Source organism: Kitasatospora sp. NPDC048365, assembly GCF_043200835.1.
In the GTDB taxonomy this organism is placed as follows: Bacteria; Actinomycetota; Actinomycetes; order Streptomycetales; family Streptomycetaceae; genus Kitasatospora; species Kitasatospora terrestris.
In genome coordinates, this window is record NZ_JBICYJ010000004.1 from 1 (window position 1) to 109,837 (window position 109,837).

The following is a 109,837-nucleotide window of genomic DNA, read 5'->3' on the forward strand; positions in this document are numbered from 1 at the left end:
GCCGCGATGGCCATGTCCATGATCTTGTGGATCTTCTGGGCGTGGGCCTCGCCGAGGGCGCCGCCGAAGATCCGGAAGTCGTGGGCGTAGGTGAACACGGTGCGGCCGTGCACGGTGCCCCAGCCGACCACCACGCCGTCGGTGTGCGGCTTCTTCGCCTCCAGGCCGAAGCCGGTGGCGCGGTGCCGGCGCAGCGGCTCCACCTCGTGGAACGAGCCCTCGTCCAGCAGCAGGTCGATCCGCTCGCGGGCGGTCAGCTTGCCCTTGGCGTGCTGGGCCTCGGTGGCCTTCTCGCTGGGTCCGCGCAGGACCCGCTCGCGGAGGCTGTGCAGCTCGGCCACCCGACCGCGCGCGTCGGCCGGGATCTCGGGGATCTCGTCACCGACCGGCGCATCGTGCAGAACCGTCATCTCGTACACACTCCAAGCTCGCGGGAAGCAGCGAACACTTCTTCACTTACGACACTACGAGGGAGGGCGGCCGCGTTTCGGCGTCGATTCCGTACAAGGTCGGGCGCCGATCGCTGTACAGGGCCGACAGAAGCCCGACGGGTCGATCGGCCGGCCGACGGCCCGCCCGCGGCTCGCCGCGCAGGCACCGTCCGGGCGCCGAAATTCGCGCGGAGTCCCAGCTCAGAGTAGGTCCAGGGGAATGGAAAAGGCTGCCGACACGCGCTCCGCCGGTGGCGGGCGGCGATATGTCGGCAGCCGATGACCCGGGTTGTCTGTCAGGTCCGATGGTAGAGATGCACCAAAAGCCGATTGCTCAGCCCTTGGCGCCTCCCTCCGGGTTCTCCTCGCGGCGCAGCTCCTCCTCGCGGCGGCGCAGGTCCGCCTCCCACTGCTTGAGCATGTCCTCGTGGCGGGCGTTGTCGCGCTTGAGGGAGGCGAGGAACTCGGGGTCGTCGTCCGGGGCGACCACCCGGCGCTGCTGCGGCCGCTCGTACTCGGGGTAGCCCGCGGTGGGGCCGGACGGCCACGGCACGCTGCGGCGGGAGCGGGCCCCGACCCGGTCCTTGCCGGCGACCAGCCAGGCGATCGAGCCGACCAGCGGGAAGAACAGGACGATGATGATCCAGACCACCTTGGGCAGGTAGCGGATCTCGTCCTCGGGCGTGATCAGGCAGTCGATGAACGCCCACACCCACAGCGCAAGCAGCGCCACGGTGGGCAGAATCCTCAGCACGGCGGCGTACTCCCCCGAACGATGAGCAACAGATGGGACCCTCTTGGCGGGGCCAGGTTAGCCCGTACCCGATACTGACAGGTATGGCATACGACGATCTCCGTTCGTTCCTCCGGGCCCTGGAGCGGGAGGGCGACCTCAAGCGGATCAAGGCCGAGGTCGACCCGTATCTGGAGGTCGGCGAGATCGTCGACCGGGTGCAGAAGGCGAAGGGCCCCGCGCTGCTCTTCGAGAACGTCAAGGGCTCCTCGATGCCGCTGGCGATGAACGTCTTCGGCACCGAGCGCCGGCTCGCCAAGTCGCTCGGCCTGAAGTCGCCGGACGACATCGCCGAGAAGATCGCCGGGCTGCTGAAGCCGGAGCTGCCGCAGGGCTTCACCGGCTTCCGCGAGGCCTTCGGCAAGCTCGCCTCGATGGCGCACGTGCCGCCGAAGCACGTGAAGTCCGGCGACGCCCCGGTGCAGGAGGTCGTGCTCACCGGTGACGACGTCGACCTGGAGCAGCTGCCGGCGCTCTTCACCTGGCCGATGGACGGCGGCTCCTTCTTCAACCTGGGCCTGACCCACACCAAGGACCCGGACAGCGGGGTGCGCAACCTCGGCCTGTACCGGCTGCAGCGGCACGACCGGCGCACCATCGGCATGCACTGGCAGATCCACAAGGACAGCCGCAACCACGCCGCCGTCGCCGCCAAGCGCGGCGAGCGCCTGCCGGTCGCGATCGCCTTCGGCTGCCCGCCGGCCGTGACGTACGCGGCGACCGCGCCGCTGCCCGGTGACATCGACGAGTACCTGTTCGCCGGCTTCGTGGCGGGGGAGCGGGTGAAGATGGTCGACTGCAAGACCGTCCCGCTGCAGGTCCCGGCCGACGCCGAGGTGGTGCTGGAGGGCTGGCTGGAGCCCGGGAAGATGCTGCCCGAGGGCCCGTTCGGCGACCACACCGGCTTCTACACGCCGCAGGAGCCGTTCCCGGCGCTGACCATCGACTGCGTCACCATGCGCCGCCGCCCGATCCTGCAGTCCATCGTGGTCGGCCGCCCGCCGACCGAGGACGGCCCGCTCGGCAAGTTCACCGAGCGCTTCTTCCTGCCGCTGCTCAAGGTGATCATCCCGGACATCGTCGACTACGACCTGCCCGAGGCCGGCGGCTTCCACAACTGCGTGATCGTCTCGATCGACAAGAAGTACCCCAAGCACGCGCAGAAGGTCATGCACGCCATCTGGGGCGCCCACATGATGTCGCTGACCAAGCTGATCGTCGTGGTGGACGCCGACTGCGACGTGCACGACTACCAGGAGGTCGCCTGGCGGGCGCTCGGCAACGTCGACTACAGCCGCGACCTGTCCGTCGTCGAGGGCCCGGTCGACCACCTCGACCACGCCTCCTACCAGCAGTTCTGGGGCGGCAAGGCGGGCATCGACGCGACCCGCAAGCTCCCCGAGGAGGGCTACACCCGGGACGGCGGCTGGCCCGAGATGGTCGCCTCCGACCCGGCGACGGCCACCCTGGTCACCAAGCGCTGGAAGGAGTACGGGCTGTGACGACCGCCGCCCTTCCCGAGGTCCCGCAGAACCGGGTCAAGGCCTTCCTGCGGCTGGTGATGATCGAGCACTCGGTCTTCGCCCTCCCGTTCGCCTACATCGCCGCGCTCACCGCGATGTTCCTCGCCGACAAGCGGGTGCACTGGGGCGAGCTGCTGCTGGTCACCGTCTGCATGGTCGGCCTGCGGACCTTCGCGATGGCCGCCAACCGGATCATCGACCGCGAGATCGACGCCCGGAACCCGCGCACCGCCGGCCGTGAACTGGTCACCGGCGCGGTGTCCGTCCGCACCGCGTACGCCGGCTCGGCGGTCGCCCTGGTGGTCTTCCTGGCCGCCGCCGCGCTGCTCAACCCGCTCTGCCTGGTGCTGGCCCCCGTCGCCGTGGTTCCGATGGTGGTCTACCCGTACGGCAAGCGGTTCACGAACTTCCCGCAGGCCATCCTGGGCCTGGCCCAGGCGATGGGCCCGATCGGCGCCTGGCTGGCGGTGACCGGCACCTGGTCCTGGGACGCGGTGGTGCTGGGCCTCGCCGTCGGCATCTGGATCGGCGGCTTCGACCTGATCTACGCCTGCCAGGACGTCGAGTCCGACCGCGCCGAGGGCGTCCGCTCGGTGCCCGCCCGCTACGGCGTCCCCGCCGCCATATGGGGCGCCCGCACCTGCCACGCCGTCACCACCGCGCTGCTGGTCTGGTACGCGCTCCTCACCGACGCCGGCCCGGCCTTCTGGCTCGGCCTCGCGGTCGTCGCCGGTGCCTTCCTCTACGAGCACACCATCGTCAGGCCGAACGACCTCTCCCGCCTCAACCGGGCGTTCTTCTCCACCAACGGCTTCGTCGGCATCTCGCTCTTCGCCTTCGCCCTGCTCGACCTGATCACCCGGGGTCTCGGGATCTGAGGGATGCTGGGGGCGTGCTGTCGTCCCCGAGGAGTGGTGACCGATGATCGGCAAGCTGCAGTGCGTGGTGCTGGACTGCCACTACCCGAAGGGGCTGGCGCACTTCTACGCCGCGCTGCTCGGCGGCGAGGTCGACCGGTCGGACCCGCGCTGGTCGCTGGACGACGAGTGGTCGACCGTCCACGTCCCCGGCGGCATGGTGCTGGCCTTCCAGCGGGTCGAGGACTACCGCCCCCCGATGTGGCCCGACCCGGCGCACCCGCAGCAGTTCCACCTCGACATCGACGTCGAGGACATCGAGGCCGCCGAGGCCCGGGTGCTGGCCCTCGGTGCCGAGCTCAAGGACACCGAGACCGGTTGGCGGGTCTTCCTGGACCCGGCCGGCCACCCCTTCTGCCTGGTCGCGGCCACCGGCTGAGCGGTCAGCCGAGGGTCAGGGTGTCGCCCAGGCACAGCCGGCCGGGGCGGGCGACGGTGGCGAGGGCGTCGAGGCGCCTGTCGTGGGCCTGGGCGATCGCCTTGAGGATCTCCGGCGCGTGGGGGAGCCCGGGCTGGGCGATGCCGCTCATGGCGCAGCGTTCGCTGGCGCGGACGAAGGCGAGCCGGACGCCGCCGCTCAGCGTGCCCTCGCGGCCGAACCAGGTGTCCTCGGCGAACGGCGGGGTGCCGGGCGGGGTGCGCAGCAGGACGTTGGGCCTGAAGCGCCGCTCGTCGACGACGGCGGTGGGGACGGCCGCGCGCACCCAGTCGAGGGTGGCGGTGGTGAGCACGCTGACCGGCAGCTGGTCGAAGTGCGAGACGGCGTCCTCGCGGGCGAGTTCGACGTCGTCCTGTTCGAGGTAGGCGCGCAGGAAGGCGGTGGGGTCGGCGACGGGCGTGCCGAGCGGGTCGATCAGCTCCGGGGCGTCGATCCGGGCGCCGAGCCGGGAGCCGAGGCGGAGCAGGCCGTCCATCCGGCGGAACCGGCGGGTGTTCTTGCCGGAGCCGAGCTTCCCGGAGCCGTCCCGGACGGCGTACAGCCGGTCGCCGGCGAGCCCGCGCCCGTCCACCTCGACGGTGTCGAGCGGCTCGCCACCGGTGGACTTCACCGGGTAGCGCCAGAGCCGTTCGACGACTCCGATGATCTCAGCCATGGCGGGAGCCTAGCGGCGTTCCGGACCCTTGGTCTAGACCTATGGTTACCCTCCGGTCCGGTCGGTGTCCGGCCGGTCGATCCGGGCCACCGCCCGTACGGGGGCGCCGTCCGCCGCCGTCAGCCGCACCGGGAACAGCGAGACCTGCACCGGCAGCCCGGCCGCCTGGGCCTCGATCAGCGGCGTCAGGTCGGTGAGGTTCTCGGCGATCACCCCGCCGCCCTCGCGGCCGAGCAGGATCCGGTGCGCGGCCAGGCTCGGCGGCTCCGGCTCCGGGTCGTGTTCGTCCGTCAGTTCCGCGAGCAGCGCGGCGACCTCCGGATCGGCCGGGCCCGGGTCGGTGGTCGGGTCGACCGAGAGGGCGTCCACGGCGACCGTCCGCACCCCGGCCGCGACGATCGCCTCGGCCGCGGCCGGGGTCAGCCAGGGGTGCGCCAGGTAGTGCTCGGTGCCCCAGTGCCGGGGCCAGCCGGTGGCCAGCAGCAGGACCGTCCCGGCGCGGCAGGCGGCGAGTGCGGGGGCGAGCCGCTCGGCGCCGATCCCGCTGCGCGGGGCGAGCCCGCGCAGGTCGGCGACGACGGCCGGGCCGGTGAACAGCTCCAGCGGCAGGCCGTCCAGCGTGGGCCAGGTGACGTCCAGGTGGTACGGGGCGTCGACGTGCGTGCCGGACTGCGAACCCAGGTGCACGTCCAGCACGTTCACCCCGTCGGCCGCCACCGTGAGCGCGGGCCGCAGCACCACCTCCGGGTCCCCGGGGTACACCGGCATCCCGGAGGTCACCGGGTGCGTGAGGTCGATCAGCGAGGCAGCCATGGGGCGATTTTCGCGCAACCGGCCGGGCCCCTGGTTGCATGTCCCCTATGAGTGAATTGCGCGAGCCGTGGGTGGTCGGGGTCTCCGGTGCGTCGGGGACGCCGTACGCGGCGTCGGTGATCCGGGCGCTGCTGGCGGCGGGCGAGGCGGTGGACCTGGTGGTCAGCAGGGCGGCGCGGCTCACCATTCTGGACGAGACCGGCATCTCCTTCCGCGACGCGCACTGGCGCGAGGACCTGGCGGGCTGGATCGACACCGACGACCTGGACGACGTCCGGTACTGGCCGGCCGGCGACTTCGCGGCCGGCCCGTCCTCCGGCTCGTACCCGGCGAAGGGCATGCTGGTCGTCCCGGCGACCACCGGCGCCGTCGCCGGCATCGCGCTGGGCCTCTCCAAGGACCTGCTGCAGCGGGTGGCGTCGGTGACCCTGAAGGAGCGCCGCCCGCTCGTGGTCTGCGTCCGCGAGACCCCGCTGAACGGTGTCACGCTCCAGCACCTGGTGACCCTGGACGCGCAGGGCGCCGTGGTCCTGCCGGCCTCGCCGGGCTTCTACGCGGGCGGCTCGACCGTCCGCGAACTGGTGGATTTCGTGGCCGGGCGGGTACTGGACGCGGTGGGGGTTCGGCACGAGCTGTACCGCCGCTGGGACGGAGAACTCGGCGGTGCCGCCCGGGGCGCGTGAGAGCGCTCCGGCCGGGAGAGTATGTTCTCTGTGATATCCGGGTCGATCCGCGCACAGCGCCTTGGATTCCGGATAATGATCAGTGGGTCTGGAGAGTTTCGGAAGGACGCGGGCAGGCACATGGACTCTGTGGACAGACAGCTCATCCAGGCGCTCCGGGAGAACGGCCGCGCCTCGTACGCGGAGCTGGGCCGGTTGGTCGGCCTCTCCGGTCCGAGCGTCACCGACCGGATCAACCGGTTGGAGCAGGCGGGCGTGATCACCGGCTACCGGGCGACGGTCAATCCGGCGTCGCTCGGCTACGGCGTGACCGCGCTGATCGGTCTTCAGCTGACCGACGCCGCCGACCACGACGACGTCTCGCACCGGCTGAAGGACCTCCCCGAGGTGGAGGACTGCTGGTTCATCGCCGGCGACGACTCGTACATGCTGAAGGTCCGGGTGCCCGATGTGGAGGGCCTGGAGTCGGTGGTGAAGCGGCTCTCCGGCACCAAGGGTGTCGCGCGTACCCGTACCACCGTCGTACTCTCCACCAAGTGGGAGAACCGGGTGAGCGAACTGCCGTTGAACACGGGGGAGTGACGGGTCGGATGACGCTGGTCGGAGTGGAGGAGCTGCGCGCCGCGCAGCAGCGGATCGCGGGCGTCGCGGTGCGGACGCCCCTGCTGCCCTGCCCCTGGGCGGCGGACGGCACCCGCCGGCTGTACCTGAAGCCGGAGAGCCTCCAACCGACCGGTGCGTTCAAGATCCGCGGTGCGTACAACCGCCTCGCCGCGCTCACCGAGGAGGAGCGGGCCCGCGGGGTGGTCGCCCAGTCGAGCGGCAACCACGCGCAGGCGGTCGCGTACGCGGCGCGCGAGCTGGGCATCAAGGCCGTCATCGTGATGCCCGACACCTCACCCGCCGTCAAGGTGGAGAACACCCGTTCCTTCGGCGCCGAGGTGATCCTGGTGCCCCCGGGCGAGCGGGACACCCTCCCGGCCGAGCTGGCGGAGCGCCACGGGTACGTCTGGGTGCCGCCCTACGACGACCCGTACATCATCGCCGGCCAGGGCACGGTCGGCCTGGAGCTCGGCGAGGACGCCCCGGACGAGCTGGACACCGTCCTGGTGCCGGTCTCCGGCGGCGGGCTGATCTCCGGGACGGCGGCCGCGCTCAAGCTGACCTGCCCGGGCGTCCGGGTGGTCGGCGTCGAGCCCGAGCTGGCCGCCGACGCGCAGGCCAGCCTGCACAGCGGCGTGCACACTGCCTGGCCGGTCGCCGACACCTACCGCACCATCGCGGACGGCCTGCGCACCCCGTCCGTCGGCACCCTGCCGTTCGCCCATCTGCAGGCGTACGTGGACGACATCGTGACCGTCAGTGAGGCGGAGATCCGCGCCACCGTGGCGCTGCTGGCCCGCCGCGGCCGGCTGGTCGCCGAGCCGTCCGGCGCGGTCGCGCCGGCCGCGTACTTCCACCGCGCCGAGGAGATCGGCGGCCGGGTGGTCGCGGCGGTGGTGAGCGGCGGCAACATCGAGCCGACCCTCCTCGCGGAACTGCTGGGTACCGAGGCGTAGGCTCGTTCCGGCAACGAATCGAAGTCGGATGGAGGCGGAGCGCCGCATGGACGCAGGGCTCAAGCGCGAGCTGGAGGCGAAGGTCTACGCCGGTGAGCGGCTGACCCGCGAGGACGGCATCGCGCTCTACGAGAGCGACGACCTGGCCTGGCTGGGCGGCCTGGCGCACCACGTGCGCACGCGGAAGAACGGCGACGTCGTCCACTTCAACGTCAACCGCCACCTCAACATGACCAACGTGTGCAGCGCGTCCTGCGCGTACTGCTCGTTCCAGCGCAAGCCGGGCGAGAAGGACGCGTACACGATGCGCATCGAGGAGGCCGTCCGGCTCGCCAAGGCGATGGAGTCGGAGTCCCTCACCGAGCTCCACATCGTCAACGGCCTGCACCCGACCCTGCCGTGGCGCTACTACCCGCGCTCGCTGCGGGAGCTGAAGGCCGCGCTGCCGAACGTCTCGCTGAAGGCCTTCACCGCCACCGAGATCCACTGGTTCGAGCGGATCAGCGGCCTGACCGCCTCGGAGATCCTGGACGAGCTGATCGACGCCGGCCTGGAGTCGCTGACCGGCGGCGGCGCGGAGATCTTCGACTGGGAGGTCCGCCAGCACATCGTCGACCACGAGACCCACTGGGAGGACTGGTCGCGGATCCACCGCCTGGCGCACGAGAAGGGTCTGAAGACCCCGTGCACCATGCTGTACGGCCACATCGAGGAGCCCCGGCACCGGGTCGACCACGTGCTGCGGCTGCGCGAGCTGCAGGACGAGACCGGCGGCTTCCAGGTCTTCATCCCGCTGCGCTACCAGCACGACTTCCACGACTCCAAGGACGGCGTGGTCCGCAACCGCCTGATGGAGCGGACCGAGATGGCCACCGGTGCCGAGGCGCTGAAGACCTTCGCGGTCTCCCGGCTGCTCTTCGACAACGTGCCGCACGTCAAGGTGTTCTGGGTGATGCACGGCGTCACCACCGCCCAGCTGGCGCTCAGCCACGGCGCGGACGACATGGACGGCTCGGTGGTCGAGTACAAGATCACCCACGACGCGGACAACTTCGGCACGCCGAACAAGCTCGGCCGCGACGACCTGCTCGACCTGATCCGCGACGCCGGCTTCCGCCCGGTGGAGCGCAACACCCGGTACGAGGTCATCCGCGAGTACGACGGCCCGGACCTGCAGCGCCGCGAGACCCCGCAGGCTATGCGCCTCTGACCGCGCACCCGTGTGCGTCCGGTGGGCCTGGGGGCGCGTATGCTCACAGGCCCATCACACATCTCGGGTTCCGTTTCCGGACGGCGCTCTGGGAGGATCGTCCGCATGTCCGGTTCCCACCGCGCCGCCTCGCACCGCCGCTCGCGCTCCGCGCCGAGCCCGCGCACCGAGGGCCGCGGCACCGGACGCGCGGCCGACCGGGTCGCCGCCACCCGGGCGTCCGCCCCCCGGGTCGCGGCCGAGGAGCCGGCCGTCGGCCGCGGGCGCCGGCGCAAGCCCAAGCCGCGCCGGGTGCGCAAACTGACGGTCTCCACCGCGACACTGCTGGCGCTGGCCGCCGGCTGGTTCACCGTCGGGCCGGGCCGCACCTTCCCGCAGACCACGACCGCCGCCCCGGACCGCAACCCGGACGACCAGGTGGTGCCGATGCGCGCCGCCGAGATACACACCGAGGCCCCGGCCGCCGACCGCGCCGACCGGACGAAGCTGACCTCGATACCCGGCCTCGGCCCGTCCTGGACGGCGAAGATCCCCGCCGAGACCCGCCAGCTGCTGGTCGCCAGCGGCAAGGGCAAGGACTCCTCCGACACCACCGTCACGCTCTGGACCCGCGGCGCCGACGGCGTCTGGCAGGCCGGCCAGGCGTGGCCCGCGCACAACGCGTACAAGGGCTGGACCGCCGAACACCGCTCCGGCGACCTGCGCAGCCCGATCGGCCTGTTCGCCCTCACCGACGCCGGCGGCCGCAAGGCGAACCCGGGCACCAAGCTCCCGTACGACCAGGACACCGCCTTCGTGATGGGCGGCCGGGGCTTCAACAACGAGCCGCTGGCCGGTTCCTTCGACTACGTGGTCGCGATCAACTACAACCGGGTCGCCGGTACCTCGCCGCTGGACACCAGGACCCCCGAGGGCGCGGCCAAGGGCGGCGGCATCTGGCTGCACCTGGACCACGGCGGCCCGACCCACGGCTGCGTCTCGCTGACCGAGGACCACATGATCGAACTGGTCCGCGCCCTCGACCCGGCCCTGCACCCGATGATCGCGATGGGCGACGCACAGTCCCTTTCCGGCTGAGTTGTCCGTCTCCTACAGCAACCGGGGCCGGATCCTGTACCAGGGCGTTACCGGGTGACTCACCGGTAACGGGGTTGAGTGGCGGTATGACCGCCTCCCGTATCGTGGCGCTCGGCCACTACCAGCCGCCCAAGGTCCTCAGCAACGACGACCTGAAGAAGCTGGTCGACACCGACGACGAGTGGATCCGCTCCCGGGTCGGAATCCGCACCCGGCACATCGCGGAGGACGAGACCCTGGTCGACCTCGCCGCCGAGGCGGCCCAGAAGGCCCTGGCCCACGCCGGCCGCACCGCCGACCAGGTCGACCTGGTCGTGGTCGCCACCTGCACCGCCGCCGAGCGCAGCCCCTACACCGCCGCCGCCGTCGCCGCCCGGCTCGGCATCCCCACGCCCGCCGCGTACGACGTGAACACCGTCTGCTCCGGCTTCTCGTACGCCCTCGCCACCGCCGACCACGCGATCCGGGCCGGCGCGGCCACCCGGGCGCTGGTGATCGGCGCCGAGCGGATGTCCGACACCATCGACTGGACCGACCGCACCACCTGCGTGATCTTCGGCGACGGCGCGGGCGCCGCGCTGGTCGAGGCCGTCCCGGACGAGCAGGCCGGCATCGGCCCGGTGGTCTGGGGCACCGAGCCCGAGAAGGGCGACGCGGTCACCATCTCCGGCTGGGACCCGACCATCAGCCAGCAGGGCCAGACGGTCTTCCGCTGGGCCACCACCAAGATCGCCCCGCTGGCCCGGCAGGCCGCCCTGAAGGCCGGCCACGACCCGTCCGAGCTGCGCGGCTTCGTCGCCCACCAGGCCAACCTGCGGATCATCGACGCCATCGCCGGCAAGCTCGGCCTGGCCGAGGACGCGGTGGTCGCCCGCGACGTGGTCGACTCCGGCAACACCTCCGCCGCCTCCATCCCGCTGGCCCTCAGCAAGCTGGTCGAGCGCGGCGAGCTGAACAGCGGCGACCCGGTGCTGCTCTTCGGCTTCGGCGGCGGGCTCGCGTACGCCGGCCAGGTCGTGCGCTGCCCCTGACCCGCGGGCACCTTCGAGAACAACGCCGACGGGGCGGCAACCGGACAGGTCCGGTTGCCGCCCCACTGTCATGTTCGGGCACGTCACGGTACGTCGGCGAACCTCCCCCGAGGACACGGCCGCCGTCCGACACACCCCGGAACAGGAGACCGGGGCCACGCGCCAATCGGCTGGGGAACGGTTACTTCGGCGGCTTCTTCCCGGTGACACCGAGGTACACCTGGAGGGCCAGATTGGGCTTGAGGTCCTTCACCTTGACGCCCCAGGAGGTGAAGGCCTTCTGGTGTTCGGCGGCGGAGGCCAGCAGCGAGACCAGTGCGCCGGCGATCGCCGCCGGATCCACGGTCTTGTCGGTCTTGCCCTGGTTGTTCCGAACCGCTTCGGTCAGCGGGGCGACGACCGAGTTGAGGACCTTCATGCGGATCTTGAAGAACCGCTTGTCCCCTTCGGCGGCACCGAGCGTGACGACTCGGAGAATGGCATCATTCTTGCGCCAGAAGGCGAGGAATCCGTCCACCACTTCTTCGGAAGTGGCGAAGCCGGTCTTTCCCGCCCAGGACTTTCCATCGACGAGCTCTTTGAGCCCGACGCTGTCCTCGGCCATTTCCTCGGCGATCTCAAGGACGGCGCCCTCGACATCGGGGAAGTACTGGTAGAAGGTCGCGGGGGAGGTACCCGCCATACGGGCGACGTCGATGACCTTGACGTCCCGGTAAGGCGACGTGCTGAGCATCTCGCGGAGGCAGTCGAGCAGCTTCTGCCGCGTCTCCTGTCCGCGTCGCCCGGCGACGCGACCGTCGACGGTGCGAACTTGTCCTGTCATGCCGTCAGCTTACCGTGGCAAGATCTTGGCGCGATTCGGTGATGCGACTATTAGTCCGCATGGGGGTCGACAATTCCAGGGCATCAGATCACGTTGTAGCCCCCCCGTGCACTGATGACCCCACAGCGTGACGACAAGTCGGCTGATTCGTGATCACTTCGATGCTTCCGGTCGCCGTCGGAGCTCCCGCGGTGACCCTCTGGAGCCCCGGAGACCCTCCGGAGGGTGCCCCGAGTGGCCGGGAAGGGTCGGGTGCCCCGCGTGTTGGTGGCGGGGGAGATTGGATCCCGGGCGGTGCGCATTGGAGAATCGGTGCGGCGGCCCGACGGGTGGCGGCCCGACGGGGAGGTGGCTGCGGAGTGGACCAGCTGACGGCGCACGATCCGAGGCGGATCGGGCCCTTCGAGGTGCTCGGCCGGCTGGGAGCGGGCGGGATGGGCCTGGTCTACCTGGCGCGGTCCGCCTCCGGCCGCCGGGTCGCGATCAAGACCGTGCGCGCCGAGCTCGCCGAGGACGACCTGTTCCGGGTCCGCTTCGCCCGCGAGATCGAGGCCGCGAAGACGGTCGGCGGCTTCTACACCGCCGCCGTGGTGGACGCCGATGCCGACGCGGCGGTGCCCTGGCTGGCCACCGCGTACGTCCCGGCGCCCTCGCTGGAGGACCTGGTCAACCAGTGCGGGCCGCTGCCGGTGGACGCGGTGCGCTGGCTGACCGCCGGCATCGCCGAGGCGCTGCAGTCCATCCACGCGGCCAACCTGGTGCACCGCGACCTCAAGCCGTCCAACGTGCTGGTGGTCGAGGACGGCCCCCGGGTGATCGACTTCGGCATCGCCGCCGGGGTCTCCAACACCCGGCTGACCATGACCAACGTGGCGGTCGGCACCCCCGCCTACATGTCGCCCGAGCAGGCCCGGGACAGCCGCAGCGTCACCGGCGCCAGCGACATCTTCTCGCTGGGCTCGCTGATCGTCTTCTGTGCCACCGGGCACGCCCCCTACCGGGGCGCCAACCCGGTGGAGACGGTGTTCCAGCTGCTGCGCGAGCAGCCCGACCTGTCCGGGCTCCCGGTGGACCTGGTGGACCTGGTCCGGGCCTGCATGAGACCGGCCCCCGAGCACCGGCCGACACCCGCTCAGATCCAGGCCGAGCTGGCCCCCCACCTGTTCTCCAACGACGCCGCCGGGGAGGCGGGGGACTGGCTGCCGCCCGCCGCCCTCGACCTGATCGAGCGCAAGCGCGGCCGTCGGCCCGTACCGCCGCAGCCGCAGCCGCACCCCCAGCCGCACCCGCTGCCGCACCCTCAGCCCGGGCCGGTGCAGGGCGGGCCGGTGCGGCCCGGCCCCGTCCACGGCGGCCCCGTCCACGGCGGCCCCGCGCAGGGCGGGCCGGCGCACGGCGGTCCGCACGGCGGCGCCCCGGGCTCCGACCACGTGGCCACCGAACGGATGGGCGGGCGGCAGGTCCTGGGCCCGTCCGGGGCGGAGGTCCGGCTGCCCGGCGCCAGTGTGGCGATAGGGCCCGGTCCCCGGGCGGAGACCGGCGCGCACGTCGCGCCGTCCCCCGGTACCGACTGGGTGCGGCGGACCGGCGCGCCCGGCACCACCGACCCCTCCGGGCGTCCCGGGGCGGCCTCGGTGCCGCCGCAGCCCGCCCCGGCGCCGCGCTGGCGGCCCTGGCGGTTCCGGATGTCCAACGACGTCTGGGGCACCCCGGTGGTCGCCGACGGCACCCTGTTCGTCTCCAGCTTCGAGGTGCACGCCCTCGACATCGCCTCCGGGCAGCGCCGCTACAAGACCCACGACGTCGCCTGGGCGCTCGCCGTGGACTCCGGCCGGGTGCACGCCGCCGACGGGCCGCACCTGTACACCGTGGACGCCGCCGACGGCACCTCCCGCTGGCGCAACTCGCTGGACGGCTGGATCTACTCGCTGGACGCCGCCGACGGCGTCCTGTGCTGCGGCATCCGGGGCGGCGGCGTGCAGCTGCGCTCCGCCGCCAACGGCGCCGAGCTGTGGCGCGCCGACGACGCCCAGCAGGAGTACGAGAACCCGCAGTCCGGACCGGCCCTGGTGGCCGGCGCGGTCTACTACCAGGGCGGCGGCCGGCTGCGCTGCGTCGACCCGCGCGGCGCCGGGCTGCGCTGGTCGGTGGCGATCGGCGGCGACGTCCCGTCCCGCCCGGTCGAGCGCGGCGGCGTGCTGTACCTGACCTCCGGCTCGCACGTGTACGCGCTGGACGCCGCCACCGGCGCCGAGCGCTGGCGCTTCGACGCGCCCGTGGTGCTGTTCACCCCGCCCGCGGTGGCGGACGGCGCGGTGTACGTCGCGGACTACCTCGGCACCCTCTACGCGCTGGACGCCGCCACCGGACGCGACCGCTGGCGCGGCTCCACCGCCGCCCGGCAGGGCGCCGAACCGGTGGTGCTGGCCGAGTCCACCGCGCTGCTCGGCTCCGGGGACACCCTGTTCGCCTTCGACACCGCCACCGGGCGGGAGCGCTGGCGGTACCAGGCACGCGGCGAGATCGTCGGCTCCCCGGCGGTCGCCGACGGGCTGGTGCACCTCGGCAGCCGCGACCACTCGCTGCACACCGTGGAGCTCGGCACCGGCCGGCTGCGCTGGGAGCTCGGCACCAAGGGCGAGCTCACCGGATCCCCGGTGGCGGTCGGCGGGCGGGTGTTCGTCGGCTCCAAGGACCGCTGCGTCTACGCCCTGGACTCGTTCTACGGCACCGCGGTGCCGTAGCGGCCGGCGCGCTGCCCGGGCCCCGGCGGGCCCGGGCACCGGCAGGGCGCCGGCCCGGGTACTGGCCAGGGTTCAGTGGTCGGCCCGGGGTCCGGCCCGGGCTCAGTGGTCGGCCCGGGCCTGCGGGTTGTGGTGCAGCCAGGCCTGCCAGGCGGAGGCGACCATCGACTCCACGTCGTGCTCGGCGCTCCAGCCGAACTCCGCGCGGATCCGGTCGGCCGAGGCGACCACCTTGGCCGGGTCTCCGGGGCGGCGCGGGGCGGTCTCCGGGGTGAACCGGCGCCCCGTCACCCGGGCGATCACGTCCAGCATCTCCAGGACCGACACCCCCTCGCCGCGTCCGACGTTCAGGGTCAGCGCGCCGGGCTCCGGATCGGCGTCCAGGTGCCGGACGGCCGCCAGGTGGGCGGAGGCCACGTCCGCGACGTGGATGTAGTCCCGGACGCAGCTGCCGTCCGGGGTCGGGTAGTCGGTGCCGAACACCAGCGGCGCCCGCCCCTCGGTCAGCCGCTGGAAGACCATCGGGACCAGGTTGGCCGCGCCGCGGTCGGCCAGCTCGGCCGTCGCCGTCCCGGCCACGTTGAAGTACCGCAGCGAGACCCCGGAGATCCCGTACGCCCGCGCGCAGGCGGCCAGCAGCCACTCGCCGGCCAGCTTGGTCTCGCCGTACGGATTGAGCGGGGCGCACGGGGTGGACTCGGTGACCAGCTCGACGTCGTGGGGCATGCCGTAGACGGCGGCGGAGGAGGAGAACAGCACCCGCCGCACGCCGGCGGCCACGGCCGCGGACAGGACGGTCCGCATGCCCTCGACGTTCTCGCGGTAGTAGCGCAGCGGCTCGGCCACCGACTCGGCGGGCTGCTTCTTGGCGGCGATGTGCAGCACGCCGCGGACCGGATACCGGTTCAGCACCCGCTCGACGGCCGCCGGGTCGAGGGTGGAGCCGACCTCCAGCGGTACGCCGGCGGGCAGACGGTCCCTCCCGCCGCTGCTCAGGTCGTCCAGGACCACCACCGGCACACCCGCTCCGGTCAGCGAACGCACCACGTGGCCGCCGATGTAGCCCGCTCCTCCGGTGATCAGCCAGGTCATGCCGGGATCCTATGCCCGACGGCGCAATGCCGGGCGCGCCTGTCGATCGATTCGGACATAAAGGTGAAATGCTGACAAAGTCAGTTGAGATTCCGGAGGTTGTCCAGGTGCGCCCGAAGAAGGAACCGACCCGTCCGCTCCCGGCGGGCCCACGCCCCACCGGGCCCAAGCTGTGGTCGGCCCCGGTCACCGCGCTGGCGCTGGTCGGGCTGCTGGTCACCGGCTGCAGCAGTTCGACGTCCTCGTCCTCCTCGTCGCCCTCCGCCACCACGGCCTCGGCCGGTGCGAGCGCCAGCCCCTCCGCCGCGTCGTCCGGCAGCAACCAGCTGCAGGACGACTACCAGCGGGTGATCGCCAACGTGCTGCCCTCGGTGGTGCAGATCACCGCCGGCGACAGCCTCGGCTCCGGGATCGTCTTCGACGACAAGGGCGACATCGTCACCAACGCCCACGTCGTCGGCACGGCGCAGAAGTTCACCGTGACCCTGGCCAACTCCACCACCGAGCTGGACGCCACGCTGGTCGGCAGCTATCCGGAGTCCGACCTCGCGGTGATCAAGCTCAGCAGCCCGCCGAGCGGCCTCAGGCCGGCGGTCTTCGGGGACAGCAGCAAGGTCGAGGTCGGCCAGATCACCCTGGCGATGGGCAGCCCGCTGGGCCTGTCCAGCAGCGTGACCCAGGGCATCGTCTCGGCCACCGGACGCACCGTCAGCGAGCCCCAGAGTGCGGGCTCGCCGGGCGCCACCATCGGCAACATGGTGCAGACCTCGGCGGCGATCAACCCCGGCAACTCCGGGGGCGCCCTGGCGAACCTCGCCAGCCAGGTGATCGGCATCAACACCCTGGCCGCCGTCGACCAGGAGCTCAACGGCAGTGCCGCCCCCGGCATCGGCTTCGCCATCCCGGCGGCCACCGTGACCAACATCGCCAACCAGCTGATCAAGGACGGCAAGGTCACCAACTCCGGCCGGGCCGCCCTCGGGGTCACCGCCCGGACCTACTTCAACGCCGAGTACCAGCCGGCGGGCGCGGTGCTCGTCTCGGTCACCGCGGGCGGCCCGGCCGCCTCGGCCGGTCTGCAGCCCGGCGACGTGATCACCAAGCTGGGCGACACCCAGATCACCACGCTCGCCTCGCTGACCACCGCCCTGGCCTCCCTGACACCCGGCGACAAGATCACCGTCACCTACCAGCGCAGCGGCGCGACCAAGACCGCCGACGTCACGCTCGGCTCGCTGTAGCCGCAACCGGCTCCACCGGCCCCGGGCCCGGAGCGCCGCCACCGCGCAAGGGACGGCGGCGCCCCGGGCCCGGTCACGTCGGGGCCGGTCAGGCGCGGGTGGCCCGGGTGCGCCAGGGGAGCTCTACGGTCACCGAGGTCGGGCCGCCGGCCGGGCTCTCCACCAGGAAGACACCGTCCACCGCGCCGACCCGCTCGGCCAGCCCGGCCAGGCCGCCGCCCGGCCGGGTGGTCGCGCCGCCGGCGCCGTCGTCCTGCACCAGCAGCATCAGCCGGTCGTCGTGGCGCCAGACGTCCACCGTCGCCGAGCGGGCACCGGAGTGCTTGGAGACATTGGTGAGCAGCTCGCTGACCGTGAAGTAGGCGATGCCCTCGACCGCGGAATCCGGCCGGGCGCCGTCCGCACCGAGCTCGACGTGGACCTTCACCCCGCCCGGGACGGTGCAGCGGGCCGCCACCGCGGAGAGTGCCGCGTCCAGCCCGCGGTCGGTGAGCACCGCGGGGTGGATGCCCCGGGCCAGATCCCGCAGCTCCTGCAGGGCCAGCTTCACCTCGCCGTGCGCAGCACCGACCATCTTCGCGGCGGACGCCATGCTCTCGGGGGTCACCTCCTCCGTCAGCCGCTCCTTGGCCAGGCCGAGGTCCATCGCCAGCGCGACCAGCCGGGCCTGGGCGCCGTCGTGCAGGTCGCGCTCGATCCGGCGCAGGTCGGCGGCGGCGGTGTCGACCACCGCACCCCGGTCGTCTTCCAGCTCGCGGACCCGCTCGGCCAGCGCGTTCGGACTGACCAGGCTCTCCACCAGCACCCGGTCGACCAGGGCCAGCGCCCGCATCGCCCAGGGCAGCAGCGGCCAGCCCACCACCAGCAGCACCAGCGTCAGCGCGAAGCCGAGCACCCCCCACGGCAGCAGCAGCACGCAGTAGATCACCGAGCGCCAGTTCAGCGAATCCGTCAGCGCCGCGATCACCCAGCCCGCCACTCCCGAGCCGCGCACCGCCATCGGCCCCGGCTCGGGTATCCCGCTGCCCAGATCCGCCCGGGCCCGGCCGCGCGCCAGGCGCCCGAACCAGCGGCACCCCACCAGCCCGGCCGCCAGCAGCGGCAGACCCACCACCGTCACCGCCAGGGCCACACCCACCGAGAGCATCACGACGGCGAAGACGAACCCGGCGATGCCGACCGGCAGATTCAGCAACTGGTGCCGCACCCGCCGCCACATCGGCGCCCCGTACAGCGACGGGGGCTTCGCTTCTTCCGTCATGACCTGCCTGCACCCACTTCCGGGCTCGATCCGTTCTGTCGTGATCAGCATCCCGGTTGCCGGCACCCCGCCGCCATGGTGCTGAGCTCCGTCTTGACCCTGGTGCTAGCCCCACCCCTCAACCTGGTGCGGTGTCCACCGACCGTCTTGCACAGCGGGCAGGTGGAGGAGTAGACGGACGGTGCACTTAGACTCACGCCCTAGCGATGGTTATGGGTGTGTAAAGAAGAGAGGCGAGCGCATGAAGTGGCAGCCGGTCGCTGCCGACCCTGCCGCGGGCAGTGGCTACTTCGACGCGTACGCGGCGGTGGGCCTGCTCGCCGTCGTCGGCGTGCTCTTTGTGGCCGTGGCGTTCACCGCCAACCGCCTGCTGCGCCCGGTCGTCCACTCGCCGGAGAAGCTGCTGGCGTACGAATGCGGCGTCGACCCCGTCGGCGAAGGCTGGGCGCACACCCAGGTCCGCTACTACGTCTATGCCTTCCTCTACGTGATCTTCGCGGTCGACGCGATCTACCTCTTCCCCTGGGCGACGGTCTTCGCCGCCGCGGGGTACGGGGCGACGACGCTGGTGGAGATGTTCGTCTTCATCGGCTTCCTCGCGGTCGGACTGCTCTACGCCTGGAAGAAGGGCGTTCTGGAATGGACGTGACCCACAGCCACGCGCACGGCGACCAGGGCGGGCCGATCCCGCTCGGCATGCCGGACCCCGCGCACCCCGGCGCCGCCGTCGAGCAGCGCCGCCTCGGCCCGCTCGCCCGGCTCGCCCCGGACCCGGTCAAGGTCGTCCTCAACTGGGGTCGTCGCTACAGCCTCTGGTGCTTCAACTTCGGCCTCGCCTGCTGCGCGATCGAGTTCATCGCCGCGTCGATGGCCAAGCACGACTTCATCCGGATGGGTGTCATCCCGTTCGCGCCCGGCCCCCGCCAGGCCGACCTGATGATCGTCTCGGGCACCGTCACCGACAAGATGGCGCCCGCCGTGAAGCGCCTCTACGAGCAGATGCCCGAGCCCAAGTACGTCATCTCCTTCGGCGCCTGCTCGAACTCCGGCGGCCCCTACTGGGACTCCTACTCCGTCACCAAGGGCGTCGACCAGATCATCCCGGTCGACGTCTACGTGCCCGGCTGCCCGCCCCGGCCCGAGGCCCTGCTCCAGGGCATCCTCAAGCTCCAGGAGAAGATCGCCGCCGAGCAGCTGCCCGAGCGCTACGCCGCACCCGCGTCCGCGCTGCGCCGCCCGCTCGTCACCGGCCCCGGGGAGGCGGCCCAGTGACCGCCCCCGAGCAGAACGCCCCCGAGCCGACCCCCGCCGAGCCGACCCCCGCCGAGCGGACCGCCGCCGCGATCGGCGAATGGGCGACCGCCGCCGAGGCGTACGACCTGCTGACCGTCGACGTCCCCGCCGAGCACTGGATCGAGGCGCTGACCGCCGCCCGGGACGGGCTGGGACTCACCTACTTCGACTGGCTGAGCGCCGTCGACGAGCTGGCGGAAGGGTTCTCCGTCTCGGCGCACCTGGCGTCCGTCGGCGTCCCCGGCACCGTCCGCCACCTGCTGGTCCGCACCCGCGTGCCGCGCGACAAGGCCGTGCTGCCCACCGCGACCGGCGTGTACGCGGGCGCCGCGTGGCACGAGCGCGAGACCAACGAGATGTTCGGCATCGACTTCGCCGGACACCCGCACCTGATCACCCTGCTGCTGCCGGACGGCTTCGAGGGCCACCCGCTGCGCAAGGACTTCGTCCTCGCCGCACGCGTCGCCAAGGCCTGGCCCGGAGCGAAGGAACCCGGCGAGTCCGACCACGGCGACGGGCCCGCCCGCCGCAAGATGCAGCCCGCCGGTGTCCCCGACCCCAACGAGTGGGGGCCGCTCAAGGGCACCCTGCCGCCGATCGCCGAACGGCCCGCGCGGGCTGCCCGGACGCCGCGAGCGGCTGCCGCCGGCGCCGGCGCGGGTGAAGGCGCGGCGGCGGTGCGGGCGGACCGTCCGCGACGGACCCGCTCCATCAGCGACGGCTCCGTCAGCCAGACCGAGGAGACCCCGGCGACGGGCGACGCCCCCGCGGTACGGGCCGACCGGCCCCGCCGCACCCGCAGCGTCGACGCCGGCTCCGTCAGCCAGACCCCCGCCGGTACCGAGCGTCCCGCGACCCCGCGCACCCGCTCCACCGACGCCCCCTGGCACACACCGGTCCCCGCCCACGAACCCCCGGCTGCGCCGGATGCGACCGCCGGCGCGGAGCCGGCGAAGCCGGATGTGGCTGCGCCGCAGGCTCCTGCCGACGCGGAGTCGGCGAAGCCGGAGGCTGCTGTGCCCGCTGCGCCGGAGGCGGCCGAGCCGCAGACTCCCGCCGGTGCGGGGACGCCTGCGCCTGCGCCTGCTTCCCCGGCCGCGCCGGAAGCCCCGGCTGGTGCCGCCCCGGCTGTGCCGGAAGCCCCCGTCGGCGGGGAGCAGGAGGGCGCCGAGCCGCCGGCTCCCGCGGACGCGGAGCCGGGTGCGGATGTGGACGACGACGGTGCGCGGAACGGAGACGGCGCGTGAATCTTCTCGACACGCTGCTGCGCTGCGTCGCGACGCTGGTCGCGTTCCTGGTGCTGCCGCTGGTGGTCGGTCAGACCGAGCACAAGGTGATGGCGCACATGCAGGGCCGTCTCGGCCCGATGTACGCGGGTGGTTTCCACGGCTGGGCGCAGCTGGTCGCCGACGGCGTGAAGTTCGCGCAGAAGGAGGACATCGTCCCCTCCGGCGCGGACCGCCGGATCTTCCGGTACGCCCCGGCCGTCGCGCTGCTCCCGTACCTGCTGGTCCTGCTGGCGATCCCGGTCGGTCCGGGCGGGTTCGTCGGTCAGGCGATCGACGCGGGTATCTTCTTCGTCCTGGCCGTGATGGGCATCGGCGTGCTGGGCTCGCTGATGGCGGGCTGGGCGTCGGCGAACAAGTTCTCCCTGCTGGGCGGTCTGCGCACGGCGGCGCAGCTGATGTCGTACGAGCTGCCGATGCTGCTGGCCGCGGCGTCGGTGGCGATGGCGGCGGGGACGGTGTCGCTGCCGGGCATCGTGGACGCGTTCCACTGGTGGTGGCTGCCGTGGCAGGCGATCGGCGCGTTCGTGTTCTTCACGGCGGGTCTCGCCGAGCTGCAGCGTCCGCCGTTCGACATGCCGGTCGCCGATTCGGAGATCATCTTCGGCGCGTACACCGAGTACACCGGCCTGCGCTTCGCGCTGTTCCTGCTGTCGGAGTACGCGGGCATCGTGGTGGTCTCGGGCCTGACCACGGTGCTGTTCCTCGGTGGCTGGCACGGCCCGTTCGCGGACAGCCTCGGCTGGCTGTGGACCCTGCTCAAGACGTTCGCGCTGGCGTTCGTGGTGATCTGGCTGCGGGTCACCTATCCCCGGCTGCGCGAGGACCAGCTGATGCGCTTCGCGTGGACGGTGCTGATCCCGCTCGCGCTGGTCCAGCTGGCTCTGACCGGCATCATCAAGGTGGCGATCTCCTAATGCCTATCCCCGGTTCCGGTCTGGCCAAGGGCCTGGCCGTCACGCTGCGCACGATGACGCGCAGGAGCGTCACCGCGCAGTACCCGGACGTGCAGCCGGTGCTGCCGCCGCGCAGCCGCGGGGTGATCGCGCTGCTGGAGGAGAACTGCACGGTCTGCATGCTGTGCGCCCGCGAGTGCCCGGACTGGTGCATCTACATCGACTCCCACAAGGAGACGCTGCCCGCCGCCGATCCGAACGCCCGTGCCCGCACCCGCAACGTGCTGGACCGGTTCGCGATCGACTTCTCGCTCTGCATGTACTGCGGCATCTGCATCGAGGTGTGCCCGTTCGACGCGCTGTTCTGGTCGCCGGAGTTCGAGTACGCGGAGACCGACATCCTCGACCTCACGCACGAGCGGGAGCGGCTGCGCGAGTGGATGTGGACGGTGCCCGCGCCGCCCGCGCACGACCCGGCGGCGGAGGAGCCCAAGGAGATCGCCATGGCCCGCAAGGCGGCCGAGAAGCTGGCGGCGGCCGCCGAGGCCGCGGCCGCGGGAGGTGAGCAGGAGTGAGCGCGCTGCTCGCCGCCGCCGGTTCGCTGGAGCCGGCCGCCCGGTCCTTCCTGTCGCCGACCGGGCAGGAGGTCGTCTTCCTGCTGGTCGGCGTTGCGGTGCTGGGTGCCGCGGTCGTCTCGGTGACCACCAAGCAGCTGGTGCACGCCGCGCTGTGGCTGGTGGTGGCGCTCGGCGGCCTGGCCGTCGAGTTCCTGCTGCTCACGGCGGAGTTCATCGCCTGGGTGCAGGTGCTGATCTACCTGGGGTCGGTGATCGTCCTCGTCCTGTTCGGCCTGATGCTGACCAGGGCGCCGATCGGCCGCTCCCCGGACGCGGACTCGGGCAACCGGTGGGCCGCGCTGGCGGTCGGCGTGGCCTCGGCCGCGACCCTGGTCACCCTGGTCGTGGACGCGTTCCGCAGTTCGTGGATCGACCTGTCGGCCGGTGCCGGCTCGACCCGGGCCACCGGCGAGTACCTGTTCCGGTACTGGGTGCTGCCGTTCGAGGCGCTGTCCGTCCTGCTGCTGGCCGCGCTGGTCGGCGCGATCGTGCTCTCCCGGAACGGGAAGGGCCGGCTGCCGCGCCCCCGTGCCGGGCAGCTGCGCGCCGCCGTCCGCTCCGCCAAGGCTCCCGCCGCGTCGAAGGGGCGCTGACCGTGCACCTCGCCTACCCCGCCGTCCTCGCCGCGCTGCTGTTCAGCGTCGGCGTCTACGGCGTGCTCGCCCGGCGCAACGTCGTGCTGGTGCTGATGTCCGTCGAGCTGATGCTCAACGCGGTCAACCTCAACCTGGTGGCGTTCGACACCTGGCTGCGCGACGCGCTGCACGCCGGTCAGGCGCTGACCCTGTTCACCATCACGATCGCGGCCGCCGAGATCGGTCTGGGTCTGGCGATCGTGCTGCTGGTGTTCCGCACCCGCCGCACCGCCGACGTGGACCGGATCACCGCCCTCGGCGACCCGTTCGAAGCCGCGGAGCCGTCCGCGGAGACCGAGGAAGCGCAGGCCGTCGCATGAACCTCGCCCTGCCGATCCTGGTCCCCGTGCTGCCCGCGCTCGGCGCGGCGGCCACCCTGGCCACCGGCCGCAAGGTGCCGGGCCTGGCCCGCCCGCTGGCGATCCTGCCGGTCGCGGTCTCGGCCGTGCTGGCCCTCGTGGTCGCCCTGCAGCTGGGCACCGGCACGCTGAACGCCGCCACCCGGCTGACCCCGACCGGCGGCCCGGACATCACCCTCGCCCTGCACCTGGACGGCTTCACCTCGGTGATCTCCGTCCTGGTCGGCCTGGTCGCCACCTGCGTGCAGGTGTACTCCACGGCCTACCTGAAGGACGACCCGCGCTACCCCTCGTACGCGGCGCTGGTCTCGCTCTTCACCGCGGCGATGTTCGTGGTCGTCTACTCCGGCGACCTGATCGTCCTGCTGGTCGGCTGGGAGATCATGGGCATCTGCTCGTACTTCCTGATCGGCCACCACTGGGAGACCGCGGACGCCCGCTCGGCGTCGCTGAAGGCGTTCCTGGTCACCAAGCTCGGTGACGTGCCGTTCCTGTTCGGCATCTTCCTGCTCGGCGCGGACGCCGGCACCTTCCGGATCGACGGGGTGCTGACCGCCGCCGCGGACGGGCGCCTCGGCCACCCGACGCTGATCGCGCTGCTGCTGCTCGCCGGCGTGGCCGGCAAGAGCGCGCAGTTCCCGCTGCACACCTGGCTCCCGGACGCGATGGCCGGTCCGACGCCGGTCTCCGCGCTGATCCACGCCGCCACCATGGTCGCGGCCGGCATCTACCTGGTCGCCCGGCTGCTGCCGGTCTTCCTGCTCTCCGCCGCCGCGCTGGTCGTCCTCTCCGTGATGGCGGCCGTCACCATGATCGGCTCGGCGCTGTGCGCGCTCGCCCAGGACGACCTCAAGCGGGTGCTCGCCTACTCGACGGTCGGCCAGCTCGGCTACATGGCCGGCGCCCTCGCCTCCGGCGACCGCGACGCGGCCGTGTTCCACCTGGTCACCCACGGCGCGTTCAAGGCGCTGCTGTTCCTGGCGGCCGGCGTGGTGATCCACGCCGCGCACACCAACTCCCTCTCGGCGATGTCCCGGATGCCCGGCCTGCGCCGCCGCGTCCCGGACGCCTACTGGACGATGGGCATCGGCCTGGTCGCCCTGGTCGGCCTGCCGCCGTTCTCCGGGTTCTTCTCCAAGGAGGCGGTGCTGACCGCCGCCGAGCACGCCGCGACCGGCGAGGCGATCACCGGCGGCCTGGCCCCGGCCTCCGCGGTGCCGTCCGCCGCGGGCTGGATCGTGCTGGTCTCCGGCATGCTGACCGCGCTGCTCACCGCCGCGTACGCGACCCGGCTGTGGCTGGTCGCCTTCCACGGCCGCGCGCTGACCGGCCTCCCGGCCGAGCCGCAGGCCGGCGCCCCGTACTCGCCGGAGATCGACGAGGCCGACCCGGCGAAGGCCGAGCCGGCTGCGATGCGCTGGCCGCTGTGGGTGCTGGCGATCCCGACCATGGGCCTCGGCGTCCTCGGGCTGCGCACCGACTGGCTGCCCGAACTGCTCGGCGGCAGCTCGCTGCGCCCCTCGGTGGACACCGCCGTGATCGGCACCGGCCTCGCGGTGGCCGGTGTGCTGATCGCGTACGCCGCCTGGCGCTCCGCCGGCGCCCGGCAGGCCGCCCGCGCCCCGCAGGTCGAGGGCCGGGTGCCCGAGCAGGCCGGACCGCCGGCCGTCGAGCAGCTGCCCGCCGACCCCGGACGCAGCCTGCTCGGCCCGCTGTTCGGCCCCGCCCAGCACGGCTTCGGCGTGGACCGGCTGTACAGCGCGCTGTTCGTCCGCCCGACCGAGGCGCTGGCCCGGCTGGTGCAGTTCCTCGACCGCGAGGTGGTCGAGACGTACGTGCGCGGCGCCGGCAACGGGGCCACCGCGCTCGGCTGGCTGGTCCGCCGGGCACAGAGCGGCAACGCCCAGGCCTACCTGAGCGCGCTGCTCGCCGGAGCCGTCGTCCTCGCCGTCCTGGTGGCGGTCGGCTCATGATCCAGATTTCCCGTCCCGACCCGGCACGCCCTGGGAGCACCCGGTGAACGCAGTCCTCATCGCCCTCCTGGTGCTGCCGCTGCTCGGCGCCGCCCTCACCCTGGCGCCGATCGCCGACCGGCTCGCGCTGCGGCTCGGCGTCGCGGTCACCGGTGCGGCGCTGGCCCTGAGCGTCGCGCTCGCCGCGGGCTTCGACCACGACCACCCGAGCCGGATGCAGGCGGTCACCGACGTCGCCTGGATCCCCGCCCTGAACGTCCGCCTCCACCTCGGGGTGGACGGCATCTCGCTGCCGCTGCTGGTGCTCACCGCGCTGCTCAGCCTGCTCTGCGCGGTGTACTCCACCAAGCGCCTGCCGAGCGGCGAGGGCGTCCCGGGCGCGCGGGCCTTCACCGGGCTGCTGCTCCTGCTGGAGGTCGGCATGCTCGCCACCTTCGCGGTGCTCGACCTGGTGCTGTTCTTCGTGGCGTTCGAGATCGTGCTGATCCCGATGTACTTCCTGATCGCCCGCTGGGGCAGCGGCGCGAAGGTGTTCGCCGCCAACCGCTTCATCCTCTACACCCTGCTCGGCTCCGCCGTGATGCTGCTCGGCTTCCTGCTGATCGGCCTGAACGCCGGCACCTTCGACATGACCCGGCTCGCCGAGGCGCACGGCAGCGGCCTGAGCCACACCACCCAGGTGATCGCCGCGCTGGCGATCCTGGTCGGCCTGGCGGTCAAGGCCCCGGCCTGGCCGCTGCACAGCTGGCTGCCGGACGCGCACACCGCCGCCCCGACCGTCGGCTCGGTGCTGCTGGCCGGCGTGCTGCTGAAGATGGGCACCTACGGCCTGGTCCGGGTGCTGCTGCCGATCGTCCCGGACGGCACCGCCACCTTCGCCCCGTACCTGGGCGCGCTGGCCGCCGTCGGCATCCTCTACGGCTCGCTGGCCTGCCTGGCGCTGGCCAGGCCCGGCGCCAAGGGCGACCTCAAGCGGCTGATCGCGTACTCCTCGGTCGGCCACATGGGCTTCGTGCTGCTGGGCATCGCCTCGCTCACCCCGACCGGCGTCAACGGCGCGCTGTTCGCCAACATCGCCCACGGCCTGATCACCGGCCTGCTGTTCTTCCTGGTCGGCGCCGTCAAGGACCGCTACGGCACGGCCGACCTGGACACCCTGGCCGGCACCACCGGCGCCGCCCTCTACGGCCGCGCCCCGCGGATCGGCGCCCTGCTCGCCTTCGCCGCCGTCGCCAGCCTCGGCCTGCCCGGCCTGGCCGGCTTCTGGGGCGAGCTGCTCGCCATGTACGGCGCCTTCGACCCGGCGGCCGGCCTCTCCCGCCCGGCCTTCGTCACCTACATGGTGATGGCCGGCCTCGGCACCCTGCTCACCGCCGGTTACCTGCTGCTGGTCGTCAAGCGGGTCTGCATGGGCGACCCGAAGCAGCCCGCCCCGGTCGCCGGCCTGTCCGACCTGAAGGCGTACGAGGCGGTCAGCTGGACCCCGCTGGTCGCGCTCACCGTGGTCGCGGGCCTGTGGCCGGCCCTGCTGCTGAGCCTGTCCGACCCGGCCGTGAAGCACCTCCTCGGAGGTGGCTGAGATGACTCCCACTCCTCACCTGGGGCAGCCCGCCATGACCTCGCTCGCCGTCGCCGACCCCGGCGCGCTGATCCAGTCCGTCGACTGGCTGGCCGTCGCGCCGCCGCTGACCGCGGCCCTGGTCGCCCTGGCGGTGCTGCTCGCCGACCTCTTCCTGCCGGAGGCCCGCAAGCGCGTCCTCGGCTGGATCACGGTCGCCGGCCTGGTCGCCTCGCTCGCCCTGCTGCTCCCGCTCGCGACCGGCGGCACCCGCTCGACCTTCTGCCTGAAGGACGCCGGCTGCTCGTACGTCGCCGACCCGTTCGCGCTGGTCTTCCAGCTGCTGGCGCTCGGCGGCGCGCTGATCACCGCGCTGCTCTCGCTGCACACCGTGGAGGAGGAGAAGCTCCCGGGCGGCGAGTACTGGTTCCTGCTGCTCAGCAGCGCCGCCGGCGCCGCCCTGCTGCCCGCCTCCCGCGACCTGGCGACGCTGATCATCGCGCTGGAGGTGGCCTCGCTGCCGGCCTTCGCGCTGGTGGCGCTGCGCCGCGACGGCCGCGGCGCGGAGAGCGCGCTGAAGTTCTTCCTCTCCTCGGTCACCGCGACCGCCGTGATGCTGCTCGGCGTCAGCTTCGTCTACGCCGCCACCGGTTCGATCCACCTGGGCGCGGTCGCCGACGGCCTCGGGCACGTCCAGCCGCAGCTGAAGCCGCTGGCCGAGGCCGGTGCGGTGCTCACCCTGGTCGGCTTCGCCTTCAAGGTGGCCGCCGTCCCCTTCCACTTCTGGGTGCCCGACACCTACACCGGCGCCCCGCTGCCGGTGGCCGGCTACCTCTCGGTCGTCGGCAAGGCCTCCGGCCTGGCCGGACTCGCCCTGGTCACCACCCTCGCCTTCCACCCGTACGGCCGCACCTGGGGCCTGGTGCTCGCGGTGCTGGCCGCGCTCACCATGACGGTCGGCAACGTCGGCGCGCTGCGCCAGCGCTCCGACACCCGGTTCGGCGCGCTGCGCCTGCTCGCCTGGTCCTCGGTCGGCCAGGCCGGCTACCTGCTGGTCCCGCTGGCCGCCGCCGGCTACCGGGGTTCGACCGAGCCGCTCGGCGCGACCGTGGCGTACGCGCTGATCTACGGCCTGGTCAACCTGGGTGCCTTCGGCGTGGTCGCGGTGGTGGCCCGCTCCGGCGCGAGCCGGCTGGACGACTTCCGTGGCCTGTACGCCCGCAACCGCTGGGCGGCGCTGGCGCTGGCGTTCTTCCTGCTCTGCCTGGCGGGTCTGCCGCCGGGCGTGGTCGGCCTGTTCGGCAAGGTCGTGGTCTTCCAGGCGGCGGTCGACGCCGGCCTGGGCTGGCTGGCCGTGGTGATGGCCGTCAATGTGGTGATCGCTCTGTACTACTACCTGCTGTGGACGGCGAAGCTCTTCGCCCCGGCGGGCCCCGACGCGGTGGAGAGCGGCCGGGTGCCCGGCCCGCTGGCCGCCACCCTCGGCCTCGCGGCGTCCGGCGCGGTGGTCCTCTCGGTCGCGCCGCAGCTGGTCCTCCAGGTCGTGGGCGGCACGCTGTTCTGAGCTGTGGAACAGTGCTGAGGGGAACGAACCCGCAGCTCTCCTCCGTTGACCCCGGCAGAGGATGAGTCGCAGAAGGCTTCCCATCGCACCACCACGGAGGGCCCTGCAGTGCACCGCCAGCACAACGGTTTGCGGACCGCCGTCCTTCTCGGCGGGCTGTCCGCGCTGATCCTGGTGATCGGCAGCTTCTTCGGCCGTACCGGTCTCCTGATCGCCCTGCTGGTGGCCGTCGGCACCAACGCGTACGCGTACTGGAACAGCGACAAGCTGGCCCTGCGGGCCATGCGGGCCCGGCCGGTGAGCGAGATCGAGGCGCCGCAGCTGTACCGGATCGTCCGCGAGCTCTCCACCTCCGCCCGCCAGCCGATGCCCCGGCTGTACATCTCTCCCACCCCCGCGCCGAACGCCTTCGCCACCGGCCGCAACCCGCGCAACGCGGCGGTCTGCTGCACCGACGGCATCCTCCAACTGCTGGACGAGCGCGAGCTGCGCGGGGTGCTCGGCCACGAGCTCAGCCACGTCTACAACCGGGACATCCTGATCTCCTCGGTGGCCGGGGCGCTCGCCTCGGTGGTGATGTTCCTGGTCAACTTCGCCTGGCTGATCCCGATCGGCCGCAGCGACGACGACGACGGACCCGGCCTGATCGGGATGCTGATGATCATGATCCTCGGGCCGATCGCGGCCGGGCTGATCCAGCTCGCGGTCAGCCGCTCCCGCGAGTACCAGGCCGATGCCGACGGCGCCCGGATCACCGGCGACCCGCTGGCCCTCGCCAGTGCCCTGCGCAAGCTCGACGCCGGCACCCAGCGCCTCCCGCTCCGGCCCGAGCCGCAGCTCCAGACGGCCAGTCACATGATGATCGCCAACCCCTTCCGCCCCGGCGAGGCGGGCACCCGGCTGTTCTCCACCCACCCCCCGATGCGCGAGCGCATCGCCCGCCTCGAACGCATGGCCGGCCACTGACCGCGCCGCGGCCGACCGGGTGACCCGCTAGGGCGCGCCACCGCACCCGACCGTCCGTCACTGGTAGTGCTTGACCGACTACCCGGCGACGCTGAGGGGTGCTGCGGTGACGATCCTGCCGAGCGAATCCATGGGTGCGCCGCCCCGGCCGCCGAAGCCGCGCCGGTGGTTCGGCCGGCGGCGCCGGGGCGGCCGGGCGCTGGTGCGCTGGCTGACCACCACCGATCACAAGCAGATCGGCACCCTCTACATGGCGACCTCGTTCGCCTTCTTCCTGGTCGGCGGCGTCCTCGCCCTGGTCATGCGCGCCGAACTCGCCCGCCCGGGGACGCAGATCCTGACGAACGAGCAGTTCAACCAGGCGTTCACCATGCACGGCACGATCATGCTGCTGATGTTCGCGACCCCGCTCTTCGCGGGCTTCGCCAACTGGTTCATGCCGCTGCAGATCGGCGCCCCGGACGTCGCCTTCCCCCGGCTGAACGCACTGGCCTACTGGTTCTACCTGTTCGGCAGCCTGATCGCGGTCGGCGGCTTCCTCACCCCGGACGGCGCCGCCGACTTCGGCTGGTTCGCCTACGCGCCGCTGAACAGCGAGGTCCACTCGCCGCTGGTCGGCGCCGACCTGTGGATCATGGGCCTGGCGTTCTCCGGCTTCGGCACCATCCTCGGCTCGGTCAACTTCATCACCACCATCGCCTGCCTGCGGGCGCCGGGGATGACCATGTTCCGGATGTCGATCTTCACCTGGAACATCCTGTTCACCAGCATCCTGGTGCTGTTCGCCTTCCCGGTACTGGCCGCCGCACTGCTCTGCCTGGAGGCCGACCGCAAGTTCGGCGCGCACGTCTTCGACCCCGCGAACGGCGGGCCGATCCTCTGGCAGCACCTCTTCTGGTTCTTCGGCCACCCCGAGGTCTACATCATCGCGCTGCCGTTCTTCGGCATCGTCACCGAGATCATCCCGGTCTTCAGCCGCAAGCCGATCTTCGGCTACTCCGGCCTGATCGCCGCCACGATCGCGATCACCGGCCTGTCGGTGACGGTCTGGGCGCACCACATGTTCGTCACCGGCCAGGTGCTGCTGCCGTTCTTCTCCTTCATGACGCTGCTGATCGCCGTGCCCACCGGGGTGAAGTTCTTCAACTGGATCGGCACCATGTGGCAGGGCTCGCTGAGCTTCGAGTCACCGATGCTGTGGTCGATCGGCTTCCTGGTGACCTTCCTGTTCGGCGGCCTGACGGGCGTTCTGCTGGCCTCGCCGCCGATCGACTTCCACGTCTCCGACAGCTACTTCGTGGTGGCCCACTTCCACTACGTGGTCTTCGGCACGGTGGTCTTCGCGATGTTCGCCGGCTTCTACTTCTGGTGGCCGAAGATGACCGGCCGGATGCTCGACGAGCGGCTGGCCGCGGTCCACTTCTGGACGCTGTTCGTCGGCTTCCACGCCACCTTCCTGGTGCAGCACTGGCTGGGCGCCGAGGGCATGCCCCGCCGGTACGCCGACTACCTCTCCACCGACGGCTTCACCACGCTCAACACGGTCTCCACCATCGGCTCGTTCCTGCTCGGCCTGTCCACCCTGCCGTTCCTGTACAACGTCTGGCTGACCCGCCGCCGGGCGCCGCTGGTGACCGAGGACGACCCGTGGGGGTACGGCCGCTCGCTGGAGTGGGCGACCTCCTGCCCACCGCCGCGGCACAACTTCCACACGCTGCCCAGGATCCGCTCCGAGTGCCCGGCGTTCGACCTGCACCACCCGGACATCGCCGAGCTCGACCGCCTGCAGAACGACACCGAGGCCGTCCGTTAGCCGCGGCTCTCCCGGTCGCCCTCCCGGTCGCCGTGCAGCGCGGCGTCCAGGGCCTCGTCCAGGCTCATCGCCGCGGTGATCAGCGCCAGGTGGGTGAACGCCTGCGGGAAGTTGCCCAGTTGCTCGCCGGTCGGGCCGATCTCCTCGGCGAACAGGCCGACGTGGTTGGCGTAGGTGAGCATCTTGTCGAAGGCGTACCGGGCCTGCTCCAGCCGGCCGGCCCGGGCCAGCGCGTCCACGTACAGGAAGCTGCACAGCGAGAAGGTGCCCTCGGAGCCGCGCAGCCCGTCGGGGGAGGCGGCCGGGTCGTAGCGGTAGACCAGGCTGTCGGAGACCAGGTCCTGGTCCATCGCGTCCAGGGTGGCGAGCCAGCGCGGGTCGCGCGGGGAGACGAAGCCGGTGATCGGCATCAGCAGCAGCGAGGCGTCCAGCACCTCGCTGCCGTAGTGCTGGACGAAGGCCTGCCGCTCGGCGGACCAGCCGCGCTCCATCACCTGCAGCAGCACCGCGTCCCGGGCGGCCGTCCAGCGCGGCACGTCGGCCGGGCGGCGGAAGTGCAGGGCGAGCTGGACGGCCCGGTCGAAGGCGACCCAGCACATCAGCCGGCTGTAGGTGAAGTCCTGCCGGCCGCCGCGGGTCTCCCAGATGCCCTCGTCGGGGCGGTCCCAGTGGTCGCACAGCCAGTCCACGGTGGCGGCGAAGCGCAGCCAGCCGTCGTAGCCGACCAGTTGGGCCAGGTCGCGGGCCTGCGCGAAGGCGTGCACCGCCTCGCCGTAGATGTCGAGCTGCAGTTGGTCGGCGGCGCCGTTGCCGGCCCGGACCGGGGCCGAGCCGCGCCAGCCCTCCAGGTGGTCCAGGACCTCCTCGCTGAGGTGCGGGTCGCCGTCCACCCGGTACATGATCTGCAGCGGTTCGCCGCTGACCGTGCCGCCGGCCTGCAGCCGGGCGCCCAGCCAGCGGCGGAAGGCGTCGGCCTCCGCGGTGAAGCCCAGGTCGACCATGGCGCGCACCGACAGCGAGGCGTCCCGCACCCAGGTGTAGCGGTAGTCCCAGTTGCGCTCGCCGCCGACCTGCTCGGGCAGGCCCATGGTGGCGGCGGCCACCGGTGCGCCGGACGGGGCGTAGGTGAGCAGCTTCAGCGTGATCACCGAGCGGTTGACCTGCTGCTGCCAGCGGCCCCGGTAGCGGCAGCGGCTGATCCAGCCGTGCCAGAAGAAGCGGACGCCGTCGAAGTCCGCCCGCAGGCTCTCCGCGGTCGCCGGCAGGGGCGGCTCGGCGCCGGGGGCATCCAGGGTGAGCACGGCGGCGGCCCGCTGACCGGCGGTCAGCTCGACCTCGGCGCGGACGTCCGTGCCGTCCTGCCGCAGCGGGACGGGACCGAGCGCCTGGAGGTGGGCGGTGACCGCGGAGCCGGTGAACCGGGCGGTGTCGCCGTCCAGGAGCAGCTCGTGCCGCTCCCGGCCGTAGTCGAAGCGGGGCCGGCACTCCAGCGCGAAGCGGACGGTGCCGCGGACCACCCGCATCACCCGGATCAGGGTGTGCCGGTCGGAGACCGCCGTCGGGTCCGCCGCGAGCGGCATGAAGTCGACCACCTCGCCGACCCCGTCCGGGGTGAGGAAGCGGGTGATCAGGATCGCGGTGTCGGCCAGGTAGAGCTGGCGGACGGTGGTGCCGGGCGCGTCCACGGTGATCGAGAAGTGGCCGCCGCGCTCGTGGTCCAGCAGCCGGGCGAAGACGCTCGGCGCGTCGAAGCGCGGGGAGCAGAACCAGTCCACCACGCCCTCGGCGGAGACCAGCGCGCAGGTCTGCAGGTCTCCGATGAGACCGTGGTCGGCGATCGGCGGGTAGCGGTGCATCGGCGACGTCCTCCGCGGTGGGGTCGGTCCTTCGCCCCACCCTCCGACCGGGCGGCGCCCCGGGCCACCGGGGCTGCGCCGAACAGGCCGCCGGTTACTCGTTGACCAGCACCGGCAGGGTGAGCACCACGCCGACCGGCGTGCCGGTGAGCTTCTCGGCGGGCAGCGAGAAGTCGATGCCCCCGCCGGCGGCGCGCGGGCCGTCGTGCTCGCCGGTGGCGGCCTCCTCCTCCTGGTAGTGGAAGACACCACTGCCGACCAGGTGGCCGGCCGCGTCGTAGAAGCCGGCGTGCACCTCCAGCGCGAGCACGTCGCTGACGTCGGAGGTGATCGTCAGGTGCCCCTTCACGGTCGAGCCCTTGTCCAGGGCGAGCCCGGTGAAGGCCACCCGGTCGGTGAACGGGCCCGGCTCGACCCGCACCTCGCCCGGCTTCGCCGGGGTGGCCAGCACGGAGGCGGGCGCGGCGATCTGCTTCGGCGCGGGCAGCGCGACGGCGCTCGGCGAGGCCGGGGGCGCCGGCTCGGCGGGCTCGCCGCCGCCGGAGCAGCCGGTGAGCAGGCCGAACGCCAGGGCGGCCAGCACGGTGGCGGTACGGACGGGGTGCTTCATGGCGGTGCTCTCCTGGGGAGGTGGCGGCGGGGCCGGGAGGACGGACGCCTCCCGGCCCCGGTCGGGCTTCGGTCAGTGCTGGTGCGTCAGCGCTGCGGGGCCCGGTTGAAGAGCGCGCGGTACACCTTGCCGTACAGCTCGGTGTTGTCCTGGCTGGCGGCGAAGCGCTGGCCGCCGGGGCCGTACGCGAAGATCGGCACGTCGGCGCCGGTGTGGTTGCCGGACAGGTAGGTCAGCCAGAGGCTGGCCTCGGGCGAGCCGTCCTTGACGTCGGCCGCGTCGTCCGGGGTGCGGAAGGTGGCCGGGGCGAAGTTCTTCGGGTCCTTCGAGCCGGCGCCGTTGACCGGGCCGGTCGAGCGGAGCGCGTCCTTCACGTTGCCCGAGGTGCGGGCCGGCGAGCTGTTGTTGGCCGGGTTGCCCGCGTCGGCGTTGGTGGGCGGGGCGGCCGCCTCGGCGTTGGTGAAGGTGCCCTTCTCGATGATGTTGAAGCCGGCGCACTCGTGGTCGGCCGTGACGATCACCAGGGTGTGGCCGTCCTTCTTGGCGAAGTCCACGGCCTTGGCCACCGCGTCGTCGAACGCCTTGATCTCGCCCAGGGTCTGGGTGGCGTCGTTGGCGTGCGAGCGCTTGTCGATCTGGGCGCCCTCGATCTGCAGGAAGAAGCCCTTCTTGTTCTTCTTCGACAGCAGGTCGATGGCCTTGGTGGTCATGTCCGAGAGGGTCGGCTCGGACTTCTCCGGGGCGCCGGCCGGCAGCCCGGCCTTGGCAGCCTCCACCGTCAGGTTGCCGCGGTTGAACAGGCCGACGACCTTCTTGCCCTTGGCCGCGTCGAGGTCGGCCTTGGTGGCGACCTTCTGGCTGGCGGCGGACTGGGCGGGCAGCGCGGCGTCGCCGAAGCTGCCGAGCACCTGGTAGCCCTGGGCCTCCAGCGCCTTCTGGTCGTCCGGCTCGAAGCGGGCCAGGCCGCCGCCGAGGATCACGTCGGCCGTGCCGTTGCGGGCGATCTGCTCGGCGACCGGGGTGATCAGGGTGGAGTCGGCCGGCTTGGCCTCGAAGGTGCCGTCCGCGTTCTTCGGCAGGCAGGCCGCGTCCGAGTAGGACGGGCCCTGGCAGCCGCGCAGCAGCACGTGGCTGAACTCGCCGGCCGGGGTGGCGTCGGTGATCTCCGCGGTGGAGACGTTGCCGGTGGCGAAGCCCGCGGCCTTGGCCTGCTCCATCAGCGTGGCGACGCGCTTCTCGTACGCGTCCACGCCGAGCGCCGCGTTGTAGGTCTTCACGCCGGACGACCAGGCGGTCGCCGAGCTGGCCGAGTCGGTGACCAGGGCGGGCTTGTTGGTGCCCTTCTCCACCGCGAAGGTGGCGACCTGGCCGACGTACGGCAGGCGCTCCATGTTCAGGCGGCCGGAGGCGCCGTAGAAGCGGTCGCGGCCCGCGGTGACATGGGTGCGGCCCATGCCGTCGCCGAGCAGGTAGATGACGTTGCGGATCTCGCCGTTGCGGTCACCGTGGTCGTCCCGGCCGTAGCCGTAGTCGTTCTGGTCCGAAGGCTCGGAATAGGCGGCGACGGCCGCACCCCCGACCATGGTGCTCGCCAGAGCGATCACCATGGCGGCCTTGAAGGCCTTGCGCTGCATGTCTGACGTCTCCTCGACGCTCGGCGCACCCGGCCTTGCCCACCGCGCGCGCACCCGGGGAACACCCGGGCGGTGCGACGCTAGGAGCGGCACGTGAACACGCTGCGGCCCGAGGGTGTCCTGTGGTCGAACAAGCGTCGGGCGCGAGGGACGCGTTCTGACGAACCCTTGGCCGAACAGCTTCGTGCATCTACTACAGGTCTGTAGAGTCGTTCGGGTGGGACACAACGAGGACTGGCAGGACTGGCAGCCACCGGAGACCGAGATCCGTCGGGTCTACCAACCGGTCGAGATCCACCGCGAGGACGGCACCTGGGCGCTCGGCCGGATCAACGCCTGGTGGCAGCCGGCCGACGGCACCCCCTGGTGCCGCGTTCACGCCCTGCGCACCGGCGAGCACTGGATGGAGTACGACCCCGAGCGTCTGCTGCTGCTCCCCGGCGCGGGGACCTGAGCCGATTTCCTCCACCCTGCGCATCGGCCAAATCGACCGATAATGGTAGTTATGGCTGACAAAACCACCGACTCGAAGCGGTCGAGCGTCACCGTCGGCGGCCGCGAGTACCGGATGCGCACCATCGGGATCGCGGTCCTGACCGTGCTGGCGGTCTGGTTCGTCGCGGTGAACACGGACTCGGTGGCGATCACCCTCTGGGTCGCCGACGTCACCCTGCCACTGTGGCTGGTCCTCGTGGTCACCCTGGTGGTCGGGGCCGCCATCGGCTGGATGGCCGCCCGCCGCCGCGCCAAGCGCTAGCGCAGCCGAGCGCCGCGCCGCCCGACGTGGAAAGCTGATGCCATGAAGGTGATCGGTTTCGTCCTCAACGTGATCTGGCTGATCTTCTGCGGCATCTGGATGGCCATCGCCTACGCGATCGCCGGAATCATCTGCTGCATCCTGATCATCACCATCCCGTTCGGCATCGCGGCCTTCCGGATCGCCGGTTACGTCCTGTGGCCGTTCGGCCGGACGACGGTCGAGAAGGAGGACGCCGGTGCGCCGTCCTGCGTCGGGAACGTGATCTGGTTCGTCTTCGCCGGCTGGTGGCTGGCGATCGCGCACATCGCCACCAGCATCCCGCTCTTCCTGTCGATCATCGGCATCCCGTTCGGCTGGGCGAACCTCAAGATGATCCCGATCTCGATTGCCCCGCTGGGTCGCGAAGTCGTCTCCACCGACGAGAAGTTCGGCGCCTGGTGAGCCCGCTCCGGGGTCGCGGGGGCTCCGTCACAGCCTGACCAGCATCTTGCCGGTGTTGGCTCCGCGCAGCACGCCCAGGAACGCCTCCACCACCCGCTCGAAGCCCTCCACCACGGTCTCGTCCGACACCACCGCGCCGGACCGCAGGTGCGGGGCCAGGAAGTCGTTCAACTCCTGCTGTGCGTCCAGGTGTTCGCGGACCAGGAAGCCCTCCAGCCGCAGGCTCTTGCCGACCACGTCGTAGAGGTTGCGCGGCGCGCTCGGCGGCTCGGCGCTGTTGTACTGGGCGACCGCGCCGCACCAGGCGATCCGGCCGTGGTCGCGCAGCACCTCGATCGCGGCCTCCAGATGGTCGCCGCCGACGTTGTCCAGGTAGACGTCGAGCCCGTCCGGCGCGGCCCGGCGCAGCAGCCCGGTCACCGGGCCGTCGTGGTAGTCGAAGGCGGCGTCGAAGCCCAGGTGCCCGGTCAGGTGCTTCACCTTGGCGGCGCTGCCCGCGCTGCCGACCACCCGGCGGGCGCCCAGCAGCCGGGCGAGCTGCCCGGCGGCGGTGCCCACGCCGCCGGCCGCGGCGGAGACGAACAGGTCCTCGCCGGGCTGCAGCCGGGCGATCCGGGTCAGCCCGACCCAGGCCGACAGCCCGGTCCCGCCGAGGATCCCCAGGTGCGCGCTGAGCGGCACACCGGGCAGCTCCACCAGCGGGCGCACCTCGGCGGGGGAGACCACCGCGTGGGTCCGCCAGCCCTTGCGGTGGAAGAGCAGCGCGCCGACCGGCAGCGCGTCCGACCGGGACTCCACCACCCGGCCGATCGCCCGGCCCTCCAGCGGCGCGCCCAGCGCCCAGCCGCCGTCCATCTCCTCGCGCATGTACGGGTCGACCGACAGGTACAGGTTCTCGACCAGCGCGGTGCCCTCCACCGGGGCGGGCAGCCGCTCGGTGACGAACGCGAAGTGCTCGGCGCCGGGCATGCCCTGCGGGCGGGCGACCTGGTGGACGGCGTGGGCGGTGACGGGCATGGCATGCCTCCGGGGGAGCGGTGGTGGGACCGGTGCTGGGGTCGGTGACCACCGTAGGAAGCCGTCGCGGCGCCGGGCAGCCCGTCGCGTCGATGGCTGCCGCCCTTCCATGAATTCTGCTCATGGGTGCAGGTAGATTGCCGTCCGTGGCCACCGAACTCGCCCCGCAGGAGCTCCGCGTCCTCGTCGCCGTCGCACGCGAGGGCGGCTTCACCGCCGCCGCCGCGAGCCTGGGCCTGACCCAGTCCGCGGTCTCGCACGCCGTCCGCGGCTGCGAACGCAAACTCGGCGCCGTCCTGTTCGAGCGCGGTCGCGCCGGCGCCACCCCCACCCCCGCCGGGCAGCGCGTGGTCGGCCACGCCCGCCGGATCCTGCGGCTGCTGGAACTGCTGCCCGCCGAGGCCCGCGCGACCGAGTCCGCCCGGATCGCCGGCCCGCTGCGGATCGCCGCCTTCCGCAGCGTCGCCGCCCAGCTGCTGCCCGCCGTCCTGACCCGGCTCGCCGAACGGCACCCGCAGCTCACCCCCGAGGTCCGGATCGTCCGCGAGATCGGCCGCGGCACCGCCGGCGAGATCGCCGACGGCCGGGCCGACCTCGGCCTCGCCACCCTCGACGCCAACACCGCCGCCGTCCCCGGACTGCTCGCCGCCCCGCTCTTCACCGAGTCGTACGCGCTCGCCCACCCGGCCGGACACCCCGACCCGCGCAGCCTCCCCCTCGTCGACTGGGACGAGAACTGCGGCTCCTACACCAGGAGTTGGTGGGCCAGCCAGGACTGGATCCCGTCCGCCACCATCAACGTCGCCGACGACACCGTGGTGCTCTCGCTGGCCGCCCAGGGCGTCGGCATGGCGATCATGCCGATGCTCACCCTCGCCAACCCGCCGCACGGCCTCGCCGTCACCGACCTCGGCCCCCGGCCGCCCACCCGCCAGGTCGGCTACGTCACCACCCCCGAACTCGCCCGGACCGCGGCCGTCCGCGCCGCCATCCGCGAACTGCGCTCCGTCCCGCTGCCGTCCGGCCTCACCCGGGCCGGCTGAGCGTTCGGGCGGGCTGAGCGTCCGGGCAGGCGGCCGGCGCCCTCGCGGCGTCGCCCTCAGGAGTCGGCCGGGCCGACCGCCTCGCGCAGCTTCGCGAACTCCGCCGCGATCCCGTCCAGCGTGTAATGCGCGTTCAGGCCACTGGGGTTGGGCAGCAGCCAGACCTCGCTGTCGCCGATCCGCTCCACCTGCCGGCCCACCGCCGCACGCGGCCTGCCGAACGCCGCCCGGTACGCGCCGATGCCCAGCACCGCCAGTGCCCGCGGCGCCAGCCGGGTCACCCGCTCCACCAGCGCCTCGCCGCCCAACCGGTACTCCTCGGCGGTCAGTTCGGACGCCTTCGCGGTCGTCCGGGCCACCACATTGGTGATGCCGAGACCCAGCGCCAGCAGCTCCTGCTGCTCCTGCGGCCCCAACTGCCTTGGCGTGAAGCCGGATCGGTGCAGCGCCGGCCAGAACCGGTTGCCCGGACGGGCGAAATGGTGCCCGGTCGCCCCCGACCACAGCCCCGGGTTGATCCCGCAGAACAGCACCCGCAGCCCCGGCGCCGCCACGTCCGCGATGGTCGCGTCCTGCGCGGCGGCCAGCTGCTCGACGGTCGGCCTCGCACGATCGGTCGTCATGGCACCACTCTGCCCTGCTCCGGCCGGATGAACGGCATTGGTCGACCCGATGGATAACCAGTTCGAATAATCGCCTGCCGTCCGGCGCCGAGATGCGCAGAATATTGGGATGTCACACGAACTGAACGCGATGATCGCCACCGCCGACCTGCTCCGGGTGGTCGCGGCCGAGGTCCCGGCCGCCCGGGTCGTGGACCTCGCCCAGGGCCTCGCGCTCATTCCGATGACCGACCGGCTCCACGACGCCCTGCAACAGCCCGACAGCAGCCCCGACCTCGGCTTCAAGCGCTTCCCCGGCGGCAACACCCTCCGCTTCGCCGCCTGGTCCAAGTCCGCGCCGATCGCCTACCTCGAAGCCGTCCTCCCCGACGGCCCCCAGCGCGCCGCCGTCTGGCACGACGGCCGACTCGTCCTCACCCCCGACGAGCCCTCGCCGGACGCCGCCGACCGGGCCCTGCGCCTCCTCGGCACCGACCGCGCCGGCCACCCCGACGAGTCCACCGCCCTCGCCCTCGCCGCCCTCGCCGCGCACGCCCGCGCTGCCCACGCCCACGCCGGCCCCGAACAGCAGGACGCCACCGGCTGACCGCCACCCTGACCGTTCCCTGCCCGGCCCTCGGCGGAGCCCGCACCATTCGGCGTACGAACGGTGGCCCCCGCCCCGGCGGTGGCTCAACGTGTGGTGCAGGCGAAATGCCTGAACTCCGCTGAAAGGAACGGCTTTACCATGCGTGCCACCTGGGCGGCCGCCGCGCTCGCCGCGGCTCTGAGCCTCACCGCCGCCACCGCCGCCACCGCGGCCCCCGCCAACCCGTCGGCCGCGACCGACGCGTCCCACCCCCGCGCGACCTTCCCGATGTCCGGCGTCGCACCCCCGGCCTCGCTCTTCGCCGCCGGCCATCCGTACCGCCCGGCCCTCCCCGCCGCGCCGAACGCCCCCACCCACCTCACCGGCTCCCCGCCGACCGGCTCGCTCACGACCGGCTCGGCCACCGCCGGCTCGGTGTCGGCAGGCTCGGCACCGGTGGGTGCCACCCCCCAGGGCCTGGACCTCGGCGCACTGCAGGACCTCATCAACCAGCTCCTCGCCGCCGCCACCCCACCGGCCGGCGGCACCCCGGACCCTGGTGACCTGCAGAAACTCGTCGACCAGCTGACCGGCCTGATCAACGACCTCCTCGGCCAGCTACTCCCCGTCCTGCCCGCGCCGCCCGCCTGACCCACCCGACAGACCCGCGGGGCCGGTGGGGGGGAGTGCGTTCCGTCGCACTCCCCCCACCGGCCCCGCAGGCTGTCCGCCGGGCGCCTACTGCCCGTCGTAGCGGACCACGACGCCCTTGAGGTCCCGCGCGACCCGGTCGGCGAGCCCGTAGTCGCCGAGATTGATCAACCAGTTCGCGGACGTGGCGAGAGAGGCCGGAACTCCCCGGTACGCCACGGCCGTTCGCGGCGCCCTGTCCCGACCGGTGTCGCTGCCGCAGAGCTGCAGGGTCGCGCAGTTCGGAGTGCGGCCGACCTTCTCCCCGGTCCGAGCACCCGACGGCGGCGTCGAGGGCTGCGGCGAGCTGCTCGACACTGTCGTACCGCGGGGAGGCAGGGATCGACGGCAGCGGGAAGTCGGGGACCGGCTGCTCGTCACCGGGGAGCGCGACGCCGCCGAGAGCCTGGGCGAGCTGCGGTGCGTACGCGGGATCGACCACGTTGATGTGCCAGTTCCAGGCAGCGACGGAGGTCTGGTGGAACGCCGTGCGCCCCGCTGCGGTCGCGTCCCCGATGTCGTCCCGCGTGCAACGGCCCGGGTCGAAGACCTCGACGACGTAGTCGAAGCTCCTCCCGTCGATGTCCGCGGTGCAGTCGATGCGCGATCCCCCGCTCAACGCATTGCTCAGGGTGACGCGGCACGGGACACCTGCCTTGCCGAGAGCCTCCACAACAGCCTCCGCACCGGCGAACTGAGGCGCGGTCGGCACGTTCGACGGCGTGGGCACACGCGGCGGCGGCCCGCCGCTTCCACAGGCGGCCAGGAAAACGGCGAGGAGGGCACAGCGGGCGGCGTGCCCGATGTGCCCTCCTGAGGCCCGGAAGCCAACGCCTCCGCGCGTGAGCGCGGTGGGGTCAGCGGTAGTTCACGAACTGGAGCGGGAAGTCCAGGTCCTTGCCCTTGAGCAGGGCCTGGATGGCCTGCAGGTCGTCGCGCGACTTCGAGCTGACGCGCAGCTCGTCGCCCTGGACCTGCGCCTTGACGCCCTTCGGGCCCTCGTCGCGGATGATCTTCGCGACCTTCTTGGCGTCGTCCTGGGTGATGCCTTCCTTCACGTTGGCATCGAGCTTGTACTCCTTGCCGGAGAGCCGCGGCTCCTCCGGGTCCAGAGCCTTCAGCGACAGCCCGCGCTTGACGAACTTCGTCTGCAGCACGTCCAGGATCGCCCGGACCCGCTCCTCGCCGTTGGCCTTCATCTCGATCTTCTCGCCGGACCGCTTGATCTCCGCGCCCACGTTCTTGAAGTCGAAGCGGGTCGCGATCTCACGAGAGGTCTGGTTGATCGCGTTGTCGACCTCCTGCCAATCGACCTTCGAGACGATGTCGAAACTGGAGTCGGCCATGGGTGTTGGTCTCCTTGAGCTACTGGCAACACGGTCACCGCCGCCCATCCCGGGCAGGCGACGCCCAAGCCTATCCAGCGCACCCCGTACCCCGCCCGCTGCAGCCGCGTGCCGCCCTTGATCATCACGTGACATTTCGAGTGGCAGACCACCCCCCTTCATCAGGTATCGTTTACGACGTCGAACGGGGCAGCCCCCCGTGAGACACCAATCCTGGCTGGTTGCCCGAGCGGCCAAAGGGAGCAGACTGTAAATCTGTCGCGCAAGCTACGCAGGTTCGAACCCTGCACCAGCCACAGGATAGAAAACAGCCCCTGATCTGCGGAAACGCAGATCAGGGGCTGTTTCGTTTGCCACCGGGGTGCGGGAGGGGCGGAGTGGTGCGACGGCGATGGGTGTGGGGGCAGGCCGGGTACTGGCTGGTGGTCGCGGCGGGGGCCGGGGCGGTTGCGGCCGCGGTCGACACCGCGCCGCCGGGGGCCGTGGACGGGGACGACCTGCTGGGTCCCGCGTTGGCGCAGCTCGCGGTGCTGCTGTGCGCCGGGCTCGCGGTGCTTGTGGCGGTGGTCTGGCTGGTGGCGTGGTGGCGTCTGAGGGCGGGTCGGGGTTGGGCGCTGGCGGCGGCGCTGCTGGCGTTCCCGGTCGCCTTCATGATGGCGGCGGTGGCGCCGGGGGCATGGGAGTTGCCGGCCCTGGTGGGCCTGCTGGTGGTGCCCGCGCTCGGTCTGGTGGCCGTCCTGCGTGACGCCGAGCCGCGGCCGTCCCCGTAGCAGGAGGCCGAGGGCCGGTCGGGCCGCGTCGACAGCCCCCGATCCGCGACTGTGCGGGTCGGGGGCTGTCGCGCGTCCCGAGGTCGGCCGGGGGTCAGCCGGGGTGGTTCTGGCGGGGGAGGGCGAGGGCGACGGTGTCGGCGAACTCGCGGACGGCGCTGGTGCGGCTGACCACGCGCCCGCTGTGGATGACGAGGCGGCTGTGTCCGCCGGAGAGGGCGCCGGGGAGGCTGTCGCCGCGGATGGCGAGGAGTTCGGCGGGGAAGCCGGCGTCGACGCGGACGGGTGGCAGGCCGAGGGCGAGTCGGGCCTGGGTGGAGACGGCGTCGTAGGCGGCGTCGGGGCTGAGGGTGCCGGAGGCGGCGAGCAGGTGGGCGGCTTCGAGCGGGTCGGCGCGGCCGACCGGGTTGGCGGGGTCGCGGAGGGCGCCGCTGCCGGCGCTGAGCGGCACCCGGGCGTCGGCCAACTCCCGTACGAGGGAGGGGTTGAGGCCGGGTGCGGGCCCTTCGAGGCCGGTGCAGGAGCCGTTCTGCGGGAGGCAGACGACGCGCATGCCGGCGGTGGCGAGGACGGGGCCGCCGCCGGCGGCGAGGGTGCTGCACGGGCCGAGGGTGACGCGCGGCCGAAGGGGTGCCAGGGCGGCGGCGAGGCGGGCGAGTTGGGCCTGGTCGCGGCCGGCGGTGTGGAGGTCGACGGGGCAGTCGGCGTCGCGGGCGGCGTCGACCAGGATCTGGACGTAGCCGATCGGGTCGGGGTCGAGGTCGGGGCAGCCGCCGGCGGCGTCGGCGCCGAGTTTGAGGGCGTCGCGGAGTTGGGCGCGGCCGTCGGCGCCGGCCCGGCCGGTGAGCAGGCGGGGCATGGCGACGGCCTGGAGTTCGGCGAGTCCGCGCAGGGCCTGGCGGGCGGTGAGGACGGCTTCGAGGCGGCGCAGGCCGTGCAGGTCGCCGATCCGGACGTGGGTGCGCTGGGCGGTGGCGCCGTAGCCGAGGGAGGTGAGGGCGGCTTCGGTGACCCGGCGGACGAGGTCGGCGGGGTGGTCCGGGGGCGGGCCGGGGAGGGCCGCGGAGAAGGCGTGGTCGTAGTGGGCGTGCGGTTCGGCCGGGGCGGGGAGCAGGAGGTAGCCGGACAGGTCGATCCGGGCGCCGGTGGTGACGGTGGGCTGGCCGGGGAGGGCGGGGAGCGGTCCGAGGCTGCCGGCGGTGCCGACGGCCTGGATGCGGTCGCCGCTGATCCGGACGTCGACGATGCGGCCGTCGGCGAGCCGGGCGCCGGCGAGCAGGAGGACGGGGCCGTGCCCGAGCGGGTTGGCGGGCGGTCCGGGGTGCGGCCCTTCGGCCGGTGTGCTGTCCGTCATTGCGACCCTCCTCGCTGCCCGCCGGTGCGCGTGCGGCGTGCGGGCCGCCGACGCGCCTGTCCGCGTGCCGGCCGCCGGGGCCCGCGCGCGCTCGCAAGATCACTGACAGTCGAGCCTATTGCGGGCCCGGCCGGGACGCTCCTCGGACGCTCGCGGGCGGGCATAAGTCGTATCGGCCGGATCGGGCCGGGTTGCGGCGCGGTCGAACGGGGGTTCCGGGACGGTGCGTCAGTGCGACCCCGCCGACCTGCGACGTTCCGGCCGGGATACGGATTTCACCTCTGGCCGGGAAACGTGTAATCTCTTCCTCGTTCGCCCCTATAGCTCAGTCGGTAGAGCGTCTCCATGGTAAGGAGAAGGTCTGCGGTTCGATTCCGCATGGGGGCTCTGGTGAGAGGCAGTCCGCTTCGGCGGGGGTGCTGATCATCTAAGCGGTGTAGCTCAGTTGGTAGAGCAAGCGGCTCATAATCGCTGTGTCACCGGTTCAAGTCCGGTCACCGCTACTCCGCGTAGTCGATCGGGGGTTCTGCTCCCGATCGGCTACTCTTGTCTGTGTTCTTATTCGTTGTCCCAGGAAGGCACTCCCGTGGCTGCCACCGACGTCCGCCCGAAGATCACGCTGGCCTGCGTGGAGTGCAAGGAGCGGAACTACATCACCAAGAAGAACCGGCGCAACGACCCGGACCGTCTTGAGATGAAGAAGCACTGCCCGCGTTGCAACTCGCACACGGCGCACCGCGAGACCCGCTGACTTTGCCTCGACTCCAGGCCGCACCCCGTTCGGGGCGCGGCCTGGAGTCTTTTCTGCGTTCTCCGCGCCGGGCCGGTGCGGTGGGCGTGACGATCCATCAGAGGAATTCCGAGGAGTAGCCCATGCCGCTCGACCCCTCGTTCATCGGGCGGACCTACCCGCCCACCGAGCCGTACGAGGTCGGCCGCGAGAAGATCCGCGAGTTCGCCGTCGCCGTGGGTGACGCGAACCCGGCGTACACCGACCGGGAGGCGGCCAAGGCGCTGGGCTACCCGGACGTGATCGCGCCGCCGACCTTCCCGTTCGTGATCACGTACGAGGCCGCGGCGCAGGTGGTGAACGACCCGGAGCTGGGCCTGGACTACAGCCGGGTGGTGCACGGGGACCAGAAGTTCTCGTACACCCGGCCGGTGCGGGCGGGTGACCGGCTGGCGGTGACGGTGGCCATCGACGCGATCAAGTCGCTGGCCGGCAACGACGTCCTGACGGTGCGTGGCGAGGTGCACGACGAGAGTGGCGAGCACGTGGTGACGGCGGTCATGACGCTGGTGTCGCGGGCGGCCGACGAGGCGGGGGAGTGACGGGCATGGCGATCAGCTTCGACGAGGTCCAGGTCGGCACCGAGCTGCCGGCGCAGTCCTTCCCGGTGACCCGCGCCACGCTGGTGCGGTACGCGGGTGCGTCGGGTGACTTCAACCCGATCCACTGGAACGAGAAGTTCGCGCTGGAGGTGGGCCTGCCGGACGTCATCGCGCACGGCATGTTCACCATGGCCGAGGCGGTCCGCGTGGTGACCGACTGGGTCGGCGACCCGGGCGCGGTGGTCGAGTACGGGGTGCGCTTCACCCGTCCGGTGCCGGTGCCGAACGACGGGGTCGGCGCGGTGATCGAGGTCACCGGCAAGGTGGCGGCGCTGCTGGAGGACCGCAAGGTCCGGGTCGACCTGGTGGCGACCAGCGGCGGGCAGAAGGTGCTCGGCATGTCGCGGGCGGTCGTCCGGCTGGCCTGAGCCGTGTGTCGTGGAACGGAGGGGCGTGCCCGTCGGGTGCGCCCCTCCGGCGTTCCCGGAGTCCGCCCTTGCCGGAGTCCGCCCTTGCCAAAGTAGTGATTGGCCACTAACTTGGAACCCATGGCAAGGATGACGGCGGAGGAGCGGCGGGAGAGCGTCGTGCGGGCCGCGATGATCGAGTTCGGTCGCGGCGGCTACCGGGGCACCTCCACCGAGGCGATCGCCAAGCGGGTCGGGGTCTCGCAGCCGTACCTGTTCCGGCTGTTCCCCGGCAAGGAGGCGATCTTCCGGGCGGCGTGCGAGCGCTGCATGGACGAGACCTGGCAGGCCTTCGACCGGGCGTCCGAGGGGCTGACCGGCGAGGCCGCGAAAGAGGCGATGTCGGCCGGCTACCTCACGCTGATCGAGGACCGCGACAAGCTGATGATGCAGATGCAGATGTACGTGTCGGTGTTCGCCGCGGAGGCGGCCGGCGACACGGAGATCGGCGAGATCGCGCGGGCCGGCTGGCTGGACCTGTTCGACCGGGTCCGGATCAGGATCGGTGGCGACACCAGGGAGGCCACCGACTTCATGGCCTACGGCATGCTGATCAACACCCTGGTGGCGCTGGGCTATCCGGACGGCCACCGGATCTGGGAAGGCTTCGGTGCTCCGCCCGAGCGCGGGCCCCGGGTCGACAACTGAGGGGACGGGCGCGTCCGTGCGGCGTGCCCTTTTCTCGGCCCTTGAAAGTTATTGAGCAATAACTACCAGAGATCGACGGGGGACCTCATGAAGGACAGAACAGCACTCTGGACGCTGGTCGTCGCCAGCACGGCCGGCTTCATGGCCAGCCTCGACAACCTGGTCGTCACCACCGCGCTGCCCGCCATCCGCGAGGAGCTCGGCGGCGGCCTCTCCGACCTGGAATGGACGGTCAGCGCCTTCACCCTGAGCTTCGCCGTCCTGCTGATGCTCGGCTCCGCCCTCGGTGACCGCTTCGGGCGCCGCCGGATGTTCAGCCTCGGCCTGACCGTCTTCACCCTCGGCTCGGCCGGAGCCGCGCTCGCCCCGAACATCGGCGCGCTGATCGCCGCCCGCGCCGTCCAGGGCGCCGGCGCCGCGGTGATGATGCCGCTCACCCTCACCCTGCTCACCGCCGCCACCCCGCCCGCCCGGCGCCCGCTCGCCTTCGGCATCTGGTCCGGCGTCAACGGCCTCGGCGTGGCCGTCGGACCGCTGGTCGGCGGCGTCCTCACCGAGCACCTCTCCTGGCAGTGGATCTTCTGGCTGAACGTCCCGATCGGCCTGCTGCTGTTCCCCGTCGTCCGGTTCGGCCTGGTCGAGAGCCGCGGCGTCAACCCCCGCCTGGACGTCCCCGGCGCCGCCCTGGCCAGCGCCGGCATGTTCGGCCTCGTCCTCGGCCTGATCCGCGGCAACCCCGACGGCTGGACCAGCCCGCTGGTCCTCGGCTCGCTGATCGGCGGCCTCACCCTGCTGGCCGCCTTCGTCCGGTACGAGCTGCGCGTCGCGGCCGCGCCGATGCTGCCGATGCGCCTGTTCCGCAGCCGCGCCTTCTCGGCGGTGAACGTCGCCGGCCTGCTGATGTTCCTCGGCATGTTCGGCTCGATCTTCCTGATCAGCCAGTACCTGCAGAACGTCGGCGGCTACAGCCCGCAGCAGGCCGGCGTCCGGATGCTGCCCTGGACCGGCATGCCGCTGATCGTCGCCCCGATCGCCGGCGCCCTGGCCGGCCGGATCGGCGGACGGCCGATCGTGGTCACCGGCCTCGTCCTGCAGGCGGTCGGACTGGCCTCCTTCGCCCTGGTCGAGCGCAGCGGCGGCTACTCGTACGCCGCCCAGGTGCCGGTGCTGGTGATCTGCGGGATCGGCATGGCGCTGTTCTTCGCCCCGATGGCCGCCCTGGTGATGTCCAGCGTCCGGCCCGAGGAGCAGGGCATCGCCTCCGGCGCCAGCAACGCCATGCGCGAGGTCGGCGGAGCGCTCGGCGTCGCCGTGCTCGCCGCGGTCTTCTCCTCCCGGGGCGGCTACGGCTCCGCCCAGCAGTTCCACGACGGACTGCTGCCCGCGCTGTACGTCGGCGCCGCCGCGGTCGGTGCGGCCGCCGTCGCCGCCGCCCTGATCCCGCGCCGCCGCACCGCACCCGCCACCGACCCGGGCACCGCGCCCGCCGCGCCGCTCGAGAAGGTCGGAACCGCACCGCACTGAACCCGGCCAGGACCCACCGACACCCCGTCAGAGAGCGAAGGAGACAGCGATGCCCACCATCCCCTGGACCGCCGGTCCGGCCGCCGGACACAGCGGCGAAGTCACCGTGATGGCCTCCGAGTTCAAGCTCCGCCGGCTCAGCCAGGTACCCGGCTTCCTGCGCGCCTCGCTGGCGATCCGCAAGCAGGCCCTGGCCACCGGGGGCGCCGTCGGGATGAGCCTGCGGGCCGCCCCGCTGCGCCGGACCTTCTGGACGCTCTCGGCCTGGGAGAGCCGCCCCGCGCTGGAGGCCCTGGTCGGCGCCGAGCCCCACCGCTCCACCATGAAGCGGATGCGTCCCGCCATGGAGGCCTCGGTCTTCACCTTCTGGACCACCACCGGTGACCGGCTCCCCGACTGGGCCGAGGCGGACCGCCGGATCGAGACCCAGCGCCGCGGGACGGCCTGATGCCGACCGGGTGGCCTGGCCGCCGTCCCACCGGAAGCCGGGGGAGCCGGTCGTGCCGGTGCGGTGACCGGTGCGCGGCCGGACCGCGCCGTCCGGTGTGACACCCCACGGCGCCGGCTGTCCGGAGCGTCGTGGGCACCATGGCACGGCGGTCGGCGGCGGGCACGCGGTTTCCGCCGGGGCGACCCCGTACGCTGGGGGCGTGCTTGTCGACAACGATGCCCCGCTCGCCCCGCTGACCACGCTCCGACTCGGCGGGCCGGCGCGGCGCCTGGTGACCGCCGTCACCGACGCCGAGGTCGTCGAGACCGTCCGGGCCGCGGACGCGGCGGGGGAGCCGCTGCTGGTGATCGGCGGCGGCTCCAACCTGGTGATCGGCGACGCCGGGTTCGACGGGACCGTGCTGCGGATCGCCACCGAGGGCTTCGTCCTCGACGGCACGCTGCTGGAGCTGGCGGCCGGCGAGGTGTGGACCGACGCGGTCGCCCGGGCCGTCGACGAGGGCCTGGCGGGCATCGAGTTCCTGGCCGGCATCCCCGGCTCGGCCGGCGCCACCCCGGTGCAGAACGTCGGCGCGTACGGCCAGGAGGTCGCCGAGACGATCACCGAGGTGGTCGCCTACGACCGGCTGCTGCGCGAGACGGTCACCCTGACCGGCGAGGACTGCGCCTTCTCCTACCGGCACAGCCGCTTCAAGGCCGACCCCGACCGGTACGTGGTGCTGCGGGTCCGCTTCCGGCTCGCCGACGAGGACGGGATGTCCTCCCCGGTGAAGTACGCGGAGGTGGCCCGCACCCTCGGTGTCGAGGCCGGGCAGCGGGTGGAGCTGCGGACCGCGTACGAGACGGTGCTGAAGCTGCGGGCGGGCAAGGGCATGGTGCTCGACCCGGAGGACCACGACACCTGGTCGGCCGGCTCGTTCTTCACCAACCCGGTGCTGACGGACGACCAGTACGCCGCCTTCCTGCGCCGCCTGGACGGGCTGGCCGCCCCCGCCTACCCGGCGGGCGAGGGCCGCACCAAGACCAGCGCGGCCTGGCTGATCGACAACGCCGGCTTCCGCAAGGGCCACGGCACGGGCCGTCCGGCGACGCTCTCCACCAAGCACACGCTGGCCCTGACCAACCGGGGCGGCGCCACCACGGAGGACCTGCTGGCCCTCGCCCGCGAGGTCCGGGACGGCGTCCGCGCCGCCTTCGGCGTGGAGCTGGTGAACGAGCCGGTGATGGTGGGCGTCACCCTCTAGAGCCCTCTGGAGCCCCGCCCGGCCGGTCAGGCGGTCAGCCAGGCGTCGATGTCGGCGAGCAGCTCCTTCCGGGTGGACTCCGGCGCGCGCGAGGAGCGCACCGACTGGCGGGCCAGCTCGGCCAGCTCGGCGTCGGTGAAGTGGTGGACGTCGCGGGCGAGCTCGTACTGCGCGGCCAGCCGGGAGCCGAAGAGCAGCGGGTCGTCGGCGCCGAGCGCGAGCGGGACCCCGGCGTCGAAGAGCCGGCGCAGCGGGACGTCCTCGGGCTTCTCGTAGACCCCGAGCGCCACGTTGGACGCGGGGCACACCTCGCAGGTGACCTGGCGGTCGGCGAGCCGCTGGAGCAGCCGGTCGTCCTCGGCGGCGCGCACGCCGTGCCCGATCCGCCCGGCCCCCAGGTCGTCCAGGCAGTCCCGGACGGACTCCGGCCCGGCCAGCTCCCCGCCGTGCGGGGCGGCGAGCAGCCCGCCGTCCCGGGCGATCGCGAAGGCGCGGTCGAAGTCGCGGGCCAGGCCCCGCCGTTCGTCGTTGGACAGACCGAAGCCGACCACCCCCTGGTCGGCGTAGCGGACGGCGAGCCGGGCCAGCGTGCGGGCGTCCATCGGGGACTTCATCCGGTTGGCGGCGACCAGCACCCGCATCCCCACGCCGGTGGCCGCGGAGGCCTCCCGGACGGCGTCCAGGATCAGCTCCAGGGTGGGGGTGAGCCCGCCGAGCCGGGGCGCGTACGAGGTCGGGTCGACCTGGATCTCCAGCCAGCGCGAGCCGTCCGCCGCCTCGTCCTCGGCGACCTCGCGGACCAGCCGCCGGATGTCGGCCTCGTCGCGCAGGCAGGACCGCGCGGTGTCGTACAGCCGCTGGAACCGGAACCAGCCGCGCTCGTCGGTGGCCCGCAGCTTCGGCGGCTCGTCCGAGATCAGCGCCTCGGGCAGGCGGACGCCGTGCTTGTCGGCCAGTTCGAGCAGGGTCGCGGGGCGCATCGCACCGGTGAAGTGCAGGTGCAGGTGGGCCTTCGGCAGGCCCCGGACATCACGGGCGTCAGGCTGCTCATCCATTCACGAATCCTGCCGCATCCGGCCCGCAAACGGGAACCGCCCCCGGCACATCCCTCGAAGGGGTGACGGGGGCGGTTCCGGGGGCGCGCGGCGGTCAGCTCGCCTCGGCCAGCAGCTTCTGCAGGCGGCTGATGCCCTCGACCAGGTCGGCGTCGCCGAGCGCGTAGGACAGCCGCAGGTAGCCGGGGGTGCCGAAGGCCTCGCCGGGGACGACCGCGACCTCGGCCTCGTCCAGGATCAGCGCGGCCAGCTCCGCGGAGGTCTGCGGGCGCTTGCCGCGGATCTCCTTGCCGAGCAGCTCCTTGACCGACGGGTAGGCGTAGAACGCGCCCTCCGGCTCGGGGCAGAACACGCCCTCGATCTCGTTGAGCATCTTCACGATGGTCTTGCGGCGGCGGTCGAACGCGGTCTTCATCTCGTCCACCGCGGACAGGTCGCCGGCGACCGCGGCGATGGCCGCGCGCTGCGCCACGTTGGAGACGTTGGAGGTGGCGTGCGACTGCAGGTTGGCCGCGGCGTTGACGACGTCCTTGGGGCCGATCATCCAGCCCACCCGCCAGCCGGTCATGGCGTAGGTCTTGGCCACGCCGTTGACCACGATGCACTTGTCGGCGAGCTCGGGCAGCAGGGCCGGCAGCGAGGTGAAGGTCGCGTCGCCGTAGACCAGGTGCTCGTAGATCTCGTCGGTGAGCACCCACAGGCCGTGCTCGAGCGCCCAGCGGCCGATCGCCTCGGCCTCGGCCTCGGTGTACACCGCGCCGGTCGGGTTGGACGGCGAGACGAAGAGGACGACCTTGCTGTTCTCGGTGCGGGCGGCCTCCAGCTGCTCGACCGAGACCTTGTAGCCGGTGGTCTCGTCGGCGACCACCTCGACCGGGGTGCCGCCGGCCAGCTTCACGGCCTCCGGGTAGGTGGTCCAGTACGGCGCGGGGATGATCACCTCGTCGCCCGGGTCGAGGATCGCGGCGAAGGCGTTGTAGATCGCCTGCTTGCCGCCGTTGGTGACCAGCACCTGCGAGGGGTCCACCTGGTAGCCGGAGTCGCGCAGCGTCTTGGCGGCGATCGCGGCCTTGAGCTCGGGCAGGCCGCCGGCCGGGGTGTACCGGTGGTTGGCCGGGTCCTGGCAGGCGGCGACGGCGGCGTCGACGATGTAGCCGGGGGTCGGGAAGTCCGGCTCGCCGGCGCCGAAGCCGATCACGGGGCGGCCGGCCGCCTTGAGGGCCTTCGCCTTGGCGTCGACGGCGAGGGTGGCGGACTCGGCGATGGCGCCGACCCGGGCGGAGACCCGGCGGTCGGCGGGGCGGACGTTCTCGGGGGTGGGTGCGCTCATGACTGCATGGTCCCAGAAGCGCGTGTGCTGGAGCACAGTGGTTTCACCATGTGTACGCCGCCGTGGACGGTCCGCGTGAATGAGGTTCGACCAATCGGCGAAGGATCCCGTACACTCACTGCTCGACGGCTTCCGAACTGCGGATCCTTCCACTGCGTACACCACGCAGCGGCTCGGATGCGGTAGGTTGGGGGCCACCCGGAGCCGCAAGGTTCCGTAGGGCACTAGCTCAATTGGTAGAGCACCGGTCTCCAAAACCGGCGGTTGGGGGTTCGAGTCCCTCGTGCCCTGCTGCTTGATCCGTACCGAGCCCGTTCGCTCCGCTGAGCGAGCGGGCTTGATGCGGAGAGGGCCCCACCCAAGCACTGCTTTCGCCGGATCGCCCGTGCAACTCGGCACGGACCTCGGCAGGACCCGGATTCAGGTGAGGACGAGTGACGGAGACCACGGGCTCCACCGCAACGCCTGAGAGCGGCAACCCCGAGGGTGCCGACGGCGCGGACGACACCGCTGCCGCAGACGCCAAGCTCTCCCGGCGCGAGCGTCGGCGTGCCAACAAGGCCGCCGGTGGCGAGGGCGGGAAGAAGTCCGGCAAGCGGGCCAAGAAGGGCCTGTTCGCCCGGATCGCGATCTTCTATCGCCAGATCATCGCCGAGCTGCGCAAGGTCGTCTGGCCGACCCGCAACGAGCTGATGCAGTACACCACCGTCGTGGTGGTCTTCGTCATCGTGATGATGCTGCTGGTGGCCGGCCTCGACTGGGGCTTCTCCAAGATCAGCTTCTGGGTCTTCGGCTGACGCCGGATCCTCCACAGAACCACTCTCCGACCCGGGTCGAATTCTTCGGCCCGGGTCGAGCTGTCGGCGCGAACCGGACGAGGCGGCTACCGTTGACTGGGTACTGTTGAGGTATCCGTTCCACAACGTTCTCCACAACGTTCCACAACCAGGAAAGAAGCAGCGACCGTGTCCGATTCCCCCCTGTACGACGCCGACGAGACCGTCCGCGAGGCGGATGTCGCCGCCGAGCTGGACGCGGCCGAGGCTGCCGACGCCGAGGCTGACCAGGAGATCGTCGACGCCGCGGACGCCGAGCTGGACGAGGTCGAGGCCGCCGAGGAGGAGGCCGGCGAGCCCGCCGAGGCCGCCGCGCTGCACGAGACCGGTGAGGACGACGAGGCCGCCGCCGACGAGGCGTTCGCCGAGGCCGTCGCCGAGGTCGAGGTCGAGGCTGAGGCCGAGGTCGAGGCCGCTCCGGCGGAGGAGAGCGACCCGGTCGCCGAGTTCCGCGAGCAGCTCCGGATCGCCCCGGGCGAGTGGTACGTCATCCACACCTACGCGGGCTACGAGAACCGGGTGAAGCAGAACCTGGAGCAGCGGTCCGTCTCGCTGAACGTCGAGGACTACATCTTCGAGTCCCAGGTTCCGCAGGAGGAGGTCGTCCAGATCAAGAACGGCGACCGCAAGACCATCCGGCAGAACAAGCTCCCCGGCTACGTCCTGGTGCGCATGGACCTGACCCCGGAGTCCTGGGGCGTGGTGCGCAACACCCCCGGCGTCACCGGCTTCGTCGGCAACGCCTACGACCCGTACCCGCTGACCCTGGACGAGGTCGTCAAGATGCTCGCCCCGGACGTGGAGCGCGCCGCGGCCAAGGAGGCCGGCAAGCCGTCGCCGGTCAAGCCGAGCGAGATCCAGGTGCTGGACTTCGAGGTCGGCGACTCGGTCACCGTCACCGACGGTCCGTTCGCCACCCTGCAGGCGACCATCAACGAGATCAACCCGGACTCGAAGAAGGTCAAGGGCCTGGTCGAGATCTTCGGCCGGGAGACCCCGGTCGAGCTCTCCTTCGACCAGATCACCAAGAACTGACCACCCACGGTCTTCGGTTCCGGGGCGGGGCCTGGTGGCCCCGCCCCGGAACCGTTTTGGTCCAGGACCGCCTCAGCGGTTAGCCTGGTCCGATGTGTGTGCTGGCAGCCGCATGTCGCTGCGGCGGTGCACACACCAGCAATCACCTCTCGGAAGGACCCGGAGAGAAATGCCTCCCAAGAAGAAGAAGATCACGGGGCTTATCAAGCTCCAGATCAACGCCGGTGCTGCCAACCCGGCTCCGCCGGTCGGCCCCGCGCTGGGTCAGCACGGCGTCAACATCATGGAGTTCTGCAAGGCCTACAACGCGGCCACCGAGTCGCAGCGCGGCATGATCGTGCCGGTGGAGATCACGGTCTACGAGGACCGTTCCTTCACCTTCATCACGAAGACCCCGCCGGCTGCGCGCCTCATCCTGAAGGCCGCCGGTGTCGACAAGGGCTCCGCCGAGCCGCACAAGACCAAGGTCGCCAAGCTGACCTCGGCCCAGGTGCGCGAGATCGCCACGGTGAAGCTCCCCGACCTGAACGCCAACGACCTGGACGCGGCGGAGAAGATCATCGCCGGCACCGCCCGGTCGATGGGCATCACCGTCGAGGGCTGATCACCCCCTTCTCGTCCCCCCGTGGTAGGGCCCGCGCGGCCCGCACACACCACGAACTCCATTCAATTCAGGAGCAGCAGTGAAGCGCAGCAAGGCTCTCAAGGCCGCGGACGCCCAGGTCGACCGCAGCCGCATCTACGCCCCGCTCGAGGCGATCCGCCTCGCCAAGGCGACCTCCACCACCAAGTTCGACGGCACCGTCGAGGTCGCCATGCGTCTGGGCGTCGACCCGCGCAAGGCCGACCAGATGGTCCGCAGCACCGTCATCCTCCCGCACGGCACTGGTAAGACCGCTCGGGTCCTGGTCTTCGCGACCGGTGACCGTGCCGAGGCCGCGCGTGCTGCGGGCGCCGACATCGTCGGCTCGGACGAGCTGATCGACGAGGTCGCCAAGGGCCGTCTGGACTTCGACGCCGTCGTCGCCACCCCGGACCTCATGGGCAAGGTCGGCCGCCTCGGCCGCGTGCTCGGTCCCCGTGGCCTGATGCCGAACCCGAAGACCGGCACCGTCACCCCCGATGTCGCCAAGGCTGTCAACGACATCAAGGGCGGCAAGATCGAGTTCCGCGTCGACAAGCACTCGAACCTGCACCTGATCATCGGTAAGGCCTCCTTCACCGACGAGCAGCTGGTCGAGAACTACGGCGCCGCGCTGGACGAGGTCCTCCGGGCCAAGCCCGCCGCCGCCAAGGGCCGCTACATCAAGAAGATCGCTTTCTCGACCACCATCGGCCCCGGCATCCAGGTGGACCCGAACCGCACCCGCAACCTCCTCGTCGAGGAGGACCCGGCCGCGGTCTGATCCGTACCAGGTCTGAAACAGCCTGCCCGCACCCCCTCGGGGTGCGGGCAGGCTGTCGTTTCGGGCGGGTAGAGTCCGCATCTGGCTCTTGTATGAGAATTGACTTAGAGGGGGACCCTTCGATGCGTACTTCCCTGCGGATCGCCTCCGCCGTCGCCGTCTCGGCCGTGCTGGTCGGCGGCCTGACGGCGTGCGGTGGCAGCAAGGCCGGCACCGGCTCGGACGCCAAGGGCGGCTCGTCCGCCGCGGCCTCGGCGGGCGCCTCCGCCTCGGCCGGCGCCTCCGGCGGCCCCGGCTCGGCGGCCGGCGGTTCGGTCAAGGACCTCGCGCCGAAGGAGGCCCTGCTGGCCGCCGCCGCCGTGATGGACAAGGCGGGCAGCGCGAAGATCACCGCGAAGGGCGCCACCGCCGACGACGGCGGCACCGGCGTGATCGTCTGGAAGACCCCGGGCGCCTTCGAGATGACCACCAAGAGCGAGGGCAAGGACTACAAGGTCCTGCTGATCGGCGACATCATGTACGTCGGTGCGCCCGAGCAGCTGGCCGTGCTGGCCGGCGGCAAGCAGTGGATGAAGATCGACCTGAAGGCCGCCAACAAGGCCGCTGGCTCCGAGGACACCGGCTCCGTCGCCACCATGTCGCAGATGATGAACCCGGCGATCCAGCTGGTCGCCGCCGCGCCCACCGCCACCAAGGTCGGCAACGAGAAGATCGACGGCACCGACACCGTGCACTACCGCAGCGTCGTGCCGGCGGAGGCCATGGTCGCCGGGATGAACCTGACCGCCGACGTCAAGGCCAAGGTGCTGGAGCAGCTGAAGAAGAGCGGCGGCAGCACCACCGTCGAGCTGTGGATCAACGCCAAGGGCGAGCTGGTCCAGCTCTCCGGCAACCAGCTCGGCCTCGGCGACGGCGGCGGCACCGGCACCGCCAAGTACAGCGAGCTGGGCACCGTGGCCGCGCCCAAGGCGCCCGCCGCCGACCAGGTCTTCGACCTCGCCGAGGTGCTCGCCAAGGCGGGCCAGTGATGCGCACCCGCACCCGTGGCGTCCGTCCGGCCCGGGCGCTGCTCGCCGCCGCGGCGGCCGGCCTCGCGCTGACCCTGGCCGGCTGCTCCGGCGGCGGCGCGGCCGCCCCGGTCGCCCAGAACGCCGTCGAGAAGGCCGCCGAGCTCGCCCCCGAGGCGCTGCTCAAGGCGGTCGGCGACCGCACCAGCGCGGCCAAGAGCGCCAAGGTCGAGTCGGACATCAAGGCCGGCGACGGCGTGATGCACTTCCAGGGCGCGATCTCCTGGCAGGACGGCCTGCAGGGCGAGCTCAAGGGCAGCGCCACCGGCGGCAAGATGGGCCAGGCGCTCTCGCAGGTCGGCGGCGACGGTACCTTCACCGCCCGCTACCTCTCCGACGCCTACTACGTGAACATGGGCGACGCGATGGCCCGTCAGCTGCAGGGCAAGCACTGGCTGCGCTACGGCTACGAGGACATGGCCACCCTGATGGGTGCCAGCGGCGACGCGCTGCGCAGCCAGTTCAAGTCCGCCGACCCGGTGGCCGCGGTGCGGACGCTGATCGCCAGCGGCAAGGTCGCCAAGGTCGGCGAGGAGTCGGTCAACGGCACCAAGGCCACCAAGTACCAGGGCGACTTCACCGCGGCCGACCTCGACCGGATGGCCACCAACGGCCTGACGGCCGATCAGGTCAAGGCGCTGAAGACGCAGTTCGAGCAGACCGTGGTCGGCGCCGACCACGTCGAGGTCTGGGTCGGCGCGGACCAGCTGCTGCTGAAGAAGGTCGAGAGCTTCGAGACCAAGGCCGGCCACTTCGAGGCCGCCTCGGTCTACTCCGGCTACGGCACCCCGGTCGAGACCAAGGCCCCGGCCAAGGCGGACACCGTGGACTTCGCCGAGCTCCTCAAGGCCGCGCAGCAGGGCGCCGCCACCGGCTGAGCCCCGGCTGGGGCATGGCAAGGTGGACGGAACGGACGGCACGGGAGGACGAGGCATGGCGGCACGGCGGTGGCGGGCGGCGGCAGTCGTGCTGCTCGCCTCGGCGCTGGCCGCCGGCTGCGGGGGCGGGAACGGGGCCGGCAAGCCCACCGCCCCCAGCAGCGCGCCGCCAAGCACCGGGCCGGCCACCCCCACCGACCGCTCCCCGCACGGCGTGCTGCTGGCCGCGCAGCTCGCCGCGCACGACGCCCGCCGGGTCGAGTTCCGCTCCTCGCTCGGCGGGGAGCGGGCCCGCGGGATGCTCTTCTGGGCGCCCAAGACGGTGCTCCAGCTGAAGCCGGAGGGTGGCACCCGGCAGCTGATCGTGCTGGACACCTCCGCCTACCTGGGCGGCGACCAGGAGACCGCGACCCGGCTCGGCGGGCGGCACTGGGAGAAGTACGCCGGCGACCGGGAGGTCCCGTACGCCGGGCTGATCGACCGGCTCAACCCGCTGGTCGCCGCCACCGCGGCGGCCGCCGCCGACGACCCCGAGCTGGTCGGCGAGGAGAAGCTGCAGGACTCCACGGTCGAGCACTACCGGGTGACCGTCGGCGCGGACCGCTACGCGGCGGCGCAGACCCAGCTCGGCCCCGCCCGCCGGCAGGCCCTGGAGCAGGCGCTCGGCAGCGCCCCGGTGGTGCTGGACCTGTGGCTGAACGACAAGGACCAGCCGGTGCAGATCCGCCGCTCCTCCGGCGGCGGGGTCGACCTGATCGGGTACACCGAGTACGCCGGGCCGCTCTCGGTCCAGGCCCCGGCCGAGGCGGACACCGCCGACGAGGGCGACCGCAGCCTCCCGCCAGCCCCGTAGCCGGCCCCGTAGCCGGGCCCGCGGCCGACCCCCGTGGAGGACGGATTTTGTCCTGCGCGGTCGGCCGGGTACCGTGGTGACTGCCAAAGACCGCTGGTTGTCGCCATGCGCCCGCAAGGGGGCTGGCACCGAAGGTCCCGCGCTTGCGCGGGCGGCCCGCGCAGGTGTGTCTGGTGCTTCTGATTTCCGGCCCTTCGGGGCTGTCGAGGTCTGCCGAGCCCCGTGCGCCCTGCGCATGGGGCCTTTTTCGTTTGCTCGCGGTCAGCGGCCCCCGAATGGTCGACTTCTCGAAGGTCGGCCGGACTTCGACATCACGGAAGGAGGCGTAAGCCTATGGCCAGGCCCGACAAGGCTGCTGCCGTCGCCGAGATCACGGAGCTTTTCCGTGGCTCGAACGCGGCCGTGCTGACCGAGTACCGCGGTCTCTCGGTGAAGCAGGTCAAGACCCTGCGTCGCTCGCTGGGTGAGAACGCCCAGTACGCCGTGGTGAAGAACACGCTGACCAAGATTGCGGCCAACGAGGCCGGGATCTCTTCGCTCGACGACCTGTTCGCGGGTCCGACGGCTGTCGCCTTCGTCACCGGTGACCCGGTGGAGTCGGCGAAGGCTCTGCGTGACTTCGCCAAGGAAAACCCCGCCCTGATCATCAAGGGCGGTGTCCTTGACGGCAAGGCGCTGACCGCTGACGAGATCAAGAAGCTCGCGGACCTCGAGTCCCGCGAGGTTCTGCTCTCCAAGCTGGCCGGTGCTTTCAAGGGCAAGCAGTCCCAGGCTGCCGCGCTCTTCCAGGCCCTGCCGTCGAAGCTCGTCCGGACCGTGGAGGCCCTCCGCGTCAAGGTCGAGGAGGGCGGTGCCGGTACGCCGGCTCCCGCCGCCGAGGACGAGGCCGCGGAGTAATTCCGCAGGCTGACGCCTCGCTGCGGGCCCGTGCGCCCGCCAATCCGTACATCCGGCACCACCTGCCGATTTAGTGGAAGGACGCCATCATGGCGAAGCTGTCCCAGGACGACCTGCTCGCGCAGTTCGAGGAGATGACCCTCATCGAGCTCTCCGAGTTCGTGAAGGCCTTCGAGGAGAAGTTCGACGTCACCGCCGCCGTCGCCGTGGCCGCCGGCCCGGCCGGCCCGGCCGCCGTGACCGAGGCCGTTGAGGAGCAGGACGAGTTCGACGTCATCCTCGACGGTGCCGGCGACAAGAAGATCCAGGTCATCAAGGAGGTGCGCGCCCTCACCTCCCTCGGCCTGAAGGAGGCCAAGGACCTCGTCGACACCGCCGGTGCGAAGGTTCTCGAGAAGGTCGCCAAGGACGTTGCCGAGAAGGCCAAGGCCCAGCTCGAGGGCGCTGGCGCCAAGGTCACCGTCAAGTGACTCCTCGCCCTCTCTGAGAGGGCTCACGGGCCGGGCCGGTCACCCTTCGGGGTGGCCGGCCCGGCCTGCTTCGTCTCCGGCGGCCGATCGTGGGCTCCGCCACTGTCAGTGGGGGCGAGTATGGTGATCGCTGTCGTCGGAGAGCCCCCGTGGGCACGGCCGGTGTAACGCCGGTCGAGGTCCGAGCGATGAGCAGTGCGAGGTCCACACCCTGGTGCGGGCCTTGACGAACAGCACGCGGCGCGCGATTCTCGTGGCGCGTGCCCAAAGCGAAACGGCGCCGGATGCATATTCGGTGGCGGCACTGGGAACTTGTCCAGTGACTCGTTGTGAGTGCGGTGGCCCGGGGTAGCCCGGGCTGTCGGTTGTACGGGAGGAGCGTCCGATTCGGTCTCCGAATCAGGGCTTGTCAACAGTGTCGCCTTTGGCTACACTGTCCCTTTGCGCTGCCTGTTAGCTGCTCCGTGACTCGTCGCCCGGAGTAGTCCCAGTCCTGACCTGGGGTTTTAGCCCTTGGCTAAGGTCCGGCCGGTATGCGCGTAGTGAGCTCCGAGCCCTCGGAAGGACCCCCCTCTTGGCCGCGCCGCGCAACGCCTCGAACAATTCCGCCGCATCCACCGCCCCGCTCCGCGTCTCGTTCGCGAAGATCAAGGAGCCCCTCGAGGTCCCGAACCTCCTCGCCCTGCAGACCGAGAGCTTTGACTGGCTGCTCGGCAACGCGGCCTGGAAGTCCCGGGTCGAGGAGGCGCTGGAGAGTGGTCAGGACGTCCCCACGACCTCTGGTCTGGAGGAGATCTTCGAGGAGATCTCCCCGATCGAGGACTTCAGCGGGTCGATGTCGCTGACCTTCCGCGACCACCGTTTCGAGCCGCCGAAGAACTCCATCGACGAGTGCAAGGACCGCGACTTCACCTACGCGGCCCCGCTCTTCGTCACCGCGGAGTTCACCAACAACGAGACCGGTGAGATCAAGTCCCAGACGGTCTTCATGGGCGACTTCCCGCTCATGACCAACAAGGGCACCTTCGTCATCAACGGCACCGAGCGTGTCGTCGTGTCTCAGCTGGTGCGCTCCCCCGGCGTCTACTTCGACTCCACCCTGGACAAGGTGTCCGACAAGGACATCTACTCCTGCAAGGTCATCCCCTCGCGTGGTGCCTGGCTGGAGATGGAGATCGACAAGCGCGACATGGTCGGTGTCCGCATCGACCGCAAGCGCAAGCAGTCGGTCACCGTGCTGCTCAAGGCCCTCGGCTGGACCAACGAGATGATTCTCGAGGAGTTCGGCGAGTACGAGTCGATGCGCGCCACCCTGGAGAAGGACCACACCCAGGGTCAGGACGACGCCCTCCTCGACATCTACCGCAAGCTGCGCCCGGGCGAGCCGCCCACGCGTGAGGCCGCGCAGACGCTGCTGGAGAACCTGTACTTCAACCCGAAGCGCTACGACCTCGCGAAGGTCGGCCGCTACAAGGTGAACCGCAAGCTGGGCAACGCCGAGTCCCTGGACTCCGGCGTGCTCACCGAGCCGGACATCATCGGCGCGATCAAGTACCTGGTGAAGCTGCACGCCGGCGAGACCGAGTGGCGCGACGGGGACGGTCGCGACATCGTCATCGAGGTCGACGACATCGACCACTTCGGCAACCGTCGTCTCCGCAACGTCGGCGAGCTGATCCAGAACCAGGTCCGTACGGGTCTCGCCCGTATGGAGCGCGTCGTGCGCGAGCGCATGACCACCCAGGACGTCGAGGCGATCACGCCGCAGACCCTGATCAACATCCGGCCGGTCGTCGCCTCCATCAAGGAGTTCTTCGGCACCAGCCAGCTGTCGCAGTTCATGGACCAGACGAACCCGCTGTCGGGCCTGACCCACAAGCGTCGTCTGTCCGCGCTCGGCCCCGGTGGTCTGTCCCGTGAGCGGGCCGGCTTCGAGGTCCGAGACGTGCACCCCTCGCACTACGGCCGCATGTGTCCGATCGAGACCCCCGAAGGCCCGAACATCGGTCTGATCGGCTCGCTCGCCTCCTACGGCCGGGTCAACGCGTTCGGCTTCATCGAGACCCCGTACCGCAAGGTCGTCGACGGTGTGGTCACCGAGCAGGTGGACTACCTCACCGCCGACGAGGAGGACCGTTACGTCATCGCGCAGGCCAACGCCCCGCTGACGAACGACCTGCACTTCGCGGAGCCCCGCGTCCTGGTCCGCCGCCGCGGCGGCGAGATCGACTACATCCCGGGCACCGAGATCGACTACATGGACGTCTCGCCGCGCCAGATGGTGTCGGTCGCGACCGCCATGATCCCCTTCCTCGAGCACGACGACGCCAACCGCGCGCTCATGGGCTCGAACATGATGCGCCAGGCGGTGCCGCTGCTGAAGAGCGAGGCCCCGCTGGTCGGCACCGGCATGGAGTACCGCTGCGCGGTCGACGCCGGCGACGTGATCACCGCCGACAAGGCCGGTGTGGTGCAGGAGGTCTCGGCCGACTACATCACCGTGGCGAACGACGACGGCACCTACACCACGTACCGTGCCGCCAAGTTCACCCGCTCCAACCAGGGCACCTCCTTCAACCAGAAGGTGCTCGTCGACGAGGGCTCCCGCGTCGAGGTCAACCAGGTGCTGGCCGACGGCCCCTGCACCGACGAGGGCGAGATGGCCCTCGGCAAGAACCTCCTCGTGGCGTTCATGTCGTGGGAGGGCCACAACTACGAGGACGCGATCATCCTGTCGCAGCGCCTCGTCCAGGACGACGTCCTCTCCTCGATCCACATCGAGGAGCACGAGGTCGACGCCCGTGACACCAAGCTGGGCCCCGAGGAGATCACCCGGGACATCCCGAACGTCTCCGAGGAGGTCCTCGCCGACCTCGACGAGCGCGGCATCATCCGGATCGGCGCCGACGTCGTCACCGGCGACATCCTGGTCGGCAAGGTCACCCCGAAGGGTGAGACAGAGCTGACCCCCGAGGAGCGCCTGCTCCGCGCGATCTTCGGTGAGAAGGCGCGCGAGGTCCGCGACACCTCGCTGAAGGTGCCGCACGGTGAGTCCGGCAAGGTCATCGGCGTCCGCGTCTTCGACCGCGAGGAGGGGGACGAGCTTCCCCCGGGCGTGAACCAGCTGGTCCGCGTCTACGTCGCCCAGAAGCGCAAGATCACCAACGGTGACAAGCTCGCCGGCCGTCACGGCAACAAGGGCGTCATCTCCAAGATCCTGCCGGTCGAGGACATGCCGTTCCTGGAGGACGGCACCCCGGTCGACATCATCCTCAACCCGCTGGGTGTCCCGTCCCGAATGAACCCGGGACAGGTCCTGGAGATCCACCTCGGCTGGCTCGCCAAGCAGGGCTGGGACGTCTCCGGCCTCGCCGACGAGTGGGCCCAGCGCCTGCAGGCGATCGGCGCCGACCAGGTCGAGGGCGGCACCAACCTCGCCACCCCGGTCTTCGACGGCGCCCGCGAGGACGAGATCACTGGCATGCTGGACAACACCACGCTCACCCGTGACGGTGACCGCCTGGTGAACTCCACCGGCAAGGCCCGGCTGTTCGACGGCCGCTCCGGCGAGCCGTTCCCGATGCCGGTCTCGGTCGGCTACATGTACATCCTCAAGCTGCACCACCTGGTCGACGACAAGCTGCACGCCCGTTCGACCGGCCCGTACTCGATGATCACCCAGCAGCCGCTCGGTGGTAAGGCGCAGTTCGGTGGTCAGCGCTTCGGTGAGATGGAGGTGTGGGCCCTGGAGGCGTACGGCGCTGCGTACGCGCTGCAGGAGCTGCTCACCATCAAGTCCGACGACGTCCTCGGCCGCGTCAAGGTCTACGAGGCCATCGTCAAGGGCGAGAACATCCCCGAGCCCGGCATTCCCGAGTCCTTCAAGGTCCTCATCAAGGAAATGCAGTCGCTCTGCCTCAACGTGGAGGTGCTGTCCTCGGACGGCCAGTCCATCGAGATGCGTGACTCCGACGAAGACGTGTTCCGCGCCGCCGAGGAGCTCGGCATTGACCTGTCCCGGCGCGAGCCGAGCAGCGTCGAAGAGGTCTGACGGAGGCCGGGCCGGCTCTCACCCCTGAGAGCCGGCCCAGCCCCCAGGCCCCCCTCAGACCAACAGACAGACTCTCGATTCACGAAAGAGGGCTTGACGACCAGTGCTTGACGTCAACTTCTTCGACGAGCTCCGCATCGGCCTGGCCACCGCCGACGACATCCGCCAGTGGTCCCACGGCGAGGTCAAGAAGCCGGAGACCATCAACTACCGCACCCTGAAGCCCGAAAAGGACGGCCTCTTCTGCGAGAAGATCTTCGGCCCGACCCGGGACTGGGAGTGCTACTGCGGTAAGTACAAGCGCGTCCGCTTCAAGGGCATCATCTGCGAGCGCTGCGGCGTCGAGGTCACTCGCGCCAAGGTCCGCCGCGAGCGGATGGGCCACATCGAGCTGGCCGCCCCGGTCACCCACATCTGGTACTTCAAGGGTGTCCCGTCCCGCCTGGGCTACCTGCTCGACCTGGCGCCGAAGGACCTCGAGAAGGTCATCTACTTCGCCGCCTACATGATCACCTGGGTGGACGACGAGCGCCGTCAGCGCGACCTGTCGTCCCTCGAGGCGCACATCTCGGTCGAGCGCCAGCAGATCGAGAACCGCCGCGACGCCGACCTCGAGGCCCGTGCCAAGAAGGCCGAGACCGACCTGGCCGAGCTCGAGGCCGAGGGCGCCAAGGCCGACGTCCGCCGCAAGGTCCGCGAGGGCGCCGAGCGCGAGATGAAGCAGCTCCGCGACCGCACCCAGCGCGAGATCGACCGCCTGGACGAGGTCTGGGCGCGCTTCAAGAACCTCAAGGTCCAGGACCTCGAGGGCGACGAGCTCCTCTACCGCGAGCTGCGTGACCGTTTCGGCACGTACTTCTCGGGCTCCATGGGCGCCGCCGCGCTCAAGGACCGCCTGGAGAGCTTCGACCTCGCCGAGGAGTCCGAGCGCCTGCGCGAGATCATCCGCACCGGCAAGGGCCAGAAGAAGACCCGTGCGCTCAAGCGCCTCAAGGTCGTCACCGCGTTCCTGCAGACCAGCAACAAGCCCAAGGGCATGGTGCTGGACTGCGTCCCGGTGATCCCGCCGGACCTGCGTCCGATGGTGCAGCTGGACGGTGGCCGCTTCGCGACCTCCGACCTGAACGACCTGTACCGCCGCGTGATCAACCGCAACAACCGCCTGAAGCGCCTCCTCGACCTCGGTGCCCCCGAGATCATCGTGAACAACGAGAAGCGCATGCTCCAGGAGGCCGTCGACGCGCTCTTCGACAACGGCCGTCGTGGTCGCCCGGTCACGGGCCCCGGCAACCGTCCGCTGAAGTCGCTGTCCGACATGCTCAAGGGCAAGCAGGGTCGTTTCCGTCAGAACCTGCTCGGCAAGCGCGTCGACTACTCGGCCCGTTCGGTCATCGTCGTCGGCCCGCAGCTCAAGCTGCACCAGTGCGGTCTGCCCAAGGCCATGGCGCTGGAGCTCTTCAAGCCGTTCGTGATGAAGCGCCTGGTCGACCTGAACCACGCGCAGAACATCAAGTCGGCCAAGCGCATGGTCGAGCGCGCCCGTCCGGTCGTGTGGGACGTCCTCGAAGAGGTCATCGCCGAGCACCCGGTCCTGCTGAACCGTGCGCCCACCCTGCACCGCCTCGGCATCCAGGCCTTCGAGCCGCAGCTGGTCGAGGGCAAGGCCATCCAGATCCACCCGCTCGTCTGCACCGCGTTCAACGCGGACTTCGACGGTGACCAGATGGCCGTCCACCTGCCGCTCTCCGCGGAGGCGCAGGCCGAGGCCCGCATCCTGATGCTGTCCTCGAACAACATCCTGAAGCCGGCCGACGGTCGCCCCGTCACCATGCCGACCCAGGACATGGTGCTCGGTCTGTTCTTCCTCACCTCGGACCGCGAGGAGGTCAAGGGCGGTGGCCGCTCCTTCTCCTCCACCGCCGAGGCGATCATGGCCTTCGACGCCCGCGAGCTGGACGTCCAGGCCCAGATCGACCTGCGGATGCCCGCCGGCACCGTGCCGCCGCGCGGCTGGGTCTCCCCGGTCGACGAGGACGGGCAGCCGACCTGGTTCGAGGGTGAGCCCTTCCGCATCACCACCACCCTGGGCCGCGCGCTCTTCAACGAGCTGCTGCCCGAGGACTACCCGTTCGTCGACTACGAGGTCGGCAAGAAGCAGCTCTCGGCCATCGTCAACGACCTGGCCGAGCGGTACCCCAAGGTCGTCGTCGCCGCGGCGCTCGACAACCTGAAGGCCGCCGGCTTCCACTGGTCGACCCGTTCCGGTGTCACCGTCTCGATCTCGGACGTCATCGTCCCGCCGAGCAAGCCCGCGATCCTCGAGGGCTACGAGGCACAGGCCGAGAAGGTCCAGCGCCAGTACGAGCGCGGTCTGATCACGGACAACGAGCGCAAGTCCGAGCTCATCGGCATCTGGACCCGCGCGACCAACGAGGTCGCCGAGGCCATGGCCGCGAACTTCCCGAAGACCAACCCCATCTTCATGATGGTCGACTCGGGTGCTCGCGGAAACATGATGCAGATGCGTCAGATCGCCGGTATGCGTGGTCTGGTGTCCAACGCGAAGAACGAGACCATCGCGCGCCCCATCAAGGCGTCGTTCCGTGAGGGTCTCTCCGTGCTGGAGTACTTCATCTCCACCCACGGTGCCCGTAAGGGTCTCGCCGACACCGCCCTGCGTACCGCCGACTCCGGCTACCTCACCCGTCGTCTGGTCGACGTCTCCCAGGACGTCATCATTCGCGAGGAGGACTGCGGCACCGAGCGCGGCCTCAAGCTGTCGATCGGCTCCGTGGGCGCCGACGGCGTGCTGCGCAAGGCCGACGACGTCGAGACCAGCGTCTACGCCCGCATGCTGGCCGAGGACATCACGGTGGACGGCAAGCTCCTTGCCACCGCCAACACCGACCTCGGTGACGTGCTGATCGACGAGCTGATCCGCCACGACATCAGCGAGGTCAAGACCCGCTCGATCCTCACCTGCGAGTCCGCGGTCGGCACCTGTGCCTTCTGCTACGGCCGCTCGCTGGCCACCGGCAAGCTGGTCGACATCGGTGAGGCGGTCGGCATCATCGCCGCCCAGTCCATCGGTGAGCCCGGCACCCAGCTCACCATGCGTACCTTCCACACCGGTGGTGTGGCCGGTGACGACATCACCCAGGGTCTGCCCCGTGTCGTCGAGCTCTTCGAGGCCCGTACCCCCAAGGGTGTGGCCCCGATCTCGGAGGCCCAGGGCCGTGTCCGCATCGAGGACACCGAGAAGACCCGCAAGCTCGTCGTCACCCCCGACGACGGTGCCGAGGAGATCGCCTACCCGGTCTCCAAGCGCGTCAAGCTGCTCGTCAGCGAGGGCGAGGCGGTCGAGGTCGGCCAGAAGCTGACCGTCGGTGCGACCAACCCGCACGACGTCCTGCGCATCATGGGCCAGCGTGCCGTCCAGATCCACCTGGTGGCCGAGGTCCAGAAGGTCTACAACTCGCAGGGTGTGTCGATCCACGACAAGCACATCGAGATCATCATCCGGCAGATGCTCCGCCGCGTGACGATCATCGAGTCGGGCGACGCCGAGCTGCTCCCGGGCGAGCTCGTCGAGCGCGGCCGCTTCGAGACCGAGAACCGTCGCGTGGTCTCCGAGGGCGGTCACCCCGCCTCCGGCCGTCCGCAGCTGATGGGTATCACCAAGGCCTCGCTGGCCACCGAGTCCTGGCTGTCGGCCGCCTCCTTCCAGGAGACGACCCGGGTCCTCACCGACGCGGCGATCCACGCCAAGTCGGACCCGCTGCTGGGCCTCAAGGAGAACGTCATCCTCGGTAAGCTCATCCCGGCCGGTACGGGTCTGCCCCGCTACCGCAACATCCGGGTCGAGCCGACCGAGGAGGCCAAGGCCGCCATGTACTCGGCCGTCGGCTACGACGACTACGACCTGTCGCCCTTCGGCGCCGGCTCCGGCCAGGCGGTCCCGCTGGACGACTACGACTACGGCCCGTACACCGGCTGAGTCGGACGCTCCTGAACCGCAGGGCGGTCACCCCACACGGGGTGGCCGCCCTGCGGCGTTTCCGTCGTACGGGGGAGGAGCGGAGATGGGTCGGGCGGGGGATCCGCCGCGGGGGGTGGGCGCGGGAGGCTCGGTGTGTTGGCTCCGGGTCGGCCGGGCCGGTGGAGGGGAGTGGCGATGCGGCGTGCGACGGTGTGGGCGGGGCTGCCGGTGGTGGCGCTGGCGCTGACCGGGTGCTCGGTCGGGGAGACCCGGCAGGACGTGGCGTACGGGGTGGACCAGCCGGTGCGGGTGCTGGTGGTGGAGGGGTCCACCGGCGACATCGAGGTGGTGGGCGGCGGGGACGCGGTGAGCGTGACCGAGCGGCAGGAGTACCGGGGTGCGGCGCCGCAGACCCGGCACCGGGTGGAGGACGGCACGCTGACCCTGTCGTACAGCTGCGGGGACTGCTCGGTGGACTACCGGGTCCGGGTGCCGGAGGGCACCGTGGTGCGGCTGAGCAGCTCCACCGGCGACGTGCGGGTCAGCGGGCTGGCCGGGGCGGTGGACGCGCAGACCGGCACCGGCAGTGTGGAGGCGAGCGGCCTGGGCCCGGCGTCCGTGCGGCTGGAGAGCGGCACAGGTGACGTGGTGGCGTCGTTCCGGGCGGCGCCGCGGGAGGTGACGGCGTCCAGCTCGACCGGTGACGTCCGGGTGGTGGTCCCCGGCGGGCAGCCCTACGCGGTGGACGCGGACAGCGGGGCGGGGGACGTGCGGGTCGACCTGGCGCGGTCGGCCGGCGCGGAGCGGCGGATCAGCGCCCGGACCGGGGCCGGGGACGTGACGGTCAGCGGTGCGTGAGTCGGACTCGGGTACCGCGGACGCCCCGCTGATACGGCATCATCGGGGGCGGGGACCCGGGGGAGGGGCGGAGATGGAACGGACGGCGCGCGCCCGCGCGTGGCTGATGGCCCGGCTCGCCGGGTTGAACCCGTACGTGCTGGACACCCTGCTGGCGCTGTTCTCGATCGGCGTCTCGCTCTGGGCGGTCTACCAGGACGTCGAGGACTGGCCGTGGTGGGTGTACCTGCTGGCCGCCTCCACCGCCTTCGCGCTGCCGTGGCGCCGGCGGCACCCGTTCGGCGTGCTGGTGGCGTGCATCGTGCCGTCCTCGGTGCTGTCGGTGGTCGCGCACAGCGTGATGCCGCAGGTGCAGGTCGTGGTGGTGGTCGCCGCCTACACGCTGGCCGACCGCGGCCGGGACTGGCAGCGCTGGCTGGTACTGGTCGGCCTGGTGGTGGGCAACATCGTCGGCACCCGCTCGTTCAACGGCGCCCTGTTCAGCCTGATGGTCTCGGTCGGCGCGTTCGTCTTCGGCACCCTGGTGCGCAAGCTGCGCCGGCTGGCCCGGGCGGAGGCGGAGCGGGCGCACCAGGTCGGGCTGCGGGCGGCCAGCGACGCGGCCCGCGCGGTCGCCGAGGAGCGGGCCAGGATCGCCCGGGAGATGCACGACATCCTGGCGCACGCCGTCTCGCTGATGGTGATCCAGGCGGAGGCCGGGCCGCTGGTGGTCCGCAGCGATCCCGACCGGGCGGTGCGGACCTTCGACACCATCGCCGACTCGGGCCGGGACGCGATGGTGCAGCTGCGGCGGGTGCTCGGGGTGCTGAAGGAGGAGGGGGCCGGCCCGCAGCTGGCCCCGCAGCCCCGGCTGGCCGAACTCCCGGCGGTGGTCGAGCGGGTCCGGGCCTCCGGTGTCCGGGTGGACGCGCGGATCGAGGACTGCGGCCCGGCGGACGTGCAGGCCGCCGCGTACCGGATCGTGCAGGAGGCGCTGACCAACGTGGTCAAGCACGCGGACGCGGCGCACGTCACCGTCCGGATCGCCCGGGCGGGCGGCGCGCTGGCGGTCGAGGTCGCGGACGACGGCCGCGGCCCGGCGCCGGCGGCCGGCCCGGAGCGGGTGGGCGGCTGGTCCGGCGGCCGCGGGCTGGTGTCGATCCGCGAGCGGGCGGCGGCCTGCGGCGGTACCGCCACCGCCGGCCCCGGGCCGCAGGGCCGCGGCTTCGTGGTCGAGGCCCGGCTGCCGCTGGCGGCGTAGCGCGGGGCAGGGAAGCGCGTGCCCAGGGTGCGGCACGCGGTTACGGGAGAGGTGGAGTGCGGTGCCGATTCGGGTGGTCGTCGCGGACGACCAGGAGCTGGTGCGGGCCGGGTTCGGAATGATCCTGGACGCCCAGCCGGACATCGAGGTGGTGGCCGAGGCCGCCGACGGCCTGGAAGCGGTCGAGGCGGTCCGGACGCACGCCCCGGACGTGCTGCTGCTGGACGTCCGGATGCCGGTGATGGACGGGCTGGAGGCGGCCCGGCGGGTCTGCGCGGAGTTCCCCGACTGCAAGGTGATCATGCTGACCACCTTCGACATCGACGACTACGTCTACGACGCGCTGTACGCGGGGGCCAGCGGCTTCCTGCTGAAGGACGTCCGGCGCGACGACCTGGCCCACGGGGTGCGGATGGTGGCCTCCGGCGAGGCGCTGCTCGCGCCGTCGGTCACCCGGCGGCTGATCGGCGAGTTCACCGCCCGCCGGGGCCTGCCGGGGGCCGGGCCGGGCCAGCCGTCGCGGACGCCCTCCCGGCTGCTGGAGCAGCTGACGAGCCGTGAGGCGGAGACCCTGCGGCTGCTCGCCCGCGGGCTGTCCAACGCCGAGATCGCCGCCGAGCTGGTGGTCAGCGAGCACACCGTGAAGACCCATGTCAGCAATGTGCTGGCGAAGTTGCGACTGCGCGACCGGGTGCACGCGGTGGTCTTCGCGTACGAGGCGGGCGCGGTGGTCGCGGGTGAGGGAGAACCCTTCCGGGAAGTCCCCTAGCTCGCGCGGGGGAGCGGCGGGAATCGCCCGCACCGGCGATCCGCAAGGGCCTGCGGCGGCGGCACGCTGAACAGCGAAGTCACCGCACCCGAGAAGGAGTTCAGCGATGGACCAGCCCGCCCGCAGTGCCGCCCCCGGCCGCGGCACCGCCCCCGTTCCGGCCTGGAGCCGTGCCCTGCTCGCCGCCCCCGTCCTGCTCGCGCTGTACGGCGGGATCAGGCTGCTGCCCGGGTCGCGGGGGCCGGGCGCCGGCTGGACGACCGGCCACCTGGCGCTGTTCGCCGCGATGGCGCTGCTGGGGGCCGGCTTCACCGGCCTGTACCGCTCGCTCGCGCCGCGGACCCGGCCCGGCCGGCTGGCCGTCGGGGCGTCGTTCGGGGTGACGCTGCTCGGGCTGGCCGCCTCGCTGGGGCAGGTCGGCATCGACCTGTACGTGGGCGCGACGGTCGCGGACAAGGCCGGGCAGCACGCGGCGTTCGACCGGATCCAGTCGCACGCCGGGGTGGTGCCCGCGTTCTACTCGGTCGGGCCGGTGCTGTTCTACGTCGGCCTGCTGGCGCTGGTCTGCGCCGCCGCGGTGCTCCGCCGCGCGCCGTGGTGGAGCGCGCTGCTGGTGCTGGCCGGGACGGCCGTCACGGCGGCCACGCTGGACCTGATCCCGCTCGGTGCGGTGCTCTACCTGGCGGCCTTCGTCCCGCTGGCCCGCACCGGCCGCCGGGGCGCGGTCAGCGCATCCGGAACACCGGCCCGCGCGGCGTGAAGGGCAGGCCGGCGCCCTGCGGCACCAGGTACGCGTGCTCGCGCCGGATCCGCAGCACGTCGCACTCGCCGTCGGTGATCACCAGGACGGGCGCGCCGGGCGGGAAGTCCTCGGCCCGTTCCAGCAGGTCGATGCCGGGCTGCAGCACGGTGCCGCCCCGCCCGCGGACCCGGACCCGTCCGGCGATCTCCTCCGGCGGCAGGAAGCCGGCGTCGTGCGGGGCGGCGTCGCAGAACACCACCCGGGCCGCCGGAACGTCCCGGGCGGCGGCGTACGAGGCGATCGCGCCGAGCGCCTTGCCGAGCAGTGTGCGGCCCATCGACCCGGAGGTGTCCAGGACGACGCCGAAGGTGCAGCGGGCCACCTCCTCGGGCGGGAACCAGCGCCCGGCCCGCGGGATGTCCGGGGTGGACGCCTGCCGGCGCGAGGGCCGGGCGTACGACCGGACGGCCATCGGCGAGGGGACGAACTCGTCGAACCAGCGGGCCAGTTGCGCGTCCCAGGGCAGCGGCGGGTGGGAGAGCGCGCGGATCTCCTCCACCAGCCCGGCGGGGAGCAGGCCGCGTTCGCGCCGGTGCAGCTCGAAGCCCTGTTGCAGGCCGCGCCGGTAGAAGTCGTCCAGGTCGACGTAGTCGCGCGGGGTGCCGAGCGGCTCGCCCAGGATGTCCGGCTTCCCCTTGCCCGCAAGGGTGGCCAGCCGGCGCAGCCGGCGCTGGTCGCGGACGATCCGGTCGTAGACCTCCTCCGCCGACAGGCCCTTCAACTGCGGGTCGTGCAGCAGCCCCTCGGGCATCTCGCCGACGCCCATCTCGACCAGCCAGCCGTTGATCACGTAGTCGGCGGCGACGTTGAACAGGTACGGGTCGCGGGCGCCGCAGCGGTCGGCGTGCTTCAGCGCGGCGTGCAGCATCTCGTGGCCGAGGACGAACCGCCACTCCTCGTCGCTGTGGTGCCGCAGCGGGTTGAGGTAGATCTCGCCGGCCGCGGCATTGACGGCGGCGACGGAGATGCCCTGGGCGCGGGCGAGTTCGGCGTCGGCGACCAGGGTCATCCCGGCCGCGATGCCGCCGAGCAGCGGGTAGGAGGAGATGAACCAGTTGAGCGCCCGGGTCCACGGCCGCTCGGGCAGCCGGGTGCCGGTCAGCTCCTCGCGGCGGCCGCCGGCCACGTCCATCGCGGCGGACATGGTCCGGGTGAGCGCGGCGGCGAAGCCGACCGTCCAGTCCTCGGGGGCCCGGGACGGGTGGTACGGGGCGAGCAGTTGGTCGCTGCCCGGCCCGGCGGCGCCGGGGATCCGGGGGAGGCCGTCGCGGCGCCAGCGGGCGGCCAGCTCCTCCTCGTCGCCGGCCGCCGTCGCCGGCAGCGGGAACGGGGCCCGGCCGACCGCGAAGGAGCCCAGGAAGCGGTTGACCACCGCGCAGCGCGCGGCCAGCTCGTACGCGTCGCCGGCCCGGCGCGGGGTGCCGGCGGCCGGCACGTGGCCGAAGCCGAGGTGCAGCAGGCAGTGCGCCAGCACCCAGGCCCACTCGGCGGGTTCGGCCCGGCGCCGGAGGTTGACGTGGACGGTGCCCGCGGAGTCGACCGCCGCCCAGCCGTCCTCGGGGGCCCGGACGCAGCCGGGGTCGCGGCAGAACTGCGCGTCGATCGAGGCGAGGGCCCGGTTGCGGTGCAGCAGCTCCACCCCGTCCGCGAACGCCTCGGCCGCCGGGTCGGGCCGGGCGGCCGGCGCGGGCTTCACCGGCGGGCCTCGACCAGCCGCGGCATGTCCCGGGCCGCCTCGATCAGGAACCAGGAGGGCAGCACCGGGTTGCCGTCCGGCCCGTCGGCGATCACGGTCTGCGCCACCTCGACCGAGATCTCGGCGAGCTGCACCAGCAGCGACTTGGCCCGGAAGGCGGTCTGCTTCAGTTGCGGCGAGACGTGCTCCTTGCGGGCCGGCAGCTCCTTGACCAGCCGGCCGCGGAAGGCGTCGGCCAGGTAGTAGAGCAGGTCGCGGTCCTCCAGCCGGTTGGGCCAGCGGGCGTCGCCCTTGAGGATCGCGTCCAGCCCGTACGCGTTGCGGACGATCTTGGCGTAGCCGCAGAACGCCACCGCGTGCGGCGGGCTGAGCAGGCCGTGCGCCACCACCTTCAGGGTGTCCTCGTCCAGCGTCGGGCCGAAGGAGTGCAGCGCGTCGGAGAGCATGTGCCAGGCGCGCGGGGTGGAGAACGGCTCCTCCGACTTCGGCGGCGCCGACCACAGGTGGTCCGGCCGGTCGGTGAGGTGGTCCACCACCCAGGGGTGGATGCCGCTGCCCGCCGCCCAGCCCAGCCAGTCGGTGGCGCTGGCCCGCAGGTGGACGTGGACCAGCCGGTTGACCAGCGCGGACGCCATCGGGCGGGCCAGCGCGCCGTCGGTCGCCCGGTTGCCGGCGCCGATCACGATCGAGCCGGGCGGCAGCTCGTACGAGCCGATCCGGCGGTCCAGGATCAGCGAGTAGAACGCCTTCTGCACGTCCGGCGTGGCCGCGTTGAGCTCGTCCAGGAAGAGGCAGTACGGCTCGTCGCGGGCGATCGTCTCCGGCGGGCAGAACCGGGAGCGGCCGTCCGCGGTGATCTGCGGGACGCCGATCAGGTCCTCCGGCGCCAGCTGGGTGCCGATCAGGCTGACGCACTCCAGGCCCAGCGAGTCGGCGAACTCCCGGACCAGCGAGGACTTCCCGATGCCGGGCGCACCCCACAGGAAGACCGGCCGGACGGTGGCCAGACCCAGCAGCAACTCCGGTACCTGGGACGGCGACACGGTGACGGCACCCTGCAAGTGGGGCTCCTTCGGTTCGGGGGGACGCCCGGTCAGTGTGCGCGCGGCGGGCGCCCGCCGCACCGGGTTTTTCCGGTGGCGTCCGGCGGCCGGGTCGCCGTACGGTCCGGGCATGACCCAGAAGCGTCCGCTGATCGCCGTGATGACCGGCGCCGGCATCTCCACCGACTCCGGCATCCCCGACTACCGTGGCCCGCAGGGGCTTTGGCAGCGCGACCCGAGCGCGCAGGAGCTGGTCACCATCGGCCCGTACCTGGCCGACCCGGACGTGCGCCGCCGGTCCTGGCTGATGCGCCGGGACGTCGGCGCGGTCGCCGCCGAGCCCAACGCCGGCCACCGCGCGCTGGTCGACCTGGAACGCTCCGGGGTGCCGATGCGGGTGCTCACCCAGAACGTCGACGGCCTGCACCAGCGGGCCGGACTGCCCGACCGCAAGGTGCTCGAACTGCACGGCACCGCCACGCGGGTGCAGTGCGTCGACTGCGGAGCGCGCAGCGGCATGGACGAAGCCCTCGCCCGGGTCGCCGCCGGCGAGGACGACCCGGCCTGCACGGCCTGCGGCGGCGTGCTCAAGCCGTGCACCGTGATGTTCGGGGAGATGCTCGACCCCGGCGTGATCGACAAGGCCGACGTCATCGCGCAGTCCTGCGACCTCTTCGTGGCGGTCGGCAGCAGCCTGCAGGTGAATCCGGCGGCCGCGCTGCCGCAGATCGCCCTGGAGCACGGCGCCCGGCTGATCGTCGTCAACGGCGAACCCACGCCGTACGACGCGGACGCCGTCGAGGTGATCCGCGGACCGATCTCCACCGCGCTGCCCGCCCTGGTCGGAAGGATCATCGCGGGTGCCTACGATGGCACCCCGACGAGCAGGGAGTGATCAATGGCGACCGGTACGTTCGACCCGTGGTCGGCCGAGTTCGTGGCGCACCCGTACGACGCCTACGCCGACCTGCGGGCGAACGCACCGGTCAGCTGGTACGAGCCCAGCGGCCAGTGGCTGGTCTCCCGGTACGCCGACGTCGGTGCCCTGCTCCGGGACCGCCGGCTCGGCCGCACCTACACCCACCGCTTCACCCACGAGGAGTTCGGCCGGCCCGCGCCCGACCCCGCGCACGAGCCCTTCCACACCCTCAACGACCACGGGCTGCTCGACCTGGAAGCCCCCGACCACACCCGGATCCGCCGGCTGGTCTCCAAGGCCTTCACCCCGCGCATGGTCGAGTCCCTGCGGCCCACCGTCGCGAAGCTCGCCGACGAGCTGGTCGGCGGGCTGCTGGCGGACGGCGGCGGCGACCTGATCGCCCGGGTCGCCGAGCCGCTGCCGGTCGCGGTGATCGCCGAGATGCTCGGCGTCCCCGAATCCGACCGGCACCTGCTGCGGCCCTGGTCCGCCGACATCACCGGGATGTTCGAACTCAATCCGAGCCCGGAGACCGCCGCGCGGGCCGTCCGGGCCAGCGTCGAGTTCTCCGACTACCTGCGCGCGCTGATCCGCGAACGCCGCGCCGCGCCCGGCGAGGACCTGATCAGCCGGCTCGCCCAGGTCGCCGACGAGGGCGACGTGCTCAGCGAGCAGGAGATGGTCTCCACCTGCGTCCTGCTGCTCAACGCCGGCCACGAGGCCACCGTCAACACCACCGGCAACGGCTGGTGGGCGCTCTTCCGCAACCCCGGCGAACTCGCCCGGCTGCGCGGCTCCGTCGACGCGCTCCTGCCCACCGCGGTCGAGGAACTGATGCGCTGGGACACCCCGCTGCAGATGTTCGAACGCTGGGTGCTGGAGGACATCGAGGTGGCCGGCGTGACGATCCCGCGCGGATCGGAGGTCGCCCTGCTCTTCGGCTCCGCCAACCGCGACCCCGCCCGCTTCGCCGACCCCGACCGCCTCGACCTCGGCCGCGCCGACAACCCGCACATCACCTTCGGCGCCGGAATCCACTTCTGCCTGGGCGCGCCGCTCGCCAGAATGGAACTCACCGAGTCGTACGGCGCACTGCTGCGCCGGGCCCCCGGGCTCTCGCTGGTCAGCGAGCCCGCCTGGCGCCCGGGCTACGTGATCCGCGGCCTGGAGGAACTGATCGTCGAGATCCGGTAAGGGGCGGGACATGAAGCGGGCGACCGGAGCGATGCTGGGCCTGGCGATCGGCGACGCCCTCGGCAGGCCCACCGAGTTCACCCCGTGGGACGACCTCGTCCGGGGCACCCCCGACTGGCGCGAACTCCCGCTCCCCAGGAAGGCGCTGGTCACCGACGACACCCAGATGACGCTCGCCCTCGCCCGCGCCCTCAAGACCGCCCTCGCGGCCGGCCCGCTCGTCCCGCTGCGCCTGGAGCGGCCGCTGCGCGAGGAGTTCGTGGAGTGGTGGCGCTCCCCGGAGAACAACCGGGCGCCCGGCATGACCTGCATGAAGTCCTGCTGGCGGCTCAGCAGGCCGGAGCGGCCCTGGCAGGAGGCCAGTGACATCGGCTCCAAGGGCTGCGGCGCCAACATGCGGGTCGCCCCGCTCGGCCTGGTCCGCGAGCTGACCGACCGCCAGGTCGCCGGGGCGGCGCAGCTGCAGTCCGGACTGACCCACGGCCACCCGACCGCGCTGGCCGCCAGTGAACTCACCGCGTTCACCGTCCGCCGGCTCGCCGAGGGCGTCGCACCGGCCGAGCTGCCCGCCCGGCTGCGCGAGCACGCCCTCGCCAACCGCACCCGCTACGACGGGTTCTGGCTCGGCGACCTGGCCGCGCACGCGCAGGACCACTCGGCCGAGGAGTTCGTCGCCCGCGGCTGGGACGACTGCCTGGCCGTCCTCGACCGGCTCGACGCGGCGCTGGCCAGGCCCGCGCGGGACGGCGACCCGTGCGAGGTCACCGGCGAGGGGTGGATCGCCGAAGAGGCCTTCGCCACCGCCCTGCTGTGCTTCCTGCTGTTCCCCGACGACCCGGTCGCGGCGGTCCGCCGCGGCGCCTACTCCTCCGGCGACTCCGACTCGATCGCCTGCCTGGCCGGGGCCTTCGCCGGCGCCCACCACGGCGCCGACGCCTGGCCGGCCGACTGGGTCGAGCGGATCGAGCACCGCGACGAACTCCTCGCCCTCGGCGCCCTCTGGGACTGACCCGCGGCCGGTGTCAGGGGCGGCTGCGGAAGCGGGGCTTGGCGGGCGGGGCGGGCTCCGACTGCGGGGCGGCGGCGGCCGGGACGGCCGCCGGGTAGCGGTCGGCGATGCGGGCCGGCTCGCCGTAGGTGTGGGCGATCAGCAGGTCGTCGGCGACCTGGCGGACGACCTCGCGGCCCTCGACCACGGCGAGCCAGTCGGCCGGCAGCCCGGCGGTGCCGTACATCGCGCCGACCAGGTTGCCGCACACGGCCCCCGCGGAGTCGCTGTCCCCGGAGTGGTTGACCGACAGGACCAGCGCGGCCCGCGCGTCCGCCCCCGCCAGCGCGCAGTACACCGCGATCGCCAGGCACTCCTCGGCGATCCAGCCGAGGCCGACCCGCTCGACCGCCTCCGCGGACGGCGCGCCCTCGTCGACGATCCGCAGCGCCCGCAGCAGCGCCTCCACGGTCTCCTCCGAGGAGGGGTACTCCGCGGTCTGGACGACGGTCTCCTCGACCGCCCGCCGCGGCTCGACGCCCGCGCAGACCCGCTCCAGCAGCGCGGCGAAGGCGCCCGCGGCCAGGTATCCGGTCGGGTGCCCGTGGGTCTGCTGCGCGCACCGCGCGGCCAGCTCGAAGGCGGGCCCGGTGCCCAGCCCGATCAGCCCGAACGGCGCCGAGCGCATCACCGTCCCGCAGCCCTTGGAGTCCGGGTTGACCGGCCCGGGGGTGCCGAAGGCGACGGCGGGCCGGTACGGGTACCCGGCCAGCCCGCTCAGGCAGGCGTTGCCGGGCGCCCGGGAGGCGTACAGGAACGGCTGGGCGAGCAGCCAGCCGTCCGGCTGCCGCTCGGGGCCGGGGAGGCGCTGGGTGAGGAACCACCGCCCGTACGCCTCGCGGACGGCCTCGGGCGTGCCGCCGCGCAGCAGGCCCTCGGCGGTGAACAGGGTCATCTGGGTGTCGTCGGTGACCTCCGCCTCCCCGCCCCGCAGGAGCAGCGAGGTGATCCCGGCGGGCCCGAACCGGTCCCGGATCGCGTCCAGCCGCAGGAACTCCACCGGCCAGCCCAGCGCGTCGCCGAGCGACCCGCCCAGCAGCGAGCCCCGCACCCGGTCCGCGTAGTCGACGTACTGCCCCACCCGACAACCCCCTTCTGAAGAGTCAGCGCCCGATCGCGCCCGACCGTCCGTTCAGCGCGGCCCGGTCGGCGGCGGCCCGGCCGGCCGCCCACCCCTCGCCGTCGCTCACCCGCACCCGCTGCGAGACCAGCTTCGGGAACATCCGCCCGACCGCGTCCTCGACGGCCTCCTCGCGGGCCTTGAGCACCGGCAGCAGCCGCTCCGCGTCGGCGACCCGCTCCACGGTGCCGTCCTCGCGCAGCCGCCGGCCGGCGGCCGCGTCGGAGGTCGCCTGCTCGGTGGCGGCGGTCAGCCGCTCCCGGATCCGCGCAGCGTACGCGATCAGGAAGGACTGCCGGAACGCCTTGGTGCGCGGGGCGCCGTCGCGGTGCTTGCGGCCGCCCTCGCGGCTCATCGCGGCGGTGGCCTGCACCAGCAGCGAGGTGTACAGCAGCTCGACCGCGTCCAGGTCGGCGTCGAAGCCGACGATGGTGCAGAAGCCGAACTCCTTCGCCCACACCACCTTGCAGCGGTTCGCCGCCGCCACCGCGTCCAGCAGCATCGCCTTGGGGCCCTCGTACGGGCTGTCGATGCCGATCCGCAGCGCGGCCGGCGCGTCCGGGGCGGGCGCCCCGGCGGCCAGCAGCGCCTCGTCGATGGAGTGCTGGGCCATCAGCTGCTGGGCCTTCTCGCTGAGCGCCTCGGCCTCCTCCGGGTACTCGGTGGACTCGGCCTTCGCCAGCAGCGCCCGGATCCGGCCGAGCATCCGCGGCTCGCCGGCGACCGGCACGCCCGCCCGGGGCGCGGACTGTCCGGGCACCGGCCCGACCGGGTTGATCGGGGGCAGCAGCGCCCAGCAGCGCAGCAGTTCCAGCGCGGTGGTGGCGAGCGTGAACCGGTCCTGCCGGTGCCGTTCGGCGAAGTCGCCCAGGTACTGCTCGTCGCTCTCCCACCACACCTCGACGGCGAGTTCGCGCAGCTGCTCGTGCCAGCGCCGGTCCAGCGCGGCGGCGGGGTGCCGGCGGCCCTCGGCGGCGATCAGGTCGACGGCCAGCGCCAGGTGCGCCGCACCCAGCTCGCGCCGCACCACCCGGACCAGGTCGGCGGGCCGCCAGCCGGCCGTCCAGCACCGGCCGACGGCACGCTCGGCGTACCCGAGCAGGGCCCGGCTGACGGCGGGCCAGCGCTCGGCGGACGCGGCGAGCAGCGAGGCCCCGCCGTCCAGCGCCCAGTCCAGCGCCTCCGGCCGCGCCGCGACGGCCTCGTGCACGGCCCGCTCCAGCAGCCCGTCGATGTCCTCGGTGCCCCCGGCCTTCGCCGAACCGCTGCCCTTCGCCACGTCGCCTCTTCCGTCCGCAGATCCCCGTCCATGATGCAGCACCCCGGGGAACGGCGGCTCAGCGCTCGATCGCGGCCGCCAGGATCTCCGGCAGCCGCCCGGGCAGCAGCCGGGCCGCGTACCGCACGCCGAGCACCGCCAGCAGCGCGCCGTAGCCGAGGCCCACCGGCAGCAGCGGCCAGGTCGGCAGGTCGGCCAGCAGCAGCGCCGCCAGCAGCGCGCCGAGCGGCAGGGTCAGCAGCGCCACACCGACCATCGAGCCGAAGCCGTTCAGCAGCACCAGCCCGGACTGGCCGGGCGCCGCGTTGCGCATCGGGCTGCTGTCCACCGGCATCGCGTACGGCGCCCGCACGCTCAGCACGCCGCCCAGGCCCAGGCCGACGCCGAGCGCGCCCAGGGTCAGGCCGAGCGCGGACGGCAGCGCCGCCCACTGCCCGGTGGCCACGCCGAGGACCGGCGCCAGCACCAGCACCGAGGGCACCGCGAACACCATGACCGCCAGCGCCCGGCCGCGCAGCTCGGCCCGGGCGTCGCGCTCGTCGGCGATCGTCTGCGCGACCATCCAGAACGCCGAGCCGTCCATGCCGAACAGGTTGACCGTCTGCAGGCCCAGCATCAGCCCGCCCAGCGCCAGCACGTACACCGAGGACCAGCCCTGGATCAGCGAGAGCGCGGTGAACACCACGGTCATCCCGATGCTGGTGAAGATCGCCGCCTTGGCCCGCGGCTCCCGCCAGGCGTAGCGCAGGTGACGCTGCATCGCCGCACCCGCCCGGCCCGCCGGCAGCAGCCGCCACAGCCACGAGCCGCCCCGGCCCCGGGTGGCGACCAGGGTGGACGCGTCGGTGGTGACCATCAGCGTCTCCAGGCTGCGCAGCCACCAGCGCACCAGCAGCACCAGCAGCCCGCCGGTCAGCGCCAGCTGCGCGAGGGCCGCCGGGTACGCGCCGTCGGCGGCGCTGCGCACCGAGTCCACGGCGGAGACCGGCGGCACCCAGCGCAGCACCGCCGCGTACGGCCGCAGCGGCGCCAGGTCCACCTGCGAACCGGGGTGGCCGACCACGCTCTGCACGCCCAGGTTGCCGACCTGGGTGAGCACCGCGAACAGCAGCCCGCCGAAGATCGCGAAGTCCTTGCCGCGCCGGCTGGACAGCATCCGCGCGTTGGCCGAGGCCACCGCGCGGGAGAGCACCAGCATGGTGACGGTGGCCAGCGGCACCCCGAGCACCGCCGCGGCCACCGCCGCCGGGCCGGCGGCCGAGGCCACCGCGCAGCCGGTGAGCAGCAGCAGCGCCAGCACCGGGCCGGGGCCGATCAGCGCGCCCAGCAGGGTGCCGCGCATCAGCGGCCTCGGGCGCAGCGGCAGCATGGTCAGCCGGGTCGGGTCGGCGCTCTCGTCCCCGGAGAACAGGAACAGCGGCGCCGCCGCCCACATCACGGTGAGCGCCGCGGCCAGCACCGTCGCCGCGTCGGCGGCCGAGCGGTCCGGCAGCAGGAACAGGCCGACCGAGATCCCGAACACCACGACCAGCCCGACCAGCGAGCCGATCACGTACCCGGCCATCCGTTCGGAGCTGCGCCGCAGGCCGTTGGAGAGCAGCCGCAGCTTGAGCCGGACCAGCGTCCGCACCACGGTCCGGTCGTCGGCGAAGGCGCTCACCGGGACGCACCGCCCAGCCAGCCGAGCGCCTCGCCGCCGCCGTCCTCGCGGACGCCGACCAGGTCCAGGAAGGCCTGGTGCAGCGAGCGGTCGCCGCGCACCGCGTCCAGCGGCCCGCGGGCCACCACCTGGCCGGCGTTGACCACCGCGACCCAGTCGCACAGCGACTCCACCAGCTCCATCACGTGGCTGGAGAAGACCACGGTGGAGCCGGAGGCGGCGTACCGGGTCAGCACGCCCCGGATGGTCTGCGCGGAGACCGGGTCGACGCCCTCGAACGGCTCGTCCAGGAACAGCACGTCCGGGTTGTGCAGCAGGGCGGCGGCCAGGCCGATCTTCTTGCGCATGCCGGTGGAGTAGTCGGCGACCAGCTTGTCGGCCGAGCCGGCCAGGTCGAGGACGGCCAGCAGCTCCTCGGCCCGCCGGTCCACCTCGGCGCCGGGCAGGCCGCGCAGCCGGCCGTTGTACTGCAGCAGCTCGCGGCCGCTGAGCCGCTCGAACATCCGCAGGCCCTCGGGCAGGATGCCGATCCGCGCCTTGACCGCGACCGGGTCCTGCCAGACGTCGGCGCCGTGCACCAGCACCGTGCCCCGGTCGGGCCGGAGCAGGCCGGTGACCATCGACAGGGTGGTGGTCTTGCCCGCGCCGTTGGGGCCGACCAGGCCGATGAACGAGCCGGCCGGCAGGTCGAGGGTCAGGCCGGCGACGGCGGTCTGCGGGCCGAAGCTCTTCCACAGGTCGTGGACGGAGACGGCGGGCGGCGGCGTGGGCGCCTGCATGGCGGGATTCCCTCCGATGGAGTAACGGGGCGGGGTCGAGCCGACCCTATGGGGCGCCCGCGGACGGCGGAATCCCCCGATCGGCCGGTCGGGACGGGCGGGCTGACATTGTGTCCGGCGTGTCGGCAACTACTCGGGGCCCCCGTTCGTCCTGCATCCTGGAGGCCGGCAGTGGGATCGGGGTCGGATCGGGGTCGGGAGGAGGCCGCAATGGCCGTACAGCCGTGGGGGCAGCCGTCCCCCTTCGGGCAGTCGCCGTCGCCCTACGGGCAGCCCTGGCAGCCCGCGCACACCCCGCAGTCCGCGATGCGGGCCGCGCACACCGACCGCGAGCGCGCGGTGGACGTGCTGAAGGCCGCGTACGCCGAGGGCCGGCTGAGCGCCGAGGAGTACTCCCAGCGCTTCGACGCGGCGCACCGCGCGCAGACGTACGGCGAGCTGGGCGCCCTGGTCGCCGACCTGCCGGCCGGTCCGATGGTGGCGCCGTTCGGCGCCCCGGTGCCGGTGGTGCCGCCGACCTTCCTGCCGCCGCCGATGCCGATCCGCCGCCGGATGAACCCGGTCGCGGTGACCTCGCTGGTGCTCGGTGTGAGCTGCTTCGCCACCGGCGGTCTGACCGGCCTGCCCGCCGTGATCACCGGGCACATCGCGCGCTCGCAGATCCGTGTCCGGGGCGAGGACGGGGACGGCCTGGCCATGGCGGGTTTGATCATCGGCTGGCTGTCGGTCGCGGGCTGGGCGTTGCTGCTGACCCTGATGCTGTTCGCCGCCGCTGCGGGGAGCTGACGCGTCCGGCCGTGTCCCATTTGTTTTGACCGGCGGCTATGCGCTAGGTACGCTCTGACCTTGTGCCTGGGGTGTGCCCGGGTCCTTGTGCGTGCCAGCAGACCGGCCGCCGCCGCCGAGTGGGTCCGCCCGTTCGGCCGCGCCGACGCTGCACATCAGCTGGGATTCCGCGATTCCTCCCTCGAAGAGGCCCAACACGCCCGACCGCGTGGGTCGGAGCGTGACGGGAAACACCGCAGGTTAGTTTCACCCGCCTTGGCACACAGAAAACGGAGAAACGGTGCCTACGATCCAGCAGCTGGTCCGAAAGGGCCGGCAGGACAAGGTCGAGAAGAACAAGACGCCCGCACTGAAGGGTTCGCCCCAGCGTCGCGGCGTCTGCACGCGTGTGTACACGACCACCCCGAAGAAGCCGAACTCGGCGCTTCGTAAGGTCGCCCGTGTGCGCCTCACCAGCGGGATCGAGGTCACCGCTTACATCCCGGGCGAGGGCCACAACCTGCAGGAGCACTCCATCGTGCTGGTCCGCGGTGGCCGTGTGAAGGACCTTCCTGGTGTCCGCTACAAGATCATCCGCGGTTCCCTCGACACCCAGGGTGTCAAGAACCGCAAGCAGGCTCGCAGCCGCTACGGCGCCAAGAAGGAGAAGTAAGAATGCCTCGTAAGGGCCCCGCCCCGAAGCGCCCGGTCATCATCGACCCGGTTTACGGCTCCCCGCTGGTGACCTCGCTGGTCAACAAGATCCTGCTGCACGGCAAGCGCTCCACCGCCGAGCGGATCGTCTACGGCGCCCTCGAGGGCGTCCGTGAGAAGACCGGCGCCGACCCGGTGATCGCGCTCAAGCGCGCGCTGGAGAACGTCAAGCCGACCCTCGAGGTCAAGTCCCGCCGCGTCGGTGGCGCCACCTACCAGGTGCCGGTCGAGGTCCGCCCGGGCCGCGCCAACACCCTGGCGCTGCGCTGGCTGGTCGGCTACTCCCGCGCCCGTCGCGAGAAGACCATGACCGAGCGTCTGCTCAACGAGATCCTCGACGCCAGCAACGGTCTGGGCGCTTCCGTGAAGCGTCGCGAGGACACCCACAAGATGGCCGAGTCCAACAAGGCCTTCGCGCACTACCGCTGGTAGTCCGAACCCCGTCACTAGACAGAGAGAGAACGAGCCACCATGGCTGCAACCTCCCTTGACCTCGCCAAGGTCCGCAACATCGGGATCATGGCGCACATCGACGCGGGCAAGACCACCACCACCGAGCGGATCCTGTTCTACACCGGTGTGTCGTACAAGATCGGTGAGGTCCACGATGGCGCTGCCACCATGGACTGGATGGAGCAGGAGCAGGAGCGCGGCATCACCATCACGTCGGCCGCGACGACCTGTCACTGGACCCTCGACGGTTCCGACCACACCATCAACATCATCGACACCCCGGGCCACGTCGACTTCACCGTCGAGGTGGAGCGCTCGCTGCGCGTGCTCGACGGTGGCGTGACGGTGTTCGACGGCGTCGCCGGTGTCGAGCCCCAGTCCGAGACCGTGTGGCGGCAGGCTGACCGCTACGGCGTCCCGCGCATCTGCTTCATCAACAAGCTGGACCGCACGGGCGCGAACTTCTACTTCTGCGTGCAGACCATCGTGGACCGCCTCGGCGCCACCCCGCTGGTCATGCAGCTGCCGATCGGCGCCGAGGGCGACTTCGCCGGTGTCGTCGACCTGGTGAAGATGAAGGCCCTGGTCTGGTCCGCCGACGCGCCCAAGGGCGAGATGTACGACACCGTCGACATCCCGGCCGACCTGGCGGAGAAGGCTGCCGAGTACCGCGAGGCGCTGCTGGACACCGTGTCGAACGTCAGCGACGAGGTGATGGAGCTCGCCCTGGAGGGCGAGGACATCCCCGAGGAGCTGCTGATCGCCGCGATCCGCAAGGGCACGCTGAACTCGGACTTCACCCCGATCTTCTGCGGCTCCGCGTTCAAGAACAAGGGCGTCCAGCCCCTGCTCGACGCGGTCGTGAAGTACCTGCCGTCGCCCCTCGACATCGAGGGCATCGAGGGCACCAAGCCGAACAGCGAAGAGAAGATCGTCCGTCAGGCCTCTGACGACGAGCCCCTCGCCGCTCTCGCGTTCAAGATCATGTCTGACCCGCACCTGGGCAAGCTGACCTTCGTTCGCGTGTACTCCGGCCGCCTGGAGTCCGGCACCTCGGTGCTGAACTCCGTGAAGGGCAAGAAGGAGCGCATCGGCAAGATCTACCGCATGCACGCGAACAAGCGTGAGGAGATCGACTCGGTGGGCGCCGGCGACATCATCGCCGTGATGGGCCTCAAGCAGACCACCACCGGTGAGACGCTGTGCGACGAGAAGAACCAGGTCATCCTGGAGTCCATGGACTTCCCGGCCCCGGTCATCCGCGTCGCCATCGAGCCCAAGTCCAAGGGTGACCAGGAGAAGCTGGGTGTTGCCATCCAGCGTCTCGCCGAGGAGGACCCGTCCTTCCAGGTCAACACGGACGAGGAGACCGGCCAGACCATCATCGCGGGTATGGGCGAGCTGCACCTCGAGGTGCTCGTCGACCGTATGCGCCGTGAGTTCAAGGTCGAGGCCAACGTCGGCAAGCCGCAGGTCGCGTACCGCGAGACGATCCGCAAGGCCGTCGAGCGTATCGACTACACGCACAAGAAGCAGACCGGTGGTTCCGGCCAGTTCGCGAAGATCCAGATCGCGATCGAGCCGCTCGAGTCCGGTGACGGCTACGAGTTCGTGAACAAGGTCACCGGTGGCCGCGTGCCGCGGGAGTACATCCCGTCGGTCGACGCCGGTTGCCAGGAGGCCATGGAGTTCGGTGTTCTCGCCGGCTACCCGCTGCAGGGTGTCCGCGTGACGCTGCTCGACGGTGCGGCGCACGACGTCGACTCGTCCGAGCTCGCGTTCAAGATCGCCGGTTCCATGGCGTTCAAGGAGGGTGCTCGCAAGGCGTCTCCGGCTCTGCTCGAGCCGATGATGGCCGTCGAGGTCACCACCCCCGAGGACTACATGGGCGAGGTCATCGGCGACATCAACTCTCGCCGTGGCCAGATCCGGTCCATGGACGAGCGTCACGGTGCCCGCGTGGTCAACGCGCTGGTGCCGCTCTCCGAGATGTTCGGCTACGTCGGTGACCTGCGCAGCAAGACCTCTGGTCGCGCGAGCTACTCGATGCAGTTCGACTCGTACGCCGAGGTTCCGCGGAACGTGGCGGACGACATCATCGCCAAGGCCAAGGGCGAGTGACGTCCCGGCATTCGGGATGAATCAGACCCTTTAGGCTAGAAGGAGGCCTGCTTGGGGGGATCGGTCCCCGGTCCCCCCAAGCCCTCCGGCACCCCAATCAAAGACCAACTGACGTCGTACGGCGTACAGAACTGTCCCCAGGAGGACTGCAGTGGCGAAGGCGAAGTTCGAGCGGACGAAGCCCCACGTCAACATCGGCACCATCGGTCACATCGACCACGGTAAGACCACGCTGACCGCGGCGATCACCAAGGTGCTGCACGACGCGTACCCGGAGATCAACCCCTTCACGCCGTTCGACCAGATCGACAAGGCGCCGGAGGAGCGGCAGCGCGGTATCACCATCTCGATCGCGCACGTCGAGTACCAGACCGAGGCGCGTCACTACGCCCACGTCGACTGCCCGGGTCACGCCGACTACATCAAGAACATGATCACCGGTGCGGCTCAGATGGACGGCGCGATCCTCGTCGTCGCCGCCACCGACGGCCCGATGCCGCAGACCAAGGAGCACGTCCTCCTGGCCCGCCAGGTCGGCGTCCCCTACATCGTTGTCGCCCTGAACAAGGCCGACATGGTGGACGACGAGGAGATCCTGGAGCTCGTCGAGCTCGAGGTCCGTGAGCTCCTCTCCGAGTACGAGTTCCCGGGCGACGACCTGCCGGTCGTGCGCGTCTCGGCGCTGAAGGCGCTCGAGGGCGACGCCGAGTGGGGCCAGAAGCTCCTCGGCCTCATGGAGGCCGTGGACGAGGCCATCCCGACCCCGGAGCGCCTCGTCGACCAGCCGTTCCTGATGCCGATCGAGGACGTCTTCACGATCACCGGTCGTGGCACCGTCGTCACCGGTCGTATCGAGCGTGGCATCCTCAAGGTCAACGAGACCGTCGACATCATCGGCATCAAGACCACCAAGACCACCACCACGGTCACCGGTATCGAGATGTTCCGCAAGCTGCTCGACGAGGGCCAGGCCGGTGAGAACGTCGGTCTGCTCCTCCGTGGCATCAAGCGCGAGGACGTCGAGCGCGGCCAGGTCATCATCAAGCCGGGTTCGGTCACGCCGCACACCGACTTCGAGGCCCAGGCCTACATCCTGTCGAAGGACGAGGGTGGCCGCCACACCCCGTTCTTCAACAACTACCGCCCGCAGTTCTACTTCCGTACCACTGACGTGACCGGCGTCGTGACCCTCCCCGAGGGCACCGAGATGGTCATGCCGGGCGACAACACCGCCATGACGGTCGCGCTGATCCAGCCGGTCGCCATGGAGGAGGGCCTGAAGTTCGCCATCCGTGAGGGTGGCCGCACCGTCGGCGCCGGCCAGGTCACCAAGATCGTCAAGTAATTCTCGACGCTCTGACCTGCCTGTGACGAACAGGTTCGTCTGAGAGAGGCCCCCAGCACCTCGCGGTGCTGGGGGCCTCTCCGCGTCTGCGGGCCCCGCCTTGCGGCGCGGACGCGCGGCGACGGCGGGACGGCCAGGACGTACGGCGGCAGGACGGCGAAAGGGCCCCGGCCCGGGTGGTGAACCCGGGCCGGGGCCCTTGTCGTTCGTGCGTGCTCTGCGGAGGCGGGCGGGACGTCAGGCCCGGACGCTGGAGCGGGTGGCCTCGGCGGCGCCCTTGGCGGTCTCCGCGGCCGCCTGCGCCGGGTCGCCGGCCGCCTCACCGCGGGCCGCCGCGCGGCGGGCCTTCAGCCGGGCGATCGGCCGCGGCGTCCAGTCCTTCAGGCGCATCGCCGGGGACTCGATGGCGTACCAGGAGAACGCCGCCAGCACCACGGTGCACGCCAGCGCGGCCGCCAGGTAGATCGGCTTGCCGTACTTCACGAAGCCGAGCATGGCCAGCGCCTGCTCGACGGTGAAGCCGTAGATGTAGATGCCGTACGAGAAGTCCCGCTTGCGGCCGACCGTCTGGAAGGGGCGGGGGAGTCGGATGGCCAGCCAGAACAGCAGGTACGCGAAGGCCGGGTAGCCGATCACGAACAGGCCGCCCCAGCGCATCGTCACCGCGAGGGTGAGCAGCGCGACCAGCGCCAGGCCGTCGTGGACCGGGACCTTCTCCCGGTACAGCTGGACCGCGGCGCCGAGCAGGAACACGAAGCCGAGGTGGACCAGGAAGTGCACCGACATGCCGCCCAGCAGCGGCACGGCGACGTAGGTGCCCATGTCGCCGGGGATGCCCCGCCAGCCCGGCGCGTTGAGCCAGTCGTTGAGGATGAGGACCCAGAGCGCGAAGGCGGCGAGCGGGATGAAGCGGCGGGCCTTGGTGAGCACGCCGCCGGCCGCCAGCAGGCCGACCATGACGTAGCAGAGCAGCTCGTACTTGAGCGACCACAGGGCGCCGTTGACGCTCTGGTCGTGGTTGGTGCCGCGCCGGATGCCCTCGTGGATGGTGCCGGAGACGTCCCAGCCGCCGGAGAGCGAGGTGTTCCAGGTGCCCTTGAGGTAGTTCAGCGGGCCCTGGGGGTGGTTCCAGAAGCCCGCCAGCGAGCCGTGGGCGTAGTGGTACAGGAACGGGATGATGACCAGCGTCGAGATCAGCAGCGAGCCCCACAGGCCGGGCAGGATGCGCAGCGCGCGGTGCCAGCTGTAGCGGCCGATGCTGGTCCGCCGGCCACTACCGGTGATCATGAACCCGGAGAGCACGAAGAAGCCGACCACCGACATCTTGCCGATGTCGGTCTGCTGGCCGCTGCGCAGCCACACCGGATCGAGAGGCCCGTACCCCAGCGGGTAGAGGTGCGAGACCACCACGGCGGTGGCCAGCGCCAGCCGCAGCAGACCGAAGCTGTTGGCGCGGCTCGAGAACAGCTCTGCCAGCGTCCCTCGCGAGTGCAGCAGACCGTTGAGGCGTCTCATGGGTTCCTCGGATGTGGGGATGAGCGGGGAGGGGGGCGGTGCGCGCCGGTCAGCTGGTCGCGGACGCGATACGGGCCTGCCAGAGCGAGTCCACAGCCTGACGCAGGGACCGGTCCGAGGTCCAGCCCAGCTGGGCGGCGGCCAGCGCGGTGTCCATCTGCTGCCACTCGGTCTCCGGGCCGCTGCCGGCCGGGGCGGGCACCTCGGTGACCTCCACCGGGACGCCGCTGACCTCGATCAGCAGGTCGACCAGCACCCGGGCGGCGGTGGCGCTGCCGGTGCCGACGTTGATCACCGGGACGGTGGTCGGGGCCGCGATCGCCGCGAGCACCGCGTCCACGGTGTCCGTCAGGTCGACGAAGTCGCGCTGGGCGGTCAGCGGCTGCAGGTCGAGCCGGGCGGGCTCGCCGGCGAGGCGGGCGCCGTCCAGCTTGGCGGCCATCACGCCGAGCAGGCTGTGGCCGGGCTGGCCGGCGCCGACCACGTTGCCCAGGCGCAGCGTGACGCCCCGGACCAGGCCCGCCTCGACGGCCCGGGTGACCGACTCGGTGGCGGCGAGCTTGAGCTTGCCGTACTCCATCACCGGCGCGGGGGTGTCGGACTCGCGCTGGCTGGTGCCGATCGGTGCCATGCCGTACTCGTGCACGGTGCCGAGGTGGACCAGCCGGGCCGGCGCGGCCATCGCCGCGACCGCCTCGACCAGCCGGCCGACCAGGACGACGTTGGCCTCGTACATCTGCTCGTCGGTCAGGCCCCACATGCCGCCGGCCGCGTTGACCACGGCGTCGATCCGCTCGTCGTCGAGCAGCCGGGCGAGCTCGACCGGGGCGGTGCTGCTGAGGTCGACGCTGGTGAACCGGCCGGCCGGCGGGTCGGCGGGGACGCTGCGGGCCAGCGAGAGGACCTCGTGGCCCTGCTCGACCAGGCGGGCGCAGAGCACCCGTCCGATGAAGCCGGTTCCGCCCAGGACGGCCACGCGCAGCGGCGCGGCGAGGGGTGCGGTCATGGGGGCGACACTCCTGGAGGAGGACGGGGTCAGCGGGGCTGGCCGGAGGTGGACGTGGCGTTCTTCAGGAGCGACTTGGCGCCGTTCCACTGCTTGGCCCGCAGCGCGCCCGGCACCAGGGTCAGGGCGTGGATGCGCGCGGAGATGTGCAGCCGGGAGGCCTTGGCGGCGCGGTGCCAGCCCTGCCGGTCGAGCCGGTCCGCGACGTCGAGGAAGTAGCGGCGGGCCTCCTCGAACCGCGCGCCGGAGAACGCCGAGGTCGCGGAGACCGAGACGGCGTGCCGGCGGTACTGGAAGCACCGGACGTCGTCGATCGCCATCTGCTCGCCCGCCTGCAGCAGGTCGATCACCAGCGCCAGGTCCTGGATGATCTCGACGTCGTCCCGGAAGCCGGTGTTCTTCACCACCTCGGTGCGCCAGCAGATCGACGGGAAGTACAGCCAGTTGCCCTTGAGCAGGCTGGTCGCCAGCTCCTCGCCGCCCATCAGGAAGCGGCCGCGCTGCTTCGGCGCGTACAGCCGGCGCTTGGACTCGTCGACCAGCGAGCTGCTCGGGTTGCCGTCGCTGCCGATCACCTCGACGCCGGGCTGGATCATCGCGACGCCGGGGTAGGCGGCCATCGAGGCCCGCACGTTGGCGATGTAGTTGGGCAGCATGATGTCGTCGGTGCCCATGAACACCAGGTACTCGTGCTCCGCCAGGCCCAGGCACTTGCGGTAGTTGCCGGTGACGCCGAGGTTCTGCTCGTTGCGGAAGTAGCGCACCCGGGGGTCGCCGAGCTCCGCGAACCACTCCGGGACGCCGGGCTCCTTGCCGTCGTCCACCACGGTCAGCCGCCAGTCCCCGTCGGTCTGGGCGAGCACGCTGCGGACGGCGGCCTGCATCAGGGCGACGTCGCCGTAGTACGGCAGCAGGATGTCAAGCGTGCTCATGCTCAGCCCGTCTTCAGAGTGCGGTAGAAGGCCTGGCAGGCCTCGTAGTCGGGGAGCAGGCCGGTGGCCAGCGCCTCGGCCAGGGTGGGCGCGGCGGCGTCCCGGGCGGAGAGCTGCGGGGCCTCGGCGGGCCACTCGATCGCCAGGTCCGGGTCGAGCGGGTGGACCGCGTGCTCGCCGGTCGGGTTGTAGGTCTCGGAGCAGACGTACGACAGCGTGGCGTCGTCGGTCAGCGCGCAGAAGCCGTGGCCGAGGCCCTCGGCGATGTACACCGAGCGGCGCTCCACGTCGTCCAGGCGGACGAACTCCCACTGCTTGAAGGTGGGGGAGCCGACCCGCAGGTCGACGATCACGTCCAGCACCGCGCCGCGCACGCAGCTGACGTACTTGGCCTGGCCGGGCGGCACGTCGGCGAAGTGGATGCCGCGCACCACGTCCTTGGCCGACACCGACAGGTTGCCCTGGGCGAGGCGCAGCGGGTGGCCCACCGCCTCGGCCAGCCGGTCGTGGCGGTACCACTCCATGAACAGGCCGCGCGGGTCGCCGTGCTGCTGCGGGGTGACCTCGAAGGCCCCCTGGATCGACAGCTCGCGGATCTTCATCGACCGGTCTCCTCGTCGAGCAGGGCCAGCAGGTACTCGCCGTAGCCGCTCTTGGTGAGCGGCTCGGCCAGGGCGCGCAGCTGCGCGCCGTCGATCAGCCCGGCCCGCCACGCGGTCTCCTCCAGGCAGCCGATCTTGAAGCCCTGGCGCTCCTCGATGACCCGGACGAACTCGGAGGCCTGCACCATCGACACGAAGGTGCCGGTGTCCAGCCACGCGGTGCCCCGGTCGAGCGTGGTGACCTGGAGCTCACCCCGCTGCAGGTAGGCGTCGTTGACGGCGGTGATCTCCAGCTCGCCGCGGGCGCTGGGCTTCAGCCCGGCGGCGATCTCGACCACCTGGTTGTCGTAGAAGTACAGGCCGGGGACGGCGTACCGGGACTTCGGCTTCACCGGCTTCTCCTCGATGGAGATGACCTTGCCGTCCTCGTCGAACTCGACCACGCCGTACGCCGTCGGGTCGGCCACCGGGTACGCGAAGACCCGCCCGCCGACCGGCTCGGTGTGCTGGGCGAGCCGGGTGCCCAGGCCGCTGCCGTGGAAGATGTTGTCGCCGAGGATCAGCGCGACCGGCTCGTCGCCGATGAACTCGCGGCCCAGCACGAAGGCCTGGGCGATGCCCTCGGGGCGCTCCTGGACGGCGTACTCCAGCTTCAGGCCGAACTGCGAGCCGTCGCCCAGCAGCCGGACGAACTGGTCCTGGTCCTGCGGGGTGGTGATGATCAGGATCTCGCGGATGCCCGCCATGACCAGGGTCGAGAGCGGGTAGTAGATCATGGGCTTGTCGAAGACCGGGAGCAGCTGCTTAGAGACTGCCCGGGTCAGCGGCCAGAGTCGCGAGCCGGTGCCGCCCGCCAGGAGGATTCCACGCATGACGGGCAGCTTATTCGAGGCTGCCGGGGTGCCGCTGACCCAGGGTGGGGCGGCCGGACCCGGCAGGTAGACTGCGGCCACTATGCGCATCCTCGTAACCGGCGGCGCCGGATTCATCGGTTCAGAGTTCGTCCGTCAGCTGCTGGGCGCGGACCCGACGGCCCGGATCACCGTCCTCGACAAGCTCACCTACTCGGGAGTCGAGGCGAACCTCGCCCCGGTTGCGGACCACCCCGGCTACGCCTTCGTGCAGGGTGACATCTGCGACATCGACGCCGTCGACCGCGTGATGGCCGGCCACGACGTGGTCGTCCACTTCGCCGCCGAGTCGCACGTCGACCGCTCGATCGAGGGCGCCGGCCCGTTCGTCCAGACCAACGTGGTGGGCACCCAGGTCCTGCTGGACGCCGCCCGCAAGCACGGCGTCGCCCGCTTCGTCCACGTCTCCACCGACGAGGTCTACGGCTCCATCTCCGAGGGCTCCTGGACCGAGACCTGGCCGCTCGCCCCGAACTCGCCGTACTCCGCCTCCAAGGCCGGCTCCGACCTGCTGGCGCTGGCGTACCACCGCACCCACGGCATGGACGTGGTGGTCACCCGCTGCTCCAACAACTACGGGCACTACCAGTTCCCGGAGAAGGTCATCCCGCTCTTCACCACCAACCTGCTGGACGGCAAGAAGGTCCCGCTGTACGGCGAGGGCGGCAACATCCGCGACTGGCTGCACGTCTCCGACCACTGCCGCGGCATCGAGCTGGCCATGCGCAAGGGCCGGGCCGGCGAGGTCTACAACATCGGCGGCGGCACCGAGCTGACCAACAAGGAGCTCACCGGCCTGCTGCTGGAGGCCGCCGGCGCCGACTGGGACATGGTCGAGCGGGTCGCCGACCGCAAGGGCCACGACCTGCGCTACTCGCTGGACATCAGCAAGATCAGCGAGGAGCTGGGCTACGCCCCGCAGGTGCGGTTCGAGGACGGCCTCGCCGCCACCATCGCCTGGTACCGCGAGAACCGCGCCTGGTGGGAGCCGCTCAAGGCCCGCACCGGCCTCAGCGGCTGAGACGGGGGACCGCGGCCGTGGCCAACCCGATCGCGAAGGTGTTCGCCGCACTCCCCCCGGGGGTGCGGCTGATCCTCGGCGGCACCGTCGTGCTGGGCGCCTCCTCGTACATCTACCTGGCGCTCGCCGGATACAGCCTGGACGCCACCGACGTGGCCGGGGTCTCGGTGCTGTGGACCGTCGTCATGTCGGTCGGCTACGGCCTGTTCACCCCGGTGGAGCTCGAACTCAACCGGATCGTCTCCGCCCGTGACGTCGAGGGCCACGGCCCGCTGCCGGCGGTCCGCCGGGTCGCGCTCTTCACCGCCGGGGTGCTCACCCTGGTGCTCGCGCTCGTCGCCGCCTTCGCCCGGCCGCTGGCCGACCGGCTGTTCTCCGGGGACCTGGGCCTGGTGCTCGGCCTCGGCGGCGCCATGGTCGGCCTCGCGGTCAGCTCGGTGGTCCGCGGCGTGCTGGCCGGCCTCGGCCTGTTCCGCCCGTACGGCACCCAGCTGGCGGTCGACGGCGGCCTGCGGATCGGCCTGGCCGCGCTGCTGCCGCTGGCCGGCCTGCACTCGGCGCTGGCGTTCAGCCTGATCCTGGTGGTCGCCCCGCTCGCCGCCTCACTGATCGGCCTGCGCCAGGTGCTGGCGGACCGCCGCGGCGGACCCGCCCCCGCCTGGGGCGGGGTGTCCCGCGGCGTCGGACTGCTGATCGGCTCCACCCTGCTCTCCCAGCTGATGGTGAACGCCGCGGTGGTCAGTGTGAAGTTGCTCTCGCCCGACGACGTGGTCCTGGTCGGCGCGCTGCTCAGCGCCGTCGTGCTGGCCCGGGTGCCGCTCTTCGCCTACGCGGCCATCCAGGCCTCCCTGGTCTCCACCCTGTCCGGCAGCGCCGCGGCCGGCGACCACGGCGAGTTCCGCCGGACGCTGCTGCGCACCACCGCCGTGGTCGGCCTGATGTGCACGGCCGCCGGCGTGCCCACCGTGGTGCTCGGCCCGTGGCTGATCCAGCTGCTGTTCAACGCCGGCCCGGCGCTCGGCTGCCTGGACTTCCTCTGGCTGGTCCTCGGCACCCTCTGTTTTATGCTGGCCACCGTCTTCGGCCAGGCGCTGCTCTCGCTGGGCCGCCACCAGCAGCAGCTGCTCTCCTGGCTCGCCGGCACCGCGGTGCTGGTGCTCGTCACCCTCGGTCCCGGGGACGTCGGCACCCGCGCGGAACTGGGATACCTGGCTGGTGCTGCCGTGAGCGCGGCTGGCATGCTGTGGTCGCTGTTCCGCTCCCTGCCGGCAGGACGGCCGTCCGCCGTGGCCGCGCCCGCCCCCGCCGAGGGACCGAGCTCTGCAGCGGCAGTACCCGGATCCTGATCCCCTTATTCGTGGCAGCCACGCCCAGCTGCCGCTGAAAGGCGCGAACCGTCGTGCGACTAACGATCATCACCTCGATCACCGGCGTGCTGGTGCTCGTGTACATCCTGGAGCTGCTGCGGCGCCAGCAGCTCCGCGAGAAGTACGCGGCGATCTGGCTCGTGATCGGCCTGGTTGTCGCTCCGCTGGGCTTCTTCCCGTCGATCCTGGACTCCACCGCCCGCCGGCTCGGCATCGCCTCCGGCGTGAGCCTGGTGCTCTTCGCGGGCCTCATCCTGATCCTCCTGGTCAGCCTGCACCTCAGCTGGGAGGCCAGCCGGCTGGAGGCCGAGACCAGGAGCCTGGCCGAAGAGGTCGCGCTGCTCCGCTCGCACCTGGTCGAGCACCACGGCTACCCGGTTCGCAAGCAGGACACGGCAGCGTCGCTCGCCGGAGACCCCGAGGTGTACTCATGATCGACGGCAAGCGCGTCCTCATCATCCTGCCCGCCTGGAACGAGGCCGAGGGCCTGCCCGGCGTGCTCAAGGAGATCCAGACCGAGCTGCCCGGCGTCGACACCCTGGTCGTGGACGACGGTTCCACCGACCGCACCGCTGCGGTGGCCACCGAGAACGGCTCCCCGGTCGCCCAGCTGCCGTACAACCTGGGCGTCGGCGGCGCGATGCGGCTCGGCTACCGCTACGCCCACCTGCACGGCTACGACGTGGCGATCCAGGTCGACTCGGACGGCCAGCACAACCCGTCCTACGTCCCGCAGCTGCTGGCGAAGCTCGAGGAGGCCGACCTGGTGATCGGCGCCCGCTTCGCCGGCCAGGGCGACTACACCGTGCGCGGCCCGCGCAAGTGGGCGATGAAGCTGCTGTCGGTGGTGCTGTCCCGGATAACCAGGACCCGGCTGACCGACACCACCTCCGGCTTCCGCGCCTGCAACAAGCAGATGATCGAGTTCTTCGCCCAGTGGTACCCGGTGGAGTACCTCGGCGACACCATCGAGAGCATGGTCGGCGCGGCCCGCTGCGGCTTCACCGTCCGGCAGGTGCCGGTGGCCATGCGCGAGCGCACCACCGGTACCCCGAGCGCCTCGCCGATCAAGGCGACCATCTACCTCACCCGGGCCGGCCTCGTCCTGCTGCTGGCGATGATCCGACGGATGCCCCCGCACCTGAAGAACCTCGCCCCCGCCGCGCCCGGCCACCGGCCGCAGCTGGTCGGCGGCAACTGAGAGCGACGACGTGCCGGGCCTGGCAACCGACCGGCCAGGTCCGGCGCGTCGACCTCCGCCGTGGGCGGGACGCGCGCGGTGGCGCACTCCGGAGGCGCCGTTACGATGAGTCGCGCGAAGAGCACCTTCACAACCGGCCCCGGCGGTAGGCGGAGCCGGATCAACCAGGGGAAGAGTCGGAGTTCAGTGCGTAGTCCAGCAAAGGCCGTCGAGGCGCAGCCCGACGGCCTCGATCAGACCGGACCGGCCGACGGCCGTGGGGGGACCGACCCGGTTCTCCGGATCAAGGCGTGGGCTCTGCGGGCCTCCACCCACCGGAGGTTCTGGCCGTCCCTCCTGATCGGGGGCTACCTGGCCCAGCTGCTCTTCCGGCTGTACCTGGTCCGGCACCTGAGCTACCCGTCGGTGCACGCCGACGAGGACTCCTACCTCGTCCTCGCGCGGGTGCTGGCGGGCCGGTCGACCACCGAGATGCCGGTCGGCGTGGTGATCCCCGGCGGCTACCCGCTGCTGATCTCCCCGACTCTGCGGGTCACCGACGACCCCGTGCTGGCGTACCACCTGATCATGGGCATCAACGCCGTGCTCAACGCGCTGGTCCTGCCGCTCGCCTACGTCGCCCTGCGCCGCCTGGGGCTGCGCCGGATGCTGGCGTACGGTTTCGCCTTCGCCACCGCGCTGCTGCCCCCGGTGGTCTTCTACTCGCAGTTCGTCATGGCCGACACCGTGCTCCCGGCGCTGGTGCTGTGCTGGGTGATCTGCATGCACGGCTGGCTGTCGGAGGAGACCGCGAAGCGGCGGTACTGGTACGCCGCGGGCATGTCCGCCGCCGCCGCGTACTCGATGGCCACGCACGACCGCGGCGCCGTGATCGTCGCGCTGACCGGTCTCGTCGTCGTCCTGGCGCTGGTCTTCCGCTGGGCGCCGTGGCGCACCGGCGCGGTCGCCCTCGTGGTGCTCGCCGCAGGCTTCGCCGCGGCGAAGGTGCTGGCTGCCTGGCTGCTCACGCAGTTCGCGGTGCCCGACAGCACCGTCGGCACCCAGGCGATCGACGCCTTCACCAACCCCAAACTGATCACCCGCACCCTGGCCCGCGCGCTCGGCCAGATCTGGTACCTGACCGTCTCCACCTGGGGCATGGCCGGCCTGGCCATCGCGGTCTGCCTGGTCGGGCTCTTCAGCAGCCGGATCCCACGGGCCTCCCGGGTGGTGGGCGCCGTCATGATCGCGTTGATGTGCGGTGTCGCACTGGCTTCCTCGGCCGCGCTGCCGGATGACGGCCGGATCGACAACTGGGTGTACGCCCGCTACCTCGCGCTGCTGGTGCCGGCGATGTTCGTGACCGGCGCGGCCGTGCTGACCAGGCTGAGCCGTCGCCGGGTCGGCTACCTGTTCCTGGCCGCCCTCGGCGTCGCGGTGTTCTGCTACGTGGCGGTCACCCACTACGCGAGCTGGCGTCTCCACAAGCAGGTCTTCATCGGCTGGGCGCTCCCGGACACCTCGTTCCTCACCGCGAACTGGGGCGGCCTGCAGATGGCCCGGGCCACTGCCGCGGCCTTCGCACTGCTCTTGGTCGCCTACCTGTTCCGGATCACCGCCGGACGCAAGGGCATGTGGGCGGTCGCCGTCTCGCTGGTCCTGCTGGCCGGTTTCGCCACCGCGACGATCACCGAGCGGGTCTCCTACCCGCACTCCAACTGGCGCAAGTCCGAGGCGACCGGCTTCACCAAGGAGGCCGGGATCAAGCGGGGCGACAACCTGGTGATCGCCTGGGACATGGAGTGGGGCCTGCGGATGGCGCAGACCTACGAGATCCTCCAGGGCCGGGTCTGGTACCGGGACCCGCGCTGGCAGCCGTTGCCCGCAGAGGCGACGGTGATCGTCACCCCGCGGGCGGAGGAGGGCAAGCCGGCCGAGTCGTACTGGCCCGACCGCCCGAAGGAGTGGTACGTGGCCAAGGAGAGCAAGAAGAACGGCTGGATCATCTGGCGCAAGCGCTGACCAGCGGAACCACCCAATCGGGGCCGGTGAGGACCACCTCACCGGCCCCGATTGGCATCCGGGCTGCTCCGTGTGGCAGTATGTCCAAGTTGCTCGGTTGAGTGCCGATGCTGCGCGCCTCCCGCCGGGAGGACCGGAAGCGAGTCCCATGTACTCGTCGTTCCCGTGATGGCCGTTCATGTGTTCACGTGCTGTGTGTGAATGCAGTGGTGTGTAGTCGACACCGCGGCAGCTGCGGGGCGGACGTACGGGAATCTTCCGGGAAGCGTGTGCGGGGCCTCGACCCGGAGCTTCACCAAACCCCGGCAGTTCCAAACCGACGAGATGTTTTCGCCGGTTTTTTGCAAGCGCAAGGGCGACACGCCCGAGCGCGGGGGTCGGAGGAGTGGCCGTGAAGCAACGAACGACACAAAGGACTACTGAGTAGCCATGGCGGGACAGAAGATCCGCATCCGGCTCAAGGCCTACGACCACGAGGTCATCGACTCCTCGGCGAAGAAGATCGTCGAGACGGTGATCCGTACTGGTGCGCAGGTCGCGGGCCCGGTGCCGCTGCCCACTGAGAAGAACGTGTACTGCGTCATCCGCTCGCCGCACAAGTACAAGGACTCGCGCGAGCACTTCGAGATGCGTACTCACAAGCGTCTGATCGACATCCTCGACCCCACGCCGAAGACGGTTGACTCGCTCATGCGTCTCGACCTGCCGGCGGGCGTCGACATCGAGATCAAGCTCTGAGAGGCGCACCGAAGATGGCTAAGCAGATTAAGGGCATCCTGGGCGAGAAGCTCGGCATGACCCAGGTCTGGGACGAGAACAACCGGGTTGTCCCGGTGACCGTCGTCAAGGCTGGGCCCAATGTCGTGACCCAGGTCCACACCGCCGACAGCCCGGCCGGCTACGACGCCGTCCAGATCGGCTTCGGCGAGATCGACCCCCGCAAGGTGAACAAGCCCCTCCAGGGCCACTTCGCCAAGGCCGGTGTCACCCCCCGCCGCCACCTGGTCGAGCTCCGTACCTCGGACGCGTCCGAGTACGCCCTGGGCCAGGAGATCACCGCCGAGCTGTTCGAGGCGGGTGTCAAGGTCGACGTGACCGGCACCTCCAAGGGCAAGGGCTTCGCCGGTGTCATGAAGCGCCACAACTTCCGGGGCCTCGGCGCCGGTCACGGCGTGCAGCGCAAGCACCGTTCGCCCGGCTCGATCGGTGGCTGCGCCACCCCGGGTCGCGTGTTCAAGGGCATGAAGATGGCCGGCCGGATGGGCCACGAGCGCGTGACCACCCAGAACCTGACCATCCACGCCGTTGACGCGGAGAAGGGGCTGCTCCTCATCAAGGGCGCAATCCCGGGCCCGAATGGCGGCCTCGTCCTCGTCCGCACCGCGGCGAAGGGGCTGTGAGGATATGAGCACCATTGACATCCTGTCGCCCTCGGGCGACAAGGCCGGCAGCCTCGAGCTGCCCGCGGAGATCTTCGACGCCAAGGTCAGCGTTCCGCTGATGCACCAGGTCGTCGTGGCTCAGCTGGCCGCGGCCCGTCAGGGCACGCACAAGGTCAAGTCCCGCGGCGAGGTCCGTGGCGGCGGCCGCAAGCCGTACCGCCAGAAGGGCACCGGCCGCGCCCGTCAGGGCTCGACCCGCGCGCCGCAGTTCGTCGGCGGTGGCGTCGTGCACGGCCCCGTGCCGCGCGACTACTCGCAGCGGACCCCGAAGAAGATGATCGCCGCCGCCCTGCGCAGCGCGCTCACCGACCGGGCCCGCCACAACCGCATCCACGTCGTCACCGGCGTGACCGCGACCGAGGCGCCGTCGACCAAGGCCGCCAAGGCCCTGTTCGCGAAGATCTCCGAGCGCAAGAGCCTCCTCCTGGTGGTCGAGCGCGAGGACGAGCTGGGTCTGCTGTCCGCTCGCAACCTGGCGCACGTGCACATCCTGGACGCGGGTCAGCTGAACACCTACGACGTGCTCGTCTCCGACGATGTGGTCTTCACTCAGGCCGCCTTCGAGCGTTTCGTGGCCGGTCCGGCCGCGTCCGCCAAGGCTGTTGCCGCTGAGGGCGAGCTCGAAGGGAGCGCCGCCTGATGGCTGCAGAGATCACGAGCAAGACGTACTCGGACCCCCGTGACGTCCTGATCAAGCCGGTCATCTCGGAGAAGAGCTACTCGCTCCTCGACGAGAACAAGTACACGTTCGTCGTGGCTCCCGGTGCCAACAAGACCCAGATCAAGCAGGCCGTCGAGTCGGTCTTCTCGGTCAAGGTCGAGGCCGTCAACACGCTGAACCGTCAGGGCAAGCGCAAGCGCTCCAAGACGGGTTTCGGTAAGCGCAAGGACACCAAGCGCGCCATTGTGACGCTGGCCGAGGGCAACCGCATCGACATCTTCGGTGGTCCGACCTCCTGACGGGGGTCGTGATCGTCGATTAGGACGAGGACTAAAATGGGTATCCGCAAGTACAAGCCGACTACGCCGGGCCGCCGTGGCTCCAGCGTGGCCGACTTCGTCGAAATCACGCGGTCCACGCCGGAGAAGTCGCTGGTTCGCCCCCTGCACAGCAAGGGCGGCCGTAACAACGCCGGTCGTATCACCGCTCGCCACCAGGGTGGCGGTCACAAGCGCGCCTACCGCGTGATCGACTTCCGTCGTCACGACAAGGACGGCGTGCCGGCCAAGGTCGCGCACATCGAGTACGACCCGAACCGCACCGCGCGCATCGCGCTCCTGCACTACGCGGACGGCGAGAAGCGCTACATCATCGCCCCGCGCGGCATCGCTCAGGGTGACCGGGTGGAGAACGGCGCTGGCGCCGACATCAAGCCCGGCAACAACCTGCCGCTGCGCAACATCCCGGTCGGTACCACCATCCACGCGGTGGAGCTCCGTCCCGGCGGTGGCGCCAAGCTGGCCCGCTCCGCGGGTTCCGGCATTCAGCTGCTGGCTCGTGAGGGCAAGATGGCGCACCTGCGCATGCCCTCCGGCGAGATCCGCCTGGTGGACGCGCGCTGCCGCGCGACCGTCGGCGAGGTCGGCAACGCCGAGCAGTCGAACATCAACTGGGGCAAGGCCGGCCGTATGCGCTGGAAGGGCGTCCGCCCGACCGTGCGTGGTGTGGCCATGAACCCGATCGACCACCCGCACGGTGGTGGTGAGGGTAAGACCTCCGGTGGTCGCCACCCGGTCTCGCCGTGGGGCAAGCCCGAGGGCCGTACCCGTCGCCCGAACAAGGCGTCGGACTCCCTCATCGTGCGCCGCCGCAAGACCAACAAGAAGCGCTAGGAGCAGGTCAGATGCCGCGCAGTCTCAAGAAGGGCCCCTTCATCGACGACCACCTTCAGAAGAAGGTGGACGTGCAGAACGAGGCGGGCACGCAGAACGTCATCAAGACCTGGTCCCGTCGTTCCGTGATCTCCCCGGCCATGCTGGGTCACACGATCGCGGTCCACGATGGCCGCAAGCACGTCCCGGTGTTCGTCACCGAGTCGATGGTCGGCCACAAGCTCGGCGAGTTCGCTCCCACGCGCACCTTCAAGGGGCACGTGAAGGAAGACCGCAAGTCGAAGCGTCGCTAGTCGCTCCGCGAGCTTTAGCGCCAGAACGACTCAAATGACTTACTCCATTAAGGGGACAACCATGGAAGCCAGGGCCCAGGCGCGGTACATCCGCGTCACGCCCATGAAGGCCCGCCGCGTGGTGGACCTCATCCGTGGCCTCAACGCCACGGAGGCCCAGGCGGTCCTGCGTTTCGCTCCGCAGGCCGCCACCGTGCCGGTCGGCAAGGTGCTCGACAGCGCCATTGCCAACGCCGCGCACAACTACAACCACAGCGACGTGAACAGCCTCTACATCTCCGAGGCCTACGTCGACGAGGGTCCGACCCTGAAGCGGTTCCGTCCGCGCGCCCAGGGCCGCGCCTACCGGATCCGCAAGCGGACCAGCCACATCACCGTGGTCGTCAGCAGCAAGGAAGGGACCCGGTAATGGGCCAGAAGGTTAACCCGCACGGGTTCCGCCTCGGCATCAGCACGGACTTCAAGTCCCGCTGGTACGCCGACAAGCTGTACAAGGACTACGTCAAGGAAGACGTCGCCATCCGGCGTCTCATGACGAAGGGCATGGAGCGCGCCGGCATCTCCAAGGTCGAGATCGAGCGCACCCGTGACCGCGTCCGCGTGGACATCCACACCGCCCGTCCGGGCATCGTGATCGGCCGCCGTGGTGCGGAGGCCGACAAGATCCGCGGCAACCTCGAGAAGCTGACCGGCAAGCAGGTCCAGCTGAACATCCTCGAGGTCAAGAACCCCGAGCTGGACGCCCAGCTCGTGGCTCAGGGTGTTGCTGAGCAGCTGTCCTCCCGCGTCTCCTTCCGTCGCGCCATGCGTAAGAGCATGCAGTCGACCATGAAGGCCGGCGCCAAGGGCATCAAGGTTCAGTGCTCCGGTCGTCTCGGCGGCGCCGAGATGAGCCGTTCGGAGTTCTACCGCGAGGGCCGTGTGCCGCTGCACACCCTGCGCGCGAACGTCGACTACGGCTTCTTCGAGGCCAAGACCACCTTCGGCCGCATCGGCGTGAAGGTCTGGATCTACAAGGGCGACGTCAAGAACATCGCCGAGGTCCGCGCTGAGAACGCCGCTGCCCGCTCGGGCAACCGCCCGGCCCGTCCCGAGGGTGGTCGTCCCGCCCGCGGTGGCGAGCGCCGTGGTGGCGAGCGCGGTGGCCGTGGCCGTCGTCCCGCCGCTGCCGAGGCCCCCGCGGCCCCGGTCGCCGAGGCTCCGGCTGCTGAGAACACCGGAACGGAGGCCTGACCGACATGCTGATCCCCCGTCGGGTCAAGCACCGCAAGCAGCACCACCCGAAGCGCCGCGGCGCCTCGAAGGGTGGCACCGAGCTGGCGTTCGGCCAGTTCGGCATCCAGGCCGTGACCCCGGCCTACGTGACGAACCGTCAGATCGAGTCCGCTCGTATCGCGATCACCCGTCACATCCGTCGTGGCGGCAAGGTCTGGATCAACATCTACCCGGACCGCCCGCTGACCAAGAAGCCGGCCGAGACCCGCATGGGTTCCGGTAAGGGTTCGCCGGAGTGGTGGATCGCGAACGTGCACCCGGGTCGGGTCATGTTCGAACTGTCGTACCCGAACGAGAAGATTGCCCGCGAGGCGCTCACGCGTGCCGCGCACAAGCTTCCGATGAAGTGCCGGATCGTTCGGCGCGAGGACGGTGAGAGCTGATGTCGGCCGCTACCAAGGCTGCTGAGCTTCGCCAGCTGGACAACGAGGGTCTCGTTGCCAAGCTGCGTGAGGCCAAGGAGGAGCTGTTCAACCTCCGCTTCCAGGCGGCGACCGGGCAGCTCGACAACCACGGCCGGCTCCGGCTGGTCCGTAAGGACATCGCGCGGATCTACACCCTGATGCGCGAGCGCGAGCTGGGCATCGAGACGGTGGAGAACGCCTGATGACTGAGAACACCAACGAGACGCGCGGTTTCCGCAAGACCCGCGAGGGTCTCGTCGTCAGCGACAAGATGGACAAGACCGTCGTCGTCGCCGTCGAGGACCGCGTCAAGCACGCGCTGTACGGCAAGGTCATCCGCCGTACCAGCAAGCTGAAGGCGCACGACGAGCAGAACGCGTGCGGCATCGGCGACCGTGTCCTCCTCATGGAGACCCGGCCGCTGTCCGCGACGAAGCGCTGGCGCGTCGTCGAGATCCTCGAGAAGGCCAAGTAACGAAGCCGATGAGGTACGGCCGTATGTGCACCAGGTCCACGGATGCTGGTGTGAGCAGCGGCCGGCCCGTCGACTCTCGTTGACGATCAGGAGAAAGCTGTGATCCAGCAGGAGTCGCGACTGCGTGTCGCCGACAACACGGGTGCCAAGGAGATTCTCTGCATCCGCGTTCTCGGTGGCTCCGGTCGTCGCTACGCCGGTATCGGGGACGTCATCGTCGCGACCGTCAAGGACGCGATCCCCGGTGGTTCGGTGAAGAAGGGTGACGTCGTCAAGTGCGTCGTCGTCCGCACCGTCAAGTCGCGTCGTCGTCCGGATGGCTCGTACATCCGCTTCGACGAGAACGCCGCCGTTGTCATCAAGAACGCTGATGGCGACCCCCGCGGTACCCGCATCTTCGGCCCGGTGGGCCGCGAGCTGCGCGACAAGAAGTTCATGAAGATCATCTCGCTTGCGCCGGAGGTGCTCTAACTCATGGCGAACAGCATGAAGATCAAGAAGGGTGACCTGGTCCAGGTCATCACCGGCAAGGACAAGGGCAAGCAGGGCAAGGTCATTCAGGCCATCCCCGCTGAGAACAAGGTCCTCGTCGAGGGTGTCAACCGGGTCAAGAAGCACACCAAGCCGGGCCCCGGCACCCAGGGTGGCATCGTGACCGTCGAGGCCCCGGTGCACGTCTCCAACGTCCAGCTGGTCGTGGAGAAGGACGGCAAGAAGGTCGTCACCCGGGTCGGCTACCGCTTCGACGACCAGGGCAACAAGATCCGCGTTGCCAAGCGGACCGGTGAGGACATCTGATGTCTGAGACGACTGTTGAGAAGGTGACCCCCCGCCTCAAGGAGCGTTACAACTCCGAGGTCAAGGGTCAGCTGCACGAGCAGTTCTCGTACGAGAACGTCATGCTGATCCCCGGCCTGGTCAAGGTCGTGGTCAACATGGGTGTCGGCGAGGCCGCCCGTGACAGCAAGCTGATCGAGGGTGCCATCAAGGACCTGACCGCGATCACGGGTCAGAAGCCGGCTGTCACCAAGGCTCGTAAGTCCATCGCGCAGTTCAAGCTGCGCGAGGGCCAGCCGATCGGCTGCCACGTCACCCTCCGTGGTGACCGCATGTGGGAGTTCGTGGACCGTCTGGTGTCGCTGGCTCTGCCGCGTATCCGTGACTTCCGCGGCCTCTCGCCGAAGCAGTTCGACGGCCGTGGAAACTACACCTTCGGTCTGACCGAGCAGGTCATGTTCCACGAGATCGACCAGGACAAGGTCGACCGTCAGCGCGGTATGGACATCACCGTCGTGACCACCGCTCAGACCGACGATGAGGGCCGGGCGCTGCTGCGCGCTCTGGGCTTCCCGTTCAAGGAGGCGTGAGCCATGGCGAAGAAGGCCCTTATCGCTAAGTCCGAGCGCAAGCCGAAGTTCGGCGTCCGGGCGTACACCCGGTGCCAGCGCTGCGGCCGTCCGCACTCGGTGTACCGCAAGTTCGGCCTCTGCCGTGTCTGCCTCCGTGAGATGGCGCACCGCGGCGAGCTGCCGGGCGTGACCAAGAGCTCCTGGTAATCCAGCAGCCCTAGGCACCGCACCACGCGAAGCAGGGTGCCCGGCTCCACCGCTTTTGGGTTCCCGCCAGGGATCCCGTAAGGTAGTGGGGTCGGGCCCCCCTGCCGCGGCATCTCCATGGATGCTCGCGGCGCTCCTTTGAGGGCTCGCACCCATGTCTTACTACGTCGTAGGTCCCCTGCGCTTGTGCCCCTTTCGCACTCTTTCACGAGTGCGCGGAGGGGGACCTGGTGCGGAGAAACCACGGCGGGAGAGGCCTGAGGCCACCATGACCATGACCGACCCCATCGCAGACATGCTCACGCGTCTGCGTAACGCGAACTCGGCGTACCACGACTCCGTGGCGATGCCGGCCAGCAAGATCAAGGCGCACGTCGCCGAGATCCTGCAGCAGGAGGGGTACATCTCCTCCTACAAGGTTGAGGAGCCCGTCGAGGGCGAGGTCGGCAAGAAGCTGACCATCGAGCTCAAGTTCGGCCCCAACCGTGAGCGCTCCATCGCCGGCATCAAGCGCATCAGCAAGCCGGGTCTGCGCGTTTACGCAAAGTCCACCAACCTGCCGAAGGTCCTCGGCGGCCTGGGCGTGGCGATCATCTCCACGTCCTCGGGTCTCCTCACGGACAAGCAGGCCGCCAAGAAGGGCGTAGGCGGAGAAGTTCTCGCCTACGTCTGGTAATTCGGGAAACGGAGGTACAGCAATGTCTCGCATTGGACGGCTGCCCATCTCGGTTCCCGCCGGCGTGGACGTCACCATCGATGGCCGCGAGGTGTCGGTGAAGGGCCCCAAGGGCACCCTCACCCACGTCGTCGCCGCGCCGATCGAGATCGGCAAGGGCGAGGACGGCACCCTGCTCGTCACCCGCCCGAACGACGAGCGTCAGTCGAAGGCCCTCCACGGCCTGTCGCGGACGCTGGTGGCGAACATGATCACCGGCGTGACCGCGGGCTACCGCAAGTCGCTGGAGATCAGCGGCGTTGGTTACCGAGTCACGGCGAAGGGCTCCGACATGGAGTTCGCGCTGGGCTACAGCCACCCGATCCTGGTCCCCGCGCCGGAGGGCATCTCCTTCGTCGTCGAGTCGCCCACCAAGTTCCACGTGGACGGCATCGACAAGCAGAAGGTCGGCGAGGTCGCCGCTAAGATCCGCAAGCTGCGCAAGCCCGACCCGTACAAGGCCAAGGGCGTCAAGTACGCGGGCGAGGTCATCCGCCGCAAGGTCGGAAAGAGTGGTAAGTAAGCGATGAGCGTCTCTGTCAAGATCGGCAAGGGCAACGCCTACAAGAGCGCCGCTCGCAAGCGCCGCGCGATCCGCGTTCGCAAGCGCGTCACCGGCACCGAGGTGCGTCCGCGCCTCGTCGTGACCCGCTCGAACCGCCACATGGTCGCCCAGGTCATCGACGACGCCAAGGGTCACACCCTGGCGTCGGCGTCCACCCTCGACGTGTCCATCAAGGGCGCCGAGGGCGACAAGACCGAGCTGGCCAAGAAGGTCGGGAGCCTGGTCGCCGAGCGCGCCAAGGCCGCCGGCATCGAGTCGGTCGTCTTCGACCGCGCGGGCAACCGGTACGCCGGCCGCATCGCCGCTCTGGCGGACGCGGCCCGTGAGGCCGGGCTCGACTTCTAAGCCGCTCGTCGACTCTGTCGACGGACGTAAACGAGAGAGGTAATTCCAATGGCTGGACCCCAGCGCCGCGGTAGCGGCGCCGGCGGCGGCACGGGTGGCGAGCGGCGCGACCGTAAGCGCGACGAGCGGGGCGGCGCCCCGGTCGCCGAGAAGACCGCTTACGTCGAGCGCGTTGTCGCCATCAACCGTGTGGCCAAGGTTGTCAAGGGTGGTCGTCGTTTCAGCTTCACCGCGCTGGTCGTGGTGGGCGACGGTGACGGCACCGTGGGTGTCGGATACGGCAAGGCGAAGGAGGTTCCGGCCGCCATCGCCAAGGGTGTTGAGGAGGCCAAGAAGAACTTCTTCAAGGTCCCCCGTATCCAGGGCACCATCCCGCACCCGATCCAGGGCGAGAAGGCCGCTGGCGTCGTGCTCCTGAAGCCGGCTTCCCCCGGTACCGGTGTTATCGCCGGTGGCCCGGTGCGTGCCGTCCTGGAGTGCGCCGGCGTTCACGACATCCTGTCGAAGTCGCTCGGCTCGGACAACGCGATCAACATCGTGCACGCCACCGTGGCTGCTCTGAAGGGCCTCGTGCGCCCCGAGGAGATCGCCGCCCGTCGTGGCCTGCCCCTGGAGGACGTGGCTCCGGCCGCCCTGCTCCGGGCCCGTGCGGCTGGGGTGAGCGCCTGATGGCTCGCCTGAAGGTCACCCAGACCAAGTCGTACATCGGTAGCAAGCAGAACCACCGTGACACCCTCCGTTCGCTCGGCCTCAAGCGGCTGAACGACACCGTGGTGAAGGAGGACCGCCCGGAGATCCGCGGCATGGTCCACACCGTTCGTCACCTCGTCACGGTCGAGGAGGTGGACTGATCATGTCCGACAACCCGATCAAGATCCACAACCTGCGCCCGGCCCCCGGCGCCAAGACCGCGAAGATCCGCGTCGGTCGTGGTGAGGGTTCCAAGGGTAAGACCGCAGGTCGTGGTACCAAGGGCACCAAGGCCCGTTACCAGGTTCCGGAGCGCTTCCAGGGTGGCGCCATGCCGCTCCACATGCGCCTCCCGAAGCTGAAGGGCTTCAAGAACCCGGCCCACAAGCAGTTCCAGGTCGTGAACCTGGACAAGCTGGCCGAGCTCTACCCGAACGGTGGCGAGGTCACCGTGGCCGACCTGATCGCGAAGGGCGCCGTTCGCAAGAACGAGCTCGTCAAGGTCCTCGGCCAGGGCGACATCGCCGTGGCGCTGCAGGTGACGGTCGACGCCGTCTCCGGCTCCGCCGCCGAGAAGATCGCCGCGGCCGGCGGCTCGGTCACCGAGCTGCTCTGAGGCAATTGACTGACCCGGGCCCCGTACTTCCCGCAAGGGAGGTACGGGGCCCGTGCCTTTCCGGCACAACTGTCCAGAACCCGGGAGGGTCCGTCGGCACGCAGATTGGCATCGAGCCCAAGCTCAGCGATGCCGAGCTGGTCACGCCTACGACACCTGTTCCCCTACCTGCCCGGACAGTCCGGCTACAACCGGCGCCTGCGCAAGGCCGCAGACCTGATCGCCCGCGGCAACCGGCTGCCGGCCACCGGAACCGGCCCGTGGACCGACAACGTGTGGGTGGCCGGCCCCATCCCGATCGAGTGTTGCCGCTCCCGCGGGACCGGGGCTTACGGCTGCACCTGGTGTGCACCCTGCACGGCCTGCCCCGGGCACTGAGACCGACCTCGTGGCCACCCGGCCCGTACGGGCGCACCCGAGCGAGCCGGATCCCAACTGTTCAAGCCGCTGCGGCAGATCATCGATTCCGTCAAGACACCTTCAAGGGCCAGCTCGACCTAAACCGCACCAAGGCCGCACACCCCGCGGTGTCATGGTCCGTGTCCCCCCGCGGATACTCGCGCTGACCGCTGCAATCTGGCACAACGGCCGGGCTGGGCAGCCCGTCATGCGTTCCCTCACCGCCCACGACCACTGAACTCCTTGGCGTCAGTCATCCAGGGGGTGACGCTCTCGCTGGTCAGCGGGGTGCGGGTTGAGGTGCGGCGACCTGCTCGGCGACGGGATGTCCAGGTTGGCGGCCAGGTCCTGATGGAGCTTGGTCGGGGCGGTGATCTGCTTCGTGTCGCGCCAGCCGCACTCGACTTCCAGAAGTTGCCCTGTTCGAAACGGAGCTTGCCCTGCCGGGGCAGCGTGCAGGTAGCGGTTCAGGCCTGGACTGTCGGCGATCCTTCCGCTCGAGATGGCGAGTGGGTGTCGCCATCCGGCTGCTGCGGGCTTCGAGGAGGATGCCCATTCGGCCGATCATCTGGTCGAACCGCGGCCGGCGCCACAGATGATCCAGTACGTAGGTGCCCCGAGGCGTCTGACCGCGTCGTCCTCATGGCCGGAGGTGAAGAGCCCCTTCGGCCCACCCTCCACCGGGTCTCACTCCAGCTTCGCCGTCTTCACGTACACACCTCCGGACGACAAGCCGAAGTCGGGAATTCGCACCCAATGCATCCCGCTGACCTGCGCTTTTGGTCCGGCCTAATCTCCAGGCCTCATGAATTACGCCAAACCTGGGCAAGATGTAATGATGGCTCCATTTCCGCGCAATGCGCCAAATGCATTGCGGGCACTACCAAGTTCGGCTACCGTCTATTTCGGCCCTGAAGCGGGCCGAGTGCACGGCGATAGCACGTCCAACGGTCTTGTCTCTTTTGGAGGGGGAAATGAAGAAGCTTGCAGTTCGCGTTGCGACAGCTGCTCTAGCAATTCCGGCTCTGATCTTCGGCATGTCGGGCACGTCGTACGCAAACAGCGATGACATCACCTGGCGCGACGATGCCACTGGGCTCTGTCTGGCCTGGGACATCAACCCCATCAACGGTTTCATCAACTGGGTGGGGACGCGGAACTGCGACAGCGGTCGTGGTTACACGCGCTGGCGCGACGTCTGGGACGGCAGTGCCTGGCGGGAGAAGCCGGCTTACACCAACTCCAGTGGCAATTGGGTCGATATCTGCCTGACGGCCTGGAAGCCAGGATCTACTGGGACCGATTCGGTGTACTTCGAGGACTGCTCTGCCAACAACCCGTGGCAGCAGTGGCAGGAGCTGCAGATCTTTGGCGGCTGGCAC

The 109,837-nt window shown here is 71.3% G+C and carries 115 protein-coding genes and 4 tRNA genes (1 of these 119 cut by a window edge); 91 read left to right on the forward strand and 28 right to left on the reverse strand.

All coding sequences use genetic code 11. The features are described 5' to 3' along the window. On the reverse strand, positions 1-410 hold a 410-nt coding region (locus tag ACGFX4_RS04750; RefSeq protein WP_393070284.1), incomplete at its 3' end, for a carboxyl transferase domain-containing protein. A 355-nt stretch (positions 411-765) separates the two neighbouring features. Next, entirely contained in the window at positions 766-1,185 is a 420-nt protein-coding gene (locus ACGFX4_RS04755) for a PLD nuclease N-terminal domain-containing protein (protein ID WP_393070285.1), read from the reverse strand. 83 nt (positions 1,186-1,268) lie between these two features. Here ACGFX4_RS04755 and ACGFX4_RS04760 point away from each other — a divergent pair, with 83 nt between their 5' ends. The 3 genes from ACGFX4_RS04760 to ACGFX4_RS04770 are packed head-to-tail and all read left to right on the forward strand — an operon-like array spanning position 1,269 to position 4,043. Then, entirely contained in the window at positions 1,269-2,726 is a 1,458-nt protein-coding gene (locus ACGFX4_RS04760) for a menaquinone biosynthesis decarboxylase (protein ID WP_393070287.1), read from the forward strand. Then, on the forward strand, positions 2,723-3,625 hold the full coding sequence (mqnP, locus tag ACGFX4_RS04765; RefSeq protein WP_393070289.1) for a menaquinone biosynthesis prenyltransferase MqnP: 903 nt from the start codon (positions 2,723-2,725) through the stop codon (positions 3,623-3,625). The genes ACGFX4_RS04760 and mqnP overlap by 4 nt, the downstream gene beginning before the upstream one ends. Before the next feature lie 43 nt (positions 3,626-3,668). Next, entirely contained in the window at positions 3,669-4,043 is a 375-nt protein-coding gene (locus tag ACGFX4_RS04770; protein WP_393070291.1) for a VOC family protein, read from the forward strand. 4 nt (positions 4,044-4,047) lie between these two features. Here the strand turns inward: ACGFX4_RS04770 and ACGFX4_RS04775 are convergent, their stop codons facing one another. Both ACGFX4_RS04775 and ACGFX4_RS04780 read right to left on the reverse strand, forming a co-directional pair. Continuing rightward, complete coding sequence (locus tag ACGFX4_RS04775; RefSeq protein ID WP_393070292.1) at positions 4,048-4,758, reverse strand: MOSC domain-containing protein; 711 nt, start codon at positions 4,756-4,758, stop codon at positions 4,048-4,050. Positions 4,759-4,803: 45 nt separating this feature from the next. Further along, complete coding sequence (locus tag ACGFX4_RS04780; RefSeq protein ID WP_393070293.1) at positions 4,804-5,571, reverse strand: cyclase family protein; 768 nt, start codon at positions 5,569-5,571, stop codon at positions 4,804-4,806. Between the two features lie 47 nt (positions 5,572-5,618). Between ACGFX4_RS04780 and ACGFX4_RS04785 the strand changes: the two genes are divergently transcribed. The 6 genes from ACGFX4_RS04785 (at position 5,619) to ACGFX4_RS04810 (ending at position 11,131) form a co-directional block, all read left to right on the forward strand. Continuing rightward, on the forward strand, positions 5,619-6,254 hold the full coding sequence (locus ACGFX4_RS04785) for a UbiX family flavin prenyltransferase (protein WP_393070294.1): 636 nt from the start codon (positions 5,619-5,621) through the stop codon (positions 6,252-6,254). Between the two features lie 120 nt (positions 6,255-6,374). Beyond that, positions 6,375-6,836 carry an Lrp/AsnC family transcriptional regulator gene (locus ACGFX4_RS04790; protein ID WP_345697656.1) on the forward strand — a complete coding sequence of 154 codons (462 nt, stop codon included), beginning with the start codon at positions 6,375-6,377 and terminating at the stop codon, positions 6,834-6,836. An 8-nt stretch (positions 6,837-6,844) separates the two neighbouring features. Continuing rightward, the gene (locus ACGFX4_RS04795; protein ID WP_393070295.1) at positions 6,845-7,813 is read left to right on the forward strand and encodes a threonine/serine dehydratase; all 969 of its coding nucleotides are present in this window, start codon (positions 6,845-6,847) and stop codon (positions 7,811-7,813) included. A gap of 46 nt (positions 7,814-7,859) precedes the next feature. Further along, positions 7,860-9,023 (forward strand): aminofutalosine synthase MqnE, encoded by a 1,164-nt coding sequence (gene mqnE, locus ACGFX4_RS04800; protein ID WP_345697654.1) that lies wholly within the window; start codon positions 7,860-7,862, stop codon positions 9,021-9,023. Between the two features lie 105 nt (positions 9,024-9,128). After that, on the forward strand, positions 9,129-10,100 hold the full coding sequence (locus ACGFX4_RS04805; protein ID WP_393070296.1) for a L,D-transpeptidase family protein: 972 nt from the start codon (positions 9,129-9,131) through the stop codon (positions 10,098-10,100). 86 nt (positions 10,101-10,186) lie between these two features. Next, complete coding sequence (locus tag ACGFX4_RS04810) at positions 10,187-11,131, forward strand: beta-ketoacyl-ACP synthase III (protein WP_393070298.1); 945 nt, start codon at positions 10,187-10,189, stop codon at positions 11,129-11,131. A gap of 181 nt (positions 11,132-11,312) precedes the next feature. Here ACGFX4_RS04810 and ACGFX4_RS04815 read toward each other — a convergent pair whose 3' ends face one another. Further along, entirely contained in the window at positions 11,313-11,954 is a 642-nt protein-coding gene (locus ACGFX4_RS04815; RefSeq protein WP_393070300.1) for a TetR family transcriptional regulator, read from the reverse strand. A 359-nt stretch (positions 11,955-12,313) separates the two neighbouring features. On the opposite strand from ACGFX4_RS04815, the gene ACGFX4_RS04820 reads away from it, so the two are divergent. After that, positions 12,314-14,698, forward strand: coding sequence for a serine/threonine-protein kinase (locus ACGFX4_RS04820; RefSeq protein ID WP_393070302.1), 2,385 nt, complete (start codon positions 12,314-12,316; stop codon positions 14,696-14,698). Between the two features lie 102 nt (positions 14,699-14,800). Here ACGFX4_RS04820 and galE read toward each other — a convergent pair whose 3' ends face one another. Beyond that, the gene (gene galE, locus ACGFX4_RS04825) at positions 14,801-15,790 is read right to left on the reverse strand and encodes a UDP-glucose 4-epimerase GalE (protein WP_393070304.1); all 990 of its coding nucleotides are present in this window, start codon (positions 15,788-15,790) and stop codon (positions 14,801-14,803) included. Between the two features lie 107 nt (positions 15,791-15,897). Here galE and ACGFX4_RS04830 point away from each other — a divergent pair, with 107 nt between their 5' ends. Next, entirely contained in the window at positions 15,898-17,031 is a 1,134-nt protein-coding gene (locus ACGFX4_RS04830; RefSeq protein WP_393070306.1) for a S1C family serine protease, read from the forward strand. Positions 17,032-17,119: 88 nt separating this feature from the next. Here ACGFX4_RS04830 and ACGFX4_RS04835 read toward each other — a convergent pair whose 3' ends face one another. Further along, positions 17,120-18,292: a sensor histidine kinase gene (locus ACGFX4_RS04835; RefSeq protein WP_393070307.1), complete on the reverse strand. Its 1,173-nt coding sequence runs from the start codon at positions 18,290-18,292 to the stop codon at positions 17,120-17,122. A 241-nt stretch (positions 18,293-18,533) separates the two neighbouring features. Here ACGFX4_RS04835 and ACGFX4_RS04840 point away from each other — a divergent pair, with 241 nt between their 5' ends. The 12 genes from ACGFX4_RS04840 to ctaD all read left to right on the forward strand — a co-directional run bounded on the left by ACGFX4_RS04840 (position 18,534) and on the right by ctaD (position 31,252). Next, positions 18,534-18,941, forward strand: a complete 408-nt coding sequence (locus ACGFX4_RS04840) for an NADH-quinone oxidoreductase subunit A (protein ID WP_393070309.1) — start codon at positions 18,534-18,536, stop codon at positions 18,939-18,941. Beyond that, complete coding sequence (locus tag ACGFX4_RS04845) at positions 18,932-19,564, forward strand: NADH-quinone oxidoreductase subunit B (RefSeq protein ID WP_393070311.1); 633 nt, start codon at positions 18,932-18,934, stop codon at positions 19,562-19,564. Before ACGFX4_RS04840 ends, ACGFX4_RS04845 begins: the two co-directional genes overlap by 10 nt. Then, on the forward strand, positions 19,561-20,832 hold the full coding sequence (locus ACGFX4_RS04850; protein WP_393070312.1) for an NADH-quinone oxidoreductase subunit C: 1,272 nt from the start codon (positions 19,561-19,563) through the stop codon (positions 20,830-20,832). The genes ACGFX4_RS04845 and ACGFX4_RS04850 overlap by 4 nt, the downstream gene beginning before the upstream one ends. Continuing rightward, positions 20,829-21,788, forward strand: coding sequence for an NADH-quinone oxidoreductase subunit NuoH (gene nuoH / locus ACGFX4_RS04855; protein ID WP_393070314.1), 960 nt, complete (start codon positions 20,829-20,831; stop codon positions 21,786-21,788). Before ACGFX4_RS04850 ends, nuoH begins: the two co-directional genes overlap by 4 nt. After that, positions 21,788-22,342: a NuoI/complex I 23 kDa subunit family protein gene (locus tag ACGFX4_RS04860; RefSeq protein ID WP_393070315.1), complete on the forward strand. Its 555-nt coding sequence runs from the start codon at positions 21,788-21,790 to the stop codon at positions 22,340-22,342. The genes nuoH and ACGFX4_RS04860 overlap by 1 nt, the downstream gene beginning before the upstream one ends. Next, a complete protein-coding gene (locus ACGFX4_RS04865) occupies positions 22,339-22,977 on the forward strand; it encodes an NADH-quinone oxidoreductase subunit J (RefSeq protein WP_393070316.1) in 639 nt (212 codons plus the stop codon). The genes ACGFX4_RS04860 and ACGFX4_RS04865 overlap by 4 nt, the downstream gene beginning before the upstream one ends. 2 nt (positions 22,978-22,979) lie before the next feature. Then, complete coding sequence (gene nuoK, locus ACGFX4_RS04870) at positions 22,980-23,339, forward strand: NADH-quinone oxidoreductase subunit NuoK (protein ID WP_393070318.1); 360 nt, start codon at positions 22,980-22,982, stop codon at positions 23,337-23,339. After that, entirely contained in the window at positions 23,336-25,351 is a 2,016-nt protein-coding gene (locus ACGFX4_RS04875; RefSeq protein WP_393070319.1) for an NADH-quinone oxidoreductase subunit L, read from the forward strand. Before nuoK ends, ACGFX4_RS04875 begins: the two co-directional genes overlap by 4 nt. Positions 25,352-25,394: 43 nt before the next feature. Further along, on the forward strand, positions 25,395-26,930 hold the full coding sequence (locus ACGFX4_RS04880; RefSeq protein WP_393070321.1) for a NuoM family protein: 1,536 nt from the start codon (positions 25,395-25,397) through the stop codon (positions 26,928-26,930). A gap of 34 nt (positions 26,931-26,964) precedes the next feature. Next, on the forward strand, positions 26,965-28,473 hold the full coding sequence (locus ACGFX4_RS04885; RefSeq protein ID WP_393070715.1) for an NADH-quinone oxidoreductase subunit N: 1,509 nt from the start codon (positions 26,965-26,967) through the stop codon (positions 28,471-28,473). A 108-nt stretch (positions 28,474-28,581) separates the two neighbouring features. Then, a complete protein-coding gene (htpX, locus tag ACGFX4_RS04890; protein WP_393070323.1) occupies positions 28,582-29,439 on the forward strand; it encodes a zinc metalloprotease HtpX in 858 nt (285 codons plus the stop codon). A 130-nt stretch (positions 29,440-29,569) separates the two neighbouring features. Beyond that, positions 29,570-31,252 (forward strand): cytochrome c oxidase subunit I, encoded by a 1,683-nt coding sequence (ctaD, locus tag ACGFX4_RS04895; protein ID WP_393070717.1) that lies wholly within the window; start codon positions 29,570-29,572, stop codon positions 31,250-31,252. On the opposite strand, the gene ACGFX4_RS04900 is transcribed toward ctaD, so the two are convergent. The 3 genes from ACGFX4_RS04900 to ACGFX4_RS04910 all read right to left on the reverse strand — a co-directional run bounded on the left by ACGFX4_RS04900 (position 31,249) and on the right by ACGFX4_RS04910 (position 35,352). After that, on the reverse strand, positions 31,249-33,108 hold the full coding sequence (locus ACGFX4_RS04900; RefSeq protein ID WP_393070325.1) for a glycoside hydrolase family 15 protein: 1,860 nt from the start codon (positions 33,106-33,108) through the stop codon (positions 31,249-31,251). The two genes, ctaD and ACGFX4_RS04900, sit on opposite strands and share 4 nt — an antisense overlap. A 94-nt stretch (positions 33,109-33,202) precedes the next feature. After that, positions 33,203-33,718 carry a hypothetical protein gene (locus ACGFX4_RS04905; protein ID WP_393070327.1) on the reverse strand — a complete coding sequence of 172 codons (516 nt, stop codon included), beginning with the start codon at positions 33,716-33,718 and terminating at the stop codon, positions 33,203-33,205. A gap of 86 nt (positions 33,719-33,804) precedes the next feature. Then, positions 33,805-35,352: an alkaline phosphatase gene (locus ACGFX4_RS04910; RefSeq protein WP_393070328.1), complete on the reverse strand. Its 1,548-nt coding sequence runs from the start codon at positions 35,350-35,352 to the stop codon at positions 33,805-33,807. Positions 35,353-35,569: 217 nt separating this feature from the next. Between ACGFX4_RS04910 and ACGFX4_RS04915 the strand changes: the two genes are divergently transcribed. The 3 genes from ACGFX4_RS04915 to ACGFX4_RS04925 are packed head-to-tail and all read left to right on the forward strand — an operon-like array spanning position 35,570 to position 36,553. Then, complete coding sequence (locus ACGFX4_RS04915; protein ID WP_393070329.1) at positions 35,570-35,806, forward strand: hypothetical protein; 237 nt, start codon at positions 35,570-35,572, stop codon at positions 35,804-35,806. A 51-nt stretch (positions 35,807-35,857) separates the two neighbouring features. Further along, the gene (locus ACGFX4_RS04920) at positions 35,858-36,109 is read left to right on the forward strand and encodes a lipopolysaccharide assembly protein LapA domain-containing protein (RefSeq protein WP_393070330.1); all 252 of its coding nucleotides are present in this window, start codon (positions 35,858-35,860) and stop codon (positions 36,107-36,109) included. Between the two features lie 42 nt (positions 36,110-36,151). Continuing rightward, positions 36,152-36,553, forward strand: coding sequence for a YccF domain-containing protein (locus tag ACGFX4_RS04925; RefSeq protein ID WP_393070332.1), 402 nt, complete (start codon positions 36,152-36,154; stop codon positions 36,551-36,553). A 27-nt stretch (positions 36,554-36,580) separates the two neighbouring features. On the opposite strand, the gene ACGFX4_RS04930 is transcribed toward ACGFX4_RS04925, so the two are convergent. Next, on the reverse strand, positions 36,581-37,570 hold the full coding sequence (locus tag ACGFX4_RS04930; protein ID WP_393070333.1) for an NADP-dependent oxidoreductase: 990 nt from the start codon (positions 37,568-37,570) through the stop codon (positions 36,581-36,583). A 146-nt stretch (positions 37,571-37,716) separates the two neighbouring features. Between ACGFX4_RS04930 and ACGFX4_RS04935 the strand changes: the two genes are divergently transcribed. Continuing rightward, a complete protein-coding gene (locus ACGFX4_RS04935) occupies positions 37,717-38,613 on the forward strand; it encodes a LysR family transcriptional regulator (RefSeq protein ID WP_393070334.1) in 897 nt (298 codons plus the stop codon). 56 nt (positions 38,614-38,669) lie between these two features. Here the strand turns inward: ACGFX4_RS04935 and mug are convergent, their stop codons facing one another. Beyond that, positions 38,670-39,236 (reverse strand): G/U mismatch-specific DNA glycosylase, encoded by a 567-nt coding sequence (gene mug, locus ACGFX4_RS04940; RefSeq protein ID WP_393070336.1) that lies wholly within the window; start codon positions 39,234-39,236, stop codon positions 38,670-38,672. 109 nt (positions 39,237-39,345) lie between these two features. On the opposite strand from mug, the gene ACGFX4_RS04945 reads away from it, so the two are divergent. Next, positions 39,346-39,822, forward strand: coding sequence for a hypothetical protein (locus ACGFX4_RS04945; protein WP_393070338.1), 477 nt, complete (start codon positions 39,346-39,348; stop codon positions 39,820-39,822). Between the two features lie 141 nt (positions 39,823-39,963). Beyond that, positions 39,964-40,455, forward strand: coding sequence for a hypothetical protein (locus ACGFX4_RS04950; RefSeq protein ID WP_393070340.1), 492 nt, complete (start codon positions 39,964-39,966; stop codon positions 40,453-40,455). A gap of 87 nt (positions 40,456-40,542) precedes the next feature. Here ACGFX4_RS04950 and ACGFX4_RS04955 read toward each other — a convergent pair whose 3' ends face one another. Both ACGFX4_RS04955 and ACGFX4_RS04960 read right to left on the reverse strand, forming a co-directional pair. Further along, positions 40,543-40,812 carry a hypothetical protein gene (locus ACGFX4_RS04955; RefSeq protein WP_393070342.1) on the reverse strand — a complete coding sequence of 90 codons (270 nt, stop codon included), beginning with the start codon at positions 40,810-40,812 and terminating at the stop codon, positions 40,543-40,545. 539 nt (positions 40,813-41,351) lie between these two features. Continuing rightward, positions 41,352-41,840, reverse strand: coding sequence for a YajQ family cyclic di-GMP-binding protein (locus ACGFX4_RS04960; protein ID WP_345697629.1), 489 nt, complete (start codon positions 41,838-41,840; stop codon positions 41,352-41,354). A gap of 215 nt (positions 41,841-42,055) precedes the next feature. On the opposite strand from ACGFX4_RS04960, the gene ACGFX4_RS04965 reads away from it, so the two are divergent. Further along, positions 42,056-42,136, forward strand: a tRNA-Tyr gene (locus tag ACGFX4_RS04965). Positions 42,137-42,217: 81 nt separating this feature from the next. Further along, the gene (locus ACGFX4_RS04970) at positions 42,218-42,610 is read left to right on the forward strand and encodes a hypothetical protein (RefSeq protein WP_393070344.1); all 393 of its coding nucleotides are present in this window, start codon (positions 42,218-42,220) and stop codon (positions 42,608-42,610) included. Between the two features lie 94 nt (positions 42,611-42,704). Here ACGFX4_RS04970 and ACGFX4_RS04975 read toward each other — a convergent pair whose 3' ends face one another. Beyond that, entirely contained in the window at positions 42,705-43,964 is a 1,260-nt protein-coding gene (locus ACGFX4_RS04975) for a hydrolase (protein WP_393070346.1), read from the reverse strand. A gap of 314 nt (positions 43,965-44,278) precedes the next feature. On the opposite strand from ACGFX4_RS04975, the gene ACGFX4_RS04980 reads away from it, so the two are divergent. From ACGFX4_RS04980 to ACGFX4_RS05020, 9 genes are all read left to right on the forward strand, one after another. Then, a tRNA-Thr gene (locus ACGFX4_RS04980) sits at positions 44,279-44,351 on the forward strand. A 43-nt stretch (positions 44,352-44,394) separates the two neighbouring features. Continuing rightward, positions 44,395-44,467 (forward strand) — tRNA-Met (locus ACGFX4_RS04985). Between the two features lie 83 nt (positions 44,468-44,550). Further along, positions 44,551-44,715, forward strand: coding sequence for a 50S ribosomal protein L33 (gene rpmG / locus ACGFX4_RS04990; RefSeq protein WP_006604855.1), 165 nt, complete (start codon positions 44,551-44,553; stop codon positions 44,713-44,715). 122 nt (positions 44,716-44,837) lie between these two features. After that, positions 44,838-45,296 carry a MaoC family dehydratase N-terminal domain-containing protein gene (locus ACGFX4_RS04995; RefSeq protein WP_393070347.1) on the forward strand — a complete coding sequence of 153 codons (459 nt, stop codon included), beginning with the start codon at positions 44,838-44,840 and terminating at the stop codon, positions 45,294-45,296. Between the two features lie 5 nt (positions 45,297-45,301). Continuing rightward, positions 45,302-45,724, forward strand: a complete 423-nt coding sequence (locus ACGFX4_RS05000) for a MaoC family dehydratase (RefSeq protein ID WP_393070349.1) — start codon at positions 45,302-45,304, stop codon at positions 45,722-45,724. 120 nt (positions 45,725-45,844) lie between these two features. Further along, positions 45,845-46,411: a TetR/AcrR family transcriptional regulator gene (locus tag ACGFX4_RS05005; RefSeq protein WP_393070350.1), complete on the forward strand. Its 567-nt coding sequence runs from the start codon at positions 45,845-45,847 to the stop codon at positions 46,409-46,411. A gap of 87 nt (positions 46,412-46,498) precedes the next feature. Continuing rightward, on the forward strand, positions 46,499-47,935 hold the full coding sequence (locus ACGFX4_RS05010; RefSeq protein ID WP_393070352.1) for an MFS transporter: 1,437 nt from the start codon (positions 46,499-46,501) through the stop codon (positions 47,933-47,935). A gap of 49 nt (positions 47,936-47,984) precedes the next feature. Continuing rightward, the gene (locus ACGFX4_RS05015) at positions 47,985-48,383 is read left to right on the forward strand and encodes a DUF3291 domain-containing protein (RefSeq protein WP_393070354.1); all 399 of its coding nucleotides are present in this window, start codon (positions 47,985-47,987) and stop codon (positions 48,381-48,383) included. Positions 48,384-48,585: 202 nt separating this feature from the next. Further along, entirely contained in the window at positions 48,586-49,629 is a 1,044-nt protein-coding gene (locus tag ACGFX4_RS05020) for a UDP-N-acetylmuramate dehydrogenase (RefSeq protein ID WP_393070356.1), read from the forward strand. Positions 49,630-49,655: 26 nt separating this feature from the next. Here ACGFX4_RS05020 and ACGFX4_RS05025 read toward each other — a convergent pair whose 3' ends face one another. Both ACGFX4_RS05025 and ACGFX4_RS05030 read right to left on the reverse strand, forming a co-directional pair. Beyond that, positions 49,656-50,684 carry an adenosine deaminase gene (locus tag ACGFX4_RS05025; protein WP_393070358.1) on the reverse strand — a complete coding sequence of 343 codons (1,029 nt, stop codon included), beginning with the start codon at positions 50,682-50,684 and terminating at the stop codon, positions 49,656-49,658. A 94-nt stretch (positions 50,685-50,778) separates the two neighbouring features. Further along, a complete protein-coding gene (locus ACGFX4_RS05030; protein ID WP_393070360.1) occupies positions 50,779-52,014 on the reverse strand; it encodes a pyridoxal phosphate-dependent aminotransferase in 1,236 nt (411 codons plus the stop codon). A 218-nt stretch (positions 52,015-52,232) separates the two neighbouring features. On the opposite strand from ACGFX4_RS05030, the gene ACGFX4_RS05035 reads away from it, so the two are divergent. The 16 genes from ACGFX4_RS05035 (at position 52,233) to ACGFX4_RS05110 (ending at position 71,113) form a co-directional block, all read left to right on the forward strand. Further along, a tRNA-Trp gene (locus ACGFX4_RS05035) sits at positions 52,233-52,305 on the forward strand. Between the two features lie 143 nt (positions 52,306-52,448). After that, positions 52,449-52,811, forward strand: coding sequence for a preprotein translocase subunit SecE (gene secE / locus ACGFX4_RS05040; protein WP_393070362.1), 363 nt, complete (start codon positions 52,449-52,451; stop codon positions 52,809-52,811). Between the two features lie 168 nt (positions 52,812-52,979). Continuing rightward, positions 52,980-53,885: a transcription termination/antitermination protein NusG gene (gene nusG / locus ACGFX4_RS05045; protein WP_393070364.1), complete on the forward strand. Its 906-nt coding sequence runs from the start codon at positions 52,980-52,982 to the stop codon at positions 53,883-53,885. Positions 53,886-54,054: 169 nt separating this feature from the next. Further along, positions 54,055-54,489: a 50S ribosomal protein L11 gene (rplK, locus tag ACGFX4_RS05050; RefSeq protein WP_345697616.1), complete on the forward strand. Its 435-nt coding sequence runs from the start codon at positions 54,055-54,057 to the stop codon at positions 54,487-54,489. Positions 54,490-54,568: 79 nt separating this feature from the next. Then, entirely contained in the window at positions 54,569-55,291 is a 723-nt protein-coding gene (gene rplA / locus ACGFX4_RS05055) for a 50S ribosomal protein L1 (RefSeq protein WP_345697615.1), read from the forward strand. 122 nt (positions 55,292-55,413) lie between these two features. Next, entirely contained in the window at positions 55,414-56,319 is a 906-nt protein-coding gene (locus ACGFX4_RS05060; protein WP_393070367.1) for a hypothetical protein, read from the forward strand. Continuing rightward, positions 56,319-57,236, forward strand: a complete 918-nt coding sequence (locus ACGFX4_RS05065) for a hypothetical protein (RefSeq protein ID WP_393070369.1) — start codon at positions 56,319-56,321, stop codon at positions 57,234-57,236. Before ACGFX4_RS05060 ends, ACGFX4_RS05065 begins: the two co-directional genes overlap by 1 nt. A 55-nt stretch (positions 57,237-57,291) precedes the next feature. After that, a complete protein-coding gene (locus ACGFX4_RS05070) occupies positions 57,292-58,089 on the forward strand; it encodes a hypothetical protein (RefSeq protein WP_393070370.1) in 798 nt (265 codons plus the stop codon). Positions 58,090-58,422: 333 nt separating this feature from the next. Beyond that, a complete protein-coding gene (gene rplJ, locus ACGFX4_RS05075; RefSeq protein WP_393070372.1) occupies positions 58,423-58,986 on the forward strand; it encodes a 50S ribosomal protein L10 in 564 nt (187 codons plus the stop codon). Positions 58,987-59,075: 89 nt separating this feature from the next. Beyond that, complete coding sequence (gene rplL / locus ACGFX4_RS05080) at positions 59,076-59,456, forward strand: 50S ribosomal protein L7/L12 (RefSeq protein ID WP_393070374.1); 381 nt, start codon at positions 59,076-59,078, stop codon at positions 59,454-59,456. Between the two features lie 574 nt (positions 59,457-60,030). Next, positions 60,031-63,507, forward strand: coding sequence for a DNA-directed RNA polymerase subunit beta (gene rpoB / locus ACGFX4_RS05085; RefSeq protein ID WP_393070375.1), 3,477 nt, complete (start codon positions 60,031-60,033; stop codon positions 63,505-63,507). A 103-nt stretch (positions 63,508-63,610) separates the two neighbouring features. Then, positions 63,611-67,504, forward strand: a complete 3,894-nt coding sequence (locus ACGFX4_RS05090) for a DNA-directed RNA polymerase subunit beta' (RefSeq protein ID WP_393070377.1) — start codon at positions 63,611-63,613, stop codon at positions 67,502-67,504. A 177-nt stretch (positions 67,505-67,681) separates the two neighbouring features. Then, positions 67,682-68,344: a DUF4097 family beta strand repeat-containing protein gene (locus tag ACGFX4_RS05095; RefSeq protein WP_393070378.1), complete on the forward strand. Its 663-nt coding sequence runs from the start codon at positions 67,682-67,684 to the stop codon at positions 68,342-68,344. Positions 68,345-68,417: 73 nt separating this feature from the next. Next, positions 68,418-69,584: a sensor histidine kinase gene (locus ACGFX4_RS05100; RefSeq protein WP_393070380.1), complete on the forward strand. Its 1,167-nt coding sequence runs from the start codon at positions 68,418-68,420 to the stop codon at positions 69,582-69,584. 61 nt (positions 69,585-69,645) lie between these two features. Then, positions 69,646-70,353 carry a response regulator gene (locus ACGFX4_RS05105; protein ID WP_393070382.1) on the forward strand — a complete coding sequence of 236 codons (708 nt, stop codon included), beginning with the start codon at positions 69,646-69,648 and terminating at the stop codon, positions 70,351-70,353. Between the two features lie 106 nt (positions 70,354-70,459). Then, the gene (locus ACGFX4_RS05110) at positions 70,460-71,113 is read left to right on the forward strand and encodes a hypothetical protein (RefSeq protein ID WP_393070384.1); all 654 of its coding nucleotides are present in this window, start codon (positions 70,460-70,462) and stop codon (positions 71,111-71,113) included. Here ACGFX4_RS05110 and ACGFX4_RS05115 read toward each other — a convergent pair. Both ACGFX4_RS05115 and ACGFX4_RS05120 read right to left on the reverse strand, forming a co-directional pair. Continuing rightward, positions 71,079-72,851, reverse strand: coding sequence for a hypothetical protein (locus tag ACGFX4_RS05115; protein WP_393070386.1), 1,773 nt, complete (start codon positions 72,849-72,851; stop codon positions 71,079-71,081). The two genes, ACGFX4_RS05110 and ACGFX4_RS05115, sit on opposite strands and share 35 nt — an antisense overlap. After that, entirely contained in the window at positions 72,848-73,912 is a 1,065-nt protein-coding gene (locus tag ACGFX4_RS05120; RefSeq protein WP_393070388.1) for an ATP-binding protein, read from the reverse strand. Before ACGFX4_RS05120 ends, ACGFX4_RS05115 begins: the two co-directional genes overlap by 4 nt. Before the next feature lie 112 nt (positions 73,913-74,024). Between ACGFX4_RS05120 and ACGFX4_RS05125 the strand changes: the two genes are divergently transcribed. From ACGFX4_RS05125 to ACGFX4_RS05135, 3 genes are read left to right on the forward strand one after another with little or no spacing between them, the layout of a single operon-like run. Next, complete coding sequence (locus tag ACGFX4_RS05125; protein WP_393070390.1) at positions 74,025-74,789, forward strand: NAD-dependent deacetylase; 765 nt, start codon at positions 74,025-74,027, stop codon at positions 74,787-74,789. 3 nt (positions 74,790-74,792) lie between these two features. After that, positions 74,793-76,007 (forward strand): cytochrome P450, encoded by a 1,215-nt coding sequence (locus ACGFX4_RS05130; protein WP_393070392.1) that lies wholly within the window; start codon positions 74,793-74,795, stop codon positions 76,005-76,007. 10 nt (positions 76,008-76,017) lie between these two features. Continuing rightward, positions 76,018-77,016, forward strand: a complete 999-nt coding sequence (locus ACGFX4_RS05135) for an ADP-ribosylglycohydrolase family protein (RefSeq protein ID WP_393070394.1) — start codon at positions 76,018-76,020, stop codon at positions 77,014-77,016. A 13-nt stretch (positions 77,017-77,029) separates the two neighbouring features. On the opposite strand, the gene ACGFX4_RS05140 is transcribed toward ACGFX4_RS05135, so the two are convergent. Genes ACGFX4_RS05140 through ACGFX4_RS05155 form a run of 4 tightly spaced genes read right to left on the reverse strand, consistent with a single transcriptional unit; the run spans position 77,030 to position 81,893 of the window. Continuing rightward, a complete protein-coding gene (locus ACGFX4_RS05140) occupies positions 77,030-78,136 on the reverse strand; it encodes an ADP-ribosylglycohydrolase family protein (RefSeq protein WP_393070395.1) in 1,107 nt (368 codons plus the stop codon). Positions 78,137-78,158: 22 nt separating this feature from the next. Continuing rightward, positions 78,159-79,454, reverse strand: coding sequence for a DUF2786 domain-containing protein (locus tag ACGFX4_RS05145; RefSeq protein ID WP_393070397.1), 1,296 nt, complete (start codon positions 79,452-79,454; stop codon positions 78,159-78,161). Between the two features lie 58 nt (positions 79,455-79,512). Further along, positions 79,513-81,114 carry a transporter gene (locus ACGFX4_RS05150; protein ID WP_393070399.1) on the reverse strand — a complete coding sequence of 534 codons (1,602 nt, stop codon included), beginning with the start codon at positions 81,112-81,114 and terminating at the stop codon, positions 79,513-79,515. Further along, a complete protein-coding gene (locus ACGFX4_RS05155) occupies positions 81,111-81,893 on the reverse strand; it encodes an ABC transporter ATP-binding protein (protein ID WP_393070401.1) in 783 nt (260 codons plus the stop codon). Before ACGFX4_RS05155 ends, ACGFX4_RS05150 begins: the two co-directional genes overlap by 4 nt. A 210-nt stretch (positions 81,894-82,103) precedes the next feature. Here ACGFX4_RS05155 and ACGFX4_RS05160 point away from each other — a divergent pair, with 210 nt between their 5' ends. From ACGFX4_RS05160 to tuf, 5 genes are all read left to right on the forward strand, one after another. After that, entirely contained in the window at positions 82,104-82,679 is a 576-nt protein-coding gene (locus ACGFX4_RS05160; protein ID WP_393070403.1) for a DUF1707 and DUF4190 domain-containing protein, read from the forward strand. A 280-nt stretch (positions 82,680-82,959) separates the two neighbouring features. Beyond that, positions 82,960-83,331, forward strand: a complete 372-nt coding sequence (rpsL, locus tag ACGFX4_RS05165) for a 30S ribosomal protein S12 (RefSeq protein WP_014144289.1) — start codon at positions 82,960-82,962, stop codon at positions 83,329-83,331. A gap of 2 nt (positions 83,332-83,333) precedes the next feature. Continuing rightward, a complete protein-coding gene (gene rpsG, locus ACGFX4_RS05170; protein WP_033822197.1) occupies positions 83,334-83,804 on the forward strand; it encodes a 30S ribosomal protein S7 in 471 nt (156 codons plus the stop codon). 39 nt (positions 83,805-83,843) lie between these two features. After that, positions 83,844-85,946 carry an elongation factor G gene (gene fusA, locus ACGFX4_RS05175; protein ID WP_393070405.1) on the forward strand — a complete coding sequence of 701 codons (2,103 nt, stop codon included), beginning with the start codon at positions 83,844-83,846 and terminating at the stop codon, positions 85,944-85,946. Between the two features lie 151 nt (positions 85,947-86,097). Continuing rightward, positions 86,098-87,291 carry an elongation factor Tu gene (tuf, locus tag ACGFX4_RS05180; RefSeq protein ID WP_393070407.1) on the forward strand — a complete coding sequence of 398 codons (1,194 nt, stop codon included), beginning with the start codon at positions 86,098-86,100 and terminating at the stop codon, positions 87,289-87,291. 237 nt (positions 87,292-87,528) lie between these two features. Here the strand turns inward: tuf and ACGFX4_RS05185 are convergent, their stop codons facing one another. From ACGFX4_RS05185 to rfbA, 5 genes are read right to left on the reverse strand one after another with little or no spacing between them, the layout of a single operon-like run. Beyond that, the gene (locus tag ACGFX4_RS05185) at positions 87,529-88,806 is read right to left on the reverse strand and encodes an acyltransferase family protein (protein ID WP_393070409.1); all 1,278 of its coding nucleotides are present in this window, start codon (positions 88,804-88,806) and stop codon (positions 87,529-87,531) included. A gap of 49 nt (positions 88,807-88,855) precedes the next feature. Next, positions 88,856-89,812, reverse strand: a complete 957-nt coding sequence (locus ACGFX4_RS05190; protein WP_393070410.1) for an NAD-dependent epimerase/dehydratase family protein — start codon at positions 89,810-89,812, stop codon at positions 88,856-88,858. 29 nt (positions 89,813-89,841) lie between these two features. Continuing rightward, the gene (locus ACGFX4_RS05195) at positions 89,842-90,744 is read right to left on the reverse strand and encodes a glycosyltransferase family 2 protein (protein ID WP_393070412.1); all 903 of its coding nucleotides are present in this window, start codon (positions 90,742-90,744) and stop codon (positions 89,842-89,844) included. Positions 90,745-90,746: 2 nt separating this feature from the next. After that, positions 90,747-91,346: a dTDP-4-dehydrorhamnose 3,5-epimerase family protein gene (locus ACGFX4_RS05200; protein ID WP_345697586.1), complete on the reverse strand. Its 600-nt coding sequence runs from the start codon at positions 91,344-91,346 to the stop codon at positions 90,747-90,749. After that, positions 91,343-92,218 (reverse strand): glucose-1-phosphate thymidylyltransferase RfbA, encoded by an 876-nt coding sequence (gene rfbA / locus ACGFX4_RS05205; RefSeq protein ID WP_393070413.1) that lies wholly within the window; start codon positions 92,216-92,218, stop codon positions 91,343-91,345. The genes ACGFX4_RS05200 and rfbA overlap by 4 nt, the downstream gene beginning before the upstream one ends. Before the next feature lie 82 nt (positions 92,219-92,300). Here rfbA and rfbB point away from each other — a divergent pair, with 82 nt between their 5' ends. The 27 genes from rfbB to ACGFX4_RS05340 form a co-directional block, all read left to right on the forward strand. Next, positions 92,301-93,278 carry a dTDP-glucose 4,6-dehydratase gene (rfbB, locus tag ACGFX4_RS05210; protein WP_393070415.1) on the forward strand — a complete coding sequence of 326 codons (978 nt, stop codon included), beginning with the start codon at positions 92,301-92,303 and terminating at the stop codon, positions 93,276-93,278. A gap of 17 nt (positions 93,279-93,295) precedes the next feature. After that, positions 93,296-94,624 (forward strand): lipopolysaccharide biosynthesis protein, encoded by a 1,329-nt coding sequence (locus ACGFX4_RS05215; RefSeq protein ID WP_393070417.1) that lies wholly within the window; start codon positions 93,296-93,298, stop codon positions 94,622-94,624. A gap of 53 nt (positions 94,625-94,677) precedes the next feature. After that, entirely contained in the window at positions 94,678-95,079 is a 402-nt protein-coding gene (locus ACGFX4_RS05220) for a DUF2304 domain-containing protein (protein WP_393070418.1), read from the forward strand. Next, a complete protein-coding gene (locus ACGFX4_RS05225; RefSeq protein ID WP_393070419.1) occupies positions 95,076-95,846 on the forward strand; it encodes a glycosyltransferase family 2 protein in 771 nt (256 codons plus the stop codon). The genes ACGFX4_RS05220 and ACGFX4_RS05225 overlap by 4 nt, the downstream gene beginning before the upstream one ends. A gap of 186 nt (positions 95,847-96,032) precedes the next feature. Then, on the forward strand, positions 96,033-97,847 hold the full coding sequence (locus ACGFX4_RS05230; RefSeq protein WP_393070420.1) for a hypothetical protein: 1,815 nt from the start codon (positions 96,033-96,035) through the stop codon (positions 97,845-97,847). Between the two features lie 429 nt (positions 97,848-98,276). Further along, a complete protein-coding gene (rpsJ, locus tag ACGFX4_RS05235) occupies positions 98,277-98,585 on the forward strand; it encodes a 30S ribosomal protein S10 (RefSeq protein WP_012785157.1) in 309 nt (102 codons plus the stop codon). A 14-nt stretch (positions 98,586-98,599) separates the two neighbouring features. Then, positions 98,600-99,247, forward strand: coding sequence for a 50S ribosomal protein L3 (gene rplC / locus ACGFX4_RS05240; protein WP_393070422.1), 648 nt, complete (start codon positions 98,600-98,602; stop codon positions 99,245-99,247). Between the two features lie 4 nt (positions 99,248-99,251). Next, positions 99,252-99,929: a 50S ribosomal protein L4 gene (gene rplD / locus ACGFX4_RS05245; protein WP_345697578.1), complete on the forward strand. Its 678-nt coding sequence runs from the start codon at positions 99,252-99,254 to the stop codon at positions 99,927-99,929. Continuing rightward, positions 99,929-100,249, forward strand: coding sequence for a 50S ribosomal protein L23 (rplW, locus tag ACGFX4_RS05250; protein WP_393070424.1), 321 nt, complete (start codon positions 99,929-99,931; stop codon positions 100,247-100,249). The genes rplD and rplW overlap by 1 nt, the downstream gene beginning before the upstream one ends. A gap of 36 nt (positions 100,250-100,285) precedes the next feature. Continuing rightward, a complete protein-coding gene (rplB, locus tag ACGFX4_RS05255) occupies positions 100,286-101,122 on the forward strand; it encodes a 50S ribosomal protein L2 (RefSeq protein WP_393070426.1) in 837 nt (278 codons plus the stop codon). An 11-nt stretch (positions 101,123-101,133) separates the two neighbouring features. Then, a complete protein-coding gene (gene rpsS / locus ACGFX4_RS05260; RefSeq protein ID WP_014136283.1) occupies positions 101,134-101,415 on the forward strand; it encodes a 30S ribosomal protein S19 in 282 nt (93 codons plus the stop codon). Between the two features lie 61 nt (positions 101,416-101,476). Then, a complete protein-coding gene (gene rplV / locus ACGFX4_RS05265; protein WP_345697577.1) occupies positions 101,477-101,824 on the forward strand; it encodes a 50S ribosomal protein L22 in 348 nt (115 codons plus the stop codon). Beyond that, positions 101,824-102,648, forward strand: a complete 825-nt coding sequence (rpsC, locus tag ACGFX4_RS05270; RefSeq protein WP_285737071.1) for a 30S ribosomal protein S3 — start codon at positions 101,824-101,826, stop codon at positions 102,646-102,648. The genes rplV and rpsC overlap by 1 nt, the downstream gene beginning before the upstream one ends. Before the next feature lie 5 nt (positions 102,649-102,653). Next, positions 102,654-103,073 (forward strand): 50S ribosomal protein L16, encoded by a 420-nt coding sequence (gene rplP, locus ACGFX4_RS05275; protein WP_014136280.1) that lies wholly within the window; start codon positions 102,654-102,656, stop codon positions 103,071-103,073. Then, the gene (gene rpmC, locus ACGFX4_RS05280; RefSeq protein ID WP_345697575.1) at positions 103,073-103,297 is read left to right on the forward strand and encodes a 50S ribosomal protein L29; all 225 of its coding nucleotides are present in this window, start codon (positions 103,073-103,075) and stop codon (positions 103,295-103,297) included. The genes rplP and rpmC overlap by 1 nt, the downstream gene beginning before the upstream one ends. Next, positions 103,297-103,569: a 30S ribosomal protein S17 gene (gene rpsQ / locus ACGFX4_RS05285; RefSeq protein ID WP_253797170.1), complete on the forward strand. Its 273-nt coding sequence runs from the start codon at positions 103,297-103,299 to the stop codon at positions 103,567-103,569. Before rpmC ends, rpsQ begins: the two co-directional genes overlap by 1 nt. Positions 103,570-103,668: 99 nt before the next feature. Next, the gene (gene rplN, locus ACGFX4_RS05290; protein WP_345697574.1) at positions 103,669-104,040 is read left to right on the forward strand and encodes a 50S ribosomal protein L14; all 372 of its coding nucleotides are present in this window, start codon (positions 103,669-103,671) and stop codon (positions 104,038-104,040) included. A gap of 15 nt (positions 104,041-104,055) precedes the next feature. Next, positions 104,056-104,367 (forward strand): 50S ribosomal protein L24, encoded by a 312-nt coding sequence (gene rplX, locus ACGFX4_RS05295; protein WP_033214113.1) that lies wholly within the window; start codon positions 104,056-104,058, stop codon positions 104,365-104,367. Then, positions 104,367-104,936, forward strand: a complete 570-nt coding sequence (gene rplE, locus ACGFX4_RS05300) for a 50S ribosomal protein L5 (protein WP_393070428.1) — start codon at positions 104,367-104,369, stop codon at positions 104,934-104,936. Before rplX ends, rplE begins: the two co-directional genes overlap by 1 nt. A gap of 3 nt (positions 104,937-104,939) precedes the next feature. After that, complete coding sequence (locus tag ACGFX4_RS05305) at positions 104,940-105,125, forward strand: type Z 30S ribosomal protein S14 (RefSeq protein WP_008747480.1); 186 nt, start codon at positions 104,940-104,942, stop codon at positions 105,123-105,125. Positions 105,126-105,393: 268 nt separating this feature from the next. After that, complete coding sequence (rpsH, locus tag ACGFX4_RS05310; RefSeq protein WP_030055831.1) at positions 105,394-105,801, forward strand: 30S ribosomal protein S8; 408 nt, start codon at positions 105,394-105,396, stop codon at positions 105,799-105,801. A 22-nt stretch (positions 105,802-105,823) separates the two neighbouring features. Continuing rightward, positions 105,824-106,363, forward strand: coding sequence for a 50S ribosomal protein L6 (gene rplF, locus ACGFX4_RS05315; protein WP_393070430.1), 540 nt, complete (start codon positions 105,824-105,826; stop codon positions 106,361-106,363). A 3-nt stretch (positions 106,364-106,366) separates the two neighbouring features. Continuing rightward, complete coding sequence (gene rplR, locus ACGFX4_RS05320) at positions 106,367-106,750, forward strand: 50S ribosomal protein L18 (protein WP_030055833.1); 384 nt, start codon at positions 106,367-106,369, stop codon at positions 106,748-106,750. A 48-nt stretch (positions 106,751-106,798) separates the two neighbouring features. Next, positions 106,799-107,419 (forward strand): 30S ribosomal protein S5, encoded by a 621-nt coding sequence (gene rpsE, locus ACGFX4_RS05325; RefSeq protein ID WP_030457410.1) that lies wholly within the window; start codon positions 106,799-106,801, stop codon positions 107,417-107,419. After that, a complete protein-coding gene (gene rpmD / locus ACGFX4_RS05330) occupies positions 107,419-107,601 on the forward strand; it encodes a 50S ribosomal protein L30 (RefSeq protein ID WP_014136270.1) in 183 nt (60 codons plus the stop codon). Before rpsE ends, rpmD begins: the two co-directional genes overlap by 1 nt. Positions 107,602-107,603: 2 nt before the next feature. Then, positions 107,604-108,056 (forward strand): 50S ribosomal protein L15, encoded by a 453-nt coding sequence (gene rplO / locus ACGFX4_RS05335; RefSeq protein ID WP_393070433.1) that lies wholly within the window; start codon positions 107,604-107,606, stop codon positions 108,054-108,056. Between the two features lie 1,373 nt (positions 108,057-109,429). After that, positions 109,430-109,837, forward strand: partial view of a hypothetical protein gene (locus tag ACGFX4_RS05340; RefSeq protein WP_393070435.1) — the 5' portion only. The gene runs 111 nt beyond the window's last position; 408 of the gene's 519 nt are visible here — the first part of the coding sequence; its start codon is at positions 109,430-109,432; the stop codon falls past the right edge of the window.

Bases quoted from the DNA above. Each gene is read 5' to 3' on its own strand.
- ACGFX4_RS04810 (WP_393070298.1), top strand. From the start codon at position 10,187: ATGACCGCCTCCCGTATCGTGGCGCTCGGCCACTACCAGCCGCCCAAG.
- rfbA (WP_393070413.1), bottom strand. From the start codon at position 92,218: ATGCGTGGAATCCTCCTGGCGGGCGGCACCGGCTCGCGACTCTGGCCG.
- ACGFX4_RS04860 (WP_393070315.1), top strand. From the start codon at position 21,788: ATGCCTATCCCCGGTTCCGGTCTGGCCAAGGGCCTGGCCGTCACGCTG.
- rpsS (WP_014136283.1), top strand. From the start codon at position 101,134: ATGCCGCGCAGTCTCAAGAAGGGCCCCTTCATCGACGACCACCTTCAG.
- ACGFX4_RS05015 (WP_393070354.1), top strand. From the start codon at position 47,985: ATGCCCACCATCCCCTGGACCGCCGGTCCGGCCGCCGGACACAGCGGC.
- rpsC (WP_285737071.1), top strand. From the start codon at position 101,824: ATGGGCCAGAAGGTTAACCCGCACGGGTTCCGCCTCGGCATCAGCACG.
- ACGFX4_RS05000 (WP_393070349.1), top strand. From the start codon at position 45,302: ATGGCGATCAGCTTCGACGAGGTCCAGGTCGGCACCGAGCTGCCGGCG.
- rpsQ (WP_253797170.1), top strand. From the start codon at position 103,297: ATGACTGAGAACACCAACGAGACGCGCGGTTTCCGCAAGACCCGCGAG.
- ACGFX4_RS04770 (WP_393070291.1), top strand. From the start codon at position 3,669: ATGATCGGCAAGCTGCAGTGCGTGGTGCTGGACTGCCACTACCCGAAG.
- rplV (WP_345697577.1), top strand. From the start codon at position 101,477: ATGGAAGCCAGGGCCCAGGCGCGGTACATCCGCGTCACGCCCATGAAG.
- rpsE (WP_030457410.1), top strand. From the start codon at position 106,799: ATGGCTGGACCCCAGCGCCGCGGTAGCGGCGCCGGCGGCGGCACGGGT.
- ACGFX4_RS04795 (WP_393070295.1), top strand. From the start codon at position 6,845: ATGACGCTGGTCGGAGTGGAGGAGCTGCGCGCCGCGCAGCAGCGGATC.
- rplK (WP_345697616.1), top strand. From the start codon at position 54,055: ATGCCTCCCAAGAAGAAGAAGATCACGGGGCTTATCAAGCTCCAGATC.
- rplX (WP_033214113.1), top strand. From the start codon at position 104,056: ATGAAGATCAAGAAGGGTGACCTGGTCCAGGTCATCACCGGCAAGGAC.
- ACGFX4_RS05010 (WP_393070352.1), top strand. From the start codon at position 46,499: ATGAAGGACAGAACAGCACTCTGGACGCTGGTCGTCGCCAGCACGGCC.
- ACGFX4_RS04760 (WP_393070287.1), top strand. From the start codon at position 1,269: ATGGCATACGACGATCTCCGTTCGTTCCTCCGGGCCCTGGAGCGGGAG.
- ACGFX4_RS04780 (WP_393070293.1), bottom strand. From the start codon at position 5,571: ATGGCTGCCTCGCTGATCGACCTCACGCACCCGGTGACCTCCGGGATG.
- ACGFX4_RS04805 (WP_393070296.1), top strand. From the start codon at position 9,129: ATGTCCGGTTCCCACCGCGCCGCCTCGCACCGCCGCTCGCGCTCCGCG.
- ACGFX4_RS05200 (WP_345697586.1), bottom strand. From the start codon at position 91,346: ATGAAGATCCGCGAGCTGTCGATCCAGGGGGCCTTCGAGGTCACCCCG.
- ACGFX4_RS04900 (WP_393070325.1), bottom strand. From the start codon at position 33,108: ATGCACCGCTACCCGCCGATCGCCGACCACGGTCTCATCGGAGACCTG.
- rpsJ (WP_012785157.1), top strand. From the start codon at position 98,277: ATGGCGGGACAGAAGATCCGCATCCGGCTCAAGGCCTACGACCACGAG.
- rpsH (WP_030055831.1), top strand. From the start codon at position 105,394: ATGACCATGACCGACCCCATCGCAGACATGCTCACGCGTCTGCGTAAC.
- ACGFX4_RS04950 (WP_393070340.1), top strand. From the start codon at position 39,964: ATGCGTGCCACCTGGGCGGCCGCCGCGCTCGCCGCGGCTCTGAGCCTC.
- ACGFX4_RS04960 (WP_345697629.1), bottom strand. From the start codon at position 41,840: ATGGCCGACTCCAGTTTCGACATCGTCTCGAAGGTCGATTGGCAGGAG.
- mqnE (WP_345697654.1), top strand. From the start codon at position 7,860: ATGGACGCAGGGCTCAAGCGCGAGCTGGAGGCGAAGGTCTACGCCGGT.
- rplB (WP_393070426.1), top strand. From the start codon at position 100,286: ATGGGTATCCGCAAGTACAAGCCGACTACGCCGGGCCGCCGTGGCTCC.
- ACGFX4_RS05125 (WP_393070390.1), top strand. From the start codon at position 74,025: ATGACCCAGAAGCGTCCGCTGATCGCCGTGATGACCGGCGCCGGCATC.
- ACGFX4_RS05225 (WP_393070419.1), top strand. From the start codon at position 95,076: ATGATCGACGGCAAGCGCGTCCTCATCATCCTGCCCGCCTGGAACGAG.
- rplP (WP_014136280.1), top strand. From the start codon at position 102,654: ATGCTGATCCCCCGTCGGGTCAAGCACCGCAAGCAGCACCACCCGAAG.
- fusA (WP_393070405.1), top strand. From the start codon at position 83,844: ATGGCTGCAACCTCCCTTGACCTCGCCAAGGTCCGCAACATCGGGATC.
- ACGFX4_RS05130 (WP_393070392.1), top strand. From the start codon at position 74,793: ATGGCGACCGGTACGTTCGACCCGTGGTCGGCCGAGTTCGTGGCGCAC.
- ACGFX4_RS04790 (WP_345697656.1), top strand. From the start codon at position 6,375: ATGGACTCTGTGGACAGACAGCTCATCCAGGCGCTCCGGGAGAACGGC.
- rplL (WP_393070374.1), top strand. From the start codon at position 59,076: ATGGCGAAGCTGTCCCAGGACGACCTGCTCGCGCAGTTCGAGGAGATG.
- rpsG (WP_033822197.1), top strand. From the start codon at position 83,334: ATGCCTCGTAAGGGCCCCGCCCCGAAGCGCCCGGTCATCATCGACCCG.
- ACGFX4_RS05060 (WP_393070367.1), top strand. From the start codon at position 55,414: ATGCGTACTTCCCTGCGGATCGCCTCCGCCGTCGCCGTCTCGGCCGTG.
- rplO (WP_393070433.1), top strand. From the start codon at position 107,604: ATGTCCGACAACCCGATCAAGATCCACAACCTGCGCCCGGCCCCCGGC.
- ACGFX4_RS04840 (WP_393070309.1), top strand. From the start codon at position 18,534: ATGAAGTGGCAGCCGGTCGCTGCCGACCCTGCCGCGGGCAGTGGCTAC.
- ACGFX4_RS05155 (WP_393070401.1), bottom strand. From the start codon at position 81,893: ATGCAGGCGCCCACGCCGCCGCCCGCCGTCTCCGTCCACGACCTGTGG.
- ACGFX4_RS04875 (WP_393070319.1), top strand. From the start codon at position 23,336: ATGAACCTCGCCCTGCCGATCCTGGTCCCCGTGCTGCCCGCGCTCGGC.
- ACGFX4_RS04905 (WP_393070327.1), bottom strand. From the start codon at position 33,718: ATGAAGCACCCCGTCCGTACCGCCACCGTGCTGGCCGCCCTGGCGTTC.
- rplR (WP_030055833.1), top strand. From the start codon at position 106,367: ATGAGCGTCTCTGTCAAGATCGGCAAGGGCAACGCCTACAAGAGCGCC.
- ACGFX4_RS04975 (WP_393070346.1), bottom strand. From the start codon at position 43,964: ATGACGGACAGCACACCGGCCGAAGGGCCGCACCCCGGACCGCCCGCC.
- ACGFX4_RS05190 (WP_393070410.1), bottom strand. From the start codon at position 89,812: ATGACCGCACCCCTCGCCGCGCCGCTGCGCGTGGCCGTCCTGGGCGGA.
- ACGFX4_RS04920 (WP_393070330.1), top strand. From the start codon at position 35,858: ATGGCTGACAAAACCACCGACTCGAAGCGGTCGAGCGTCACCGTCGGC.
- ACGFX4_RS05100 (WP_393070380.1), top strand. From the start codon at position 68,418: ATGGAACGGACGGCGCGCGCCCGCGCGTGGCTGATGGCCCGGCTCGCC.
- ACGFX4_RS05305 (WP_008747480.1), top strand. From the start codon at position 104,940: ATGGCGAAGAAGGCCCTTATCGCTAAGTCCGAGCGCAAGCCGAAGTTC.
- ACGFX4_RS04785 (WP_393070294.1), top strand. From the start codon at position 5,619: ATGAGTGAATTGCGCGAGCCGTGGGTGGTCGGGGTCTCCGGTGCGTCG.
- ACGFX4_RS04995 (WP_393070347.1), top strand. From the start codon at position 44,838: ATGCCGCTCGACCCCTCGTTCATCGGGCGGACCTACCCGCCCACCGAG.
- rplJ (WP_393070372.1), top strand. From the start codon at position 58,423: ATGGCCAGGCCCGACAAGGCTGCTGCCGTCGCCGAGATCACGGAGCTT.
- ACGFX4_RS05005 (WP_393070350.1), top strand. From the start codon at position 45,845: ATGGCAAGGATGACGGCGGAGGAGCGGCGGGAGAGCGTCGTGCGGGCC.
- rplE (WP_393070428.1), top strand. From the start codon at position 104,367: ATGTCTGAGACGACTGTTGAGAAGGTGACCCCCCGCCTCAAGGAGCGT.
- rfbB (WP_393070415.1), top strand. From the start codon at position 92,301: ATGCGCATCCTCGTAACCGGCGGCGCCGGATTCATCGGTTCAGAGTTC.
- rplD (WP_345697578.1), top strand. From the start codon at position 99,252: ATGAGCACCATTGACATCCTGTCGCCCTCGGGCGACAAGGCCGGCAGC.
- rpmC (WP_345697575.1), top strand. From the start codon at position 103,073: ATGTCGGCCGCTACCAAGGCTGCTGAGCTTCGCCAGCTGGACAACGAG.
- ACGFX4_RS05110 (WP_393070384.1), top strand. From the start codon at position 70,460: ATGGACCAGCCCGCCCGCAGTGCCGCCCCCGGCCGCGGCACCGCCCCC.
- ACGFX4_RS05135 (WP_393070394.1), top strand. From the start codon at position 76,018: ATGAAGCGGGCGACCGGAGCGATGCTGGGCCTGGCGATCGGCGACGCC.
- ACGFX4_RS05160 (WP_393070403.1), top strand. From the start codon at position 82,104: ATGGCCGTACAGCCGTGGGGGCAGCCGTCCCCCTTCGGGCAGTCGCCG.
- ACGFX4_RS04925 (WP_393070332.1), top strand. From the start codon at position 36,152: ATGAAGGTGATCGGTTTCGTCCTCAACGTGATCTGGCTGATCTTCTGC.
- ACGFX4_RS05095 (WP_393070378.1), top strand. From the start codon at position 67,682: ATGCGGCGTGCGACGGTGTGGGCGGGGCTGCCGGTGGTGGCGCTGGCG.
- ACGFX4_RS04815 (WP_393070300.1), bottom strand. From the start codon at position 11,954: ATGACAGGACAAGTTCGCACCGTCGACGGTCGCGTCGCCGGGCGACGC.
- ACGFX4_RS04930 (WP_393070333.1), bottom strand. From the start codon at position 37,570: ATGCCCGTCACCGCCCACGCCGTCCACCAGGTCGCCCGCCCGCAGGGC.
- ACGFX4_RS04945 (WP_393070338.1), top strand. From the start codon at position 39,346: ATGTCACACGAACTGAACGCGATGATCGCCACCGCCGACCTGCTCCGG.
- rpmD (WP_014136270.1), top strand. From the start codon at position 107,419: ATGGCTCGCCTGAAGGTCACCCAGACCAAGTCGTACATCGGTAGCAAG.
- ctaD (WP_393070717.1), top strand. From the start codon at position 29,570: ATGGGTGCGCCGCCCCGGCCGCCGAAGCCGCGCCGGTGGTTCGGCCGG.
- ACGFX4_RS05070 (WP_393070370.1), top strand. From the start codon at position 57,292: ATGGCGGCACGGCGGTGGCGGGCGGCGGCAGTCGTGCTGCTCGCCTCG.
- ACGFX4_RS04845 (WP_393070311.1), top strand. From the start codon at position 18,932: ATGGACGTGACCCACAGCCACGCGCACGGCGACCAGGGCGGGCCGATC.
- galE (WP_393070304.1), bottom strand. From the start codon at position 15,790: ATGACCTGGCTGATCACCGGAGGAGCGGGCTACATCGGCGGCCACGTG.
- ACGFX4_RS05185 (WP_393070409.1), bottom strand. From the start codon at position 88,806: ATGAGACGCCTCAACGGTCTGCTGCACTCGCGAGGGACGCTGGCAGAG.
- rplF (WP_393070430.1), top strand. From the start codon at position 105,824: ATGTCTCGCATTGGACGGCTGCCCATCTCGGTTCCCGCCGGCGTGGAC.
- ACGFX4_RS04835 (WP_393070307.1), bottom strand. From the start codon at position 18,292: ATGACGGAAGAAGCGAAGCCCCCGTCGCTGTACGGGGCGCCGATGTGG.
- ACGFX4_RS05025 (WP_393070358.1), bottom strand. From the start codon at position 50,684: ATGGATGAGCAGCCTGACGCCCGTGATGTCCGGGGCCTGCCGAAGGCC.
- ACGFX4_RS05195 (WP_393070412.1), bottom strand. From the start codon at position 90,744: ATGAGCACGCTTGACATCCTGCTGCCGTACTACGGCGACGTCGCCCTG.
- ACGFX4_RS04775 (WP_393070292.1), bottom strand. From the start codon at position 4,758: ATGGCTGAGATCATCGGAGTCGTCGAACGGCTCTGGCGCTACCCGGTG.
- ACGFX4_RS05065 (WP_393070369.1), top strand. From the start codon at position 56,319: ATGCGCACCCGCACCCGTGGCGTCCGTCCGGCCCGGGCGCTGCTCGCC.
- rplW (WP_393070424.1), top strand. From the start codon at position 99,929: ATGGCTGCAGAGATCACGAGCAAGACGTACTCGGACCCCCGTGACGTC.
- rplC (WP_393070422.1), top strand. From the start codon at position 98,600: ATGGCTAAGCAGATTAAGGGCATCCTGGGCGAGAAGCTCGGCATGACC.
- mug (WP_393070336.1), bottom strand. From the start codon at position 39,236: ATGACGACCGATCGTGCGAGGCCGACCGTCGAGCAGCTGGCCGCCGCG.
- ACGFX4_RS05030 (WP_393070360.1), bottom strand. From the start codon at position 52,014: ATGAGCGCACCCACCCCCGAGAACGTCCGCCCCGCCGACCGCCGGGTC.
- ACGFX4_RS04885 (WP_393070715.1), top strand. From the start codon at position 26,965: ATGACCTCGCTCGCCGTCGCCGACCCCGGCGCGCTGATCCAGTCCGTC.
- ACGFX4_RS04910 (WP_393070328.1), bottom strand. From the start codon at position 35,352: ATGCAGCGCAAGGCCTTCAAGGCCGCCATGGTGATCGCTCTGGCGAGC.